The following is a 103,073-nucleotide window of genomic DNA, read 5'->3' as shown; positions in this document are numbered from 1 at the left end:
TCATATTGTCCGGTGGCGATGGCGGAGAGGCCCCACCTGTTCCCATGCCGAACACAGCAGTTAAGCTCTCCAGCGCCGATGGTAGTTGGACTGACGTCCCGTGAGAGTAGGACGCCGCCGGGCAGTACTAATACATAATTTAATTATGGATGCGATGAGCCGCATTGAGACCTTTACAGGTCTCTTTTTTTGTATAATCGGAGTATATGGTAGATGAGGTGGCATAATATGAAGTATAGTATTGAAATCAATGGTCTGAATGAAACTGAAAAGCTCGCCCGTACGCTTGCTGATAATATGGAGATGGGTACTGTAATTCTTCTATCCGGAGACCTTGGGACTGGGAAGACGACATTCACCCAGTTCCTTGGCAGGTCTCTCGGCGTCAGAAGAAGAATGAGTTCACCGACTTTCAATATCATAAAGACATATCGTGGAGATCATACGATCCATCATATGGACTGCTACAGGCTTGAGGATAGTGATGAGGATCTTGGCTTTGATGAATACTTCAATGGCGAGGATATTGCGATTGTCGAATGGCCTCAGTTCATTGAAGACTTTCTGCCTGATGAACATCTATCAATCCATATTACCGTTGCTGGTGAAGATGCGCGTGTTTTCAAGTTCACCTCATCCGGTATGAAATACACAAAAATACTGGAGGCGCTTGAACATGATTTCTCTTCTGATTGATACTTCCAACAGACCGCTGTCTGTTGCACTCAATAAAGACGGCTATTGCCTGGCGGAAATAAATACAACTGTAAAAAGGACGCATTCTGCTACAGTGATGGTCCATATCAGCCAGCTGTTTGATATGACCGGATATGAAAGAAAGGATATCGACCGTATCATCGTCGCACGCGGACCGGGTTCCTATACTGGTGTCCGCATCGGTGTCACTGTTGCGAAGACATTGGCGCATGCGCTCGGGGTGGATCTTTATTCCGTATCCTCTCTGGCTGTCATTACGGCATCAAGCAATAGGGAAGGTATACTGGCTCCGCTATTTGATGGCAGGAGGGGTAATGTATACAGTGCAGTCCATCGGGTGGAACATGATGAAATGGAAGAGGTTCTGCCGGCTGGATACAGATCCCTTGATGCATTGCTTGAGCATATGGAAGGCTATCAATCGCATCATCTGCTTCTGGATGGCGAGGAGAAGTTCAGTGAGAATGTCGCATCATTCCTCCATACAGTACCGCGTGTCAGTACCGTTGAAAAATATGGATCCATGCTGCGTCAGGAGGACATCCATAGTATGGTGCCTGAATATCTGAAAGTATCGGAGGCTGAGAAGAATTGGATGGAACGCACACAACCATAAGAAAAATGACGATTGACGACCTGGAAGCCGTGTATGAAATCGAATGTGCTTCCTTTCCTCATACTTCATGGAATATCGAATCGTTCCTGAGAGAACTGACCGCCAACCAGTTCGCCTATTACTTTGTGATTGAAAAGGAAGGCAGCGTGGTCGGCTACTGCGGCATGTGGCTGGTCATCGATCAGAGCCAGATTACAACAATTGCCGTCAGCAGCGAAGAGCAGGGGCAGGGCTATGGCCATCAGCTGATGCAGCATGCCAAGGCATATGCAGGAAAGTCTGCAGGCATACTGTCACTCGAAGTAAGTGTAGATAATGATCGGGCAATGAAGCTTTATGAAAAGGAAGGATTCCTCTATGGAGGGATCCGCAAGGATTACTATGGACAGGGAAAGGATGCACATGTCATGTGGGTGAAGCTGGATGAATGAAGATGTCATTATACTGAGTATCGAGACGAGCTGTGATGAAACAGCATGCAGCCTCGTCAGAAACGGCAATGAAATACTGGCCAATGTCGTTGTCAGTCAGATTGAGAGTCATAAACGTTTTGGTGGTGTAGTACCGGAAGTCGCTTCAAGACACCATGTCGAAACCATAACAGTAGTGATTGAAGAAGCACTTGAGACGGCAGGCCTGACGCCAGCAGATCTATCTGCTGTGGCAGTGACTGAAGGTCCGGGGCTGATCGGGGCACTATTGGTCGGCATCAATGCTGCCAAGGCATTCAGCTTTGCCCACAATCTGCCTTTGATTCCCGTCCATCATATCGCAGGTCATATATATGCCAACCAGCTTGAGGAGAAGCTGCAGTTCCCACTCGTCTCCCTCATCGTCTCCGGCGGTCATACCGAACTGATCTACATGAAAGATCACATGTCCTTTGAGGTCATCGGGGAAACGAGGGATGATGCGGTCGGTGAAGCATACGACAAAGTTGCCAGGGTCATCGGACTGCCGTACCCTGGTGGTCCTCATATCGACCGTCTCAGCAAGGAAGGCGAGGATAGCTTCAACTTTCCAAGACCCTACCTTGAACCTGGCAGTTACGATTTCAGCTTCAGCGGTCTGAAGTCTGCGGTCATCAATACACTGCACAACCATAGGCAGAAAGATCTTGAAGTGAAGGATGCGGATGTAGCAAGAAGCTTCCAGGAGAGCGTCATTGATGTACTGACGAAAAAGACAATGCAGGCAGTAGCGGACTATGAAGTTGAAAATCTGATCATAGCAGGTGGTGTGGCAGCCAACAGCGGACTTCGGGCACAATTTGAAGAGCTCTGCCAGGAGAACGATACAAAACTCAGCATTCCTGCTTTGAAATATTGTACCGATAATGCGGCAATGATCGGCGCTGCAGCTTATCATCTCTACAATAATAAGGCATTCGGTGGTCTCGACCTGAATGGCAGAAACTATATTGATATAGAAGAATACAGCATTTAAAAAGGCAATCCCTCACCGGGATTGCCCTTTTTCTTTGGATATGGAACATCTGTTTCGATGCGGGTTGTGGATAATTTGTTGATAATATTACTGAAAGCTTGCCTTAAGGCCAGCACCCTGGGGATATAAGTGTGTACAGATTTGTGGATAACTTGTTTATTTTGTGGATGAAACCCGCAAACCCCTGATGCAGAGCACTTCTCATTGTGTATAGAGCTGTGTATTCCATCCATTGCTACTGATACAAGAAAAGGAATATACGTTCGCATCCTATACTTCTTCGATCTGCTCCTCGAGCGCTTCCCATTCCAGCATCTGCTGTTCGAGTGCCTCTTTCCGATCATTCAGCTGCTGGTCGTATTCGGACGCCTTCTCGTAGTCCCCGTATACTTCAGGTTCGGCCAGCTTTTCTTCAATCTGCGCAATCTCCTCTTCCAGTTCAAGGATGCTTTCTTCCATTCTGGCTGCACTGCGTTTCAGTTTCTGCATTTCATTCCGCTTCTGCTTCTGCTGCCGGTAGTCCAAATCATTCTGCTCGACCGACTGGCTGCTTTCCGCCTGGATGGTGAGTGAGGCCTGCTCATCCTTCTTATGCCGGTAGTAGCTGTAATCTCCATTATAGACCTGGACATGCTGCTGATCCATTTCGACAATCTTGGTAGCGATGCGGTCGATGAAATAGCGGTCATGCGAGACGAACAGGATGGTACCAGGGAAATTCTGCAGTGCAGCTTCAAGCACTTCCTTGCTGTCTATGTCGAGGTGGTTGGTCGGCTCATCGAGAATGAGCAGATTGTTCTTCTCGAGCATCAGCCTAGCAAGCTGTATGCGGGCTTTTTCTCCGCCGCTCAGGTCATTGACGCTTTTCAGTACCTCCTCCTGGGTGAACAGGAAGCGTCCAAGCACCTTACGCACGTCGCTTTCGTTCATTTCGGGGTACTCATGCCACAGTTCTTCCAATACATTCCTGTTGGAAGTGAATTCCGCCTGCTTCTGGTCGTAGTAGCCGATCGAGACATTTGTACCATAGATGATTTCCCCGTCGTGCCGCGGCAGTTCCCTGGCGATCGTCTTTACAAGTGTGGACTTGCCTATACCGTTCGGACCGATGATGGCAAGCCGGTCTCCCTTGTCGACATTCAGATTGATGCCGCTATTCAGTGTCTCCTCATATCCGATGGCGAGCGATTTGATCCTGAGCACATCATTGCCGCTCTCACGCTTTATATCAAAGGAGAACCGTGCACTTTTGCGGTCGATCATCGGCGTCTCCATACGATCCATGTGCTCAAGCTTCTTGCGTCTGCTTTTTGCCATATTGCTCGTGGAGGCTCTCGCTATATTTTTCTCAACAAAGGTCTCAAGCTGCCTGATCTCCTTCTGCTGGTGTTCATATGCTTTCACCTGAAGGCTGAAGTTCTTCTCCTTCTCTTTGACATACTTCGTATAGTTGGTGTGGTAGAGTGTTCCTCTGTGCATCTCCACTTCAAAGATCTTATCCACTGTCCGATCGAGGAAGTAGCGGTCGTGGCTGATGATCGCGATTGCGCCTGTAAAGCTGTTCAGATACTGCTCTAGCCATGCCACCGTTTGCATATCCAGGTGGTTGGTCGGTTCATCGAGCAGCAGCAGGTCGGGCTTCGACAGCAGCATCTGTCCGAGCGCGAGCCGTGTCTTCTGACCACCTGAGAACGCATCGACATTGCGATCAAGATCACTGCCGGAAAAGTTGAGTCCGGTGAGCACGGTCTTGATCTCGGCATCGATGGTATAGCCGCCCTTTGATTCGAAAGTGTTCTGCAGCCGATCGTATTTTTCCAGCTGGTCGCTGTATGCCGGATCCTCGTAGTCATGTGCTGCCAGCCATGCGGTGGTGGCATTCATCTCCTCCTGGGTGCGCAGCAGCCCGGCAAAGGGCCGCATCATTTCATCACGGACGGTCTGGGATGACTCCAGTGTCATCTGCTGGGTGAGATAGCCGATCGCGATGCCTTTCGGCGTCGTGATCCGGCCGTCCTCGACACCGAGTTCACCCGCCATCATCTTCATCAGCGTCGTCTTGCCGGCGCCATTCTTGCCGACGATGCCGACGGTTTCACCTTTTTTTATTTCAAGATTTATATTTGAAAAAATCCGGTCTGTACCGAAAGATTTCCCTACATTTCCTAATTGCATTACTATCATATGAATTCCCCCACTTCATTCAATTTTACAACAAACAAGTCAAAAAAACGATGAAATTAAGTGACAATGACTACACTACGAAAATGGAGATATGCTATAATATACCGACAGAGTGCAATAGAAGAGGTGTGGGACATTTGAACAGTAAAAAGAAAATCCCAAACGCAACAATGAAACGTCTCCCTTTATACTATAGATTTTTCAAGAATGCCGAGAAGACCAGTGTAGACAGAGTTTCCTCAAGGGAAATCAGCGAAGCACTGGATATCGATTCAGCCACAATCCGGAGAGACTTCTCCTATTTTGGTGAACTTGGCAGGAAGGGCTACGGCTACAACGTCAAGAGCCTATTGAATTTCTTCATGGAGCATATCCAGGGTAATGAAGTGAGAAATGTGGCAATCATTGGAGCGGGCAACCTGGGCAGTGCATTATTAAACTACAAATTCAGCAGCATAAATGATAGAATGAATGTGGTAGCTGCTTTTGATAGTAATGCTCAGATTGTCGGGACATCCATCAATGGCACGACAGTATATCATTCGGATGAGCTTGAGGATCTGATCAGTAGACATAGCATAGATGTTGCGATACTCACGCTGCCGGCAGAAGTCAGCCAGGATATGGCTGAACGTCTGGTGGAGGCGGGCATCAAAGGCATACTCAACTTCACACCGATCAGATTGAATGTAAGTGATGAAATCTATGTCCATAATATAGATTTGAGCGTTGAATTGCAGGCACTATTCTTTTATATGAAATATATCTAGGAGGGATACTATGCTCGAAACATTAATGCCGGTGACACTGATGGCAGTAGGCCCGACAAGTATGATCGTAATTGCTGTTGTGGCATTGATCATATTTGGACCTAAAAAATTGCCGCAGTTCGGACGCGCGATGGGTTCCACTTTAAGAGAGTTTAAAGATGCAACCAAAGGTCTCGCCACTGACGACGATGACGACGAAGACGACAACGATAGAAAGAAACAACCGAAGAAAATCGAAACAGTCGAAGTCGAAAAAGTTGAAGAAACTAAAGCATAAAGGTATGAAGAGGTGGCGGAAGCCGCCTTTTTTTTAAAGAGGTGAAAATGAAGTATGAACGACTCGGAAAAAAGGGAGATCACCGAGCATCTGGATGAACTGAGGAAGCGGCTGCTGATTGTCATGTACTTTTTTGTCGGCGCCCTGGTCATCGGATTTTTCCTGTCCAAACCACTGATCTACCAGATGCAGAATGCACCGTGGACGGAGACGATCCAGATGCACGCATTCCAGGTGACCGATCCCCTGAAGATCTACCTGATGATCATCATTGTCATCGGCTTTGTCATCGTGCTGCCGGCGATACTCTACCAGCTCTGGGCATTTGTCTCCCCGGGGCTGTACAGTAACGAAAGAAAGCTCACTTTGGGCTATATACCGATCGTCATGGTACTCATGCTGCTCGGTATGGCTTTTGGCTACTTTATTCTTGTACCCTATATCATCCAGTTCACTTTTGAACTGTCCGAGGAGATGGGGATTGAGAATACCATCGGAATCAACCAGTATTTCGGCTTCCTGTTCAGGACGGTACTGCCGTTCGGTGTCATATTCCAGATGCCGATTCTTGTACTTTTCCTGACGCAGCTCGGCCTTTTGACACCGGCATTTCTCAAGCAGAACAGGAAATATGCCTATTTCATCCTGCTGGTGGTTGCGGCACTCGTTGCACCGCCGGATGTAATGACACATATACTGCTTACCATACCGATGATCATTCTTTATGAAATCAGCATCTACATTTCCAAAATCGGCTATCGCAGACATCTGAAAGCAGAGCAGAAAGCATTAGAAGAATCATTGGATTCCGACTAGGGGGTATTCCAGGTGAAATTCGATCCGGATGCCAGAGCATCTCTGGCGCTTGATGGCAGCAGTGAAAAATGGACAGGCCAGATTGACAGGGCACAGGAGAGTCCATGGCGGCAGAAGTATCATATCCAGCCGCCTGCAGGCAGCATGGATGCGCTTGATGGCTTCATATACCATGAAGGCAAATATCACATCCTATACCAGTGGGCGCCCTTCTGGACAGAGGGCAGAAAGTATCTGTACCACGTCGTATCGGATGATCTTGCCATCTATCATAATCGCGGAATAGTCGATGCATTACCGGACGGAGCCGATTCAGGCTCCGCTTCTGTAATGGATGGTATGCACGTGTATCATACAGTGATGGACGGCGGCATACCACTCCAGCAGCATACGGCATTCAGAGAAGAAGCGGGGCATCTCCGTCCATATCGGACATCACCCATCATAAAAGGTGCGCCGAAAGGCTATGGACCGATTGTGAAAGATCCGAAAGTGTGGAAAGAAAATGGAAGATATTGTATGATAATGGGGGCGGCTACCCAGGATGACTTCGGCCGTGTGCTCTATTTTACCGGCACGGGCACTGAAGTATTCGATTACATAGGCGAACTTGAAACTGAGCTGGATCAGTTCGGTTTCATGTGGGAGTCACCCGAGCTGTTTGAACTGGATGGGCACCATGTCCTCATGTTCTGTCCGCAAGGACTCGACAAGTATCAGCACAGCTACTGGAACATCTACCAGTCCGGCTATATCCTCGGCAGTGCGGACCTCGACAAGCGGGTGATGTCGCATGGCGACTTTCATGAACTGGATCAGGGTTTCGACTTCTATGCGCCAAAGACGACGTGTGACGCTTTTGGCAACCGTTACATCATCGGATGGATGGGGATGAAGGAGACGGTCTACCCGACAGATGGCGCATGGTCCCACTGCCTGACGCTGCCCCGGAGGCTGTCCATCGAAAATGGTGTTCTGAAGCAGCGGCCTGCAGCGGCCCTGGCAGATCTGAGAACGGATGAAATGACGGCAGAAGGCTATTTCGATCATCGTCCGAAGAAGATGAAGGACTTCTATGGGGACAGCTATGAGCTGACGATGGATGTACTTGAAAATTCGGCGACACAGATATACATCAATCTGAGAGTGAGCAGACGGGAGCAGACGAGTCTGATCTATGATGCCAACACCAATACGCTCACCCTTGACACGACTTTCAGCGGCGAAATGCCGGAAAATGTCGATGGGACTGTGAGGACGGCGAAGCTCGATGCACCCCTTTCCAAACTCCGGATATTCGTTGATGTTTCAAGTGTTGAAATTTTCATCAATGACGGAGCGGCTGTCATGACAGCACGCATATTCCCTTCGGAAAAGGCGAGAGGCGTGGAACTATCCACAGAAATGGGCAGCTGCCATGTCAGAATGTCCCGTTACGAAATGCAGCCGCTGGCGTCCAATCCGATCATCCATATGAAATAGAGGAACCGGATTTCAGAATTTGCACATAATATTGTTTCAATTCCGCTTATAATCGATTGAGTATTCTGTTATTATAAACTTACATACGGTAAGGGTGAGAGGAGAAGTGGATATGTTTTCGGTACTGAGTCAGATTCGCAAACGTTATGAATATATGACACCTGTAGAGCAGCGGATTGCAAATTTCATGTTGGACAATCCTGCCAAAGTCATCAATATGCCTGTCAAGGACATCGCAAGAAACAGTGATACAAGCGATGCAGCCATTGTCAGATTCTCAAAGAGAATCGGGCTCGCAGGTATTAAAGAGCTGAAAGTCGAACTCGCCAAGGAGCTCCATACACTGGAAAAGGAAAATATATCAAGGGTCATCGATCTCGAGCATGATACCCATAAGGATATTTTCGATAAGGTTTTCAAAAATACGATACAGGCGCTCTACAACACGGAGAAGATCGTCGATCGGGACACCATGAAGGAAGCGGCACAGCTTTTCGCCAAGTCGGACAATACCTTCATATTCGGTCTTGGAGACTCCGCCAATGTCGGGAATGAACTGGAGCAGAAGCTACATAGAGTCAATATCAATGCTTTCTTCACTTCGGACAAGTACCTCTGCATGACCCGGCTGTCGAATGCCAAGGAAAATGATGTCCTGTTCCTCATCACCCTGTCCGGCAAGACCAAGGAAGTCGTCGAAGTAGTGAAACTTGCAAAGAAGCTTGGGGTCAAGACCGTCATACTGACACAGAACCACGCTTCCATAGCGAAGCGCAATGCCGATATCGCAATAGAAATCACCGAGGAAGAAACAAACATACAATATATGAACATGACAAGCCGGGTGGCCCAGCTCGTGATCTGTGATGTCCTGTTCTTCTATATTTGCCGGGAACTTGGTTCCTCGGCGTATGAGACCATCATCAAAACCTACGATGTCACCCACTGATCTCCTTTCAAAGTGAAAGGAGATTTTTTTTATTCCATGTAAATATTTCTGATACAAAGTTACCTTTTTGAAACATTACTGAAATATTTCCCAGTAATAAGGCACCAGTATTAAGGTTATGTAACAACTCGGATATTCGGTGGATACCCCCGTGTCATTCTAATATAATGATGATTATTGAAAGTGACTAAAAATGGTAAAGCCTGATGGGGGAGTCATATTGAAAAATAAAATCATGAAGAGTAGTATCGCATCCCTGTTGATCGCATCTACCATATTCATAACCGATATAGACGCAGTAGTCCATGCAGAAGAGCCGGAGGCAGCGGAGACTTCGGAAACAGTCGTTACGAACGAAAACGTACAGATGGAAAATAGTGAGGAAGCACCAGCAGAAAGCACAGAGATGCCGGTTGCGGAGGAAGAGACTACTGAACCATCAGCAGAAGCGGTGGAGGAGGACGTTCTTGTCAGTTCCACGCCGGAAAATACGGATGAAGATCAGATCCGTGAAGCGGCAATCGAAGCGCATAGTGAAAATGATGAAAGTGATGAGGCACCGCCTGCATTGCATGAAAGCCAGGAGAGCGATGCACCTGCCGAGCCATCTTCAGAACAGCCGGAAACGCCACCTCTCCCAACGGAAGAGGAAAGCACCGTCGCACCGGAGCCGACTGAAGAGGCGACGAGTGAACCGGTCACTGAAGAAGCGCCGACGACGGAACCGACTGAAGAAGCGCCGACAGCCGAGGAGACGATTGAAGAGACGAACCAGCCTCCGACAGTCGAAGTACCCGTTCAGGAAAGTGAAGAACCTGCAGCGGATGAGCCGGTCATGGAACCGGTGGAACCTTCAGTGGAAGTGCCGGCACAAGAACCTGAAAAGGATGACAATGGTTTTGTGCCGTATCCGGAAGCCCCTGAAGCGGAGCATACCTCTGTGGATCCGGAACCATCCGAACCACCGGCTGCTGAAAAGAAGAAATATTTCCGATACGACTATGGCAATATTCTGGAAGGCATATCGCTCAGACCCGGTGCATCAGAAACGGAGCTCGGTCTTCTGGATAAGCGGGTCAATCGCCTGATGTCGGCGCGGATCATGGAAGAATCAGAAGTGGATGAAGCAGTCATATATGAAATAGAGGAAAAAGTAAAGAACGAAGAAGGGGTAACTGCTTCAACCTCACGTGAGGAACTGCCAAATACGGGCGAGACGACCTACACTTTCCTATACGGAACTGTACTATTCATTTCAGGTGGCATACTGCTCTGTATCATGAGGAAACCGAAGCACAATAAATAGACATGGAAATGCCCCATTCAATGAATGGGGCATTTCTTCTATAGTACTTTATCGTCGATTGAATTCAGGTAGCTTTTGACTTCTTCCACTACGGATTCGAGGCATCCGTCTTCAAACGGAGAGGTCAGGTTGGCTGATTGTGCCAAGGCATTGAATGGCAGTGAGCCACCAAGCTTGCATAGTTTGACATAGTCCGCCCATGCCGCTTCGAAGTCTTCATTTGCACGCTTCCAGAACTGTAGCGCACAGACCTGTGCAAGCGTATAGTCGATATAGTAGAACGGTACACCGAATACGTGGCCCTGCCTGTGCCAGAATGCACCGCTTGAAAGCGGCTCGATACCATCGTAGTCACGGTGCGGCAGATACTTGTCCTCAAGTTTCTGCCACTCCTGGCGACGCTGCTCTGGTGTGAGCTCCGGATTTTCGTAGACTACATGCTGGAACTCATCTATGGCGACACCATAGGGCAGGAAGGAGATATTGTCCGCCATGTGCGTGAACTTGAACTTGTCCGTATCCTCCTTGAAGAACAGATTCATCCAAGGGTAGGTGAAGTACTCCATGCTCATTGAATGGATCTCTGCCGCTTCCAGTGTCGGGAACTGGTATTCCGGCACTTCGAATCCTCTCGACATATAGCTCTGGAACGCATGGCCGGCCTCATGGGTCAGTACAGTCACATCGTCCAGCGTGCCATTGAAGTTCGAGAAGATGAACGGGGATGCATGGTTCGGAATGAATGTGCAGTATCCGCCGCCCTCCTTGCCTTTCTTGGCTTCCACATCAAACAGTTCGCGTTCTCTCATGAAAGTATAGAATTCATCCGTTTCAGGAGACAGCTCGCTGTACATCTTTGCACCATTCTCGAGAATCTCTTCCGTGTCCCCCTTTGGTGTTGCATTGCCTGTGACAAAGTCGAAGGATTCATCGTAGGATTTCAGTTCCGAAAGGCCGATTCTTTGGCGCTGCCTTTCCTTCAGTTCCGTAACGAGCGGCACGACATGCTCGGCCACCTGGCGTCTGAAGTTCTCCACCATATCACGATCGTAGTCGATCCGGTTCATGCGAACGTAGCCGAGTTCGACAAAGTCCTTGTATCCGAGCGCCTGTGCGATCTGATGGCGTGTCTTGACGAGGTCATCATAGATCTGGTCGATCTTCTCCAGGTTATCTCCCATGAAGCCCTGTACAGCCTCAGTCGCGCCTTTTCTCATGCCGCGGTCCTTATGCTGGGCATAGGGGCCGAATTCGGACAGGTTGAGCACCTTGCCGTCGAATTCGATTTCAGCCGAAGCCATGAGCTTCGAGTACTCGGAGTCGAGCTTGTTCTCCTTCTGAAGCAATTCTTTTACTTTCGGGTCGAATCCTTTGATCGCATTTTCAGCCAGGGCGAACAGCTGCTTGCCGTATCTTTCTTCAAGAGCATCTCTATATGGACTTGAAGAGATTGCCTGGTAGTATTTATGATCAATCTCCTGGATCATCGGCCCGTATTCATCGAAGAATGTTCTTTCCTGATCGTAGAACTCATCCTTTGTATCAATGGAAGCACGTATGTAGGTCAGCGTACTCATCGTCGACAGGTAGTTGAAATGGGTATTGAGTCTGTCGATGACCTCACCTTGTGCCTCAGCAGAATCCTTTGTCTTGAACTCTTCGAGCAGTGCGTCCACTTCGGATGATATTTTTTCAAGATCCGGTCTTTCGTATTCATAGTCTTTAAAAGTGCGTACCATGTTCATCCCCCTAAAAGTTATATACATCTTCATATTATCATATTCATCTGAAATGCACCTCAAGTTTACAATATGTTCAGATTATTTGACTTGTGGGTAGAGATAGAGGAGATGATAAGTAAAGGGAGAGATGACATGGTAGAGACAGATGAGATACTCGAGAACAGAATTGGAGAAATGACAAGGAAGACTAAGGAAATGGGTATTCCGCTCATGATTGTGATTGAAGGGGCACCGGCTTCCGGTAAATCCCGCCTGTCGAACGCACTGTATATGGCACTCGATGCCAAATACACGGATTTCATGGCCACCAGACCGCCGCGGGACATCGATCTCAGGTATCCTTTCCTGCAACGATACTGGAACCATCTGCCGAAGAATGGAGACATCAATATCCATTTCAGAAGCTGGTATGCGCAATACATCGAATACAAGACGAATGACGTGCGTGAAAATGTCAAAGTGGACTATCGGGAAATCAGGCAGGATATCGACCATTTTGAGCAGTCGCTGATGAATAACGGCTACGAGATCATCAAGCTCTATGTGCAATCGACGGAAGAAGTGCGAAACCGGCATATTGAAAAGCTCAGAGCGAACCCTGTGCTGAAGTGGAAGGCGGAGGAATTTGCGGAACGCCTGAGCAAGATCGACTATGAAAATGAAATGAAGCAGTTTCTGGATGCACCGACGGACTGTCCGTGGACGGTGATCGACTTCGAAGACAAGGGCGGGGCGATCAATACGCTTTACAGCACCATCATAGAGCGTCTTGAGAAGCGGGTGAAAAAGGAATTGCGCAAGGAGACACCTAAAGTGGACGGGGAGTTCACCGCGGACTATCAGCCCGAGTTCTTCAATTTCGACTTCGAAAAAGAAAAGATCAGGAAAAAGAAATATAAGGAGATCCTGCCTGACCTGCAGTCGAGGATGCGGGAGATCCAGTTCCAGCTCTATGAGCAGAAGATTCCACTCGTCATTGTATATGAAGGCATGGATGCTGCCGGCAAGGGGGGCAACATCAAGCGCATCCGGGAAAGACTCGATCCGACCGGCTATACTGTCAACGCGACCGGGGCACCGACCGATATGGAACAAGCACACCACTACTTGTGGCGCTTCGCCATCGATACGCCAAGAAGCGGTCATATCGGCTTCTTCGACCGCAGCTGGTATGGCAGGGTGCTTGTGGAACGCATAGAGGGGTTTGCATCCAATAAGGAGTGGAAGCAGGCCTACGAAGAAATCAACCACTTCGAGAAATCATTGTATAATTCCGGAGCGATCATTGTGAAGTTCTTCCTGTCCCTCGATAAGGATGAGCAGCTGGAACGCTTCAATGACCGGCAGGATGATGAGGACAAGCAGTGGAAACTGACCGATGAAGACTGGAGAAACAGAGAAAAGTGGGATCTATATGTGCAGGCGGGGGAAGATATGGTGCGCCAAACGAGTACCGACCATGCACCGTGGCATGTCATCGCGGGCAACAACAAGAGATACGCGCGGATCACGGCGCTCAGAAAGGTGATCGAAGCGTGTGAAGCGCGTCTCGGAGAATAATTGAAATAGTAAAGCCTGACGTTGGAACTCCAACGTTAGGCTTTATTCATGAATCTGCCTAAGGCAGGCTCAGTTGTGTCATCCTGCCGCCATCAACAGTGTAGATCTGGCCGGTGATGAATGCCGCTTCGTCTGCCGCAAGGAAGGCGACGAGTGCAGCGACTTCTTCCGGAGAGCCGGAACGGCCGACAGGATGGATGCGTTTGATGTCGCGACGGAATGCCTTGGCATCACCCGAATTCTCGATCATTTCGCGGTTCAGGTCGGTATCGATCCACCCGGGCGCCACTGCATTGCAGCGGATGCCTTCATGTCCATGGTCGACAGCGACCGCGCGGGTCAGTCCATGGAGTCCTGCCTTCGACGCACTGTACGCGGTATGGTTGGGATTTGATGCCAGTCCTTCGACAGAACCTGTATTGACGATGCTGCCCTGTGTCTTGCGAAGGTGCGGCAGTGCTGCCCGGATCAGCAGGAATGGGGCAGTCAAGTTTATGCTGAGATTGCGTTGCCAGTCTTCGATGCTGATGTCTTCCATGGATTTTTCAATCATCATACCCGAGTTGTTGACCAGCACATCGAGTCTGCCGGCACGTTCGACCACTTCTTCGATGACACGCTGCGGTGATTCAGGATCGGTGAAGTCCGCCTTGATGGCGTCGAACTCCTCGTCCTCACCACGCTGGGCAGTGAACACCTTCGCCCCTTCATCACGCAGCCTGCGGGCGATGGCCTGGCCGATGCCTGAGCGTCCGCCTGTTACAAGTGCTACTTTATTTTCGAAACGGTTCATTTGCTTTGTCATTATAAGACGCCTCCTTATTGAACTATGTACCCTGATTGCTGTATGACCCTACATTATTTTTACCATAAAAATGGATAAGGTCCAAACATATACAGGATGAACGCTCCCTGCAAAATAGTTATTGCACCATTTTGGAAAAATGTATATTCTATAAAAGAACTGTTTAATTTTTGAAAATTTAAACAGTTTATAATAAGTAGGGGGATTGAGAGATGCAGTCATTTAAACGGATTTTTCTTCTATTCACAGCACTTCTCCTGGTATTCAGTGCGTTCGGTACGGAAGTACTGGCCAACGAACTGGGCAAGCCGGAACGTTCGCCATCATTGGACGAAACGCATTTTGAACAGTATCAGAACGTGCAGAGCCAGCTGGATATTCTTACGGGTGAGGCCCAGCTTGGTGAGAGTCTAAAGGACAAGGAAGGCAACGTGAATGTCATTGTGCATTACAGGGAACCTTCTGTCGGACTCCAAAAGGGGATTGTACAATCACAAGGGAAAAAATGGTCTGGACTTGATGCAGAAAAAGTCAGGCAGAAAATAGAAAAACAGCAGCGTCAGGCTGAACACAGTATGCGGGATAAGAATATCAATTTCTCCAAAGGCAATACATATACGACTGTGCTGAACGCCGAATCCATGACGGTTGCAGCAGAAGATCTTGATAAACTGCTGGAAGTTGAAGAAGTGGCACTGGTCGAGGAGGATCATTTTGTCCAGCTCGATCCGGAAATCGGTACGACGCACAATGAAAATATAGAAGGTGCATCGGATGTAGCCGATGAAGATATAAAGCCGAACTACATTGCAGGCATTACGCACCTTGATATACCGAAAGTATGGGAACTCGGCAATCGTGGCCAGGGCGTGAAAGTGGGCGTCATCGATACAGGCATAGACTACAACCATCCCGATCTCGCTGATGTATACAAGGGTGGCAGGAACTATGTGAATGGCACGGACTATTTGGTGGAAAGACCGTCGGATGATCCATATGAAACGAAACCGGAGGAGCGTCCGGAAGGTCTGCCGGAATATGACGATCGCGGCAATTCCTACTGGACAACACACGGGACACACGTTGCCGGAACGATTGCCGCACAGGGCAGCAACGACTACGGCATGATCGGTGTGGCACCGAATGTCGACATCTATGCCTATCGTGCACTCGGGGCATACGGCAGTGGCTATACATCATGGATTGTCGGTGGTATTGAAGGCGCGGTACAGGATGGCATGGACGTCATCAACCTGTCGCTCGGCAACACGCTGAGTGATGAAAGCCAGGCAAACTCCTTTGCGCTGAACAACGCCATGCTGCTCGGTACAGTGGCTGTTGCCGCAACCGGCAACTCGGGTCCCGAGAGATCGACAGTCGGCGGACCGGCCACAAGTACGATGGCAATCAGCGTCGGCAATACGACATTGCCTGAGCAGAGGGTGGCATCGAATGTCACACTTGAAGCGGGCAGCTTCTCACAGACGCTCGATGCGAACTTCATGGCATTCATGATCGGTACACATCCACAGGAAAGCCTTGAAGGCACGATGGAAGTCGTCAGTGTGCCGGGCGTCGGAGATGCTGCTGACTTCGAAAGTGTCGATGTCGAAGGCAAAGTGGCACTGATCCAGCGTGGGGCAATCGCATTTGTCGATAAGATTGCGAATGCACGCAGTAATGGCGCAAAGGGTGTCATCATCTACAACTCTGCGGACGGTACGAATGCACCGGGACCGGTGGACATCTTCCTCGGTACAGCATTCGACTATGTTCCGACACTTGATATCTCGCACACGCTCGGTGCCGAATTTGCCGCTGCGATCGGCGAGGCAGGCACAGGCAGCGTCACTTTCAACAGCTTTGAAGATTCACTCTCAGCCGGTGACGCAGTGAATGACTCCTCTTCAAGAGGGCCGTCCACGCCGAACTTTGATATCAAACCGGATATTTCAGCACCAGGAACCAACATCCTTTCCACGATTCCAGGATTCGTGGCAGGAGGAGACTATTCAGAAGCCTACGCACAGTACACAGGTACTTCCATGGCGACACCGCATGCAGCAGGCGTTGCAGCACTGCTGATTGAACTGCATCCGGAATGGACACCGTTCGATATCAAGTCGGCAATGAGCAACACAGCAAAAGTACTCGATACTGCGCTCTATGATGTGTTCGCACAAGGCGCAGGACTCGTCCAGCCGTACGCTGCAGCAACGACGAACACACTGATCAAAGTGCCGCATGAATCCACGATGGATGGCGAAACACATAGCCATACACGCGGTACAATGTCCTTCGGATTCGTCAGCCCGGGTGGATCTGCCCAGACGGTGACGAAGGATCTCATCATTGAAAGCAATTCCGGTGAGACATACAGCTTTGATGTCGTTACTACAAAAGCACCGACAGGATCGATGGCTGGTGCGACACTGACGCCAGGTACACAGTCGGTGACAGTGAACGGAACCGAGACGGTCCAGTTTACATTGAATGTACCGGCAGGTGTTGAAGAACCAGGCAACGAGTTCCTCGGCTATATCAATGTAACAAGCGGCTCCGGTACGTACTCGGTACCTTTTGCGGTCGGTTTTGCGCCACCGATGCAGCAGGGATTCGCAGAACTCTATCTGAACGACTACCATATGTCTCCGAATGGAGATGGGGTACAGGATGAAACAAGCGTCTATGCGGCCTTCCATAATCCACAGCAATTGACAGCATTCAGCTGGTTTGATCTGCTCAACCCGTCATCCGGGCCGAATGCGGACGGATACATCGGCGACTTTGCTTTTGTTGAAGGAATCGAGTCATCCATCACAGTGCCTGTGAACGGCGAGATGTATAATATTGAAAATGGTGGATACGTGTATTCCGAAGTGCCTGATGGCGTATATACGATAGATGCCATTTCACAGCATGAAGGTGGCACGGAACTCCAGTACGATGGACCATTGTTCGTCAAACGCAACGTGGCACAAGTGGTGGAACCAGCCGTTTCCGGTGGCATCATCCGAGCCGGCATCGAAGACCTCTATATCGAGGTGCTTCCGGTACTTGAGGAGATGTACGGCATGACGTATGACCCGAACACATATATCAGTGGCACCTACCAGCTGTCAAATGGTGAAAGTACCGAGGAAGGTGCGGTTGCAATCGGTGCCGATGGTACATTGTCACTCGACTTCTCAGGCTATACGGGTGCGTACCATCTGACACTTGATTTCACCGATGCAGCCGGCAACAGTGGCACATATGTCTATACGGTCAATTTCGATGAAAACACAATTACAGAAGGCGAAGCGGAACTGCCTGAAGAAGAGGCACCGGGCAGCACTGCTTATGAACTGACGTCAGCGGACATCGGGGATGGCATCACAAGAAACAACATCAAGGATATCCACGTGACAGTACCTGAAGCAAGCATAGAAGACGGATCTGCCTCCATCAGAATTTCGAATGATCTGATCACGCAGTTTGCACAGATGCGCAAAAACAAGACGGTCGTACTGAACGTCGGCGGTTCAGCAGTCCAGCTGACGGTCCAGAACTTCCAGCAGTTCACAGCGTATGATGCGGTTGAAGTCGATATCCTGCGTACACCAGGCACTGAAGTACATCATGTCAGTGATATTTACGAAGTCTTGCTCAGAGGCATCACCGATGATGGAACAGAGACCATCACCACGCTCGATTCCGCGATGAGCGTGATGATCGAATCACCTGGCAGACACTTCGACGTATATGATATTGCAGCCGACACCATCGTCAAATCGAAATACAACAAGAAGCAGCAGGTCATACAGACGACAGTACCATCCTCATATGTCGTTGTAGAATAGAAAAATCCATCCGGGAGATCCCGGATGGATTTTCGTTTTATAAGGCTAGAACATCAGGCTCAGTATGGCACCCGCTGTGCTGCGTATCTGCTCAAGCTGTTCGATATAGTCCTTGAACATCAGCTGGAGCAGGACGACGAGCCCATTCATCAGCATGTGGACAAGAATAGGCACAAGCAGCCTGCCGCTCATGACATAGAGGAAGCTGAATGTATAGGCCATGGTGACGTAGATGAGGATATGCGTCAGATCCCAGTGGGCCAGTGCGAAAATGAGTCCGCTGACCAGGCCGGCAACAAGGAAACCGATGACTTTGGAACCTGGGATCATTTCATATATTTCAGCAAAGATGGCGCGTCGGAATACATACTCCTCAAGGATCGGACCGAGCAGCGCCACCACAAGAATCATGAATGGTGCCGATTCGATCATCTCTATGATACTGTTCGTGTTTTCACTCTCTATCGGGTTGCCGAGAACTTGTGTATTGATGAGTCCGGCAACAATCTGTGAACCGTAGGCAAGGACGAGACCACCGACCACCCAGGCGATTGTCACAGGGATATCCGACTGCGGGCCGCGCTCGATGCGGTTCTTGTTCTTATGCAGCCTGCCGATGATGATGACGATGATGACACCGAGCGCAAAAGCGGCCGCCTGATACGGCATGACCTGATCCAGAAGTTCCGCTTCGGTAATCGAAGGGTTGGTGAAGGCCAGGACGATTGAAACCGGCAGTACAGCGAGCTGGACTGCGATGAATACAACGATGATTAGAGCACTATATAACTTTCTCAAAGTAAACCCTCCATTTTCCAATACAGCTATTCTACCCTAAAAATTAAAGTGGTTAAAGCAAATAGATATCACTTGCAATATTGACCAACTTTGATTATTATTTAATTGTTAGCACTTCGAATGTATGAGTGCTAAATCTAATGATATTTGTACTATTAAAGGAGGGTTTTCACGTGTTGAAACCATTAGGCAACAGAGTCGTCATCGATCTGACGCAAAAGGAAGAAACGACAAAGAGCGGTATCATCCTGACTGAATCCGCAAAGGAAAAGCCACAGGAGGGCACTGTCGTCGCAGTCGGTTCAGGAAAAGTATTGGAAAATGGCAAACGTGCTGAAGTTGAAGTCAAAGAGGGCGATCGCGTCGTCTATTCCAAATTTGCCGGTACCGAGATCAGACATGATGATCAGGACTATTTGATTCTTGCAGATTCCGACATTCTGGCTGTAATCGAATAACCGCATCCAATAAAAATACGCACAAAGCATTAGATTTAGATTTGTATAGGAGGAATGATTGATAATGGCTAAAGAACTTAAGTTTTCTGAAGATGCACGCCAGTCCATGCTCGCTGGTGTAGATAAATTGGCAAATGCCGTAAAAGTGACACTTGGACCGAAAGGACGCAACGTCGTTCTGGACAAATCCTTCACTTCACCACTGATCACCAATGACGGTGTGACCATCGCAAAAGAGATCGAACTTGAAGATCCATACGAAAACATGGGTGCCAAGCTGGTTGCCGAAGTGGCGAACCAGACGAATGAAATTGCCGGTGACGGTACGACGACAGCAACAGTACTCGCCCAGGCAATGATCCAGGAAGGCCTGAAGAATGTAACAAGCGGTGCCAATCCCGTAGGTATCAGATCCGGTATCTCAAAAGCTGTGGAAGTGGCAGTGGAAGAGCTGAAGAACATTTCCCGTCCGGTCCAGGACAAGGAATCCATTGCACAGGTTGGTGCAATTTCAGCTGCAGACCCGGAAGTTGGCGAATACATTTCAGAAGCAATGGAGAAAGTCGGCAATGACGGCGTCATCACAATCGAAGAATCCCGTGGCTTCAAAACAGAACTTGAAGTCGTTGAAGGCATGCAGTTCGACCGCGGCTACACGTCCCCTTACATGGTGACGGACTCCGAGAAGATGGTCGCAGACCTCGACAACCCGTATATCCTGATTACAGACAAGAAGATCTCGAACTTCCAGGATATCCTGCCGCTGCTCGAGCAGATCGTCCAGCAGTCCCGTCCGGTACTCATCATTGCAGATGACGTTGAAGGCGACGCAATGGCGAACCTCGTACTGAACAAACTGCGCGGCACATTCACTGCAATCGCAGTCAAAGCACCAGGCTTCGGCGATCGCCGCAAAGCGATGCTCGAAGACATCGCAGTGCTCACTGGCGGCCAGGTCATCACTGAAGACCTCGGACTCGATCTGAAAGACGCAACAGTCGATATGCTCGGTACAGCATCCAAAGTCAATGTGACCAAAGATAACACAACAGTTGTTGAAGGTGCTGGCGAGAAGACAAATATCGAAGCACGCATCGGTCAGATCAAATCCCAGATCGAAGAAACAGCATCAAGCTTCGATAAGGAGAAACTGCAGGAGCGCCTTGCGAAACTCTCCGGTGGCGTTGCAGTCATCAAAGTCGGTGCCGCAACCGAAACAGAGATGAAAGAACGCAAGCTCCGCATCGAAGATGCACTGAACTCCACACGCGCCGCTGTCGAAGAAGGCATCGTAGCCGGTGGGGGAACAGCACTCGTCAACATCTACAACAAAGTATCCGAAATCGAAGCAACAGGCGATGTGAAGACAGGCATCAACATCGTACTGAAAGCACTCGAAGCACCACTCCGTCAGATCGTTGAAAACGCTGGCCTTGAAGGTTCCGTCATCGTGGAACGCCTCAAGACACAAGAAGCAGGCATCGGCTTCAACGCAGCAACTGACGAATGGGTGAACATGATCGACGAAGGCATCGTGGACCCTACAAAAGTCACACGTTCCGCACTGCAGAACGCAGGATCCGTTGCAGCCATGTTCCTCACAACAGAAGCAGTCGTCGCAGACATTCCAAATGAGAATGGCGGCGGAGACATGGGTGCCGGCATGGGCGGCGGCATGCCAGGCATGATGTAAATAAATTTAATAAGTAAGGATATGACAGGGCTCTCAGGAGGCCTGTCATATTTTTTTGAGTACAAGCTTTTTATGATACTGCTGAAACTCACCGAATCTGCCTTATTTTTTTGGTGTTCTGGAATGGTGCTTCAATTTACATTTATAGGATTGTCTGTTTGAATTTAGATAAGATTAGAAATAGAGGAGATGTAAAAAATGGAGGATCGAATCATGAAAATACTCAGTTTGATCATTGGTATTTTCTTTTTTGCTTTCTATATAGTTATCATTGACGGCATATTTTATAACGGTAGTTACTTGGATTTCCCCTATATACTACTTACCATCTACTTTTTCATTTCAATCTTCACTTTACCTCTAGTCAGCCTGGAGGCAGGGGAAGCTACGAAAGATAAAAGTGTTTTTATTTCCAGTTATTCCTTGATTGGAGCATATCTGATTTCGCCTGTCTGGGTCGCATCAAAGTTTTTTAAGGAATAAAAAAGTATTATGTACTAAAAAACCTTGTTCGAGGAATCATCCTCAAACAAGGTTTCATTTTTTATTTACTCGCGAAAAATTTCTCGGCTTTGGCCAGGAATGGCTCATCTTCCGGTGTCATTTCGTATTCTTCCACGATTGCGTCTACTGGGCAGACGGCGACGCATGCGCCACAGTCGATGCAGATATCAGGATCAATGTAGAACTGGTCTGGTCCTTCTTCGATGCAATCGACAGGGCAGACTTCTACGCAATCTCCGGACTTTTCAGCCATACACGGTTGCAGGATAACATATGCCATGGTACGACCTCCTCACTTTTATGGATATTTCTTTCGTTGGTTGGGACGGGTACTCGTCATCTTATGTGTAACCTGAAATATGTGTCATTCATCTGGTGAATGCTATCGTCAGGCAAATGATCTATATACCAATGATAAGGCATATGTGTATTCAGGTCAATTTACCGAATGCATTATTATGATTCGATTTTGAATGTGTAGCGGTTTTCCCCGGTCTGGCCGTCTTCTGTGAATGTGCGTTCGACGAATGTTGCGTTATCGTCATGGTCGATGAGGACAACGGTGGATGACCGGGTGCCGTACTCTGGAATGCTGATGAATGCTGAGGACAGCTGGCGTTCGAGTGTTTCGGGTAGTCCTGTCTCTGGCAGTGCGCCTGTCGTCTGCTCTGAATCAGCGAGCAGCTGGAAAATGACATCGATGTCAATCTCCTCTGTAGTCTTCATATAGTCATCGAGCCTCTCACGGCCTTTGACGACTTTCGGCCAGGGGGTGTCGAGGTGATGGTTGCTCAGGCCATGGGGGCCATCGGTTACGTTGTCGACAGTGCCACCGTCATTGTGCAGATAGAACAATTCGTTCTGGTTGCCGACGAGCAGGTTGAACCCGGAATAGTCGTCCTTTTCCCTGTCGAGTGCATCGAGGTAGGCTTCTGGTGTGGCGTCTCCGGTAAGATAATCACTGACCAGTGCGCCGCGTGATTTCTTATCGGCATTTTCAAATCCCGGCTTTCTGATGTTTGTGACGGCGGCGAAGCGGCCCTGCTTCGTCAGTCCAAGCCACGTCCCGCCTTTACTCAAATCCTGTCCGGCCAGCATCTCGGGATGCTGCTTCCAGAACTGGGCTGGGGCTGTCGGGCGCCCGTAGAATTCATCCCGGTTTGCGGCGACGACCAGCTTGTAGTGCGGGTGGGTATTCTTTTGAAAAATGATCAGACACATAAAATCCCCTCGTTCTTCTATAGATTACCCTCATACTATCACGTTGATGCTTGTGTGGCATGACATGGGTTTTGGGAACTGGCTCAATCAGGAAAATATTGTGTTCTCTTTAAGCATCTGTCCATCACTGGTATAATGATGGATATTAAAAATTGTGGAGGTCAAGATGAAGAAATTTCTATGGTCGATACCGGTAATTGTAATTGTGCTGGCTGTGGGTACTTATTTTCTGATGGCATCGGGTCTGTTCCAGAAGTCGGAGGAGGAAACACTCAACCAGTTCACTGAAGATTTCCAGAATGGAGACTACGCGGACATATATCCGCTTCTGAACGCAGCTTCGAAAGAGGAATATCCTGAAGCGGAAGTGGTGGAGCGGAACCAGCAGCTGTTCGAGGCTCTCGGTGTCGAGACGGCAAGCCTTGAAAATCTGGAGAAGGTGGAACCTGAAACAGAAGATGACACCGAGCAGACATATACCGGCAATCTCGTTCTGGATACCCGTTACGGGGAAATAGACAGGGAATATCAGGTGGATCTCACCTACAACGAGGAGGAGAATGACTGGTTCGTCGAATGGACGCCGGATATGATCATTCCGGGGCTTGCCGGCAACGAACTGAGCATCGAGACGACTTCGGGCGTGCGCGGTGACATACTGGACCGCAATGGCGAGCCGCTCGCATTCAATGGCACGAAGGAGACGGTAGGATACATAGCCGGCCAGATGAGCGAGTCGGAGCTGCTGGAGACTGGAGAAGTACTCGACATGGAGGAGGAGAGCCTCCAGAGCATTTTCAATGAATCATGGATTGAGGATGGCATGTTTGTACCACTTAAGGACGCCCACCGTTTTGATGAAGACGCGCAGGCGGAGTTCGAGGCTGAAGGGCTCACCATCCAGTCCTCAGGTGAACGGGAATATCCGCTTGGCGAAGCTGGATTCCATCTGCTCGGGTACGTTGGACCGATCACTGCAGAGGAGCTTGAGGCGCGTGAAGGCTATAGCGCCGGTGATGTGATCGGAAAACGGGGCATCGAAAGGCTGTACGATGAAAGGCTGAAGCCGGAGCCGGGCTATACCGTCCAGTTTATTGACGACAATGGCAGTGTTGCAGAGGAGCTCTTGAGTGAGGCACCAAAGGACGGCGAGGATATCATCTTGACGGTGGATGGGGAAGTCCAGTCGACCATCTATAATAATCTCGAATCGGATTCCGGAGCGAGTGTCGCCATGGACCCGAACAACGGGGAAATGCTTGCTGCCGTCAGCTATCCGAGCCCGAGTCCATACGACTTCATGTTCGGCCTGTCGCAGGAGGAATACGCAGCACTCGAGTCGGATGAGGGCAATCCACTGCTGAATAAATTCAACCGTACGACATCTCCAGGTTCGACCCAGAAGATACTGACATCGATCATAGCGATGAATTCAGATGGCTTTGACAGGGATGCTGAAATGGAGATTACAGGTAAAGGCTGGCAGCAGGATGCATCATGGGGCGGCTATGAAGTGAACCGCTATAAGGTGCTGGATGAATCATTCGATCTGAAGAAGGCATTGACCTATTCGGACAATATCTACTTTGCACGGACGGCGCTTGGCCTTGGAGCGGACACTTTCATCCAGGGCATGAAGGATCTCGGCATCGGCCAGGAATACGATACGGACTATCCGATCTATACAAGCCAAGTATCGAATGAGGGTACAATAGATGAGGATATACTGCTCGCGGATACAGGATATGGCCAGGGAGAGCTGCTGATTTCCCCGATCCAGATCACTTCCATCTACAGCGCGGTAATCAACGGCGGAGATATCTACAAGCCGCACATGCTGCTTGAGACCGAGAAGGCAGTGAAGATCGAGGACATCGCCAGCCAGGACAAGCTAGACTACCTGGAAACGGCGATGCGGGATGTTGTCAGGATAAATCATCCGGATGATGCGGAACGGGACTACGCCGAATTTGCAGGCAAGACCGGAACGAGCGAAAACAAGATGTCCCAGGATACCCGTGGAGAAGAGACAGGGTGGTTCATCGGCTATGATCAGAGCACAAAGGATATGATCATGAGCCTCTATGTGGAGAATGTGGAAGATCGCGGCATGAGTGAATATACCGCACAGAAGTTTGCTGAAATACACGATGATCTGCGCGAATAGAAGAGAAGCCTGGAACCGTATGGTTCCAGGCTTTTTCGCATGCTGTAGAATACTAGAAACAGAAAAATAAATAAAAATTGAGAAAAATTCAAAATAAATGTGGATTTATATGCAATATTATGTATAATTAATAGATATTATTAATTGTACCTTCCTGGGAGGGGATTAGATGAATCGAGATTTTCTAAAAGATAGTAAACGCATCGTCATAAAGATCGGCACAAATTCGATCATGAAGTCGCCCGGAGAAATTGATTACCGCAAGATCGACCGTCTATCCTATGTCTGTTCCGTACTCCAGCAGCAGGGAAAAGAAATCATACTCGTCACTTCAGGTGCTGTCGGTGTCGGCGCCTGTACATTGAAAATAAAGGAGTATCCTGAAACAGTCGCAGACTTCCAGGCATTGGCATCCGTCGGGCAGTGTGCCCTAATGAACCTCTACTGCCGCTTCTTCCAGCACTATGACCAGTACGTCGGCCAGATTCTGATGACCCGCGACATCGTCGACTTCCCGATTTCCTACGTCAACTGCAGATCCGCAATCAATTCCCTGCTGACCAGGAAGATCATTCCCGTCATCAATGAGAATGATGCCATCTCTACAGATGAGAAGACCTACAGCAGAAAATTCGGTGAGAACGATACACTTTCTGCAGTTGTGACTGAACTCGTGGATGCAGACCTCCTGATCATATTGAGTGATGTCGATGGCCTCTACGATGCCAATCCACATACAACAGCCTATGCGAAGCTCATTCCAAGTGTCGGAAATGTCGACGATGACATATTGGGTATGGCAGACGGCGCCGGTTCCACGTTCGCAACCGGCGGCATGGAGACGAAACTGAAGGCAGCCAAGTACCTGATGGACAACAACAAGAGCATGATCATCACAAGTGCTGAAGACCCATGCCAGATTTTCGATATATTGAAGGGCAGCGAGATCGGTACGCTATTCAAGAAGGATGTGCGTGAAAAAGCACTGCAAGGGGAGGAAAAATGATGGTAGATGGATCTGTCGGTACAGACATGACACTTGAAAAGATGGGCGTTTCCGCAAAGTCTGCTGCGAAAGTACTGCGCAAGATGAGCACGGCTGCGAAGAACGGTGCACTCATAAAAATGGCTGAAGCACTGGAAGCCGAGCAGGATTTTATTCTTCAGGAGAATATGAAGGATCTGATGCACAGCAGGGAAGCTGAGTATCCGGAAGCCATGGTGGAGCGGCTGACATTGAATCAGGCCCGCATTGAAGGCATGGCCAGTGGCCTCAGGCAGATTGCCGGCCTGCCGGATCCGACTGCAGTATCGAAAGGGCAGTGGGTGAACGCCGATGGTCTCAGGATTACGAGAAGGAGTGTCCCGCTCGGCGTCATCGGCATCATCTATGAATCGCGCCCGAATGTGACGGTCGATGCCACTGCATTATGTCTGAAAGCAGGCAACAGTGTCATTCTAAGAGGCGGCAAGGAGGCGATCAACAGCAATCGGGCACTGGTCCAGGTACTGAAGGCCGGTCTTGACGGTTCGGATATCCCGGCAGACAGCATCCAGCTCATTACAGATCCTTCGAGGGAACTGGCGGCAAAGTTCATGAAGTTCAATGACGGGCTCGACTGTCTCATTCCACGCGGGGGCGGCAGCCTGATCCAGACTGTACTCGATAATGCGACGGTGCCGGTCATCGAAACCGGCACGGGCAACTGCCACCTCTATGTACATGAAGAGGCGGATCTTGAGATGGCAAAATCCATACTGGTCAACGGCAAGACGCAGCGGCCGTCAGTATGCAACGCGCTTGAGACACTGCTGATCGACGAAAGCATTGCGCACACGGCATTGCCTGTGCTATCGGAAGCACTGGCTGAAAAAGGGGTGCTGATCCACGGAGATGCGGCGGTATGTGCCATCGTCAAAGATGCAGTACCGGCAACAAACGCGGACTACAGCCAGGAATATCTGGCCAGTGAGATTGCTGTAAAGGTCGTGGCGGACTATGAAGCGGCAGTCGCACACATTGAACAGTACTCATCCGGACACTCCGATGCGATTGTGACGACCAGCTACACACACGCTGAAGCCTTTCTCGACGATATCGATTCCGCTGCCGTCTATGTCAATGCATCCACCCGTTTTACGGATGGGGAGATGTTCGGCTTTGGTGGGGAAATCGGCATCAGTACCCAGAAGCTCCACGCCAGAGGACCGATGGGACTTGAAGCATTGACGAGCTACAAGTACGTCGTTGAAGGTTCAGGCCAGATCAAGGCATAAAAAAATCCCCTCTCATATGAGAGGGGATTTTCCATTAACATGAATTACTTAAAATATCCTAAAATATTATTAAAGTTTTACGATGTTAACAGCTTGTGGTCCACGCTGACCTTCTTCGATGCTGAATTCTACAGCTTGACCTTCGTCAAGTGTTTTGTAGCCTTCGCCTTCGATGTTGGAGAAGTGAGCGAATACGTCGTCTCCGCCTTCAACTTCGATGAAACCGAAACCTTTGTCTGCATTGAACCATTTAACTGTACCTTGTGTCATATAAATGACCTCCAAAAATAAATTTAATAATATCTTAAGCGTATAAACATAAAAAAATTCACACGTTACAAAAAGTACCGGCCAAATCACGATTACTCTTTGTAACATGTGAATTAGATACTGCTATACTTAAAAATCTTATTACAGTTACTATACATCATATAAAGGGGTATGTCCACCCTAAAAGGCGAATAAGTTAAAAAAGGTGATGCCTCGACGATTTATCGAGGCATCAGTACTGCTATTCCTTATTGACGGAAGCATCGTAGATCGTGTCCACGGCTTCTTTCAGTTTCTTGTCGAATTCCTCATCTGACTGGTTGACGTTCAGTTCCGCTGCAAGCGCGCGGGAGAAGCTCGCGATCAGTCCTTCGTTCTGCTTCAGCTTTTCATTCGCCTCATCTCTTGAATAGCCACCGGATAGGGCGACCACTCTGACCACTCTTGGATGCTCGATGAGCGACTTGTATTCATTCGCATTTGTCGGAATGGACAGCTTCAGCATGACCTGCTGGTCTGCTTCGAGCTGGTCGAGGTGCTTCTCGATCTCTTCTCTCAGAATCTTTTCGGACTGCTCTTTATTCTCACTATAGACATTGACCTCCGGCTCGATGATCGGTACAAGGCCGGCATTCAGGATCTGGAGTGCCACCTCGAACTGCTGGTCGACGACTTCCCTGATGCCCTGTTCATTCGGCTCAAGGATGTTGGAGCGCATCTTGGTACCGAAAATGCCTCTTTCGTTTGCACGTTCAAGCAGCTGGTCGAGGTCCGGCATCGGCTTCATCAGCTGGACGCCGTCCTTCTCATCCGCAAGGCCCTTGTCGACTTTCAGGAAAGGCACGATGCCTTTATCTGCCAGGTACTCGGCAGTGTACTTGCCTTCGATCTCACGATCCATCGTCTGTTCAAACAGGATGGCACCGAGAATCTGATCGGCATTGAACGAAGGCGAAGTGATGATCCGCGTGCGCATCTCGTGTACAAGGGTGAACATTTCATCTTCATTGGAGTATGCGTCTTCCTGCACACCATATCCGAGAAGTGCTTTCGGGGTACTGCCGCCACTCTGGTCGAGTGCTGCGATAAATCCCTTTCCATTCTTGACTTTGTCGAATTGTTCCTGATTCATGAATTCCACTCCTTTGTTTTTCAAGTGTCCATATTATCTATTCCCAAAAATCGAAGGATTATAACTTCCTGATCCTTATAATCTGATTTTCCTGTATTGCTGAACGAACGTCAAATCATAACGTCTTCTATTCCCAAGTAATTTGTAAATAAAGTAAAAAATTCAATAGTTTGATGAATGTACTGTTAATTATTCTAAAGGTTGTGTAAATTTTTAACTTTTGGAAGTTTTTTATGTTTAAATGCTCTTTGGAGGCGAGGGAATATGAAAAATATTGAAATGACGGACATCACAAAATCGTATGACAAGCAGAAGAATGTTCTCAATGAAATCAACCTCACAATAGGAGAAGGCGAGTTCTTTGTACTCGTCGGCCCTTCAGGTTCGGGCAAGAGTACACTGCTCCGGATGATTGCAGGGCTCGAGGACATCACGGACGGCATCATGAAGATCGACGACAGGGTGGTCAACCATCTTCCCCCAAAGGATAGGGATCTGTCGATGGTCTTCCAGAACTATGCTCTCTATCCGCACATGAGTGTCGAGCAGAATATTCTTTTCGGTCTGCAGGCGAAGAAAGTCGGCAAGGAAGAGCAGCGCAGACGGCTGATCGAGACGACCGATATGATGGGTCTCGGGGACTACTTGAAAAGGAAGCCGAGGGAGCTGTCCGGTGGCCAGCGCCAGCGTGTGGCACTGGCCCGTGCGGTGGTCAGCCAGGCGCCGGTATGTCTGATGGATGAGCCGCTGTCGAATCTCGATGCCAAGCTGCGTGCAAGTATGCGTGTCGAAATCAGAAGGCTGCAGAAGCGCCTTGGCCTGACCATGGTCTATGTGACACACGACCAGGTGGAGGCGATGACGATGGGCGACCGCATCATGGTGCTTCATGACGGCAGCATCCAGCAGGTCGGCAATCCGATCGAGCTCTATAATGAACCAGCCAATCTCTTCGTGGCTTCCTTCATCGGTTCGCCGAAAATGAATATTGGCAAAGCGGTGCTGAATAGAGCAGAAGGACGGCTCATTGTGGAGGACGAACTCAACATCAATGCCTCCGAATCGCTCATGTCGGACATTCCGAATGATGCAAGCATTACAGTCGGCATCCGTGCAGAGCACCTGACATATGCCACAAAAGAGGATGCGACACACTTCATGGAGGCGGTCAACGTTGAGAATCTGGGCAATGAGACGACCATCGCCTTCGAGCTGAACAATGAGATCTGGACAGTCAAGTGGCCTGGACAGTGGGAGATCGAAGTCGGTGAGATGGTCCCTGTGAAAATATCCTGTGAAGATCTGGCCATATTCGACACCGGAAGCGGCAGGCTGATCAGAGCGGCGAAGCGCGTGTCCAAAGGGGCGGTGCCGGTATGAGCACGATGAGTCCGGCCACAAAGCCCTATGAAGATATGCAGCTGGCGTTCGAAGCGGAAAGACGGAAGACGAAAACCAGAAATTTCATCAAAGGCATCCTGTTTCTGCTGCCTTCCATCATCCTCTTCAGCGTCTTCCTGTTCTATCCGATGATGAAGACCGTCTATCTGAGCTTTTTTCTGACAGACGCGAGCGGGGCGACCACAGTATTCGTCGGTCTGCAGAACTACATACAGCTCTTCACTTCATCCATTTTCCTGAAGAGCTTCAAATCAACCTTCCTCTTTGTCCTGTACATCGTGCCGGCAACAATCATCATCAGTCTGTTTCTGGCAGTACTAGCAAATGAGAAGCTGAAGGGCGTCGGCATCTTCAGGACGATCTTCTCATCCACGATGGGCATTTCGGTTGCTGCCGCATCGGTCTTCTGGCTGTATCTTTTCAATCCGACGATGGGTCTGCTGAATGAAATTCTCGGATTCCTGGGAATGGAAGGCATCGGCTGGCTGACAGATCCGGCATGGGCGCTTGTTGCAGTGTCCATCACCACCATATGGATGAACATCGGGTTCACTTTCCTGATCCTGCTCGGCGGACTGCAGTCGATTGACCAGAGCCTGTATGAAAGTGCCAATATCGATGGTGCAGGCTATTTCTATAAACTGCGGCGCATCACTGTGCCGATGCTGTCACCGACACTGTTCTTCGTGCTGACCGTCACAATCATCAACGCATTCCAGACATTCGGTCAGATCGATATTCTGACCCAGGGCGGTCCGCAGAATGAAACGAACCTCATTGTCTATTCAATCTACAGGGAAGCATTTGTAAACTACCAGTTCGGTGCAGCGAGTGCGCAGGCGGTCATCCTCTTCATCCTGATTCTGCTGATGACGGCACTGCAGTTCAAGTTCGGTGAAAAGAAGGTGCATTACCAATGACGATGCCGCTGGGCCAGAAAATCACATTCTATGTGCTGCTGATCGTGTCTGCGCTGCTGATATTTGCACCGACACTGATGGCTTTCGTCATGAGCTTCATGTCCAACAAGGACATTCTGACCGGCAGCATGCCGACATCACTCACACTGGACAACTACCGGCAGGCATTCAGTACGTTCCCGCTCATGCAGTATCTCATCAACAGTGTAGTCGTGTCGGTACTGATCATGCTCGGGCAGCTCGTACTTTCGAGCCTGGCAGCCTATGCGTTTGTATTTTTGGAATTCAAGGGCAGGGATATCCTGTTCTACATCTTCATTGCCACCATGATGGTACCGTTTGAAGCTTCGGTCATACCGAACTTCCATATCATCCGGGATCTCGGCTGGATCGACAGCTATGCCGGACTGACTGTGCCATTCTTCGCAATGGCATTCGGAACATTCCTGCTGCGCCAGAACTTCAAGACGATTCCGAAGGAGCTGAGGGAAGCCAGCCTGATTGCCGGCATGGGTGATTTCAAGTTCTATCTGACCGTCGTCATGCCGGTGGCAAAGACCAGCCTGGTGACACTCGGCGTCTATGGATTCCTGACTTCATGGAACATGTACCTGTGGCCCCTGCTTGCGACAACGAATGATAATGTGCGCACAGTACAGATCGGGCTGAAGCAGATGCAGACGCAGGAGCAGCTGAACCAGTGGGGCGTCATCATGGCAGGCGCTGTCATCGTCATCATACCGACACTGCTGCTACTGTTCCTTGGACAGAAGAAGCTGCAGAAAGGCCTGACGGAAGGCGCTTTGAAATAATCCGGTTTCAATGATTCACCACATAAATATCAATGGAATAGGGAGTGTTTGGATTGTTCAAGAAGAATCTGATGTTTTTACTTGCTTTAGGATTACTATTCGTACTCGCAGCCTGTGGTTCAGGCGAAGAAGGAGAAAGCACTGCCGAAGCGGACGAGTCCGCAGAATCATCCTCCGAGGAAAGCAGCGGGGAAGCGGCTTCCGGAGAGGCGCAGACAGTTACATTCTGGCACTCCATGGGAGGCGCTGGACAGGAAGCACTGAACGGCATTGTTGAAGACTACAACGCATCCCAGGATGCAGTCCAGGTCAATGCGGAATATCAGGGCAGCTATGACGAATCTCTCACAAAATTCAATGCAGTCGCAGGCAGCGACAGCGCACCGACAATGATCCAGACGTTCGAAATCGGTACGATGTCCATGATCAACAGTGGACAGATCAAGCCGATCCAGGACTTCATCGATGCAGATGGATATGACATGAGCTCACTCGAAGAGAACATCATCAACTACTATAAGCTGGATGACACGTTCTACTCCATGCCATTCAACAGCTCAACACCGGTAATGTACTACAACAAGGATGCTTTTGAAGCAGCAGGTCTCGATCCGGAAGCACCACCGGAAACATTTGAAGAAGTTGAAGAAGCAAGCCGTGCAATCACGGAATCGAATCCGGAAATGAAAGGCTTTGCACTGCAGGCCTACGGCTGGCTCTGGGAGCAGCTGCTCGCCAACCAGGGAGCACTGCTTCTGAATAACGACAACGGCCGTGGCGACACTGCAACTGAAATCGGCTGGACGGAAGAAGAAGGCAAATCCATTTTCAACTGGGTGGAGAACATGGTCAACGACGGCACTTTCGCAAACTATGGTACAAATGGCGACAACATGATGGCAGGTTTCCTTGCTGAAGACGTATCCATGTTCGTGCAGTCCTCTGCAAGTTCAAGAGATGTCATCGACAACGCACCATTCGAAGTCGGTATCGCATACCTTCCGCATCCGGGAGAAAAGGAACGTGAAGGCGTCGTCATCGGCGGCGCGAGCCTGTGGATGATCGACGGCAAGCCGGAAGCAGAGCAGAACGCAGCATGGGAATTCATGAAATATCTGCAGACACCACAAGTCCAGGCAGAATGGCACGTCGGTACAGGCTACTTCGCAATCAACCCTGAAGCATACAACGAAGACGTGGCGGTACAGGCACACGAAGAAATGCCACAGCTGCAAGTGACAGTGGATCAGCTCCAGGAAACAACATCTTCATATGCAACCCAGGGCGCACTGATGGACATGCTTCCTGAAGGCAGAAAAGTGATGGAGACAGCACTTGAAGCCGTCTATAATGGCGGTGATGTAGACGAAGAATACAGCAACGCAGTTGAACGCTACAACCAGGCCATCGAGCAGGCGAACCAGGCACGCGGTGGCGAATAGTTTCAGGCTTTGAAGCAGCATGGCTGCCCTTCATTTGATGAAGGGTGGCCATTTTCTGCTTGGTGTCGGTTCTCTCCTGCTTCGACTCTCCTAGATTACACGCATGATAATTTCTTTAAGATTATGTAAATATACAATATGTACGGAATATCTATGATTAAATGGTATATATAGAAGAAATGAATTTGAAAGCTCATCATCAGCATAAATCCGATTCCGCAATCGGCATCATGGCGGGCGGAAATAAAAAGTTGCCCTTATACAAAATACTGATTGGGAGGACGTCCAATGCAGACGAAAATATATGGTCACAGAGGTGCCATGGGGGAATATCCCGAAAATACGATGCTGGCATTCAAAAAGGCGATCGAGGCCGGGGTGGATGGCCTGGAGATAGATGTGCATCTGACCCGGGATGGCGAAGTGGTTGTCATCCATGATGAACAGGTTGACCGTACGACCGACGGCCGGGGTGCGGTCAAGGATATGGATCTTCGCACGCTGAAGGGCCTGAGTGCCGGCAGTGAGTTCGAAGACTTCGTTAATTACGACGCGGATACATGGATCGGGGAGCGGATTCCGACTCTCGACGAGGTCATGGGCCTTGTCGGGCAGCATGACATCGAGCTGAATATAGAACTGAAGACCAATGTATTTGAATATGAGGGCATCGAGCAGCGGGTTCACGACATCGTGAAAAACCATAATTACTCGAACAAAGTCATCTACTCATCCTTCCATATGCCGAGCATTCTCAGAATGAAGGCGATCGATCCCGAAGCGAGAATCGCCTGGCTGACAGACAAGGTGCCACTATGGCCGATCGATCACATGGAGGAGCTTGCGCTCGAGGCACTGCATATCAGCTACAAGGCGATACTGAAAAATCCGGGCCGGATTGCCGGGGTCGAAGATCGGATCCGGGTATGGACGGTGAACGAAACAGGAGATGCCGCGAGGCTCCTCAGTCATGGCGTGGAGACACTGATGACGAACTATCCTGAAAGAATGATGGCCCTTTCAAGAACACAGCAAAAAAAGATAGAGCACATTTAAGTGTGCTCTATCTTTTCAGGTCTTCAAGCATACGGGACATCAGGTTCTGCAGTGGCAGCCTGGCGAGCAGTGCCCACTTCGGCAGATGACTGAGGCCGAGCTTTTCCCGGTGTGTATACATATAGATATTGGCGGGGAAGACGGCCCATAGGAACTTCTGCATGCCCGAGAGCTGCCAGTTCCTTATTTTCCCTGCCAGCAGCAGGATGCCGAATACGAGTTCAAGAACGCCGGTGAAATAGGCGATGAATGTCTTGAACGGGATGAAGCCGGGTGTGATATTTGCAAATTTTTCAGGCTTCCTGAAGTGTGCGATGCCTGCAACGGTGAATACGGTACCCATTATCAATCGTTTCATCATGATGCTCCTTATGTGGCTGTTATGGTTCAATTATATATGCCCGAGGGGGAGAATGTAAAAACAAGTGCAATCTGGTGTATACTCGGGATGACAATAAATCAAGGAGTGGATTGCCAATGTTCAACTATCTGATACGCTTTTTCAAAAAGTCATTCCAGTTCAGTGGCCGGGCGACACGGAAAGAATACTGGGTGCCGAGTATCATACTGGCCATCGTTGCTGCGCTGCTGCCGGACCGTGACAGGAAAGGGCAGGTTGATGGACTTTTCACAGCACTGGTCATGGTGCCTTCATTCAGCCTTACAGCACGGAGGTATCACGATGTGGGCATTTCAGGCTGGTACCAGCTGCCACAGTATCTGTCATTTCTCCTGCTGCCATTCGTGTTCATGAAATTCGTCAGGAAATGGGTCAAAATACTGGTCGTTGTAATCATCGCAACCGTCAATATCATCGGTTTTGCATTTACATTGCTTCCGAGTGGTTCATCCAATAAATACGGTCCGAAACCACTGCAATAAAAAAATTGTAATTTCCATTATTTTTTTGGTGAAAACACTTACACCATGTGCTATACTGCGTTTAACAATTCTGGAAAGGGGATTCATATGGAGGCGAGTCTGGCAGATTTCCTGATACAGTTCATTGCATTGGCAACAGCGGGTGGTTTGGGTTTCCTGATCTACAAAGCGAATAATGAAGGGTCTGAAAAAGAAGAAGCGGAGTAGTCACTCCGCTTTTTTTAATCCCTCATATCTGCAGCAGAATGATGCCTGAGAGGATCATCAGCACACCGATGATGCGCCTTGCATCAATGCGGTGCCTATGGATGCCGAACAGGCCGAAGTGGTCGATGGCGAGACTGATCAGCATCTGGCCGAATATGACGCTCATCAGCGTCAGCGTCGCACCAAGATGGGGCAGCAGAATGATGTTGGTGGTGACATACACCGCGCCGAGCGGACCACCTGTCAGATGCCACCATTTCAGCCGGCCGGTACTTTCACTGAAAGTCCGGAACCGAAGCCGGCGTGCCGTCGCAAGCGACAGGATGAGCAGAGCCAGTGTACCGACGACAAATGATACAAGTGAAGCCAGAAAGAACGATGACACTTCATATCTCAGCGCACTGTTGATTGCGGTCTGTATGGGTGGCAGTGCACCGGTGGCCAGCCCGAGCAGCAGCCAGCCGTTTGACCGGCTCTGTGCTGTCCGGGCGCTCCTTTTCTTGTAGTTCATGAATACAATACCGGCAATCATGATGGCGATGCCGAGTATGCGGAATAGGCCGAGGGGCTGCACGGGTGCGCCGAACCAGCCGAAAGTATCTACCATCAAGCCGATGATCATCTGGCCAGCCACCGTCATGATGACGGTCAGCGCGGCCCCGATTTTCGGCAGCAGAATGATATTTCCGGTCAGGTAGATGACACCAAGCAGTCCGCCTGTGAACCATATGTATGAAAAATCATGGGAAAATATGAAAGCAGGCGCCAGTTTCCCCGGGTTTGTGATGAGGTTTATTACAATCAGCAGCACTGTACCGGTCAGAAAGGAATAGAATGAAGCGAGCAGCAGGGAGCGGGTGAAGCCGGCCAGCCGGCTGTTGACCGACGTCTGCAGGGGCACCAGCATGCCGACGGCTGTCCCGAATATAAGCAGAAAAATCAAAAGTAGACCTCCTAGTCATAATGAGAGTGATAATTATTGTCATTTATTTTGTAAAGGGAAAACAAAGTTTGGTAATGTATAGTTAGTAATTATAATACATAGTATAGGAGCAATGGAAATGAATGTTTTCGAAACGATAAAGAACAGGCGTAGTATCGCCAAGATGAAAGATGTACCGGTGGAGCGTGAGAAGGTCGAAAAGATCCTCGAGGCAGCCATCTGGGCACCGAACCACCGTCATACGGAGCCATGGAAGTTCTTTGTTCTGAGCGGAGAAGGCAGAAGACCATTGTCCAGAGTGCTCAAGGAAGTTGCCTACGGCCGCGTCGATGAACCGGAATCGGAGGCGGGACAGAAGCGGATCGAGAAGATCAGCCAGAAGCCTTTGGCAGCACCGACCGTCATCGTTGTCGCACTTTCTCCCGATGATGATCCGAAGGCGATCTATATTGAAGATGTCTGTGCAGTTGCAGCTGCCACACAGAACATGCTGCTTACAGCGCATGAGATGGGTATCGCTTCGATATGGAGAAGCGGACCGATATTCGATACACCGCCAGTCAGGGAATACTTCAATCTTGAGGAACGTGAGGAGATCCTCGGACTCATCTTCCTCGGAGAACCGGACATGGAGAAGGGCAAAGTGAAGCGTACACCATTTGAAGAGAAGACGACATGGATCGAATCCGATAATTAATCTAATATCGAGTTAATTAATATCTCCAATTTCAGGGTATAGTGGAATACATTGATATCCAGAGGAGGTATACTATGAGGAATATCATTTATATTGTAGTGGTTGTCCTGATTGTGCTGGCAATTCTGTCGTTCATTCTATAGTCTGGCAGGGCAACTTTCAGGAGGACTAGAAATGAAATATGCTGCAGGCATATGCTTTGCTTCGGGTCTGCTGGTCATGATCGGCCTGCAGACTGTATTACCGGATTCATATACTGTCATCGGCTATCTGGCTGTGCTGATACTATTTGCGGCCGGTCTCTATTTCAGCTATGACAGTGAACTATAAGTTGGAGTCTGCCAGGTTGGTGGGCTTTATTTGATATTTGAAGATACATACAGGGATGAGGAAAACCTATGAGAAGAGTTTTTGAAGCCAGCATCAGACGCAGTCTGCTGTTCATCATTCTGATTTTCACCGTTGCGATTTTCGGTGTCTATACATTTCTGACCATCGATCAGCGGGAAATACCGGAGACTGAAGTCAACCTGATCAATGTGACGACCGCATGGCCGGGTGCTGATAAGCGGGATGTCGAAACGAATATAACGGAGGTCATGGAAGCCGAAATTTTCAGCGTCGATGGAGTGGATAGTGTATCATCCGTCTCCCAGGACGGCGTTTCAGTGCTGACACTTGAACTTTCCGATGCAGTCGAGTCGAATGATGTGGTGAATGCCGTCAACAACCTGGCAGGTGGACTGTCGGGCGAGCTGCCTGAGAATGCCGCGGAACCTGAAGTCCGGTCCATCGGTACCCGGTTTCCACTGCTGAGCTATCAGTTCCACGCAGATGAGCGTGCAGCACTTGATGACATCAGAAGCGACCTCGAAACACTCGAAAGAGATGTGCTTCAGATGGAAGGCATCGAGGGTGTCACCGTCAAAGGCTATGCGGATGAGACCTATGTCATTGCGCTCGACCGGAGTGCGATGGTCGAGGCCAATCTCAACCCGAATCAGATTCTGACCGAAATCGAAGGTGCTCTGAATCCGGTCATTCTTGGGCAGGAGAAAACGGATGGTGATATCATCCGCCTGTCTTTCCAGGATGAAGTGCCGATGTCGGTACTTGAACAGGTGCGGGTCGGATCAGAAAGCGTACCACTTTCAGAAATGGCGGAAATTGAAAGGCAGCCGGCTGACCCGGAAGATATCGTCCAGTATGAAGGCAGCCCGGCAGTCTCGTTTACCGTATTCCTGGCATCAGGTGAAGATGTACCTTCTGTCTCCCGGGAAGTGGAAGCTGTCATGGATGAGGGAATTTCCGGACTGCCGGATGGCATCGAAGCAACGAACATCTCTTCCGAGCGTGAGAATGTGGAGGACATCTTCACGGGGCTCTACATGTCGCTCGCCATCGCTCTGATCGCAGTCATTCTGAGTACATCACTCGGCCTATCGCTATCCGGTTCGGTTACCGTGATGACGACGGTGGTCCTATCCGTTGTCATCGGTCTGATTCCGGTGCCATGGTTCGGGGTGGACCTCAACCAGATTTCCGTCATCGGACTGATCATCGCCCTCGGTATTCTGGTGGACGATTCCATTGTGGTCAATGACAATATCGAGAGGCGGTTTACGCTTGGTGATGGTCGTTTGGACGGCGTCTACAATGGTGTAAAGGAAGTGGCGCCGTCAGTCATCTCGTCGACGCTTGCCATCGTCTTTACATTTTCACCGCTTCTGCTCCTGTCCGGTGCCAATGGGGAGTTCATCAAGGCACTGCCGAGCATACTGATTACGACGATGATCGTATCGACAGTGCTGGCACTGACGTTTGTGCCGGCTGCCAGATACTTGCTGAAGCAAAGGAAGGTGCCTGAATATCCAGGGCTCCTTGGACGCCTGTTCACGCGGGGTGGGGACTTCTACGCGGATAAAGTACTGCCGGCCATCATCAGACGGCCACTGATCACATTCCTTACTGTTCTGGTCATCGGTGCCCTGTCGCTCGGACTGATCCGTTTTACACCGTTTGAATTCTTCCCCGAAGCGGACCGATCCGAAGTGACAGTGGATCTGATCTTTGATGAATCCCAGACCATCGGGCAGACACATGAGGACGCCAACGCTGTACTCGATCATATAAAAAATGAAATGCCGCATGTCGAAGCATCTTCGTTGTTCACGGGTACAGGGCTGCCGAACCTTTTCGGTGCATCACTCGACCAGTCGGGGCCGAATACTGCACAGATTGCGCTCGAAATCGATAAGACAAAGCAGAGCGCATCGGAAACGATTGATCAGTACGAAGCGCCGCTCAGGGAAGCTTTCCCGGAAGCGACCATTTTCATGGAGACGATTGTCCAGGGACCACCGGCAAGTGCACCGGTTACAGTCGAACTGTATGAACCGGATATCGAGCAGCTCAACGCCCAGGCAAACGAACTGGAAAGCATGCTCGAAGAAGATGGTGCACTGGTGACGACGAATCTGGGTGAAAGTATACCAACGCTCACATACCAGATCGATCATCAGGCTCTTGAAGAGAATGGTATTTCCATCTCGCAGGTGAAAAATGAACTGAACATGCTCTCAGCAGGCATACCGATCCAGGGCATCATTGCAGATGGAGAACCACGGGAGACGACACTCAAGTATTCCGGTGCCTCAACAATCGAGAACACGGAGATTGTCAGAATGACAGGAGCGCAGCCGGAAACCTATCCGCTCTCCGACTTTGTCGAAGTATCGGAAACTGAAAGTCCGAAGTACATCCATCATAGAAACGGAGACAGGATGGTGGAACTGCAAGTCTATGCGGAGGATGAAGCAGCAGCGAATGAAACCATCGAGTCATTCCGCGATGAACTGCCGGATTCGAGCGAAATGATCATCGGCGGGGAAACGTCAGATCAGACCGATTTCTTCATCGAAATCAGCATTCTGTTCGGCATCATACTCATACTGGTCTACCTCGTCATTGCAGTCGAGTTCAATTCCATCGTCATGCCGCTGATCATTGTCTTCAGTATTTTCCTCGCCATCAGCGGGGGGATCATCGGTCTGTTTGTCACCCAGACACCGATCAGCTTCCTCGGCATCATGGGCATGGTGTCACTGTCCGGCATTGTGGTCAGAAATGCGATTGTACTACTCGATTTCATTGAAGCAAGAAGGCAGAGCGACGCATTCGATATCAATGAAGCCATCTATGAAAGCGGGCGCGCCCGCTTCAAGCCGATTCTGCTGACAACCATCACAAGCATCATCGCACTGACGCCTGTTGCCCTCGGCGGTGATGCACTGTTCGTGCCGCTGGCTGTCACCGTCATCGCAGGAATCGCATTCTCCACGATCCTGTCGATGATCGCAACGCCAAGCCTGTACTATCTCTACTACAGAATCAGATACAGAAAATAGATCACGAAAAAACACGATGCCTGCCAGGCATCGTGTTTATTTCTGCTGTTCATGCGTAAAGACAACAGTGATCCATGGATCGAGCGGCAGTTCATTCAGACTGTCTTTCAATTCATGACGGATCATATCCTGCTCACTGATGGTCAGATCTTCGTCCATGGCGACGATGAACTCGATCTCGATATAGAGCTTCGGTCCCATCTTCTGCAGCCGGAGTGCATAGTCGTCGAATGCATGTCTTCGACTGACTGATGCCACTTCCGCTTCAACACGCTCGCTGATCTGATGACGGGGTGCCATCTCGAGCAGTTCCCGAAGTGCGGTGTACATTTCAAGCAGCGGCACTTTGATGAAGTAGCCGGCCACGACAATGACCATTACGGGATCGACATAGGGTACAAAAGCATCGAGTGGTGTGAAGCGCAGCAACCATCCGAAAATGAAACCTGCAAGGACGCCGGCGCTGAGCAGCGCATCCATGCGCCACTGGTTCATTTCAGCTGCAATGATTTCATTGCCAAGTCCTTTCGATCGAAAATAGAAGTAGGCGCCGTAGCACCCGACGGTCGAAATGAGTGCATAGATGATGCCTGTACTCATCGACATCTCATTCCCGCCCGTGAAAAGGGCGATTATGGCCTGGACAAGGGAGATGAGGATGAGCATCAGAATACCCACATACTTGATGACAATGGTCAGCGGGATGAAGCTCTCCTTGCCGAACGGAAACCGTTTTTCATCCTCCTTGGCAATAAACCGCAGCGCGAGCATCGACATTACGGACAGCAGGACACTGATGAAGGAGTAGTATCCATCAAACTGGATCATCTGGCTGTCGGCAAGGATGCCCCAGAAGATGCCGAGTGCCGCAAATGCCAGGGCACCGGCAATTGAAATCAGGATGAGCTTCTGAGCATTATTGTTGTTCATACGGATTCCCTTTCCTATTGAGTGCTTTTAATTATACACGCAATCGTCACGGAAATCCGGCGGATTCTATTCATTGGCCATCACTTTTTCATACGAGGGGATCCTCCCCTTCTGGTACGTGCCGAGAATATTGATATATCTGCTGACCCGGGACACATCATCGAGTGCCCGGTCCAGTGCATCCCCGGTCCCTTCTTCAATATCGATGAAGAAGCCGTATGAGAAAGGCTTGTGCTGGATGGGTCTGGATGTCAGGTTCAGCAGGTTGACGCCATGTTTCTTGAAGATGTTGAGTATTTCACTGAGTGAGCCCGCACTGTGGTCGGTTTCGATGTAGAGCGATGTCTTGTTCGTTTCCCGAAGGCTTGCTGCCGCTCTTTTTCTGAAGAACAGGAAGCGTGTCGTATTGAAAGGATTGTCACTGATGTTCTCACGGACGATATTCATGCCATACAGTTCGGCCGCATGGCTGCCGGCAACAGCGGCAATGGTCGGGTCATCGGCATCCCGGACCATTCTGACGGCTTCGGCCGTATCGGAATATTCATGCACTTCTATGTTGGGATACCCGCTCAAGTATGCGTGGCACTGTTCCAGTGCCTCCGGGTGGGAGTAGACCCGTGTCAGTGTATTGATATCCACCGGCTCTCTGCTGATCAGTGCGTGGTCTATTTTGACGTATATCTCCTCCACAGCGTCTACTTCGAGGTACTTCATCAAGTCGATCGTCCGTGTAATCGGCCCACTCGTCGAATTTTCCACAGGCAGGGCAATATAGTCGATTTCATCCCGGACGAGCGCATCCACCAGTATTTTGAACGTGGCGTGCCCCTTCATTGCATAGGACCCGCCTTCGGCAAATGTCCTGCAGGCAACTTCACTATAAGAACCTTCCACACCTTGATATCCTATCAGCATCATAACCACTCCCATAAATAAATTAAAAGACCATTCAGATCGCTCCCGGCACAAGAGAAACCCAAATGGTCCAAAAATAAAAATCCCAGCCATTTAGATTTCATAAATGGCCAGGAATGAAATTATCCATTCAAATCAGCCATCATCGATATAGTTCGCCTATATCCACGATGGAATATAGACGCTATATAAAATAGCTGAAGAAAAAATTATTCAATTGAGCTATCATATAATTTGTTTCCATAACAATCACTCAATTCATCTAAGATTGTCTATAATCCTAACATAGATGTGCGAATTGTCAATATATTTTATGCAGCTGCAGTTATTTTGTTCTCCCGGCATATAAAATGAAGAAGTGACGGCACCTCTATGATAGAATCAGAGTAACATTCGAGCTGTCAAAGGCGAGATGAAAGTTATTGCGACATAGGAGTGTTTGTATGGAAAAGTTGAATATAGGTATCATCTACGGTGGACAGTCGACGGAGCACGAAGTTTCACTGCGCTCTGCTCAGAGTGTACTGGATGCATTGGACAAAAGCCGCTATACGGTCAGTCTGATCTACATATCGAAGAAAGGCGAGTGGCTGCTTGCCGACCAGTCCGAAAGCATTGAAGTGCTGGAAGATGGGAAGGACAGCGTCCGCCTGTCCATACTGCCTTCCCGCCAATTCATATCGGAGCGGGGCGAGCATGCACTGGATGCTGTACTGCCGATTCTGCACGGCACTGCTGGTGAGGACGGAATCGTCCAGGGTGTCCTCCAGATGATGAACATTCCCTATGCCGGCTGCAACGTCAGAAGTTCAGCCGTCTGCATGGACAAGGATATGACGAAGCGGCTGCTGAAAATGGAAGGCATCCGCGTAGCCGACTGGGTACTTTGCCGGCACAGTGAGAAGGAGGAAATCGACTATGGTCTGGTGGAGTCGGAACTTGGACTGCCGATGTTCATCAAGCCTGTAAACCAGGGGTCTTCCGTCGGTGTCTCCAAAGTGACGGATGCACGGACATTCCAGGAAGCGCTGGATCTGGCATTCCAGTTCGATACGAAAGTGATGATCGAGAGTGCAGTCCGGGGACGGGAGATCGAAGTATCCGTCCTCGGCAATGCAGATCCCTTCGTCTCAGTGCCTGGTGAAATCGTGGCAAATACCGATTTCTATTCCTATGAGTCGAAGTACATCGACGAAAACGGTGCTGCGCTCGAGATTCCAGCCAGCCTCGATGATGACACCCGTACGCGCATCCAGAAGACGGCAGTGGATGCCTACAGGATTCTCGACTGTGAAGGCATGTCCCGTGTCGATGTCTTCCTGCGGGAAGACGGGGAGATCATCGTCAATGAAATCAACACACTGCCCGGATTCACCAGCATCAGCATGTACCCGAAGCTGCTTGAAGCATCCGGCATCAGCTATGCCGAACTGCTGGACCGGCTGATTGCACTGTCACTGGAGCGTCATGAGTTGCAGAGCAGTCTGAAGACCGATCTATCATAGAATAGTCATGAAGGGGATGGACATATGGAATTGACATTGAAAAAAGCGGACCGGGAGGACGCTGCTGCCATTGCGAAAGTGCAGGTCGACAGCTGGCGTACGACGTATCGCGGCATTGTCGATGAGGCGTACCTTGACAACCTGAAGTACGCAGACCGCGAGCGGGTCTGGAGCCAGGCGGTAGAGCAGAACCCGATTTTTATTCTGGCAGACGAGACAGACGAGGTCGTCGGTTTTGCGATCGGCGGCACGGAACGCTCGGGAGACTTCGAAGGGTATGACAGTGAGCTGTATGCCATCTATCTGTATGAATCTGTGCAGGGACAGGGAGGCGGCAGACGCCTGGTTGAAGCGGTCGCCGGCAATCTTGCCGAACGCGGGTTTGATAAAATGGTCATTGCGGTACTGGCGGAAAACCCGGCATGCCGCTTCTACGAAAGAATGGGTGGACAGAAGATCGGCCAGGAAGAGATAGAAATCGGCCAGTTTAAGCACACAGAACTGATATATGGATTTGATCTAAAGAAGATGATCTGAAAACATCCCCCTCGGTCCGAGGGGGATGAATGCGTTATTTGCCTTCCCACCGTGCAATCTCTTCTCTGACGATGGGTGCCACCTGCTCTCCGAAGAGGCGGATGGACTTCATGACCTGGTCATGCGGCATTGTACCGAGCGGCGTATGGAGGAGAAAGCGTCTGATGCCGACATTTTTACGCAGGTCGATGATCTTTCGGGCGACAGTTTCAGGGCTGCCGCAGTAGAGGGCGCCTTTAGGGGACTTTGCGATATCGAAGCTGCGTCTCGTGTAGTTGCCCCAGCCACGCTCGGCACCGATCCTGTTCATGCCCTGCTCTGTGGAAGGGAAGAAGAGGTCTGCCGCTTCTTCGTCCGTATCCCAAACAAAGCCGTGACTGTGGGAGGCGATGCCGAGTGTTTCAATCTTGTGGCCGGCCTGGGCCGCAGTCTGTTTATACAATTCGACCAATGGTGCAAAATTCTGCGGACTGCCACCGATGATGGCCAGCGCCAGCGGCAGGCCGAGCTTGCCGGCTCTTACTGTGGAGTCTGGTGTGCCACCGCTCGCAATCCAGATGGGAATCTGGTCCTGCTCAGGTCTCGGAAATACTTCAAGTCCGTTCATCGGTGCGCGGTGGTTGCCGTTCCATTGGACCGGACCGCCTTTTTGCAGCTTGAGCAGCAAGTCCAATTTTTCCTCAAACAGTGCGTCATAGTCGTTCAGGCTGTATCCGAACAGCTGGAAGGATTCGATAAAGGAGCCTCTGCCCGCCATGATTTCTGCGCGCCCCCGGGAAATGCCGTCCAGCATGGCGAACCGTTCGTGCACTCTGACAGGGTCATCTGAAGACAGGACAGTGACAGCACTGGATAATCGTATGTTCTCTGTACGGGCCGCACCCGCTGCGAGCACAACTTCCGGAGCGGAGACAGCATAATCTGCACGGTGATGCTCCCCGACGGCGTATACATCAAGTCCGACCTGATCTGCCAGTTCAATCTCTTCAATGATGTCGCGCAGCCTTTCGGCATGTGAAATCGTCTCTCCTGTATGCGGATCCGGCAATGTTTCTGCAAATGTACTGATTCCAAGTTCCATGTCATTCCTCCAAGCATTTGATGGTTTCATTTTAACACTCAGTGGAAGGTTCCATCGAAATAAAGTTCCGAATGGTATGATAGAATAAAATAAAAGCATAGGAGATGGAAACATGCGCAACAAACTGATTGAAAGACTTTCAAGATACGCAAAAATCGATACACAGTCTGATGTTTCAGGCAACTCGGTGCCCTCTACATACAAGCAGTGGGATCTGATCAACCTGCTCGCTCAGGAACTGAAGGAGATCGGCATGGAGGAAGTGGAAGTGGATGATAACGGCTACCTCATGGCGACATTGCCGGCGAATACCGACAATGCACCGGTTATCGGATTTCTTGCCCACGTGGATACAGCGACAGACTTTACTGGTGCCGGTGTCAATCCGCAAGTAGTGGAATACGCGGGCGGGGACATTGTATTGAACGATGCCCTCAATGTTGTCCTTTCCCCGGACCAGTTCCCGGAGCTTGAAAACTACAAAGGCCACACACTGATGACGACCGACGGTACGACACTGCTTGGTGCCGACAACAAGGCCGGCATCGCTGAAATCATGACTGCGATGGAGTACCTGATCAATAACGAAGACATCAGGCATGGCAAGATCAGGGTCGCCTTCACACCGGATGAGGAGATCGGACGTGGACCGCATCATTTCGATGTGGATCGTTTCGGGGCGGATTTCGCCTATACAGTGGATGGCGGGCCACTCGGTGAACTGCAGTATGAAAGCTTCAATGCTGCAGCTGCCAAAGTGACGTTCATCGGCAACAGTGTCCATCCGGGTACGGCAAAGAACAAGATGGTGAATGCCGGACGTATGGCGGCTGATTTCATCACCATGTTCGATGCGGAAGATACACCGGAGCATACGGAAGGGTATGAAGGGTTCTTCCATCTGACCAGCATCAAAGGGGATGTCGAGAAGACGGAAGTCAACTTCATCATCCGTGATTTCGACAAAGATGAGTTTGAAGCCCGCAAGCAGGAGGTCGAGGCCCATGTCGATGCGCTCAAATCCCAGTACGGCGAGGCGCGTGTTGTTCTGGATATGTCCGACCAGTACTACAACATGCGTGATAAGATCGAACCGCGCATGGAAATAGTCGAGTACGCCAAACAGGCGATGGAGAAACTCGATATCACGCCGGTCATCCAACCGGTCAGAGGCGGCACGGACGGCTCCCAGCTGTCCTATAAAGGGCTGCCGACACCGAATATCTTCACCGGCGGTGAAAATTTCCATGGCAAGTTCGAGTACGTGTCCGTAGATAATATGGAGAAAGCAGTCAATGTGATTACTGAAATCAGTCGGATTGCTGCTGAGTAGATTAGTTGATATTTGTTTCCGAATCAGGCAACATTTATAATGTTGTCTTTGGACAATCAAATACTGTATTGCTTAATTAATGAAAGAAGGATTTCTATGTCATCCAATGAACAGCAGTCTCAGGCGGAGTTCAATCGACTCCCGCTGATGGCTGTCCTTGTTTCCGGCGCATTTGCTGCCATACTTAACCAGACGCTTCTGTCTACAGCAATTCCTCCGATCATGGAAGACCTGGAAATCAACGCGGACGTTGCACAGTGGCTCCAGTCCGTTTTCATGCTGGTCAACGGCATCATGATTCCAATTACCGCGTTTCTGATTGGAAAGTTCTCGACACGGACGCTGTTCTTCACAGCAATGGGGCTGTTCGGCGCAGGCACGCTTGTCTGTGGTTTTGCCCCGAACTTCCCGCTACTGCTTGGTGGAAGAATTTTGCAAGCTTCTGGTGCCGGCATCATCATGCCGCTGATGCAGACGATCATCTTCCTTGTCTATCCGATAGAAAAACGCGGTACGGCAATGGGAATATTCGGTCTTGTGATCGGATTCGCGCCTGCAATCGGTCCGACACTTTCCGGCTGGTTTGTAGAGAGCTACCCATGGAGAGGGCTTTTCTTCATCATCATTCCAATCGTAGTGATCGATCTGATCGTTGCGTACTACATTCTGAAAAATGTCACTGAGAAGACGAATCCGAAGCTCGACATCCCATCCATCATCCTGTCCACTTTCGGTTTTGGGGGTCTGCTCTACGGTTTCAGCGCTGCTGGCAGCAGTGGTTGGCTGAGCGCACCGGTAATGGCTTCGCTCCTATTCGGTGCATTGACACTGTTCCTCTTCATCAGACGCCAGAACAGACTTGAACAGCCGATTCTCGAATTCAGAGTGTTCAAGGATAAGATATTTGCGATTTCAACAGCACTCGGCATGGTCGTGTTCATGTCCATGATCGGCGGTGCAGTGATCCTGCCTATCCTGATGCAGGATATGATGGGATTCAGTGCATTCGAATCCGGTCTGATGCTGCTGCCGGGTGCATTGGTCATGGGCTCCATGAGTCCGGTCACCGGCAGGCTCTTTGACAAATTCGGTGCAAGGTGGCTCGCCATCATCGGCCTGTTTCTGGTCACTGTTTCAACGTTCCTGTTTACGATGATCACGGCCGAGACCACATTCACGTATCTAGCTGTAGTCAATGTGTTCAGAATGCTCGGCGTGGCGATGGTGATGATGCCGGTGACAACAGCCGGTCTGAACCAGCTCACACCGCAGATGGTACCGCACGGTACTGCGATGAATAATACGATGCGGCAGATTGCAGGTGCAGTCGGTACTGCGCTGCTCGTCTCCATCATGACCCATACCGGAGATCCTACAGCTGGACTCGAAGGCATGATAGAAGGTGTCAATACGGCATTCCTTGTTGCAGCCATCATTTCACTGATCGGTCTGCTGCTGTCGTTTGCCTTAAGAAAACCAACGTCACAGAACTAGAAAAGACATCCACTCTGAAAAATATCAGAGTGGATGTCTTTATTTTTATTTCTCTTCTGCTGTAATCGGTCTTGTTTTTGTGACAGTATCCGTTGCGATATCATCGGTGGATACACGTTTAAGAAGGAACGCAAGTAGCATGGCGGCGGTGAGCAGCAGTGTGGCGATCAGGAAGGCAAGGTTGATGCCTGAGAGCATCGCCTGGTTGGTCACCGCAAGGTCGGGTGCATCTGCACCACTCAGCACTGCATTCATCCTGTTCTGCATGATGGTGATCAGAAGTGCTGTACCGATGGCGCCGGATACCTGGTTCAGCATGCTGTTGATGGATGAACCGTGCGGCGTGAGTTTCGGTGTCAGCTGGTTCATACCGTTTGTCATTACAGGCGTGAGTACGAGTGTCAGACCGAATGCACGGATCGAATACAGCATGATCAGAAATCCGTAGCTTGTATCGAAAGTGAGCTGGCTGAAGAAGAACGTTGTAGATGCAGCCAGGAACAGGCCGAATATGGCGAGTCGTTTTGGACCGAACATATCGAACAGCTTGCCGGATACAGGACTCATGAGTCCCATGATCAGTGCACCTGGCAGAAGCAGCAGTCCTGTTTCGAGTGGCGATATGCCCTGAATGTCCTGAAGATATATCGGCATCAGGATCATACCGGAGAAGAGAGCCATGTTGGTGACACCAATGATCAGGGAGGACAGCGTAAACATCGGGAACTTGTAGACCGAGAAGTTCAGCATCGGGTCGCTCATGCGCGTCTGTTTTCTGATGTAGAAGAAGACACCGATGAATCCGACGACAAGCGCAGTCAGAACATCTGCTCTGAGCCAGCCGCTGTTACCTGCTGCACTGAAGCCGTATAGTATGCCGCCGAACCCGATTGTGGACAGGATGACGGATGGAATATCGAGTTTTGTACTGTAGTTCGTATCCGTTTCAGGCAGTTTGAACCATCCGATGCCAAGGACGATGAGAAGCACCGGGACCATCATGAAGAACAGGATATGCCAGGAGTAGTTTTGGACTACGAAGCCTGACAGTGTCGGTCCGATTGCCGGTGCAAAGAACATGACGAGACTGAAGAGCCCCATTGCTGTGCCTCTTTGTGCTGGCGGGAAGCTGGTGATCATGACATTCATCAATAGCGGCATCAGAATAGCCGAGCCTGAGGCCTGGACCATCCGGCCGATGATCAGAACGATGAACGTCGGCGAGAAACCGGCAACCAGTGAGCCGGTCAAAAAGAGCAGCATGGCCAGAAGGAACAGCTTTCTGGCGCTGAAACGCTGCATCAGGAATGCGGTCGTTGGAATGACGATGCCGCTGACAAGCATGTAGGCTGTGGAAACCCACTGCACTGTGGATGTTGTCACACCGAAATCATCCTTTATGGACGGCAGGGCAACATTCAGAAACGTATTGGACAACAGGGCGACGAAAGCCCCTGAGAGCAGTATGAATATAAGGCGGTAATCCGGTTTGGATCTTTCATTTGTTTCCATAAAATACCTCTATTTCTTTAAAATCAATATTACTATTATATTCCGATTATCGAAATAAGCAAGGTATTTATTTGGGAGATCATCCAATCCGGTTATCTATCGTGATATAGATGAAAAAGCCGAGCGTGATGCCGAGCAGCAGGGACAGGGGAATGGCATAGCCTGCAAGTGCAGGTGCAAATGTCATGATCAGCCAGTAGATGGCGAGCGCGATGATGCCCATCAGTACCAGGTTAAGCAGGAAACGTGTCATAGGAAATCCTCCACTATCATTTTATATGGATGCCGATAGGCATCCGATGCTATCCGAATTATATCATAATGCTAGAATGTGACTGGATGAATAAAATCGTTCATTCAGGGTAAACAAGCAATATACACCTATAGAAGAGGAGAATGATGATGAGTAGAGAATTATTGCTATTCGAACTTGGGAAAGTAAGGCAATGGACACTGTCCATATTTGAAGGAGTAGAAACTGAAGATTTCCACGCAGTGGCTGCAGAATTTCCTAACAGTCTCCACTGGCAGCTTGGTCATGCAGCAACCATGATGGAACAGGTGACGCAAGAACTGACAGACAAGAACGATGAAACATACCAGAGGTATGTCAAATACTTCGGGTATGGTACAAGCCCTGATGACTACGACGATGAGACACCGGCAATCGATGAAATCGAAGCACTTCTGAAAGGACAGCCTTCACGTCTTGAAGATGTGGAAGAGGAGGCAATCCAGCAGGAACTTCCAGAAGAATTCATGGGAATGACAACGCAGGAGGAGATGTTCGGTTTCACAATCATGCATGAAGCGATGCACGTAGGTAAAATGCAGGAAATGAAGAGGGTCATGAATAATCGATAGAATGGCACAAAAAGAGCATCCTTGGGATGCTCTTTTTTGTGGAAAGATGTTATCATTCATTTTGAGACATAAAAAAACCCCGACATAATGCCGGGGCAGGGGAGTCACCTACTGTAATCTATTGACGACTGCCCTGGCTGCCGCTTCGGCTGAGGCAGGGTTCTGTCCGGTAATGAAATTGCCATCTGTGACCACGTGCTCTTCCATCGATTCCCCGACGACGAAGCCTGCACCGTGGGATTCCAGTTTGGACTGGAGGGCAAACGGCATATCATCCAGCAGTTCCATCGCTTTTTCTTCCGCATTGGTAAAACCGGTCAGTTTGATGCCGTCCACGACATATTTGCCATCTTTCGTCTTGGCATCGACAAATGCTGCCGGTCCGTGGCACACTGCAGATATTACTCGACCGTCATCCTTGAAGAAGGCGATGATATTCTGGATATCCGGCTGTCCCGGAAAGTCGTACATCGTCCCGTGGCCGCCGGCAAAGAATACTGCATCGTACCTTTCGTACACCATGTCTTTGACACGTTTCGTAGTTTGCAGCAGTCTGATTACATCATTGTTCTTGTCTTCATCGTCACCTAAAGAGTTTGGATCAAGCGGCACGGAACCGCCTTTCGGTGATGCGATATCCACTTTGAAGCCGGCGCTCTGGAAAACATGATAGGGCTCTGCAGCCTCACCGAGCCATAGCCCAGTCGGCCTGTTTTCGTCACCATTGATCGTACCGTGGTTGGTCACTATTAATAATACGGATCTAGTCATATCAATATCCACTCTCCTTTATTGAGGTTTACCCTTACAAGGTGACGGATAATCCCATTTAAAGAACCTGTTTCATGAATAATTGCACTAAAAGACAAATCATCCCTATGGAGGAAGTTAAAATGAATGTAGATTTTGGCAATGTTGCGAAGGAGTACGTGAAGTTCCGTAATGATATTCCTGAAAATCTGATAAGGGAACTGGAGAAGCGGGGTGTTGAAGTCACCGGCAGCAAAGTGGCGGATCTCGGGGCCGGACCTGGCCTGCTCAGCAAAATGCTGAGTGATAAAGGTGCCATTGTGGATGCCATCGAGCCATCACCGGAACTCATCGAAGTCGGCAGGCAGCATATCGGCAGTGACCAGAGGATCAACTTCACACAGAACTACGCCGAAAAAACCGGCTTGCCTGCAAACAGCTACGATATTGTCACGGTGATGCGTGCATGGCACTGGTTCGACCGCGAAGCAACGATTGAGGAAGTCCGGCGGATTCTGAAACCCGGTGGATACCTCATCATTATTGATTCAGGCTTCACTTCCGCCTCCAAAATAGTCAAGGAGTCGATGAAGATCATCCAGTCCTACTCGCCGGACAAGCAGATTCGTGCGGCAGGAACGAAGGAGCTCGCCACCCAGATGATCAACAGTTTCCCTGTCGAATGGTTCGATGAATGGAAGCATGCCAAGTTCGATCTGATGGATATGTACAAGATGGATTACGATGTCCGCTTCACGAATGAAGAATGGCTCGGACGCCTGTCCTCCGTCTCCTGGATCGCCGCCTTCAAGGAAAAGCAGAGGACGAGCACGCTGAACAAGATCAGAGCCTATCTGGAAGAACAGTTTCCGGATGATAGGCACAGGATTCCGCATATTCTGAGTGTCGCCATACTGAAAAATAAAAACAATCTTCCGCTGTAGAAGCATATTATCTTCAATTGGAAATAAAGTGGTGGACACAATCATTTTTTATTTACAACCTGATTACTTTTTGTTATCATATGAAATGCATGATATCAAACCACACACTTTTGGAGGCAATATAAATGAAGAACGTACTTGTAGTCAAAGCGAACAATCGTCCTGATGGCATCTCAACAAAAATGTATGATGCATTCATGGAAGGTGCAGAAGACAATAAAAACCTCAATATTGAAACATACGATGTATTTGCAGAAGATATGCCATATATCGGTCACGAACTGTTCAGCGCTCTGGGCAAAATCCAGAACGAAGAAGCATTGGATGCTTGCGAGCAGCGTCTGATGGATGCAAAACAGAAAGCGATGGACGCATTCGAAAAAGCGGATGTCATCGTATTTGCATTCCCACTGTGGAATCTGACGATCCCTGCGCGTCTCCAGACGTTCATCGACTATGTATACTCTGCAGGATTCACATTCAAATACAATGCGGATGGTTCCATGGCACAGCTCATGACGGACAAGAAGATCATCCTGTTGAACGCGCGCGGTGGCGTCTACAGCACACCTGAAGCGAGCGGCATGGATATGTCCAGCAACTACATGAAAGCCGTCTTCGGTGGCGTATTCGGAATGGAAATATTTAATGAAGTCGTTATTGAAGGGCATAATGCAATGCCACAGGAAGCGGCAAGAATCATCGAAGAAGGCCTTGAAACTGTACGTGAAAGTGCACGTGAGCTTGACGCACAATTTGCATAGAATATACAAAGGACCGATGCTCACGCATCGGTCTTTTATGGTATTATTTGAATAAATCCGAAATAGGAGGCATTCGAATGTGGCATGTAAAAAAGTTTGAAGCACTCGACACCCGCACGCTGGAAGAGATATACAGGCTGAGGGTGGCGGTGTTTGTAGTGGAGCAGGAGTGTCCCTATCAGGAAATCGATGGCAAGGATGCACACTGCACCCATATCTATAAGACGGATCAGACCGGCATCATCGCCTATCTCAGAATCGTACATGAAAACCCTGTATCCATCGGGCGGGTCATCGTCAGGCAGGACCGCCGCAAAGAGGGGCTCGGCCAGGAACTGATGCACAAGGCAATGGACTTTGTACATAAAAATCATCAGGGCGAACGGATCTACCTGCACGGACAGGCCCATCTCGAGAAGTTCTATCAGTCATTCGGCTTCAAAACAACTTCCGATGTACATCTTGAAGATGGCATCCCCCATGTTGATATGGAATACAAAGAGGATTGATCATTCAATTCTCTTTTGTTTTTGTCTCCTCGATCAGCCAGCGTCTGTTTTCATCCTTCTCATAGGATAGACGATTTTCTGCTCTGATCTTCTCCAGCTCCTCGAGCATCGACCGGTTTTCAAGCAGATAGTTCTCCTGCCTGAGCTGCTCGAGTTCAATCTCCTTATTCAGTACATCGACGCGGATCTGTTCCATTTTCCGCTTATGCTTCATATAGTCGCTGCCGAAACCGCTCGCCACAGCGATCAGTACAATCATCACTATCCACCACATGCGTTCTACCCCTTTCCATATTCTTCATAGTATTTGAATCCAGTATACAATACATGCAGCCAGGACAGCGGTAAAAATATCCGAAAATACGACTTTTTTCACTTTATATCGTATCTCAATAATTGTGTGTATTCAGAAAACAAATACAACATGCACGAACAAACAGAAAAAGCGGTTACATGGAGTATAACAATACATTTTTTGGCATGATTTTTCCATCATTTAGATAACTTTGAAATTATACTACATATATTTTATATTTTAATTAAATTTATTAAAAATTATCAATAGATTTACTTTGGTAAATATATCACATGATAATTGATAAAACCGCGTTATGATGGTATATTTAACCTAAGTTAAACGATATTAATAAAAGTATGAATGAAATAAATTACAAAAATTTAGGGGGAAATAAAATGTTTTCAACAGATCGTGCTTCTGCAGACCTGCGCATGGCAGAGTATAAGAGAATGGCTGAGAGTTCCATCTATCTTTCCGAGAAGAAGAAAGTAGCCAAAACGAAAAAATCCTTCCTGGCAAGAATGTTCGGCTAAAACCCATATGAATGACCATCCCTGAAACAGAAGAGGGATGGTCATTTTTTATTGGGATAGATTCAGTTGCCATGTGACGCCGAACTGGTCCTGTATCCAGGCGAACTGCCTGGAGAATCCGTAGTCATCGAGCGGCATATGGATGGCACCCCTGGTTTTCAGCTTACGATAGTACATTTCCATCTCCTGGAATGTTTCGCATTCAATGAAGAATGACATGCTCGGTGTGAAGGTGGACTCCTGTGGCACCTGGCTGTCCATCACTCTGATGAGCTGATCGTGGATTCTTATGGCCCCCTGGACCACTTTGCCCTCAAGTTCAGGCGTACCGGCATCGTATTTCTGCAGCAGCAGCACTTCTGCATCCTTGAAAGTTTCAGTGTAGTAGCCGAGCGCCTCTTCAGCACGGCCTTGGAACGTCAGAAACGGGTTCATTGATTTCATGATCTATCTCCTCATTTTTCCTCCAGTATAACAAAAAAATAGAACGCCCATGGGCGTTCTATTTGTCTTCCGTCTGACCGAGTATGTTCGACCCCTGGATGAAATACTTCTGGAAAAAGAAGAACAGAAGTATGACAGGCAGAAGGACGAGCAGTGAACCGGCCATCAGATAGTTCCATTGTGTACTCGACTGCTCCTTGAATACTTGCAGACCGAGCTGCAGTGTATACAGTGACTCGTCATTCAAGTAGAGCAGTGGGCCGAGGAAGTCGTTCCACACGCCATTGAATGAGAATATTGCGACTGTAAACAGTGCCGGCTTGATCATCGGCAGGGCAATCTTGAAAAATATATGGAAGTGGTTGGCACCTTCCATCCTGGCGGCTTCGATCATGCTGTTCGGTACACTTTTGAAGAACTGACGCAGCAGGAATATGTTGAACGCACTGCCGAAGAATGAAGGCAGAACCAATGGATAGTATGTGTTCACCAGTCCCAGTTTTGCGAATATGACGTATTGGGGAATCAGTGTAATGAATCCCGGCAGCATCATGGTCGACAGAACAAGAATGAACAGTTTGTCCCGGCCTTTGAAGCTTATTTTCGCAAAGCCGTACGCAATGAAGGCATTGACGAAAACATTGGCCAGTACCACAAATACGGTAATGACGGAAGTATTGACGAAATAGGTCAGGAATGGTGCCGCCTGGAATATGTCGACAAAGTTCGAAAAATGTATATCCTGGGGGATGAAAGTGAATTCCCCGCGATAGATCTCCTCCATCGACTTCAGTGATATGGAAACCATCCAGAACAGCGGTGCAACCATGAACAGGCTGCCGACGATGAGAAGAACGAAGTTGAAAGATCTCCAGAACTTCATCTTATTGGAGTTGTACATTCAGTCATTCCCCCTCATAGTGCACCCAGCGTCTGGCCAACCAGAAATTGATGATGGTCAGGACGAGTACGATGATGAACAGTATCCACGACATCGCCATCGCATATCCCATATCAAATAGGTTGAAGGCGTTGATCCACATGTAAAGATTGTAGAACAGGAGCGAGTTCTGCGGTGCGCCGGAGTTGTCGGAGCTCATTACATAGGCTTCCTGGAATATCTGGAAAGCACCGATTGTGCTGGTGACGATATCGAAAAAGATGATCGGTGTGATCATGGGCAGCGTAATCTTGAAGAACATCTGCACACGGGAAGCGCCATCCATGATGGCCGCCTCATAGAGTGCTTTTGATACGCCCTGCATAGCGGCAAGATACAGCAGCATGCTGCCACCGGCACTCCAGAGCTTCATGATGATAAGGGACGGCTTAGACCATTCGGGGTCGAACAGCCAGTTTGGGCCTTCGATGCCGAATAGGCCGAGAAACTGGTTGACCAGTCCTGTAGACGGGTCGAGCAGCTGCATCCACAGCAGGTAGACACCGACACCGGACAGTATGGCCGGCAGGTAGTAGATGGTGCGGAACACCCTCATGCCACGGATATTCTGGTTCATCAGAGTCGATATCAGTATGGCGATCATTGTAGTCAGCGGAACCGAGAAGATGACGAAGTACATCGTATTATAGAGTGATGTCCAGAACAGGTCGTCATACATGAAGAGTTCCTTGTAGTTCTGGAAACCGATAAAATCCATCTGTGAGGTTACATTGTAGTTTGTAAAACTGCCATATAGAGAAAAAAGGAGGGGGCCGAGTGTCAGCCCCACAAAACCGATGATCCATGGCAGTATGAACAAGTACCCATACAGATTCTCTTTCTTTTTATACATGAAATCACCTATCTGTTGTTTTCGACTATGCGTTCAAGGTCGGACTGCGCCTTTTCGAGTCCTGCTTCGACTGTGGTGTCTTCACTGATGATGGATTCGAAGGTCGGGTTGATGGTGCTGGCGTAATCCGGTGCAACGAGCGGCTGTGGTGTCAGCAGTGTATTATCCATGTTCTCGACCATAAGTGAATAGACTTCCTGGCCGGCTTCGCTGAATTCTTCGCTTTCAGCTGCAGCCATGGCAGCTTCCTGGTTTGCGACAAGGTCGAAGTTGTTTTCCGCCCAGTAGAGCTGTGTATCATGGTTTGTCAGGAATTCGATGAACTGGTAGGAAGCTTCCGGATTTTTGGCGCCGCTCGGCACTTCAGCTACAAATCCGCCACCCCATGATGTATGGCCATTGCCTTCTTCCTTCTCAGGCAGTGGTGCCACTCCGAAGTTCAGATCCTGCCCGAAGTCCCTGAGTTGTACATAGTAGTTGGCATTCTGTACCATCATCGCGATATTGCCCGCCATGAATGGATCCTGCTGGGCATTTTCAAACTGCGAATTGATGGACGTGATCGTATTTTCGCCGTATTTATTCTTCTGTTCGAGTATCCAGTTGAATGTATCGTGGACAGGCTCAGTATCGATGGATACATTGCCTTCCTCATCGATGTAGTTTTCACCCAGGGCATTCAGCATCCATAGATCGGAACCCGGGCCGATAAGCGGGTAGAATCCGATGGTTTCGTAGCTTTCCCCTTCCTGCACATCAAGTGCAGCAGCATATTCTTCCATCTCTGCCCATGTGGATGGTGGGTCTTCAGGATCAAGTCCCGCCTCTTCGAACAGATCCTTGTTGTAGAAAAGAATCTGCGTGTCGGTGTTGAAAGGCAGGGCATACATTTCGCCGTCGACCATCGTCGCTTCTGCCATCTGATCGTAGAAGCGGTTCTGCACCTCTTCATCGACGAATTCTGTGAGTGGCTCCATCTGTCCTTCCTGGGCTCTCAGCTTCACCGTGTTGATGTCGTTGATGATGACATCGGGCGGATCTCCTGCAGCAATGGCCGCAAGGTTCTTCGTCCAGATGTCTCCCCAAGGCACGTAAGTATGCTGGACTTCTATTTCCTCCTGGGAATTATTGAAGTCCTCTATGATCTGATCGACGATTGGGCGTCTTTGTTCTGAGCCCCAGAAAGTCCAGAAATCAAGTGTAATCTTTTCTCCGCTTCCAGATGCTTCGGAGCCGCTGTCAGCAGTATCCCCTGAAGCATTGTCGGTCTCCGTAGAAGCCGGCTCCTCAGAACCGCCTCCAATCTGAAAACCACCACAGGCGCTCAGCAGTAGTATCGACATGACAATAAGCAGTAAATATTTCTTCATGCTACATCCCCCGTTCATATATAATATTGTGAATATTCATTTATGACTACATTATATCAAAGAAGAAGTGAAATGCTATGGAGAAGTAGTAATAATCAGTAATTTATTTTTAAGTGTTCAATGCATAACGCATTAAAATGGAGGAGCAGCAAGGATTAAGGATACTTTTGATAAAAAGTGAACATAAGCCATATCGTTGGTATCATTGCGGTTGAATCTTCTTCTCAGTGGAGACGGTAGGGGGATAGGGGAAGGCGGCTATGTCAAAGAAGTGTTTCTTCTGTAATACAATCACAAATTAGAAGTAATATTTTTTGAAATTAAAGATTAAAAAATTTCAAAAGAAAAACCGGTACCATAAGGGTACCGGCTGATATTATGCTTCTGCTGCAAGCTCACCATAGTTTTCATCATTATATACGCTCTTGTCCAGTGTGCCGTTCGTTTTGGCAGTAATGGTGCCTGCTGTCATTGAACCGTTGACATTGAGTGCGGTTCTGCCCATGTCGATCAGTGGTTCGATGGAGATGAGGACAGCGGCCAGTGCGACCGGCAGATTCATCGTGGACAGGACGATAATGGCTGCAAATGTTGCACCGCCACCAACACCTGCAATACCGAGTGAAGCAATGACGGTCACAGCGATCAGTGTCAGGATGAACTGCGCGTTGATTTCAACACCGGCGGCCGGGGCAATCATGATGCCGAGCATTGCTGGGTAGATGCCTGCGCAGCCGTTCTGTCCGATGGACAGCCCGAAGCTGCCTGAGAAGTTGGCGATGCTTGCAGGAATGCCAAGTCTAGTACGCTGCGTCTGTATGTTGAGTGGCAGTGTACCTGCACTCGAGCGGGAAGTGAAGGCAAACAGCAGTGCTTCGGATGTTTTCTTGAAGTACTGCACCGGATTCAGTCCCGTGAGTGAGATCAGCAGCAGGTGGATGATGTACATCGTGATCAGTGCTGCGTAGGAAGCAATGACGAACAGTCCAAGATCGTAGATGGCCTGGAAATCACTTGTTGCGACGGTGGATGTCATGATGGCAAGGATACCATATGGTGTCAGAGCCAGTACCAGTTTGACAAGCTGCATGACCCAGTCGTTCAGGGCAATGAGACCCTGTCTGATCTTGTCGCCACTTTCCGGGTTGCGTTGCATGAGACGGACGAAGCTTACGCCAAGGAATATGGCGAAGAATACGACAGCAATCGTGGAAGTTGCACGATCTCCGGTGAAGTCAAGGAACGGATTGGCCGGCAGCAGGGAAACGAGCTGCTGTGGCAGTGTCTGATCCTGTACTTCGGAAGCAGTGCTTTCCAGTGACAGTGCACGTTCGTTTTCCGCTTCACCCAGGTTCAGGCTGGAAGCATCCAGATTGAAGACGAGTGCTGTAGTGATGCCGATCGCAGCGGCGATGGCTGTTGTGCCGAGCAGGATACCGATGATCTTGAGACCGGATTTCAGGAATTTCTCCTGGATGTCCATTTTCGCAAAAGCACTCAGGATCGAGATGAAGATCAGCGGCATGACGATCATCTGCAGCAGTCTGACGAATCCGCTGCCGACGATGGCGACCCAGTCCATCGTAGTTGTAATGACGGTGTTTTCAACGCCGTAGATGAGCTGCAGTGCTGCACCGAATACGAGCCCGATCAGCAGCCCGATCATTACACGGTAGGAAAATTTCACATTCCGGCGCTTCAGCACAACGAGTGCACCGATCAGCAGCAGGAATGCAATGAGGTTGATTATGACAAGTAATGCATCCATTATGTTATCTCCTTTGAATTTGTAATCAAGTAGAACTATTATAATGGATTAAAACATACTTGTAAAGTAGGATATATTGGATATTTCTAACTTTCCGGATTCAGCAGATGGAGATGCCGTGTAGCGCGGGATGCGAGTACATAGAGGATATGCTTTGAATCCGCATAATCATGCGCGCTGGTCAGGATGACCGTATTGTATTCGAACCCTTTCGACAGATAGTAGGGCAGGACAATGAACGACTGGTTGTAGAGTGTATCCGTCTCCCCGAGGTTCTTGATCTGCGGGAATTCCGATTCCAGCGCCTTGTAGTAGGCGTCTGCTGCTGCCCGCGTCGGTGTAATGATGGCCACCTGCGGATGCTCATCATTACGGAGCAGTGCCTTGACGTATTCGATTTCGTCATCTGTACGTATCTTCTGCACCTCATCCCCATCGACCGATACGGATTTTATGGACCCTGGGATGATGCTGTTCAGAAAAGCGTTGATCTGGTTGGTGGAACGGTACGACTGTTCCAATCTCTTCTCCGTATGGTCACGTGCGATGAGCGGGTCCTTCCTCCCCGGATGGATCTGCTGATTCGGGTCTCCGAGGCTTGTGAATGTCGCCTTGTGGTAGAAATGGCGCATCACATAGTACTGGATATTGGAATAATCCTGCACTTCGTCGATGAGCACGTGCTGGATCTGCCTGTCCGTCCTGCCGAGCACATGGATATAGAGATATAGAAGCGGTGCAATGTCTTCATATTTAAAGTCGTTCTCCTTGATCGAACGCACCGTCTGGTTGCGGAACTTCCTGTCGCCAATCGAATTCAGGTACAGCTTCTCGAAATGGACGAAACGGAAGAGTGAGATCTGACGGTGGACCACTCTAAGCTGCTTTTTCGCATATTCATGTGCTTCCTTCTTCAGTTCGTTCTCTTCCCCGATGTACGTGTTTGTCTCATGCAGTGCTTTGAACCGTTCCTCCGTCAGCCTTCTGATTTCCTCGGTGTAGCGGGACAGCAGACGCTCCTGCATCTTGGCGAGCCTTCTGCGGACCGGATGGGCGGAGAGTTCATTGTAGAAGATGTGGGCAAGCCCCTCCTTTGTATAGAACATGCCATTCTCTCCGACGAGGTTTCTGAATTCCATGCCCGCTTCACCGAGCGACTGGATGAACTGATGAAGGGTGCTGAAGTAGTCGATTGAATTTTTATATTCGTATATGGCGTGACCGGAGTCGCTCTCCCTCAGGCGGCGTATGTTCTCATAGACGTGCTCGAAGTTTCTGCCTTTGAAGTAGGGGAAGCGCGACAGCAGACGATAGAATGTCGTATTTTTGACATGGTTCTCGCCGAGCTCCGGCAGTACGTCCGACAAGTAGTCGTTGAATACTTCATTGGGGGATACGAGCAGTATATTTTCAGGGTTGAGCGTGTTCTTGTGCTGGTACAGAAGGTAGGCGATCCGCTGCATCGCAAGGGATGTCTTCCCGCTGCCCGGTGGACCGTATACAAGGGTGTCCCTAGAGAGGGGCAGCCGTATGATGTCATTCTGCTCCTGCTGGATGGTCGAAACGATATTCTTCAGCCGGGACTGTGATGAGTCGGTGATCATGTTCTGGAGAATTTCATCACCGATATACATGTCGCTGTCGAACATGTTGACGAGCGTGCCGTCTTCGATGATGAACTGCCGCCTCTGTTCGACGGTGGCATCGATTCTGCTGCCGTCAGGGATGATATATGACAGATCACCGGTCCGGTTCTCATAGAACAGGCTCGCAACAGGGGTCCGCCAGTCATAGATCAGGATGTCATTATCCTTGTTCTTGATTGTGCCGGTACCGATATAGATCGCTTCGCCATCGACAGTGATCTTGCCGAAATACGGCTTTGGAATCATGCGTTTCGTCCGTTCGAGCATTGTATGAATATAGTTGAAGTTCATTTCAGTCGTTCTGATCTCCGGCAGCATCTGCACGAATTCCATGACGTTGCCGTCTTCAAAGTCGATGGCATTCGAGATGTTTTCGTTGATCTCGTATCTTGTGCCGACGATGCCCTCTGCGGTGCGGCCCTGTCTCATCTCGAGATCGGCTCTGAATACTTTCAGGAAATCTGTGATGAAGCCGAGATGCCTGGCTTCCTCTTCAAATGATAGAATTTGCATTGGGATCCTCCTTTGACCTGACACTTATCATATATGCATTCATGCATTTTTAACAGACTTAAATTCAGATATGCCATATGCTATAATGGAAGTGTGAAAATAACGGAAATAATCATTGCTAAAGGATAGCGACCATGGGAAAAATTATAACATCCGGTCTTGTGACCGGCGTCATTTCCGGCATGCTGCTTTTACTGGTATGCGCGTATGTTGAATTTGCAGCAGAGATGGAACTTGCGACACTGCTTCTGAATGTGGATTTTGTCTATGGCGGCAGCTTTGGCATCGTTCTTGAGGTATTGCTTCATCTGGCAGTATCCGTCATTCTGGCCACGGTGCTCAAATGGTTGTACGTCTACAAGAAAAACCTCTATATGCCCGGCATGGTGACAATCGGAGCAGTGACGACACTGCTCTATTTCATACTGTCGGCACTTTCGGTCCAGGATCTTGAACTCTATGGCTACATCGGATTCACACTGTGGGTGATCCTTCATATCGGCTACCTTGAAGCCCTGCACCTGATGTTCAGACTGGGAATGTAAAATTCGGCGCTTTCGGACCTTTCATGGTCCGAGGGCGCTTTTTTATCATGGTAGATTTCCGTTGAGCGGGTATAGACTACTGTACTATGAAGAAATCATGCAAATGAGGTGAAACGGATGGACAGGAAGAACGCACAGCCGCTGCTCGATGAAGTCATGGATGTCCGGGCATCGGTCAGACAGGAGGGGGACGACCTCTTCAGTGAATGGAACAGGGACGGCATAAGGGAAGCGTACAGTAACAGTGCCAGAAATCTGGCCTACTATATGGCATTTCGCAGAAAAGATATGCGGGCTTTGCAGGAAAAGCTCATTCCATGGGGGCTGTCATCACTCGGCCGCCTGGAAGCGGACGTGATGGGCACACTGAATGCGGTCGTCCGCACGCTCGGCTATATTGCAGACGCAGACGTCGGGGATATCGACTACCGCTCCTCCGATTCTTTTCTCGAGCGTAACCAGGCACTCAGAAAAAATTCGGATGAGATTTTCGGGCCCGCCCATGAAGACCGGGATACACGCGTACTTGTGACGATGCCGTCTGAAGCGGGGCAGAACTATAAATTGGTCAGGCAGCTGGTGGAGTCGGGCATGAACATGGCACGCATCAACTGCGCGCATGATGATGCATCGGTATGGTCCGCCATGATCGAAAACATCAGGAAGGCGGCGGATGAAACCGGGCTGTCCTGCCGGATTCTGATGGATATCAGCGGACCGAAAATAAGAACCATGCACCTTCTGACATCAAAACGCAGCCCGAAGCTTGATGTCGGCGAACGGTTTCTGCTCTCAGGCGATACATCGATGACACTGCCGAAAGATATCGAGATTGCACTCAATACTTCCGTGCCGGAGATGATCGGTAAAGTCGAAGTCGGGCAGAACATCAAGATGGATGACGGCCATATTGAAGCAAAAGCACAGGAAAGGGTCGATCAGGGCGTCATATGCGAAGTCACCCGCACGGTGAAGGAAGGCGGAGTGAAGGTCAAGACCGAAAAGGGCATCAACTTGCCTGATCTTGATTTCAAGCTGCCAGTTCTGACGGAAAAGGATTATAAGGACCTCGACTTCGCGGCACAGCATGCGGACGCTATCGCATTTTCCTTCATCAAGGATATGGAGGATATCGACATGATAGAATCGGCACTCGGAGAACGGCTCACCAAAGAGAAGCAGGATATGCCGATCATCGCAAAGATCGAAACGCCTGAAGGCATCAGGAACCTGCCGGATATCATCCAGCGTGCAGCTGGTGCACGGCCGTTCGGTGTCATGCTGGCACGTGGTGATCTGGCTGTTGAAATCGGCTACGAGCGGCTGTCGGAAATACAGGAAGAGGTGCTATGGATCTGTGAAGCGGCACATGTGCCGGTCATCTGGGCGACGCAGGTCGTCGAATCGCTGGTGAAGACAGGCATACCGACACGCTCTGAAATATCAGACGTTGTCGCCGGTTCAAGAACCGAGTGCATCATGCTGAACAAGGGTGAATATATTGCGGACGGTGTGCAGGTGGTTTCCGACATTCTCGGCAAATTCGAGGATCACCACTACAAGAAGACCGCAATGCTCCGATCACTCAGCATTGCCCGGAATACCTTCGATACAAAGGAATAGAGTATATTTTAAGGGGGGCACACTGCGTGCCTCCCTTATTTAATGAAAACGCATTCATTATCAGAATCATCTATTTTTTCAGAAAACATCTTTCCTTTATGACCGTCAAGGCTTATACTTACGTACATCATAAATATTCAGGAGGAATTAATCATGCTGCAAGAACCCATCGTTGCGACGGTCATGATATTTGCGCTGATTGCATTTGGAGAACTCCTCTCGGTCCTGACCCGGGCCAGAGTTCCGATGCTGCTGACCGCAATGCTTGGCTTTCTGATACTTACATGGATAGGAATATTTCCGGAAAATATTCTTGAACTCTCCACACTTCCGGCGCTGGGTGCAATACTGATCGGCCCTCTGATTGTACATATGGGTACGCTCATGCGTTTTTCCATTCTGAAAATGCAGTGGCGTGCCGTCATCATCGCACTATCCGGACTGGTGGGGGCACTGACGCTGGTGCTTACACTCGTCACACTCATGTTCGACTTTACTACGGCTGCAAGTGGCATCGGTCCGCTATCGGGCGGCGTCGTTGCCCTGCTGATCACCAATGAGACACTGACGAACCTTGGAATGACGAGCCTGATTGTCGTCCCCGTGCTTGTACAGGCATTCCAGGGGGTCATCGGGATGCCGCTGTCCACATTCTTCATGAAGCGGTACGGCCGTGCATATATGAAAAATAAAAGCACGACGGGATCCGACAGCGTCGGTTTCGAGGAGGAGAGGGGACTATCACGATTCAGTCTGATGAAGAACAATACGATCAAGCTGTTTGTCATCTTCCTCCTCGGCATGTTCGGCATCCTTCTCGGAGACGTTACGGGCATCCACTATACACTCTTCTGCCTGCTGTTCGGTATTCTTGCCCTGAATACGAACCTGCTGCCGAAAAGTGCACTCGAGTCCGCCAATTCATTCAGCTTCATGATGGTTGCCCTGATATTTGTTATTATTGGTTCAATGGGTGGCATCACGCCGAATGACGCGCTGACGAACATTCCTGCTGTCGGGGCCATTCTTGGGCTCGGCATAGTCGGGATCATCACGGGTGGCTTCATCGCATCCAAACTGGTCGGCTGGCACCCATATAAAGGCATTCCGGTGGCACTCACCGCATTGATCGGGTTTCCTGGCGACTACCTGATCTGTGAGGAAGTGGCCAGAAGTGAAACGGACAACCTGGAAGATGAAAATGCACTATTCCAGGAACTCGTGACACCAATGCTGATTGGTGGATTTGTAACGGTTACAGTTGCTTCAGTCTTCATCGCAAGCTTCATCATGAGTCTGATCTAAAAACAAACTAGGAGTGGAGAAAATGGAAAAACTATTCATTAAAAATGTCAATCTGATTGATGGTACAGGTTCTGAACTGGTCAGCAGCACGAATGTCCTGATTGAAGACGGACGTTTCAAGACGATCGGTGCAGATGAATCGGAAGCGGAAAATGCACAAGTGCTGGACGGTCAGGGGCAGTACATGCTCCCGGGCATGATCGATACGCACGTCCACATGATGACGGAATTCAAACCAGTGGAAGAGCGGCTTGTGACACCTTTCTCCTACAACTTCTACGCGGCGATGGAATACCTCAACCGCACGCTGAATGCAGGTGTGACGACGGTAAGGGATGCGCTTGGCAGCGACCTCGGACTGAAGAAGGCGATCGAGGATGGCCTGGTCAAAGGGCCGCGCATGCAGATCAGTGTCAATGCACTGACAATCACAGGGGGGCATGGCGACGGCTACAACTATTCCGGCGTCGTGACGGACCTCATCCAGGCGCATCCGGGCATGCCGCATGGCATCTGTGATGGCGTGGAGGAAGTACGCAAGAAGACGCGTGAAATGCTCCGGGCCGGTGCAGACATCATCAAAGTACACGCGACAGGTGGAGTATCGAGCCCGACCGACCATCCGAAGTTCACCCAGTTCTCACTTGAAGAACTGAAAGTCATTGTCGAGGAGGCGAAGTTCAGAAATGGTGTCAAAGTGATGGCACACGCCCAAGGCCTGGAAGGTGTCAGACAGTGCATTGAAGCGGGCATCCATTCCATCGAGCACGGCATCTTCCTCGATGATGAAGTGTGCGGCATGATGAAGGATCAGGGTACATACCTCGTGCCGACACTGCTCGCGCCTGTATCGGTACTCGAATTTGCCGAAGAGCTCGGCATGTCGAAGACGGCAGTACAGAAGTCCGAGGAAGTCATTGAAATCCACAAGGAAAGCTTCACACGTGCCTATAAGGCGGGCGTCAAGATTGCCATGGGTACGGATGCCGGTGTGTTTAAGCACGGTACAAACCTGCGCGAACTGGAACTGATGGTCGAATGCGGCATGACGCCGAGTGACGCCATCGTCGCTTCCACAAAGACGGCGGCCGAATGCATGGGCTATACGGATATCGGGCTGGTCAAGGAAGGCTACGTTGCCGACTTCATCTTCTCAAAGGAGAATCCACTCGAGAACATCGGCGCTCTGAAGGACAATGATAATATCCAGGTTGTCGCCAAGGCAGGCACAGTCTACAAAAATAGAATGGATGCTTAGAGGGGGTCCCGGTCGAATCCGGGGCCATTTTTTATATCCGAAGACATGACAGCGCATGTTTACCCACTCACATAGAGGGAACATAAGGACTAGTAAAGACAAGAAAGGAGAGAGCACATGAAAGCATTGGATATTCTTGCACTCGTACTTCTAATTGTCGGTGGGCTCAACTGGCTCCTGGTCGGACTGTTCGAATTTGATCTCGTTGCTTCCATATTTGGAGGACAGGATGCCATCCTCTCCAAAGTCGTCTACATCCTTGTCGGTCTTGCAGCACTCTACTGCCTGAAATTCTTCGGCATGATTACGGATGATGGCGCACGTCGTGAAGCGCATCATGATGATGTGAATCACAAGCCGGCTGCCGATCCGGCAACCCACAGAACAGCAGATGATACACCAGGCACAAGACCTGTTCTTGAAAATGAAGAGAACACCCGCACTGACGGCACTGTCAATGACAGAACAACCGATGATGCCACTGCACGCAGAAGAACAGACGATACCGACAGAGTGTAGTTAACACAGTATCAGAATCTCTTTAGGATTTAACGGTTCCGTAAAGAATAAAGTTATATTTTGGACATCCGGCCATTGCCGGATGTCTTTTATTTGGGGCATGGTTTAATCGACATACGGCTGCCATTCCTATAGAATGGTGTAAATACATTCATCGATGGGGGAGACTTATGAAACAAGCTGCTGTAATCATCAATAAGAAGTCAGGTAAGAAGAAAAAGCCGCCGATCGAGTATGGTGTACTACGAAACTTGCATGCACAGGGATACGATGTGAAGCTGCTGTATACGGATGGGTCCGATGCGAAGGATCTCGCCAAAGAGGTCTCCGACTATGCCGATCTGATCGTCTCTGCAGGCGGCGATGGCACGCTCGGTGAAATCATCGACGGCATGGTGGAATGCGGCTCTTGTTCCAGTCTGTCGATACTGCCGGCAGGAACGGTCAACGACTATGTCCGTGCGCTCGGGCTCCCGCTCGATATGAACGAAGCCATCGAGAACCTGTCCAGTCCGCAGAAGGAGATGGATATAGATGTCATCAGATTCAATGATCGCCATGCCGCCTATCTCATTGCACTCGGTGACTTCATGGAATCATTTACAAAAGTCAGTTCAAAAGTCAAAAACCGATTTGGCATTTTTGCCTATCTGTATGCCGGCCTGCGTGCATTGTTCACAATGAAGAAGTACCGGGTGGAGATAGACACTGCTGAGGAGAAGGTGATGGAGGATTCCATACTGACCATCGTGTCGAATACCTCCTCAGTCGGCAGTTTCGCGCGCCTGCTGCCGGAAGCGCGGGTGGATGACCATCATCTGCACATACTGAACATCACGCCTTCCGGTCCGATGGAGATTGTGGAAATCATCATTGCCGCCCTGCGTGGAACAATTGCCAGGCATAAGAATGTCCATTATATGCGGACACAGAAACTGACGCTTGATACCGACCGTCTCGAGGTGATGGATATCGATGGAGACGCCCAGCCGTTCGAATCCATGAACATAGAGCTTGTGCCGGCATGCATCAGGATCAATGTGCCCGAGAGCCATGCGGAATAGTGTCAGTGTACTGACTCAAGTTGAAAAATTTCCCTTTATCGTATATCATGTATCGGTGGAATAAAAACAACGAGGAGGCGGATGATTGTGCAGATCAGAAAAAGGCTCAAAAACATCAATTTTGATAAAAAAAGGCTTGCATTCGGTCCCGGAATCACCCAGCAGACCCTGATCAATATTGCTACGGTAATCATAGGGTCTTTTATTTTTGCCATCGGTGTCAATTCGTTCATGATCGCCGGCAATCTGGGTGAGGGGGGCGTCACGGGCCTTGCAATTATTCTCTACTACGCGTTCGATATTTCTCCGGCTGTGTCGAACTTTGTGCTGAACTCGATACTTCTCGTGATCGGTTTCAAGTTTCTGAGCAGGCGTGCGATGTACTATACGATTGTCGTCGTATTTCTGACATCGTTCTTCCTGTGGCTGACGGAAACGTGGCGCATACAGACCGATGAGATACTGATCAATACCGTATTCGGCGGTGCACTCGTCGGTCTCGGCATCGGTCTGATCATCCGCATCGGCGCGACGACTGCCGGCACGACGATTCTTGCCCGTCTCGTCAACAAGTACATGGACGTCAATGTCTCCTATGCACTGATGTTCTTCGATATGGTGGTCATCACCATCGGCCTCACGGTCATGACACTCGAGCAGGTGCTGCTCACTGTCATTGCGCTCTATATCGCGATGAAGGTCATGGACTTCATCATCGAAGGGATGAACCCCAAAAAAGCGATCACCATCATCTCCGATCATCCGGACCGGCTCGGCAAGATGATCAACAGCGAAATCAGACGCGGTGTAACCATCATGAATGGCCGCGGATTCTATACGCAGGAGGATAAGGATATCCTCTATGTCATCATCAATAAATCACAGCTGACCCGTCTCAAGCGCCTCATCAGACGGTATGATGAGAAGGCCTTCGTCGTCGTCCACGACGTCAACAGTGTGCTCGGCAACTATTTCATATAGACGAAATAACCTGGAAGCAGAAGCTTCCAGGTTATTCTTGTTCATGAGACCAGATTGCGTTTCAGGTAGATGCACAGGTCCTCGCCATCCTTGATGATGCGGAATCCTTTATGTACGAGCCAGTTTCTGGTGAATGCACTCGCCAGCCCATCGTCCATGAACAGGTAGATCTTCTCCACATCGGCAGTGTCCTTGATGTAAGCATTCATCAGCTTCGAGGCGATGCCTTTCGTATGATGCTCCGGATGCACAAGAAAATCCGCAATGACTTGAGTGAACTGCATGTCTCCGGAAGAGCGGAGCAGTCCGACAAGCATTTCTCCATCCCATGCTGTGACCAGATAATCGGAGCGGATGATGGCTTCATGCAATGCATCGAGTCTATTTTCATACGGTGTATCCCCACTGCCCATGTACAGTTGTTTGATATCACTGTAGGCAATGTCCCGATCCCTGCTCATATTCAACATGCAACCACCTCTTTTTTTATTATAATAATAGCGTTTTAATGATGAATAACGCAATGATTATTGAAAATTCAAAAATAAAACTGTATAATTTTTAACAAATATCTAAAATTTTAGAAAATAATTACATAGCATTTAAAAGGGAGATAACCATGGAACTCTATACTTATGATGAACGGATCAAGGGAACACCCGAGCAGATATTTGCGGTCGTCAACGATGACGATAAGCTGAAGGAATGGAGTCCGATTTTTGCAGGCAACATCTATAACACGAAAGACAAGCGTGCAGTGGGCACGAAGTTCAGAACGATGATGAAAGTACTCAATAAGACATATCAGTTCCGTTCGACCATCACCGAGTATGAAGAGAACCGCTTCATCGAAGTGAAAACGACACTCAAGCAGGGAATCATCACATCATCATTCAGACTGGAACCAGAAGGACCGGAAGAGACGAGGGTACAGGTGGAAAGCCATTTCGACGCAGAGAGCAGACGGTACGCACTGATTTTAAAAGGGGCCAGACCGATTGTCAAACAGGTGCTTGATAACCAGATGAAGAAGCTTGAGACCATCACCGCAAACTGATGCAGCATCAAACCCATAAATGGAAATCGAGGAGACCCTATATGTTTACTGCTGTGTTCAGGGAAACACTGAAACGAACGTGGAGAAACAGAAAGAACCGGCTGGTGCTGGTTCTCACGCTGCTGGGCATTTTCGCCTATCTGCTGCTCTACCTGCCGAGCAAGGAGCACCCGACCACCATCGACCGGGAAGCGCTGGCACTTGAACTGAGTGCCGAGTATGGAATGAAGGAATCCCGTCTCGAGGAAGGGAATATCGCGGTCAACAGCTTTACCGGCATGAATACATACAGCCTCGCCAAGAAAACCTACGAAAGCTATTATGCATTTCAAAGTGGGATAGACAACGGGAATATCCGGCTGCTCATCGATCTCGCAACACACTCGGCACTCACACCCCCGCTTGCTGAAGCGCCCAGTGAACGCTTCGACCGTGATATACACCTTGGAAACTACAACGCCGGCGTGGTGAATACGGAGCTTCAGGCCATTGCAGCACAGGAAGATGCAACGCTTCATATGTATAACCAGAAGACAGCGGCCCAGCAGCTGCATCTTTTCCTGAAGACGAACGGGCCGCTCATCCTGCTGCTTGTGACCATATTCGTCGCCAGTGAAATCCTCGTCGACGACAGGAAGCACCGTACATTGAAAGCAGGTCAGCCGTTCGGCTGGTGGCGCTACATCCTGTACCAGTCGGTATCGCTTTTCATCATACTGATCACAGCATTTACTGCACTGCTGTCTATCTACTATCTGGTGGCAGGCATCCTCTACGGATTTGGCACGTTCGACCTCGGCGTGTCTTCATATGGCTACCAGGAAGGCTACCGCGGGGAACAAGTAAATTTCTCAACTCGGTCAGTTAGCATTTTTGTAGCCATGTCGGCAGTATTTATTCTGCTCCTTGTCTACCTCTTCGTCCGTCTGAATGCATGGCTGTCGCTCGTATTCAGGCATGACGTTGTCGTCATGATCATCGGCTTCCTGCTCGTCGGCTTCAACCGCATATACAATGGCGGCGGCGAAGCGACCATCTTCGGTATCAGCAGCCAGTATTTTCCGCACAACTATTTTGAGTTCGGCCAGGTGCTGAGCGGTGAACGCAACTTTCTTGCCATGACCAATGGATTCAGCTTTCTGACCGGCACGCTCGTATTGACTGCTTCGATCCTCATCCTTGAAGTCCTGCTGCTGCTGACGGCGAAGTGGATGGACAGGCAGAAGTTTGAAAGGGAGGTGGGATGATGCGGCTGTTCAGATGGGAAACATTGAAAGTGGTACGCGACTGGAAAGTGCGCATACTGCTTGCTGCCCTGCTCCTATTCGTTGCAACCTATTCCACGCTCTATCAGAACCGGACCATCCAGCTGCCGGTCGATGAGACGATAGCACAGTATACGGATACGCAGAACCTCTTCCGAGCGATACCGGAGGCGCATTTTGAAACAGAGACCGGCCAGGATATATACGACCGTCTGGCCCGCCAGCAGCAGATACTCGGCATGCAGCGGTTCATCCTGTCGGAGAAGGAAGGGAACACAGTCGAAGGCCTTGAAGAGATTGTCAGCGACTATGTCGACCAGGGCATCGAAATGGCAGAGAACCAGCTTTACTTTTACAAGGCGGATGATTTCGAATCCCAGGAGCTGCTGCTCTCCTTCATGCCGAGCGAGGCGGAAATAAACAACCGGCTCAAGTTCTTGAATTACCTGGATGAAAATGATGTCGCCATCGACTGGAATCCGATGTCACCAAGCCTTGTGCTCCATGCACTGGTCAACATCATCGCAGGTGTCTTCATCTACATCATTGCGGCAATATTCGGTGCCGACCGGTTCAGCCGGGACCAGGAGAACAACTGGAGCATCACCCAGGGGCTGCCCTATACTTGGAAGTTCCAGTGGCGGCAGCGCACAGTGATCAGCTGGATACTGATCTGGGCGACACTGATCATCGGTGTTCTCATATCATACTTCGTCAGCCGCCTCTCCACGGACACCGGTACACTCATGTACCCGGTGCAGCTATACGCCGGGGAGAATGCCATATACATCAGCATACTGCAGTATGTCATCATGACCCTGGCACTTGCCATGGCACTGAGCTACATCATCATCAAGTTGTCGACCGGGCTCAGCTGGGTGTTCAGAAACATCTATCTGACCATCACCATAGTAGTTGCCATCTTTTTCATTCCGTATATATTCACTGTCGTATCACCTCTAGGCAGCTGGAATCCGTTCCTCTACCTGCAGCTGCTGCCGGTGCTTGAAGGGGAGTGGGCAGAGGTCGGTGATGTCAATATTACGAAGATGCTCGTCGCCATCGTACTGCTCTATATACTGATTGAAATCCTGTTCCATTTCATTTTCAAGCTCATTCCGACACGGACAGGCAGACTCGAAAGGAGGAAGAACTGATGCCACTCGAAATAAAGGACCTAAGCATCAGCTACGGCAGCCATGTCGTTCTTGAGAATATCAACTTCAGCATACCGGACGGCAACATCATCGGTCTGGTTGCACCGAACGGCACCGGCAAGACGACACTTTTCAATGCGATCATCCGTTTCATTCCGATCAATAAAGGAGAAATACGGGTCGACGGCAGAAACTACCGCAATACGACGAAGGATGTACGCGCCCTGCATGAGAAGATCACCTTCTTCCCGGACCAGGCCGAACTCTATGAGAACTTCAGCGGCTATGAACATATCGAGATGTACCGGGACATCTGGAAAGGGGGAAAAGGGGACATTGATGCCATTGTCGACCGGCTGGACATGGCGGGCTATGTGCGTAGCAAGGTCAGCTCCTATTCCCTCGGCATGCGGCAGAGACTGTGCTTTGCCATGATGATGGCAGCAGACACGAAAATCATGTTCATGGATGAGATCATGAACGGACTCGATCCGGTCAATGTCGAGCTCGTCAGCAGAATCCTCCAGGAAGTGAAGGAAGAAGGCAAGATCATCATCGTCGCGAGCCACCTGCTCGAGAATCTCGACGACTATGCAGACCAGATCTATTTTCTCAACAACAAGGATATCTACTACACGTATGATCGCAAAGAAGCACAGGACACATATATCAAGGGAAATATCGCACCGGACCAATACGGATCCCTCGATGCACTGCCGGAAGAGACGCTGTATCTGAACCACCAGCGCATCTGCATCCCGACAGAAAGCTTAACGGACGCAGACATGCTGAAACTGATGAAGAGCCTGCAGGCAGCAGGTTCCGAGTCCGTCATTCTCGGTCCGCTCGGCACGTATGAACATTACCTTCGCATCTACAAGGGTGTGGAATCATGAAGCGGGCAATAATCCTCCTGATGGTGTTTGGGCTTGCAGGATGCGGCTATACCGGCCTCATGCCGGAGACTTATGACGGAGAGGCTTTCGTGAAAAATGAGGCGGCAATCAATGCCTATCAGGAAGACAAGCTGCTGTTTGCAGATGATATTGCAGAGCGTTTCCCTTTCGTCGACAGCAGTGAGCTGTCAGGAACGGTCGAAAGCAGTGCCGGTGCAACGATGACGCTTGAACCGGGTACATACAAAGTCGGTGAGGACCTCGCGCCAGGGAGATATAGAGGCACGGTGATGGAGAATGCCGGTGCCATTGTTGTTGAAGATGGCGCAGGTATCAGAATCCTGGAAATCTCCATCGGCTTGGAGACACCAAGTGCACAGTTTGATCTGAAACCGGGCTACACTCTGACGTTCAAGTCGCGGGATGGTGAACTCGACATTTCACAGATTGGAAATGATATGATGGAAGCATCAGCCACTGGGAGCATCATGCTGCCTGCAGGAACATATACGGTGGGCACTCATATCGAATCTGGAAAGTACTGGCTGGCAACAGAAAGTCTGCCGATAATGGGGGAATCCGGTGAGCACCGGATCTACTGGAACGTCGACGGCACATATCGGAACTATGGACAGATGGAGGCACTGGATCCGGAGTCCAGCGTCAGTGTGCAAATCAACTCGGGGGATACAATCGTGTCGGATTATAACATCGAACTGGGTCGGCAATAGTCATATGGGGAGTGATCGTTATCAATATAAAAGTACTGCAGTATCAGGTTGTATATGGAGACCTTGAAGCGAATCTTGAGAGGGTAAAGGCGCTATTCGAAAAGGAGAACCTGAAAGGCACGGATGTGGTCGTGCTGCCGGAGATGTGGACATCAAGCTATGATCTTGAAAATATACAGGAGCACGCCTGCCACCACCTCGAACCGGCGAAGTCCGTCATTGTCGAACTCGCGCAGGAATATGATGTCAACATTGTTGCCGGGTCCGTCGCCAATTTGAAGGACGATCCGGATAAGGTCTACAACACTGCATTCGTCATCGACCGAAAGGGTGCGCTGGTGCATGAATATTCGAAGATGCACCTCGTACCGATGCTCAATGAACCTGAATTTCTCGCAGCCGGGGAGGACAAAGTGGAGACGTTCATGCTGGATGGCAACAAATGCGGCATCGTCATCTGCTACGATCTCAGATTCCCCGAACTGTTCAGAGATCTGGCGTTAAAAGGCGCCACGTCCATCTTCGTCGTGGCCGAATGGCCGATGGCGCGTAAATCGCACTGGGAGACACTCATTCGTGCACGGGCCATTGAGAACCAGTTGTATATCATTGCTTGCGACACACATGGGAAGATCGGCACTCATGAATATGCCGGGCGCTCCATGATCATCGGGCCGTTCGGAGGGAGTATCGATGAAGCGGCAGACCATGGCGATGCTGTATTGACCGGCAGGGTTGATGGCGATGAAGTCGCTAAAATCCGCAAGGAAGTGCCGATTTTCGACAGTAGGAAAAGGGATATGTACCACTTTCTATAAAATTTGAAAATAGGAGGAGATCTTATGTTTACAATTGCAGAAGCACTGCTGCTGCTTGCAACAGACGACGATAAGGGCACACAAGTATCTACAGCCGACTCGATGGAATATGGCTTCACCGGCGCCATCCTTTCCGAATTGACACTGATGGAACGCATCGAACTGCAGGACGAAAAAGTGGTCGTCATCGACCGCACACCGACAGGCGTGCCTTATTTTGAAACAGTCCTCGATGAAATCGAGAATGCCATGAAGCCGGAGAAGATCGAATATTGGGTGGACCGCCTGCCGTTCAAGATGCATAACATCAAGAAAGAAATCATCCAGTCGTTAGTGGAGAAGGGGATACTGAAAGAAGAATCCAAGAAAATCCTATTTGTCTTCAACCAGAAAATGCACCCGGAGGCAGACGGCAGAGTCGAGCAGGAAATCAGGAGCAGGCTTCAAAGGATTGTGTTCGATAATGAAACACCCGACCCGCTCGCCGGCATCCTGTTGAACCTGATTAAGATATGCAACCTCACAGCCGAAGTATTCGGTGAAGAGAAAAAAGAAACCGCAGAGAAGCGGATCGAGAAAATTGCAGCCGAGAGCGAATACGACGTCGCCATCAACAAATCCATCGAGCAGATGGAAGCGGCAATCATGATTGCAACAACCACAGCCATTTCCATGACAGTGATCAATAACACCATGCCACCTAACAACTAGGTGGCATGGCTATTTGTCGTGCTGATTATGACTGCCATAGATGGCTTGTATCACAATGCCGACCAGCAAGCCGATAGCTGAACCTGGAGGAATCGTAAAGAGCATGATTGATGGATTTATGAACAGAGCTGCAAGTATGCCGACCAGACAGCCTGCAATCATTCCAAGACCGATGCTACTGTCGATCCAGTCCTTTTTAGTGGTTTGTTTTGTCATATGGATCCACCTTTCGTTTAAGAAGTAAGGTAATAGGCTGTCCTATGCGAGAAATCTAGTTATCTTGATTATAAATGAGAGAGGTAGACAATGCAGAGTTCAGCTCGGTGAAGAAAAAGGGTAGATACGATGATTACTCAGTGAATAAAAAAAAGGAGCCACTATATGATTTTACATACAGAAGTATCCGGAAGTGGAGAATCAATCGTTTTTCTACATACCGGACTGCAGACAGGAAGTACAGAGCTTGATATACAACGAAAATATTTCAAAGATGACTACCAAGTGATACTGCCGGATTTGCGAGGACATGGTCAATCTGTCTCGAATGATGTGAACAATTACTTTAACAACTCTGCAGAAGACTTGGCGGAAACACTTGAATCATTAGATGTAGAATCCACACACATTGTTGGTTGTTCGTTAGGTGCACTTGTCGGGCTTATCTTTGCTAAGAAATTTCCAGAGAAGGTGAAAACTCTAACTTTATCCGGTATCATTCCAGAAAAACCTTCAGACTGGGTAGAAATGAACAAGAAGGACATAGAACATACAGAAAAGTTGCTTAAAGACCCTGAAACTGTCGTTTATTTTGATAGTATACATAAAGGGAACTGGAGAGAGCTGCTTCAAACAACCCAGGAGTCCGATTGGTATCCTTTCAATGAAACAGCAGATTTATCAATGCTCGATCTTCCAGTTTTATATATAGTCGGTGAACACAATGCACATGAAACCGCTGGAGTATTGATCTATCCTAAAATGAATAAGAATGTACATTCGTCAATCATTCCATTTGCTGGTCATGTCGTACACTTGGAACAGCCGGAGATTTATAACAAGATACTGGAAAATTTCTTGAATTACGACTGTTAATCTAAATAAGATCATAAGAAATGAAGGTTACCATGAATAGTATTTACTAGATTGATCTTACTGCAAACCAGGAGTTGAATCAGGTTATCATAATATCAGGGGGTCTGTCTTATGATCGACGACGGATTTAATTTTTTCCTTTGGAGTTTTTCGTTTTAGCGCAATATAATGTAACTATACAATTGTCGATTCAGTAGCTGCAAATGCTGTATCTATATGAAATACATGACAGAAATAGTGGCTGGAAATACTTTTTGATTTCATGGACAAGAAGCCATTAAATAGTTCTTTTGCTATGAATGTGTCTATTTACTGAGTTGTGTCACCTGAGCGTCTGTTATCGGAAATTATGTTATCTTTTATGAAGATTACCACGATTACTGAAATCAAGTTTAAAATGAAGAAGATAACATAGTAGAGGTTACCATCCCTTGTATCAAATATGTTCCATATCTCAAAGCATTAAGAGCCAGAATGATCAGCAGGGAATAGCATGGTTTTTAATTCATCTTCATATTTTCCTTTTTAAGTGCTATATACACTTGGATGAGAGGGTGGGGTTTTATGGCTATTTTAAGACAACTGAGGAAATCTGGAGATAATATGGTTGTCAGTATACCGAAAAGCATTCTTGAGACGCTGAAGGCTGAGGAGGGCGACCGTCTGGAGTTTGTTCCAGATGGTGATTCTGTCATCATCAGAAAGCAGAGTGATCAACAGGAAGAGGTGCTGGATCTGTCCAACGAAATGTTTGCAAAGTACGATAGGACAATGCGTGATTTGGTAGAGAGATGATAGCTCAATCAAACCTTTCTGCTTCATCTCTCCATGTTCACGAATGGTCGGTCGTATTCGAGTGTTCCTTTGATTTGCTTAACGTTGACCTTATTACCGTCGAGCCACTTCTTGAAGTCGAAGATGACCGGTTTTTTGTCAGGTCCGATGACGAACCACGCTTTCAATTCTTTAGGGAAATAGACGGATGTGTGTATTGTGCCCGCTGCTGCATCGTATTTATCTGAGAATACACCGTAATCGGGGGTATTCATGACTTTAAATGCTTCGTGGGGGTTTGTGGTATGCTGCTGCTCGGCTTGTATCGTTCTTTCCCGCTCGCGTGTTTCTTCCTGACGGTGCTGGTTCTCGTCGTTCAGCAGATGAAAGTGGTTCGTACATACATTGGACTGTCTGACTGCGACATTTCTTGGTGATGCCTCGACGACATAGGATATACCTTCTGGGTCCAGAAGGATATAGCTGAATGAATGCCTATGGGGAATGTCTTTCAATAATGAAACGGCCTCATCTACATTTGCGCATGTTTCCAGAATCAGACGGCCAATCATACTGCATAGGAACCCGTCGCCTGAATTTTTACTGTGTGTGAAGTTATATCCCATCACAAGTCCTTTTTCGTTCATACCATCTATCCGTCCGGCAATCCGCATCGAAGGTCCGATTACGGCGTATCCGTGGTCAGTTGGTTCGTAAAACGTATACCGTCCCTCATATCCACGGGGGTGGCTGTCATAATTGCGAACCATGAAGTCGCTATCCGTGAAAATGGAGCAGCCGCTTCGTGTATATTCCAGATAATAGCCGCCGAATAGTTGGAATGCTTTTTTCATTTCCATGTCCAGTGCATCGGCAAGTCCATAAATTTCATCGAGTATGGCTGGTGAGTATTTTGACATGATATTTATATATTCTTCGGGATTGACTATATAATGCCGATTTTTACGTCTTTCTAGATCTTTTTCGCGGTTGGGCAGAATCGGCGACTCTCTCAGCTGCTCGCCTTGAAAATAGCCGAAATCATAATGGGTGCCTCTATATTGAATCACGTTACTGTAGTACTGCTTCATTGTATCTCCGCCTCTTTCTATTCTCACTTGCCAGTATACATGCTTGATGGAAAAACGCATTGATAGTGATTCAGCTTTGGTTACTTCGGTCTGTCTTGTCCTCTACCACGAGCTTGTGAGAATTAAAAAAGAACGAAGATAGACCGACTATGAGAAGTATAATCAGGAAGATTGGAAGTGTAGCTTTACCTAATTGGACGTAGAGATCAGATTCTCTTTGATAATGATTATGTCCCCATCTTTTACATGAATTTCATCATTGTGATCCAATATTTGTACGTACTTCAATCTGCCTTCTTTTTCCGGAATCTCTATAGTCTTATTCTGAAAAAAATGGATATTCCCTATCTTTTCACCGTTGAACTCCAGTCTCAGTGAATTCAATAAACCTAGAAGCCAGGTCCTTCGTTTTACGGTTATCTCCATAGCATCCTCCTCAAGTTATAAAAAATGACTCCGAAGAGTCATTTTTTTAGTTTATTTCTCTTTGTTGTCAACATCATCAACATAGTTCTCTTCTTCCACATCTTCACCGTCTTCTTCGTCTGCGGCGAACGTTTCGCTCGCTTCTTCCTCAGCATCCGGCTGTACGTTGGCAGTCAGGTTCTTCAGGAAGCCTTCCATATCAAAACCGGTCATCTGGCCCATGCTTTCCTGAAGGTTGGCCATGGTGCCTGTGACGGTCTTCGGCAGTGACTTGAGCTGGTCTCCGCTTCCGCCATCCAGTATGCGGATGGATTCGACGTTGCTCATGGACTGGCTGACTGCTTTGGCGAATTCAGGCATGATCTCGATGAGTTTCTCCATCAGGATGACATCCTTATGCTGGGCCATTGCTTTGGCGCGACGTTCGATGGCTTCGACTTCGGCCAGACTCTTCTTACGGATGACTTCGGCTTCTGCATTACCTTCCGATATACGCGCAGCGGCACTGGCTTCTGCTTTTTTCGTCTCAGCGTAGTAGTCGGCTTCTGCCTGCTGTCTGCGGACTTCCACTTGCTGCTTCTCGATTTCAACGTCGTTTTCGCGTTCCATCTTACGCAGCTTGAGCTCATTCGCTTTCTCCTGCTCACGGATCTCGAGGCGCTGCTGCTCGACGGCAAGGCGGCGTTCTTCTGACTCAAGTTCACCGGCTGCCTCGGCGATGGCCTGTTCCTTCGCTGTTTCTGCGGAGTTTCGTGCTTCCTTCAGTTCCTTCTCCTTGCGGCTGTCGGCAATGCTCATCTCACGCTGGTATTTCTCACGTGAAATCTTCTCATTGACTTCCGCCTGCTTGCTTTCTGTTGCAAGCTTATTCTCACTTTCCGCAATCTCTGCTTCTTTTCTGACTCTGGCAATCTGCGGACGACCGAGGTTCTCGAGATAGTTCTCATCATCCTTCAGGTCGGACAGACCGAGGGAGGTGATCTTGAAGCCCATGCGGTTGAGCTGGTCCTGTGCGATTTCACGGACCTGTTCGTTGAAGCTCTCACGGTCGGCGTTGATGCTTTCAACGGTCATCTTCGACAGGATGGCACGCAAGTTCGAGTTCAGTACTTCGGATACTTCATGTTCGATGTCATTCTGATCCTTGCCGAGGAACTGCTCGGCATATTTTACGATACCTTCAAGATCATCGGCAACCTTCACTGTCGCAACGGCCTGACCGTAGATGCCGACGCCTTCCTTGGTGTAGACTTTCGGTGTTTCAATCTTCAGCTGGAAGGATTTCAGGGAGACTTTCGTTCCGGTCTGGAACATGCGCAGCCTATGGCCGCCGCCGCGGATGACTTTCATGTAGCGTCCCTGATCATCCTTGTAGATATTCGTTTCTTTCGACTCGTCTCCGAGGTTCGGACCTGTGACAATCAGCGCCTCGTTCGACGGTACCGTTCTATACCTGACTTTCATATAGAAGTACCATGCGATGCCGGCAGCGATGATCAGTACAAGAATGACTCCCAGAATAACTGCCAATCCCATATTTTCAGCCATGATTCAATCGTCTCCTTCTTATGTATTGTGGATGCATGCATCCATTCACTAGGTATTTTACATTAAATTTACAGTTGAGTGTTGTATATTTATAATACTTTTTATATTTAGATTAATTTCGTCCTAAAGTGTTTCTAACATGTCCATAATGGCACCATTTGATGTATTCTATTATCATAAGTGATCTTTAATGTAGAGTCACCAATCGTATACTGGTGGCATTCATTTTGACTATAAACAGAAATGGAAATGTTGGAAGGACAGGTGAAAGCAGCAATGAAAAACAAGAGACTGGATTATCATACGCTTGCTGGACAGATCATCGAACGGGTAGGAGGAGATGACAACATCGTCAATGTCATCCATTGTGTGACGCGTCTACGATTCTATCTGAAGGATCCGGCACTGCCTGATACAGAGGGAATAAAGGCATTGGAGGGTGTCATGGGTGTGGCGGAAGCAGGCGGCCAGTATCAGGTCGTCGTCGGCCCGGCTGTGGATGACATCCATAAGGAAGTGATGGCGCAGCTATCCATTTCAGAAGACCAGCCAGCAGATCGGGAACAGTTTGCGAAACCTTCCGAAGACAGCAGTATCATGGACAAGGTCGGATACCAGTTCAATAAGCTGATCGGCATCATCACAGGATCCGTCATGCCGATCATCAATATTCTCGCTGCAGCCGGTATTATCAAAGGGCTGCTTGCGGTACTGACATCGACAAATATCATAACCGACACAGGCACTGCCTATCTGATCATCAATGCAATGGCGGATGCGGTCTTCTACTTCCTGCCTGTACTGATCGGTTTCAATGCAGCCAGGCGCATGAATGGCAACCCGGTTCTGACTGCCGTCATCGGCGGGGTCATCATCCACCCGACTGTCCTTGAAGCGGCAAATGGGGATATGAACATCTTTGCCATCGGCAACTTCGCCTTTCCGTTCGTCGCCTATACATACTCCATCTTTCCGATGATCCTTGCCGCCTGGCTGGTGAAAAAGCTTGAGGACTGGATGAAGACTTGGGTGTCTGCATACATCCAGGCCATATTCATCCCAATCGTCATCATCGGGGTCGTGTCGGCCATTACACTCATCATCACCGGTCCCGTGCTGGTCGGCTTCTCAACCGCACTCGCCAATGGCTTGCAGGCCATGCTCGACTTCAATGCACCACTATTTGGTGCCGTCATCGCAGCATTCTACCAGCTGCTGGTCATTTTCGGTCTCCACTGGGGCATCGTACCGGTCTATGTAAATGACTTTGCCACACTCGGATACAGCTACCTGTCCGTAATGGTCAGCTTCACCATCGTCGGCCAGGCCGGAGCCGCACTGGGTGTTGCCGTGAAGTCGAAGAAGGCGGAAGTGAAGGAACTCGGTTACGCCGGGGCATTCTCCGCCTTCTGTGGCATTACAGAACCCGCCATCTACGGTATCAACTTGCGCTTCCGCAGACCATTCATATGCGCAAGCATCGCCAGCGCAGTCGGTGGGCTTCTCGCCGGCATTCTCGGCGTCAACATGTGGAGCATTATCGGATCTCTGATCGGACTGCCATCCTTCATTGATCCGGAGAACGGCATCACCGCAAACTTCTGGTATGCCATTCTGACCACATTCATTACACTGACACTCGCTTTCGGCCTGACCTACATCTGGGGATACAACGACAAGATGGAAATGTACAAGAAGCGTGAGAAGCCGAAGAATCCGGCGAAAGCAGATTTTAACAGATAGGTCCACACTTCAACACCTATGATTCATAAACGAGCTCTCTTAGAAACTATTGCTTTAAAACTTTGACTTGGATTGTTTCGACTAGATATTCTTTCGATAGATACCTTTCTTCATCACCTTGAAACGCATTTAATTCTTCCATAATGTAATGGTACTGTGTTTCTTCAAAAAAAGGCAAAGGTTGAATCATTAGAATGCATTTGTCATTTTCTATGAAGCTCAATTCCATCTGTTCACTTTCTTTGTAGTAGGATGAAATGTTCTTCAATATATCAAATTCATGAAACTGCATAATTGAATTATATGACGCTCCAAAGTTTTTCAGTTTACTCTTAGTGACAAATAACTTTGTGCCCAGAACAGAAGCTTCACCCAATGGAAGTCTATAAAAACAATTTCCTTGTGAAAAAGAATCGATATAAAGAAAACAATTGCTATTCTCATTCTTAAAATTGAAAGTGATACGTTCTTCTTGACTGAGCAGCATCGTTGTAAAAGCTGAAGCATAAGCAATGTCTTCTTCAATTGAAAAAGTGCCGGTTTGGTCTTTACTAATGGCGAAAACTCTAAACTGGTTGTCGCATATCAGATATTTTCTAATTGGAATATTCATCATTTTCCCCTCCTTTCAATTATAGTAAGGGGTTACGTAACGTGAGGTGCAATATGAAATGAGCTATTCAGTTAAAGAGGTTTCCAATCTAACCGATGTAACGATCAGAACGCTTCGATATTATGATGAAATCAATCTATTGCCTATCGAAAGAAATGGCAGTAATCATCGTGTATATAACACTATGGATATTCTAAAGCTATCAATGATCCGTTCACTGAAGGAGATAGGTATATCATTAGATGAAATCAGAGAGATTCTGGAGAATAACTCAGAATCCATTGATGATATTCTCTTACTGCAGGAACAGATCATAGATATGAAACTGGAACGGTTAAAAACACAGAAAAGCAAACTGGAATTGATGATTTCGCAGAGAAAGAAAAATAAATCGATAGAAGAAATACTTTTGAATGAGTATATAGATTTCGATACTGTGGATGTTGATCAGTTTTATAATCATATCAAAAACAAAAAGATAGATTTTGATTATTATTTTATGAAAATATATAAACACAAAGAAGATAGGGATAAAGCCGAAGCCGTTATGAAAACATTTATCAGATATATAAATGATGAATACCAGGGCTACTTTACAGTTGAAAAACTGAAGGAACTAGCAGTAACATATAGAACCGAACAATCGAAGGTCTACTTTGAAAGATATGGTAAAGCGTTTCATTTGTATATTTCAGATTTATTATTAGTATGTTTAGACGATATTCAATGAATTATATCAAGCTGATAAATCTATAACCATTTAATCAGTTTGTCTCATCATATTAATTCTAACTTTTAGGAATATGTGCGAAAGCAGATTTTCTGAAGTGATCTAAAGAAAAGATGAAATGAGGGATGGTTGCGATGAAAAAAATGAAACTGTCTTAGATTCGAAAAAGGAATAGGGAGAGAAGGGAGGATGCGATTCGTGCTGCAAGAAGAGTGGACCCTGACTTCAAACCGGGCGATAGACATTTTGATAAACCACGTCGTAACCCTGAGAAACAGCGGATATTGGATGAAATGAGAAGGAAAGAAAAAGAGCGGTAGTACTGTGAGAAAGAAGACTGATATGGAATGAAAAACGCCTGGAATTGACTTATGTCAACTCCAGGCGTCTATTTTTACTGGTCCTTACGGGGTACTGGGTAGAATCCTTTGTAGAACTGTTCCCAGAGGGGTTCGGTCAGTTCGTGCTTATCTGCACGTTCCGGATCGAATACGTTGGTGATTTCTTCTTCTTTGCCGTCTTCGATCTTATTGACGAAGTCGGGATCGAGCAGCAGTGCGCGGCCAAGACCGAGCAGATCGACGTTGCCGGATTCGACTGCTTCGAGTGCCTGATCTGGCGTGAATATGGAACCGATGCCGATCAGCGGCATGCGGCCGCCGATCCATTTGTGGAGCAGCTCGATGCGTTCGATGCCTACATACTTGCCGTCGCGTGTTGTGGAATGGATGTCGAATAGTGAAACATGAAGGTAGTCGAGTGGCTTCTCGACGAGTTTGCCGATCAATGTTTCGGTGATCTCCATATCGATGCCCGGCGTCTGTGGTTCTTCTGGTGAAAACCTGTAGCCGATGATGAAGTCCGGATTTCCATGTTCTTTGACAGTGTTGACGACCTCATCGACAACTTCCATCGCGAACAGGTAGCGGTCTTCACCCCATTTGTCCGTACGCTTGTTGAAGTAGGGGGAGACGAACTGGTGGATGATGTAGTGGTTGGCACCATGGATCTCAACGCCGTCGAATCCCGCTTCAATGGCTCTGCGTGTCGCTTCGCCGAATGCTTTGATCGTTTCATCAATTTCTTCCGGTGTGATTTCACGTGCATCATGCGGTTCTGGTTCGCCGAAGCTCTGCATAGTAATCGCGCTCGGTCCAGCCGATTCACCAGTGGCTGTCTGGGATGGCAGCGCCTGGACGCCGCCGTGGTGGATCTGCATGATTGCCTTTGCGCCATTCGCCTTCATCGCATCCGCAATCTTTCTCTGTTCTTCAATGTCGGAGTCACGGACGATGGAGGGCTGTCCCGGGAATGCTTTGCCGAGATCTGTAACATTCGTTGCGGCTGTCAGTGCGAGACCGACACCATTTGAGCGTTTGCGCATATACTCGATTTCCGCATCCGTCGGTGTGCCATCATCGTTCGAAGAGACGTGGGTCAGTGGAGCGAGTACAAATTTATTTTTCAGTTCAACGCCGTTCGGCAGCTGAACACCTTCAAATAGGGGTGCGTATCTAGTATTCATTATAGGTGAAGTCCTCCTGCATGTGATGTGTTCATGGAACAATACATACTATAACAATCAGCTTTACCCATAATCAATTTTGCTGACTGGGGAGCTATTTTAGAAATAGGTATTCATTTTTTATTCCGAGTATATTACTATGTGTAGTGGACATGAAAATAGATGGAGGAGAAGAAATGAAAAAATATTTGGTACCATTGCTTGCATTCCTGTTTGTACTGCTGCTGTCAGCGTGCACAGATGACAGCGAAGTGGAGGAGGCAGTGGAAGACGACAACACAGATGCTGAAGAGGCGGGCAGTGGGGATGAAATTACAATGAGTGTGCTGGCAACACCGAACTCGCTCGATCCCCACGCCGCCAACGACCAGTCATCGAACCATGTGAACGTCAACATATACGACCGCCTGGTCGAGTTCACACCTGACCTGGACCTTGAACCGGGACTTGCTGAAAGCTATGAACAGATCGATGATCTGACATGGGAGTTCAAACTGAGGGAAGGCATCCAGTTCCATGATGGAACTGAATTCAATGCAGAAGCAGTCAAAGCGAATCTCGACCGTGTGAGGGATGAAGAAGTGGGGGCGCCTGTCGCATTCCTTTTCGAACTGATCGATTCGGTTGAAGTCGTGGATGAATATACGGTACATATCAAAACAGTCCATCCGTTTGCAGCCTTGCCATCACACCTGGCCCATCCTGCCGGCAGCATGATCAGTCCGGCTGTCATCGAGGCCGACTATGAACAGTATGAAAATGGCGGTGAGCTTCTGACCGAAGTCCACCAGAACCCGGTCGGTACAGGTCCTTATACTTTCGAAGAGCTTGCAGAAGGTGAATTTGTGACGCTGTCCCGTAATGAAGACTACTGGGGGGAGCCGGCCCAGGCCGAGACATTTACATTCAAGGCCGTCCCGGAGGATTCAACCCGCATCGCAGAGCTGATGACGGAGACGACCGATCTCATCTATCCGGTCAACCCGAACGACTACGCGCAGATAGAAGATAATGCAGGCACAAAAATGAATGAAACGGAAAGTGTGCGTATGGAGTATGTCGGTTTCAATACCGATAAGGCGCCATTTGACGATCCGATTGTCAGAAAGGCGATTGCGATGGCCATCGATAAGCAGGCCATCATTGATGAGATGCTTGAAGGCAGGGCCCAAGTGGCAGATACACTGCTTGCACCTGCCGTCTTCGGTCATAGTGATGATCTCGATACAATCGAGTATGACACGGCAGCTGCGAAGCAAATGCTTGAAGAGAATGGATATGGTGATGGGTTCACTGCGGAGATTACAGTCATGGACCGCACTGCAGCAGATATGGCAGCATACATCCAGGAAGCACTTGCCGACCTGAACATAGACCTTGAAATCTACCAGCTCGATTCCGGTGCATTCCTCGACTATGTTGGTGGCGGCGACCATGAAATGTTCATCGGTGGCTGGGGGACAGTCACACTGGACGCCGACTACGGACTCTATGCATTGTTCCACTCATCAAATATAGGAACATCAGGCAACCGTTCCCGATACCAGAACAGTGAAGTCGATGCGCTGCTCGATGAAGCACGGTCAGAAACAGATCCGGAACAAAGACTCGCGTTGTACGAAGAAACCCAGCAGATACTGCTCGATGAATCACCGGTCATTCCCATCTATCACCCATCATTGCTTACAGGCATGCGGGACGATATCGAAGGGTATGGCCAGCATCCAGCCAGTTTCCACTTCCTTAAGGAAGTGCACGAGGAATAGAGGAAAGGGATTATCCGTCAACGACGGATAATCCCTTTTTGCATGGTGTGAAAGTTCCACTATTTCATCCGCATATCAAACGCTTCTATATATGCACGAATCGCATCGCTGTACCTTGTCGTCGTGGCGACACCGATATACCCGTCGGGCCTTACTAGGAAGGCCGAGTTTCTATTGATGCCCTTGCGCTTCATTTCCCGGGTCCAGTAGGCGTAGTGGAGGGGGATGCCATACTGATCGGACACTTTCTTCATCTGCTTATTCGGAGTGCCGTAGACGTGCATCTGCCAGTCGGCACTTTTCAATGGTTCGTAGTTGTCGCCGTCATGGGTCTGTACCCACGGCAGCCGGTCCCCGGCAATTATCGCACCGATCCTGCCACTGCTCAGAAGGCTGTCATGGTAGCTCAGTTTTGTCTGGGAAAGCATTTTGAATACTTCTGTTCTCAGCTTGCTGCTCTTGAGCACTTTCGGAATGATATGAGGTATGACTACGTTTCTGATCGTCTTGCTGCGGACGACGAGCTGGAAGGCACGGTCGGTCGTTGCGACGAGCTTCCGGGCGAAGCCGATGCGTTCTGTCTCGTATGTATCGAGCACGCTGTCATCCATCCTGTCATTGAGCACCATCGCCAGTTTCCATGCCAGGTTGAAGGCGTCTCCGATGCCTGTATTCATCCCCTGGCCCCCAGCCGGGCTGTGTATATGCCCCGCATCTCCTAGAATGAATGCACGGCCCTGCCTGAAATTCTCGGCGACACGGTGGTGCACCCTATACGAGGAATACCAGTTCACTGTGCCCACTTTGACGGGCAGTACTTTTTCAACATGGGGGATGAGTGGCGCAAAGGCTTCGGGTGGGCCATTCCCAAGAAGGGCGTCGGGAATGATACCGATCAGCCTTACATTGCCGGTCGTGCGGATGTTCAGTGCCAGCTTGAACTCACTGCCGCGGAATCCGGCAGAGAACCCTCTGAACGGCTTTTCATTCACTACATCGGCAACAAAGAACATCTGACTGTAGGTGCCGCCGGGGAAACCGATGCCGAGCTGCTTTCTGACGGTACTATGAGCGCCGTCGCAGCCGCATATATAGGCGAACCTCGAATGGGTCTGGCTGCCGTCCTTGCTGATCAGTGCTTCCACATGATCCGCCTGCTGCCGGAAAGCGACCAGCTCCGTATTCCACTCGACCAGAACATGCTTCGCTTTCAGCCATTCGATGAGGATCGACTCGTGAATATCCTGCGCCAGACTCAGCACGAAAGGGTAGGGGCTTTGTCCTTTCCCCATCCCACCAAGCGGTACCTGGGCGACTTCCGTCCTGTTCTTATAGAGATGGATCGCATCTTCGACGATTCCCGCTTCAGTCAGTGCGTGCGCCATATCGTGCTGACGATAGAACTCGAGCGTTCGTGCATGGACGACCATTGCTCTTGAAGTCGTTCCGGGACCGGCGTTTTGATCAATAATGCGAAAAGGGACACCCTGCTTCTCCAGTCCAAGCGCCAGAGCAAGCCCGGTCGGACCGGCACCGACAATCAGTACTTCCTTCTCCATTTCCTCTCCCCCTTGAAGCCTCTCCGTTTTTACTTCTATACCCATTTTAACGATATGTAGAATCTCATACCACTTTGAGCAAAATAAAAAAGCTGACAGGCGAATGCCTGCCAGCTCCATAATCCATCTATTGTTTCTGACTCAGTTCACTGACTGCCAGTATGGCGTTCGCCACATCTTCAGCAGTGATTTTGTCGCTCAAGTTTCCGAGTGTATCGTTCGGATCGATTGCCAGCTGGCCGACTTTGACCAGGTCTTCATAGCTTGTATCCTCGAGATGCATTTCCTTCAGTGTCGTCGGCATGCCGATTGCTTTATAGAAGCTGATATATTTCTCCATCACTTCATCGGAACTATTTTCAAGCAGCAGCTGGACAAGTGTGCCGTAAGTGACCTTCTCGCCATGTGACAGGTGGTGGATGTCACCGGAGAGCGTTGTGAATCCGTTGTGGATGGCGTGTGCTGCTGCAAGACCGCCATTTTCAAAGCCGAGACCGGAAAGGAGTGTATTGGCTTCGATGACAGCTTCCACTTGAGGGGTCACAAGTCCTTTTGAAGCTGCCTTGTATGCCGCATGCCCATGCTTGAAGAGTGTCTCCTCGCACTTCTCTGCAATGGCGATGGACGCAAGCGTCGGCTGGCCGCCGACCATCGTTTCGCCTTTTCTGCGCAGTGTCGCACGCGCTTCGACCAGCGTTGCCATCGCGTCGCTCATTCCGGAAGCAAAGAGTTTAAGCGGCGCATTGACCACAACTTTGGAGTCGACAAGAATGAGATCCGGATTTTTATCATAGAAGCGGTATCCCGTGAACTCGCCTTCATCGGAATAGATGACTGAAAGGGAGCTTGTCGGTGCGTCTGTCGATGCGGTTGTCGGTACGATGATGACTGGTGCGCCGAGGTTGTCTGCGACTGCTTTGGAAGTATCCAGTGTTTTACCGCCACCTACGCCGATGACGATGTCCGCATTGTTGCCTTTGCCTGTTTCGCTCAGACGGTCGATTTCCACTTCCGATGCTTCTCCATTGAACTCCTCATAGACGAATTCAACATCTGCTTCCTTGAAACTCGCTTTAATCGTCTCACCAGTAATCGACCATACTACTTCATCTGATACTAAAAGAGGCTTCTGTGCGAGTTTCTTCGTTTCCTGTCCGAGACTTTCAAGCACGCCTTGACCTTGAATATACTTGCCTGGGGATTGGAATATGAATTTTGACATTTGAACACCCTCCATAATTTGAATTCATTCCTTATCTTGCCTTTATGCGCATTTTGAAACCCATTCAAACTATTTTATTGAGGCAGATTTGTGAATAATGGAGGCGGCCTTTCATTTTGTGCTTAGCCATCCTTCATTATTACCGGGTTGTGGAATTTCCCTGTATAGGGTATATATAGTATAGAAGCGTCTATATGCTTGGATGATCCAGACGGGATGAAAATTTCAAATGAGGTGTAGAAGATGGAAACAGTGCAGGATGTACTTTCGAAACGTGCGCGCCGATTGAAGCAGTCACATACGGACTATCTGAACAATCCATACCACCCGAAAACCACCCACGCGATGCGTGTGAATTCAAGAAAATTGCGGAGCCTGCTGAGCTTCCTGAAGCCCACAATCGAGGAAGGGAAATATAAGAAGCTGAATAAAGCACTGAAGGACCTGGCCCAAGTATATGGACCGTTGCGTGAACTGGATGTACTGATCGATCTGTGCAACCAGATCGCTCTGAAATCCCCTGAGCTGAGTGACCACAATCAGCAGATGTTCAGATACCTCCACAAGGAGCGCAATGAAGAGATGGAACGGACGCTTGTAGAAGCGGATAATAACCTGAAGACGATCGAGACGGTGGAAGCGGATTTGAATGGATTGATATTCAATATCGATGCCGAATGGGACGACTTCATTACAGAACACCTGGAGAAAAAGAACAAGGATCTGAAGGCAGCCTACCAGAATGTCGACCGGAACAACTATGAGGCCGTGCATGACATCCGGAAAGAGGCGAAAAAGCTGAGATATTCAGCCAGATATCTCGGAAAACTTGCTTCCATGAAGCATAAGGGCATAAGAAAAGATGCCAGAAGAATCCAGGAGGAGTTCGGCAAGCTCACCGATGCCCATGTCAATGAAGAGATGCTCGCTGATTATGCAGATAAGGTGGATGACAAGCATCTGAAAGAGACCTTCAGGAAAATGAGCGAGGCGCAGGAATCGATCGATAGGGCAGACAACTGATTTTCATACCCGTCGCCATCCACAGGTGGACGGGTTTTCTATTATATGCATAAAGAATAGTAAATAAAATCAAACATAAGAGGGACAAATATGAAGAATAAAAAGAAGTTCACAGGTCTTGCAGCAACTATTTTGACAGGCACACTCCTTGTGGGATGCAGCAACCCGTTCGATCGGATGGCAGATGGCATCAATTCCATGCTGGCTGAAGAATCCACGGCAACGGATGAGCCAGTGGGTACGGCAGAAGTGCCGGTTTCCGACACAGGTGAGACAGCGAAGGAAAGTACACAGGAAGCTGCAGAAGCAGAGACAGCTGAAGTTGAAACATTGGACTACAGTCACCTGTTGGGTCAGGGCGAAGCAACGACCTTGGGAGAAGGGACTTTCATGGTCGGTGAAGATATTCCGGTTGGCCGATACCATGTCACTGCAACCGAAGGCTTCGGCAATATTTTCGTCTATGATACGGAAGAACGCCTGACCTTCAACGAAGTCATGAGCGGAGAAACCGATAGCATCGGCCAATCTGAACCGGGTGAGGCAGTGATCTTTCTTGACGATGGTCATAAAGTGGAAATCTCCGGTATGAGTGGTGTCAGCTTCACACCATATGAAACAGCCGAAGTCACTGAACTTGTACCAGGCCAGTGGGTTGTGGGAGAAGACTTTCCGGCAGGCGTCTACGATATCAGTCTGGAAGAGAGCGAAAGCCTCGGATACTTGAAAGTGAATGCCATCAAGGAGTATGAGAAATCCCGATTTGCCCTGGGCAACCCGGCATACGGCGGTGCGACGACCTTTACCACTTCGTTCGAGGAAGGAGAAGTCGTCACAGTCGAGGTGATACCGAAGGTCACACTTGCCGAGCGGTAGCGGCAGCTGGAATTTCACATGTACAGGTACTGTAGACCATAAATAATCCATGTAAAGCTTTCCTAACAGAATCTTAAGATGGAATTCATATTCCTTTCCTATAATTGAACATGCAACACATCATTGTTCAACAATTATAGGAGGGTACCCAAGAATGGCTTTTAAAAAGTTTCCTGACAAGCGATTTCTAGCAATGACGTTCATCACGCTGCTCGTCTTTACCCTGATCGCAACCGCACTGACTAGTCCGATTGCTCAAGCAGGGGGCGGAGGGGGTCCAATTGCGCCTGACTCCGAACCGATGACCGAAGAAAAGGAATTCGATCCTGTCCTGACGGAAGCGAAGCCCGAAGTAGCGGAAGTTGAACCGAACAACATGCCAAACAGGATCATCACGACTTTCAACGGAGATACGTCAAGCGAAATGGGCTTCAACTGGTATACGACGGATCTCGCTCGGAATCCGATGGTATGGGTTTCCAAATCCGGCAACTTCGAAGATGCCATGACGTTCGAAGCAGAGGCGACTGAAGTGACATCAAGCTACGGGGAACGTGACATGAACGGCAACTTCATTTTTGCCGAAGTGGCTGAAGATGAAGAAGGGGAGCCGATGGAAGATGAAAATGGCGAACCGGTCATCAATGGGTACTATACCGATGCACAGGCACATGGAGATGAATGGATGTCCGGCGACTATGGCCACATGGAGCTGATTGATGTAACGGAGCACTCGTATAAGGCAAAAGCGACAGGCCTCGAGCCGAACACAACATACTACTACAAGGTGGGCAGTGAAGCGGGGCAGATGAATGAAGTCGGCGAGTTCATGACTTCCGGTGAAGACGGAGACCGCTTCAGCTTCATCCATTACACAGATACACAGAATGCATTCTGGAATGAGAATGTACGCAATGAAGCGGCATTTGGTGCAGATACCCTCAAGCATGCACTCGCAACAGCAGAAGAGGCAGCTTTCGTTATGCATACGGGCGATGTGGTCGAGGTCGCAGAAGTGGAAGATGAGTGGGTAGACATCTACGAGCGCTCCCGACCATCCTTCATGCAGACTACCATGGCGGTTGCCCCAGGAAACCATGACGAATATACACTGGAATACGGTGACGACCCGGTTGTTGAGAAGTTCAACCAGCATATCAATGTGCCTGTAACAAACGACGCCATCTCAGGTGGGTCATACTATTCCTACGACTACAACGGTGTTCATTTTGTCACACTGAACACAAACGACAACAAGGAATCTGAAGACAACCCTGGAGGCAAGGCCATTGGAGAAGAGCAGATGGCATGGATCCGTGAGGACATCGAACAGGCGAGAGCGAATGGTGCAGAATGGGTCGTGCTGAACTATCATAAGCCGCTCTATTCAAAATCCTACCACTCCCTGCAGGATGAAGACGTCCAGCTGGTCAGGGAAGAACTGACCGCTCTGATCGACGAGCTTGATGTAGATGTAGCACTTCAAGGACATGATCACGTCATCTCCAGAACCCACTCACTGAAGCATGTGCCATCTGAAGAAAACTTCTCGAATGGTGTAATAGAGGATGTAAATACATTCTACGGGCAAAATGGCGTGGAATATCTGGATAACCCGGATGGTACAACATATATCCTGCCGAACACAGGCGGTACGAAGGAATACGATAACCTTTATGAAAAAAGCGCTGAACACCTGCATGAAGTCAGACCGGATCTCGGCTGGATGACACAGGAGGACATGGACTACTACAACAGCCTGTTCGCTTTCGGCTATCAGCCACAGGAGACGGAAGCTTTCGAAGAATCCCACTCCAACAACCGTGACTCTTCCACGCAGAACTTTGCAGTATACGAAGTCGTGGACAATGAAATGGTTGTACGCATGTATCAGGTGAGCGGAGACCTTCACAAAGGTGAAGAACGTACTGTGCAACTGATCGATGAGTTCGGCATATATAAATCAGAAGAGTAACAGAATGGATATGAATCAATAAAGCGAGCTCCTGGAGTTGATGCATTCAACTTCAGGGGCTTTTTAATATATGGTTAAAACTTCATATGTAATCAGAATTCCACACAGAAAGGTTGAGCCGTCTCGTCGAGGCACTTCTCTATTCGTTCACGGAAGTTACTGCGTTTGACCATGGATAATGCTTCTTCAATCGGGAAATAGCCGACTTCAAGGCTTTCTGGTGAAGTAGTTGGTTCCCCGCCGACCGGCTTTGCCAGAAACAGACTGTTGCATATGGATTTCTCGACGTTCTGATAGATGCCACAGAATTTGATAATCTCAACATCAATTCCCGCTTCCTCCTTCGTTTCCCGGATTGCCGCCGCCCTCAGCGATTCTCCTTCCTCGACCTGACCGCCAGGCATTTCCCATCCTCTTCTCGGACCATTGATCAGAAGTATTTCGTCGTTATCATTAATTACAATCGTGGCTGCAGAAACACTGTGTTTTGGTGGTGTGAATGACATCTCTTTTTCCCTTTCTGTTTTAGAATTTCCTCATGTATAATTATAATCGAAATATAACGGAATTTTTAGATATTTTGCATCATCATACATTCCGTTGAGTGTGCTAAATTGACCATGACACTTATGACAGATATGCAGAACATCTAAGAGACCAGGTTAAGGTTTACCGACTGGACCGGAACGAAACCATAATATATAAGGGAGATCCATCATGCCGAAAATAGTTTTAGGGCAAGACGTACTGTTCATTGATCAGCCGCTCGATTTCAAGGCGGTGGAATGTACGCCGGGTGAAACAGTCATTATCAGTGCGGAGATGTGTGACGAGGAGAATAAAGTATTTCATTCTTTTGCATCATTCTTGGTCACGGAATCCGGAGTTGTGGATCTGGCCGCCGATGTACCGACGGAAGGGACATATGATTCAGCGGATGTAGCGGGACTGCTGTGGTCGATGATTCTCAAGGAAACAGATGAGGATGACTATTTTGTAAAGAAGACGGATTGTGACCTTTCTGTGAGGTTTCAAGTGAAATATCAGGAAAAGGTTATGGATTCCAAAGAGGTTTTCATAAAATTCATGAATGATGATGTAAAGAAGCTGAATATTCTGGAGGATGGAATTATCGGGAACCTATATGCACCAGTTGCGGAAGGGAAATATCCATCGGTCATCATATTGAGTGGATCGGATGGCGGGAATGAAGGGCATGCAGCGTCCTATCTTGCTTCAAAAGGCTACCTTGTTCTTGCCTTATCCTATTTTAACGACACTGGACTTGGAACAGATCTCGAGAATATCGAACTTGAATACTTCAAAAATGCAACAGAGTATTTGAAATCCCATGCCAGCAGCAGTGGCAGTGTCAGTCTGATCGGCTATTCAAAGGGGGCGGAGCTTGCACTGGTTCTCGGAGAGCGGTATGACCGATACAGTTCAATTATCGCCGGTGCACCATCCAGCCATATCACCTCCGGCATGAAAAACGGCATGTTCGCTCCAGTCACCGGCTGGGTTCAGGATAATGATCCTCTGCCGTTTCTCAAGATGAAATTTTCGATAGGAATGGTATTGAAATCCTTTAAGGGCTGGATAGCGAAAGAACCGTTCAATTTTCTTGGTGTATGGGACAAGTCTTTGCATACCGATAAAGCGCATGACAGCCGCATAGATGTGCAAAAAATCAGCTGCCCGATTCTCGTCATTGCTGGCGGAGATGATCGGCTATGGCCATCAGAGACCCACACGGAAAATATAAAAGCGCAGAGGCATGATGACAGAGACAGGTACTTGGTGTATGAAGAGGGCGGTCATTTTATTTCCTTTCCTTACAATTTTCATCAGATGCCGGCCAATGTAAACATGAATATCGGAAAGATGACGATGAACTTTGGTGGGTCCAAGAAAGCGAATGCCAAGGCGAGCAAACAGTCTTTAGAAGAAATTCTGAGTTTTCTTCATGCACATAATGAAGGAAGAGGTGTATAAAACATCGGAATTATCCTGTTATTCAATTTGCTTTATCAGGTATATCCAGCAAATATACTTGAACTCATTAGAAAAATAAGCAGTCTCTAGGAGAATCAGATCATGAAAGAACGCATATTGATTACCGGCGTCAGTCGGCCGCAAGGTATTGGAAGTACTCTGGCACATAAGTTTAGAGCCTCGGGTTATGAGGTGCTTGTCCACGGTAATTCCGAGTATGACACATACATGGAATACCCGGATGCTGGAGAGTCGTCGTCCTTCCCTGAAATAACAAGATTAAAGGATTCGGATCTCTCCACTAAAGAAGGCATTGACCAATTGATTTCGGAACTGGCAAACGATTGCCCCATTAATCATCTCATCCTATGCCATGCCTACAGTACACACGGTGAGATGGGCACTTGGTCATTCGATGAGATCAATAATCATCTGATCACCAATGTCACTGCCAGCATGCTGCTGATTCAGGCATTTCATAAGCAATTCCGGGGAGAGGATGGATGCATCACTTTATTTACATCAGGCCAGAACCTGGGGCCGATGACAGATGAAATGCCATACGCCGCGTCAAAGGCTGCAGTTGCCAATCTGGCGGTGCAGACCTCTCATGCATTGGGGAAACAGGGGATCAGAGTGAATGCCGTCAACCCAGGTCCGACCGATACTGGCTATATTGAAAAAGACAGTGAGTTGTACAAGCATATTGCAGACCAGTTCCATTCCAAGCGATGGGGCACTCCAGACGATGTCGCCAACCTTCTACTTTTTCTTCATAGCAATGAAGGAAAGTGGGTTACCGGTCAGATGATCGATAGCGAAGGTGGCTTCAGACGCTGAAGACTCTGCCACTTTGTGAAGTCGGTCAAACTAACAATACTGGTTAGGAATAATAAAAAGAACAGGTGAAGAGCGATGAATTATAAGGAAATCATTGATCAGAATAGAGAAGCATATCTCGAAGAACTATTCGAAGTACTCAGGCAGAAGAGCATCAGTGCACAGAATGATGGTGTTAGGGAGTGTGCGGAGCTCGTGGCAGACAAGCTTCGATCTGCCGGCATGCAGCATGTGGAACTGATGGAGACGGAGATTCATCCTGTCGTCTATGGTGAATATCATGTGTCGAAGGATGCACTGACCATTCTGATCTACGGCCATTATGACGTACAGCCGCCGGATCCAGTCGAAGCGTGGGACAGTCCGCCGTTTGAGCCGACTGTGCGCGATGGCCGGATCTATGCACGTGGTGCGGGCGACAACAAGGGACAGATGATGGCGCAGGTTCTGGCAATCCGGACATACCTTGAAGCGGAAGGAACACTGCCGGTGAACGTCAAATTCCTGATTGAAGGAGAAGAGGAGATCGGCAGCGTGAATCTTGTCGATTTTGTTGACACGCATCGTGAGAAGCTCAAGGCCGATCTCGTCTACGCATCTGATGGTCCGATGCTGCCTGACGGTCATCCGTACGTACTACTCGGTGTCCGCGGCATTCTGTATGTAGAGCTTGAAGTCGAGGAAGCGGCGTTCGACAACCACTCCGGAAATAAAGGGAACATCGTGCCGAACCCGGCATGGAAGCTCATCGATCTGCTGCATACGATGCGTGACGCAGATGGTAATGTGCTGATAGACGGCTTCTATGATGATGTGCTGCCGCCGACTGAGGAAGAGCTGGCGTTGCTTGAGAAACTGCCATTCGACCTCGAAGAAGTGAAGCGTAACGTCGGTCACGACGGCATCAGCATGTCGAAAGCCGACTACTACCGGAAGCTCTGCTTCGAGCCGACGTTCAATATCGCAGGGTTTGCAAGCGGGTATGGAGGAGAAGGATCGAAGACGATCATTCCGAAGGATGCCAAGGTGAAAATCGATATGCGCCTCGTCATGAACCAGGACCCGGACAGGATATTTGAGCTGCTGCAGAATCACGTGAAAAAGCACGCCCCGGATGTTACAGTCAAGCAGTTCGGCAAGATGTGGCCGTCCCGCACATCTGCTGACATGCCGTTCATCGAACCGATCCGTCAGGCGGCGGAAAAATCATTCGGCAAGGAAGCCTTCATCCAGCCGAGCCTCGGCGGCAGTCTGCCGGATGCCGTCTGGACGAAAGTGCTCGGTGTACCTTCCGTGCTGGTCCCATATGCAAACGTCGATGAGGCCAACCATTCGCCAAACGAGAACATGATGGTGGAAAACTTCTACAATGGCATAGAAGCAACCTGTCATGTGCTGGATGTCATGAAAGATATTGATATGTAATATAGAGCCCCTGCAGCGGAATGATGTCCGTTGCAGGGGCAATTTTTTGGTTTATTTTTTCAGGATGTCAGTGAGCAGCTGGTTTACTTCATGACGGGCTTCATAAGAATTAACATTACAAATTATAAGTATCTGGCAGTTGCTATTCGTATCAATCGGCGTTATTATGGACTTATAATATCCATAATTAGAGGTGTCGTAATGAAGTTTTCCAAAGGAACGGATTATGCCTTGCACGCAATGGCCTATCTTGTATGGCAGAAGGACAGCACAGACAAGCTGCCTGTCCAGGAACTGGCACAGAAGCTCGATGTATCGAGCACGTATCTCTCGAAGATACTGGCACGCCTTGTAAAGCGAAAGTATATCATCGCAACGAGTGGTGCCAAGGGCGGCTATTCACTGCCGGCCAACTGGAAGGAGATTTCCGTCTATGATGTCATCGTCGCCATCGACGGGGAACCGACATTGTTCGAAGACAGTTTCAATCACGGCAGCGAATGCAAGATCCAGCGGCTGATGATGGAAGTGGAGACGGATATGATCCAGGCACTCAAGAACAGAAGTATTGAACAGCTGATATAGAATGAAGACGATTTGTCATGCAAATCGTTTTTTAAACTTCTAATTATGGATATTGTGACTCTATGATATATATGAAGGTGGAATGGATATGTATGATGTGATTGTCATCGGTGGCGGTCCCACCGGTCTCAGTGCTGCATTAAACTTCGGTCGGGGGCTGAAGCGTGCACTGGTCATTGATGAAGATAAGCCGAGGAACAGGGTGACAGAGGAATCGAACGGCTATTTGACGCAGGACGGCATCAGCCCGCTCGAATTCAGGAAGCTGGCGCAGAAGGATGCTTTGAAGTATGAGGGCGTGTCACTTGAGCGCGACCGCGTAGTGGATGTTGAAAAGCAGGACGGCCATTTCATCGTCTCCACATCCACAGATGCATTCGAGAGTCGGCAGGTTCTGCTTGCAGCTGGCCTCCGGGAAAAGCAGCCAGACATTGAAAACTTCGAGCAGTTCTACGGGACTTCCATATTCTACTGTCCATGGTGTGATGGCTATGAGCTCAGAGACCGGCCGCTCGCAGTCATGGTGGATCAGGATACAATCGGCCATCTGGTCATGCTGATCTCGAACTGGAGTCGTGACCTGCTCTTTTGTACAAATGGCGTCGATGTACTGACCGACGCACATAGAACAATGTTTGAAAACAAAGGCTTCAAATACAATGAAGCGGCCATTTCAGAACTGTCAGGCACTGGCGGGCAGGTGGAGACAATCACATTCGAAGATGGCACAGAAGCGCAGATCAAGGGCATGATTGCCAGAATGCATTGGAACACAAATTTCGATTTCCTGGAGAGTCTCGATCTGAAAAGGGAGGAAAATGGAAAGTTCACAGTGGACAGTTTCAGCGAAACATCGGTGGAAGGTCTGTATGTTGCCGGTGAAACGAAGAATAATTTTGCCGGTCAACTGATCGATGCCGCTTCAGATGGCGGTATGGTCGCAAAATATATGATGATGAAGCAGATCCAGGCCGATTTCTGATCCATGATGATAGACGAATAAAAAATTGACCTGGCAGAAATTCCTGCCAGGTCTATCAGTGGTTGTACTGCTTTCCAGCAGCACCAAGAAACGCCTGCATCGCTGCATACTGGTTTTTCGCATCGTTCCAGCCGAGTTCGTACAGGCTTTCCAGTCGTTCCCTGTTCTTTTCAGTACGGCCGACTTTGATATCTTGGCTCGGACTGATGACGAATGCCTTGTGGGCTTTCTCCTGTTTCCTAATGTAATGCAGTGTTTCATTATAGTGCTGATAGCGGACGCCGAGTTTGTCATTGATGATGGGGTGGTCCTTGTATTTGATGATCTTCGATATTTTGCCCGGCTTCTTGAAGTAGCCACGCGGCTTGGTCAGGATGACGATGTTCAGTTTGAAGCCGTCAGCCTCCGCCTTGCGGATGGGAATCGGGTCGGCAATGCCGCCGTCCAGCAGCAGCTGACCATTGTGCTCGACACTGGTAGCCACAAAGGGCAGGGAGCTTGATGCCCGGAGCAGCCTGGCAATCGTCGTTTCATCGTAGTCGCTTTTCTTGAAGTAGACAGGTTCTCCGGATTCACAGTCCGTCGCACCGATGACGAACTCCTCAGTGCCTTGCATCAGCGTTTTCACATCGAAAGGCACAAGCCTGTTCGGTATCTCATCGAAAATGAAGTCCATGCCGAATACTTCCCGTTTTCTGATGTAGTTCGAGAAGGAGAGATAGCGTTTATCCTCAATGAAATCCAGATTTACCTTCTTGTTGCGGCCCCGCTGCCGTGCAAGGTAGGAAGCCCCCATGCAGGCTCCCGCCGATACACCGATGACATAGGGGAAGTAGATGTCCCTGCTCATGAAATATTCCAGCACACCCGCCGTATATAGACCGCGCATGCCGCCACCTTCAAGCACCAGTCCTGCGTCTGTCATATTTACACCTTCGATTCTTTTTGGGATGGTTTCTATACATAGAATTCTAACAGATGATCAGAATGCATGTAAGCCACTGGATCCATGATGGATTGAAGTAGTCGGTCATATTCGTGTAGACTGAAGATAAATAGCATCTAAAAAGGGGGAGCGGACATGCGGGAACTGAATAAGACATCCATGCTGCTCGGACTGCTGTGGGTGGTAATTTCATTTACACTCGTACGAACTGTACTTGAAGAATGGCTCTATACAGTCAGTCCGGCCGTGATTCCACTCATCATCATTACCCCGGTGCTTCTGATCAGAATTCTGTTCGACTACATACTCAAATACGACTACTTCAATAAGGATTATAAAAAGAGCGGTAGACAGGGACCGGACAAATGACATTGCAAAGGAGGATGAACATGTCGAAAATCAATGCAACTTCCGCGCTGCTTGCGTTCATATGGATGATCACATCTTTGGTCATCGTCATGATCTTCTTCGAAAAATGGTTCAAGACATATTCCCCGATTCTTTTCATTATTCCGGCAGGCATGTTGCTCATTCATTTCATTTTTGAAAACATACTCAAATACGACTACTTCGACAAGGAATATAAAAACGACGAAAAATGAACCGGCATCCAATCGAAGGGTGCCGATTCTCCTCATATTCAGGATCAGAATGCTGCAGTCCAGCCACCGTCGACGAAGACTTTGTCTGCCAGTTCAGTCGTACCGAGCTCTCTTGATTCGGATGGGGTCTGCATATGTTTGCTGTATTATGCCAAGGGTAAACAATCAGTAAATAGTAGATGAGACGCAGCATATCGATGGCCCTGCGCAGGTCACGATTAAAATGACACACATTTTACTGGAGGACTGATTATGAATAATATAGAGACCTATAATAGCCAGGAAGAAGTCATAGCCAGAATAGATGAGTTGAGAAGTCATGGTGTGGATGAAAATGAAATTACAGTCGTGTCCCGGAAAAAATTAGACGCCGGTGGATCGCTAGGCGACTACTCCGATGTAAGGTTCAAGAATTCCGAAGGGACCACGTGGGATAAAGTGGTATCATTCTTCTCGAGAGAAGACAACGAAGAACACGTCATCCATGACTTGGAACTTTCACAGGACGAGGAAAGGGAATACAGGGAGGCACTGGACAACGATAAGATTCTGCTCCACGTTCTCGGCAACAGAGTGACAGATGATATGTTTGTAGACACCGGTAGCGACTTTGTTGAGAGGACATCCTACGATTCGATTGACGAATCGAATGAAAAGGGAAAAGTCGACAGAAGAGGCGACGGAATATAGGATGAAGTGATGACAGCCTGGCTCTGGGAAGCCGGGCTGTTCTTATATAAAGAATGAAAATTGCATATGTTTGTTATGTTGTGGTCGGGGTACATATCTACTAACCGAGACACCAGCAGAGGGACATCCTGATTCGGTAATTGAAAATGATTGATCAATGAAATCAATTGGAGGACTAATCATGAGAAAAATGGAAACATTTATCGATGAAAGAGAAGTCACAAATAGAATCGATCAGCTGAAATCACAAGGTGTAGATGAAAACAATATGACACTCATTGCCAACCGTGATCTTAATGTAGGTGGTGCGTTTGGCGCGTATTCCGATGTGAATATCAAAAGTTCCGAAGGCAGCCCTTGGGACAAAGTGGTATCATTCTTCACAGGAGAAGACACGCAGGATCAGCGGGTGAATGATGCGAGGCTGACGGCCGAGGAAGAAGAATCATTCAGACAGGCACTGAATGAAAATAAAATCATCCTTTACGTCGATGATGAACCATCAGTTGGACGGAACACGGGTGCCGTGGATAATTCCTATGGCGACGTCACTGGTGTTTCAGAAGGTGCAACAGCAGGTACAGCCGGTGCTTTCGCAGCCGCTGACCGTGACCGCGACACAAGTCTTACGGATGATTCCTATGCCGACGCTGGCGGTGTATCAGGTGTTGCAGATACAAGGACAAACGATGACTATGCAGCCACTGGGCGTGATCGCAATACTGCATCCGATGAAGAGACGATGGCACTGCGTGAAGAACGTCTGAGATTTGAAAAGGAAAACGTCCAGACGGGTGAGGTGGATGTCGA

The 103,073-nt window shown here is 48.8% G+C and carries 100 protein-coding genes and 1 rRNA gene (1 of these 101 only partly in view); 67 read left to right on the top strand and 34 right to left on the bottom strand.

Translation table 11 applies throughout. The features are described 5' to 3' along the window. Window positions 1-8: 8 nt before the first annotated feature. The 5 genes from rrf (at window position 9) to tsaD (ending at window position 2,779) form a co-directional block, all read left to right on the top strand. Window positions 9-123: ribosomal RNA gene (rrf, locus tag FO441_RS09150) — 5S ribosomal RNA — on the top strand. 105 nt (window positions 124-228) lie between these two features. Further along, window positions 229-696 carry a tRNA (adenosine(37)-N6)-threonylcarbamoyltransferase complex ATPase subunit type 1 TsaE gene (tsaE, locus tag FO441_RS09145; protein ID WP_145288993.1) on the top strand — a complete coding sequence of 156 codons (468 nt, stop codon included), beginning with the start codon at window positions 229-231 and terminating at the stop codon, window positions 694-696. Next, the gene (tsaB, locus tag FO441_RS09140) at window positions 677-1,333 is read left to right on the top strand and encodes a tRNA (adenosine(37)-N6)-threonylcarbamoyltransferase complex dimerization subunit type 1 TsaB (protein WP_145288990.1); all 657 of its coding nucleotides are present in this window, start codon (window positions 677-679) and stop codon (window positions 1,331-1,333) included. Before tsaE ends, tsaB begins: the two co-directional genes overlap by 20 nt. Beyond that, window positions 1,309-1,764 carry a ribosomal protein S18-alanine N-acetyltransferase gene (gene rimI / locus FO441_RS09135; protein WP_246095099.1) on the top strand — a complete coding sequence of 152 codons (456 nt, stop codon included), beginning with the start codon at window positions 1,309-1,311 and terminating at the stop codon, window positions 1,762-1,764. The genes tsaB and rimI overlap by 25 nt, the downstream gene beginning before the upstream one ends. Continuing rightward, entirely contained in the window at window positions 1,757-2,779 is a 1,023-nt protein-coding gene (gene tsaD / locus FO441_RS09130; protein WP_145288984.1) for a tRNA (adenosine(37)-N6)-threonylcarbamoyltransferase complex transferase subunit TsaD, read from the top strand. The genes rimI and tsaD overlap by 8 nt, the downstream gene beginning before the upstream one ends. A 270-nt stretch (window positions 2,780-3,049) precedes the next feature. Here tsaD and FO441_RS09125 read toward each other — a convergent pair whose 3' ends face one another. Next, a complete protein-coding gene (locus FO441_RS09125; RefSeq protein ID WP_145288981.1) occupies window positions 3,050-4,963 on the bottom strand; it encodes an ABC-F family ATP-binding cassette domain-containing protein in 1,914 nt (637 codons plus the stop codon). Between the two features lie 137 nt (window positions 4,964-5,100). On the opposite strand from FO441_RS09125, the gene FO441_RS09120 reads away from it, so the two are divergent. From FO441_RS09120 to FO441_RS09095, 6 genes are all read left to right on the top strand, one after another. Next, on the top strand, window positions 5,101-5,733 hold the full coding sequence (locus FO441_RS09120) for a redox-sensing transcriptional repressor Rex (RefSeq protein WP_281287297.1): 633 nt from the start codon (window positions 5,101-5,103) through the stop codon (window positions 5,731-5,733). 40 nt (window positions 5,734-5,773) lie between these two features. Then, complete coding sequence (locus tag FO441_RS09115; RefSeq protein WP_186365533.1) at window positions 5,774-6,010, top strand: twin-arginine translocase TatA/TatE family subunit; 237 nt, start codon at window positions 5,774-5,776, stop codon at window positions 6,008-6,010. 54 nt (window positions 6,011-6,064) lie between these two features. Continuing rightward, window positions 6,065-6,826 (top strand): twin-arginine translocase subunit TatC, encoded by a 762-nt coding sequence (gene tatC / locus FO441_RS09110; RefSeq protein WP_145288978.1) that lies wholly within the window; start codon window positions 6,065-6,067, stop codon window positions 6,824-6,826. 12 nt (window positions 6,827-6,838) lie between these two features. Next, window positions 6,839-8,308, top strand: coding sequence for a glycoside hydrolase family 32 protein (locus FO441_RS09105; protein WP_145288975.1), 1,470 nt, complete (start codon window positions 6,839-6,841; stop codon window positions 8,306-8,308). A gap of 112 nt (window positions 8,309-8,420) precedes the next feature. Beyond that, the gene (locus tag FO441_RS09100; protein ID WP_145288972.1) at window positions 8,421-9,257 is read left to right on the top strand and encodes a MurR/RpiR family transcriptional regulator; all 837 of its coding nucleotides are present in this window, start codon (window positions 8,421-8,423) and stop codon (window positions 9,255-9,257) included. Between the two features lie 220 nt (window positions 9,258-9,477). Then, window positions 9,478-10,563, top strand: coding sequence for a hypothetical protein (locus FO441_RS09095; protein WP_145288969.1), 1,086 nt, complete (start codon window positions 9,478-9,480; stop codon window positions 10,561-10,563). A gap of 38 nt (window positions 10,564-10,601) precedes the next feature. On the opposite strand, the gene FO441_RS09090 is transcribed toward FO441_RS09095, so the two are convergent. Continuing rightward, on the bottom strand, window positions 10,602-12,302 hold the full coding sequence (locus tag FO441_RS09090) for a M3 family oligoendopeptidase (protein ID WP_145288966.1): 1,701 nt from the start codon (window positions 12,300-12,302) through the stop codon (window positions 10,602-10,604). A 135-nt stretch (window positions 12,303-12,437) separates the two neighbouring features. Between FO441_RS09090 and FO441_RS09085 the strand changes: the two genes are divergently transcribed. Then, entirely contained in the window at window positions 12,438-13,865 is a 1,428-nt protein-coding gene (locus tag FO441_RS09085; RefSeq protein WP_145288964.1) for a phosphate--AMP phosphotransferase, read from the top strand. A gap of 58 nt (window positions 13,866-13,923) precedes the next feature. Here the strand turns inward: FO441_RS09085 and FO441_RS09080 are convergent, their stop codons facing one another. Further along, entirely contained in the window at window positions 13,924-14,670 is a 747-nt protein-coding gene (locus FO441_RS09080; protein ID WP_246095097.1) for an SDR family NAD(P)-dependent oxidoreductase, read from the bottom strand. 212 nt (window positions 14,671-14,882) lie between these two features. Between FO441_RS09080 and FO441_RS09075 the strand changes: the two genes are divergently transcribed. Continuing rightward, on the top strand, window positions 14,883-18,512 hold the full coding sequence (locus FO441_RS09075; protein ID WP_145288961.1) for a S8 family serine peptidase: 3,630 nt from the start codon (window positions 14,883-14,885) through the stop codon (window positions 18,510-18,512). 45 nt (window positions 18,513-18,557) lie between these two features. Here the strand turns inward: FO441_RS09075 and FO441_RS09070 are convergent, their stop codons facing one another. Next, window positions 18,558-19,310: a CPBP family intramembrane glutamic endopeptidase gene (locus tag FO441_RS09070; RefSeq protein WP_145288958.1), complete on the bottom strand. Its 753-nt coding sequence runs from the start codon at window positions 19,308-19,310 to the stop codon at window positions 18,558-18,560. A gap of 173 nt (window positions 19,311-19,483) precedes the next feature. Between FO441_RS09070 and groES the strand changes: the two genes are divergently transcribed. Further along, window positions 19,484-19,768, top strand: a complete 285-nt coding sequence (gene groES, locus FO441_RS09065; RefSeq protein ID WP_145288956.1) for a co-chaperone GroES — start codon at window positions 19,484-19,486, stop codon at window positions 19,766-19,768. 64 nt (window positions 19,769-19,832) lie between these two features. Beyond that, window positions 19,833-21,461 (top strand): chaperonin GroEL, encoded by a 1,629-nt coding sequence (gene groL, locus FO441_RS09060; RefSeq protein ID WP_145288953.1) that lies wholly within the window; start codon window positions 19,833-19,835, stop codon window positions 21,459-21,461. 544 nt (window positions 21,462-22,005) lie between these two features. Here the strand turns inward: groL and FO441_RS09055 are convergent. Further along, window positions 22,006-22,245: a ferredoxin family protein gene (locus FO441_RS09055; protein WP_145288950.1), complete on the bottom strand. Its 240-nt coding sequence runs from the start codon at window positions 22,243-22,245 to the stop codon at window positions 22,006-22,008. Between the two features lie 176 nt (window positions 22,246-22,421). Further along, window positions 22,422-23,186: an NRDE family protein gene (locus FO441_RS09050; protein ID WP_145288947.1), complete on the bottom strand. Its 765-nt coding sequence runs from the start codon at window positions 23,184-23,186 to the stop codon at window positions 22,422-22,424. A gap of 166 nt (window positions 23,187-23,352) precedes the next feature. On the opposite strand from FO441_RS09050, the gene FO441_RS09045 reads away from it, so the two are divergent. The 3 genes from FO441_RS09045 to FO441_RS09035 all read left to right on the top strand — a co-directional run bounded on the left by FO441_RS09045 (window position 23,353) and on the right by FO441_RS09035 (window position 27,630). After that, window positions 23,353-25,353: a penicillin-binding transpeptidase domain-containing protein gene (locus FO441_RS09045; protein ID WP_145288944.1), complete on the top strand. Its 2,001-nt coding sequence runs from the start codon at window positions 23,353-23,355 to the stop codon at window positions 25,351-25,353. A 169-nt stretch (window positions 25,354-25,522) separates the two neighbouring features. Next, entirely contained in the window at window positions 25,523-26,359 is an 837-nt protein-coding gene (gene proB / locus FO441_RS09040; RefSeq protein ID WP_145288939.1) for a glutamate 5-kinase, read from the top strand. Continuing rightward, on the top strand, window positions 26,359-27,630 hold the full coding sequence (locus FO441_RS09035) for a glutamate-5-semialdehyde dehydrogenase (protein WP_145288937.1): 1,272 nt from the start codon (window positions 26,359-26,361) through the stop codon (window positions 27,628-27,630). Before proB ends, FO441_RS09035 begins: the two co-directional genes overlap by 1 nt. Window positions 27,631-27,699: 69 nt before the next feature. Here FO441_RS09035 and FO441_RS09030 read toward each other — a convergent pair whose 3' ends face one another. Both FO441_RS09030 and FO441_RS09025 read right to left on the bottom strand, forming a co-directional pair. After that, window positions 27,700-27,900: a cold-shock protein gene (locus FO441_RS09030; RefSeq protein WP_145288934.1), complete on the bottom strand. Its 201-nt coding sequence runs from the start codon at window positions 27,898-27,900 to the stop codon at window positions 27,700-27,702. 241 nt (window positions 27,901-28,141) lie between these two features. Further along, window positions 28,142-29,032 carry a fructose bisphosphate aldolase gene (locus FO441_RS09025; protein WP_145288931.1) on the bottom strand — a complete coding sequence of 297 codons (891 nt, stop codon included), beginning with the start codon at window positions 29,030-29,032 and terminating at the stop codon, window positions 28,142-28,144. Window positions 29,033-29,296: 264 nt separating this feature from the next. Here FO441_RS09025 and FO441_RS09020 point away from each other — a divergent pair, with 264 nt between their 5' ends. The 5 genes from FO441_RS09020 (at window position 29,297) to FO441_RS09000 (ending at window position 34,663) form a co-directional block, all read left to right on the top strand. Then, entirely contained in the window at window positions 29,297-30,412 is a 1,116-nt protein-coding gene (locus FO441_RS09020; RefSeq protein WP_145288927.1) for an ABC transporter ATP-binding protein, read from the top strand. A 5-nt stretch (window positions 30,413-30,417) separates the two neighbouring features. Continuing rightward, window positions 30,418-31,353, top strand: coding sequence for a carbohydrate ABC transporter permease (locus tag FO441_RS09015; protein ID WP_370637567.1), 936 nt, complete (start codon window positions 30,418-30,420; stop codon window positions 31,351-31,353). Continuing rightward, window positions 31,350-32,165 carry a carbohydrate ABC transporter permease gene (locus tag FO441_RS09010; RefSeq protein WP_186365529.1) on the top strand — a complete coding sequence of 272 codons (816 nt, stop codon included), beginning with the start codon at window positions 31,350-31,352 and terminating at the stop codon, window positions 32,163-32,165. Before FO441_RS09015 ends, FO441_RS09010 begins: the two co-directional genes overlap by 4 nt. Window positions 32,166-32,218: 53 nt before the next feature. Next, window positions 32,219-33,607 (top strand): ABC transporter substrate-binding protein, encoded by a 1,389-nt coding sequence (locus FO441_RS09005; protein ID WP_237605795.1) that lies wholly within the window; start codon window positions 32,219-32,221, stop codon window positions 33,605-33,607. A 288-nt stretch (window positions 33,608-33,895) separates the two neighbouring features. Further along, on the top strand, window positions 33,896-34,663 hold the full coding sequence (locus tag FO441_RS09000) for a glycerophosphodiester phosphodiesterase (protein ID WP_145288925.1): 768 nt from the start codon (window positions 33,896-33,898) through the stop codon (window positions 34,661-34,663). A gap of 7 nt (window positions 34,664-34,670) precedes the next feature. On the opposite strand, the gene FO441_RS08995 is transcribed toward FO441_RS09000, so the two are convergent. Further along, window positions 34,671-35,021, bottom strand: coding sequence for a DoxX family protein (locus FO441_RS08995; RefSeq protein ID WP_186365528.1), 351 nt, complete (start codon window positions 35,019-35,021; stop codon window positions 34,671-34,673). Window positions 35,022-35,140: 119 nt separating this feature from the next. Between FO441_RS08995 and FO441_RS08990 the strand changes: the two genes are divergently transcribed. Beyond that, a complete protein-coding gene (locus FO441_RS08990) occupies window positions 35,141-35,545 on the top strand; it encodes a DUF805 domain-containing protein (protein ID WP_145288921.1) in 405 nt (134 codons plus the stop codon). A gap of 229 nt (window positions 35,546-35,774) precedes the next feature. Here FO441_RS08990 and FO441_RS08985 read toward each other — a convergent pair whose 3' ends face one another. Beyond that, entirely contained in the window at window positions 35,775-36,695 is a 921-nt protein-coding gene (locus FO441_RS08985) for a DMT family transporter (RefSeq protein ID WP_186365527.1), read from the bottom strand. A gap of 118 nt (window positions 36,696-36,813) precedes the next feature. Between FO441_RS08985 and FO441_RS08980 the strand changes: the two genes are divergently transcribed. The 3 genes from FO441_RS08980 (at window position 36,814) to FO441_RS08975 (ending at window position 40,799) form a co-directional block, all read left to right on the top strand. Continuing rightward, window positions 36,814-37,392: a nitroreductase family protein gene (locus FO441_RS08980; RefSeq protein WP_145288918.1), complete on the top strand. Its 579-nt coding sequence runs from the start codon at window positions 36,814-36,816 to the stop codon at window positions 37,390-37,392. 174 nt (window positions 37,393-37,566) lie between these two features. Beyond that, window positions 37,567-37,722: a hypothetical protein gene (locus FO441_RS12620; protein WP_186365526.1), complete on the top strand. Its 156-nt coding sequence runs from the start codon at window positions 37,567-37,569 to the stop codon at window positions 37,720-37,722. Window positions 37,723-37,790: 68 nt separating this feature from the next. Further along, window positions 37,791-40,799 (top strand): efflux RND transporter permease subunit, encoded by a 3,009-nt coding sequence (locus tag FO441_RS08975; protein ID WP_145288917.1) that lies wholly within the window; start codon window positions 37,791-37,793, stop codon window positions 40,797-40,799. 36 nt (window positions 40,800-40,835) lie between these two features. On the opposite strand, the gene FO441_RS08970 is transcribed toward FO441_RS08975, so the two are convergent. Further along, complete coding sequence (locus tag FO441_RS08970; protein WP_145288913.1) at window positions 40,836-41,729, bottom strand: cation diffusion facilitator family transporter; 894 nt, start codon at window positions 41,727-41,729, stop codon at window positions 40,836-40,838. 66 nt (window positions 41,730-41,795) lie between these two features. Then, on the bottom strand, window positions 41,796-42,647 hold the full coding sequence (locus FO441_RS08965) for a prephenate dehydratase (protein ID WP_145288910.1): 852 nt from the start codon (window positions 42,645-42,647) through the stop codon (window positions 41,796-41,798). 443 nt (window positions 42,648-43,090) lie between these two features. Between FO441_RS08965 and ddlA the strand changes: the two genes are divergently transcribed. Continuing rightward, window positions 43,091-44,152: a D-alanine--D-alanine ligase gene (gene ddlA / locus FO441_RS08960; protein WP_145288907.1), complete on the top strand. Its 1,062-nt coding sequence runs from the start codon at window positions 43,091-43,093 to the stop codon at window positions 44,150-44,152. A gap of 24 nt (window positions 44,153-44,176) precedes the next feature. Continuing rightward, window positions 44,177-44,689 carry a GNAT family N-acetyltransferase gene (locus FO441_RS08955; protein ID WP_145288904.1) on the top strand — a complete coding sequence of 171 codons (513 nt, stop codon included), beginning with the start codon at window positions 44,177-44,179 and terminating at the stop codon, window positions 44,687-44,689. 34 nt (window positions 44,690-44,723) lie between these two features. Here the strand turns inward: FO441_RS08955 and FO441_RS08950 are convergent, their stop codons facing one another. After that, entirely contained in the window at window positions 44,724-45,770 is a 1,047-nt protein-coding gene (locus FO441_RS08950) for an LLM class flavin-dependent oxidoreductase (protein ID WP_145288901.1), read from the bottom strand. 112 nt (window positions 45,771-45,882) lie between these two features. Here FO441_RS08950 and pepT point away from each other — a divergent pair, with 112 nt between their 5' ends. Beyond that, window positions 45,883-47,103 (top strand): peptidase T, encoded by a 1,221-nt coding sequence (gene pepT, locus FO441_RS08945; RefSeq protein WP_145288898.1) that lies wholly within the window; start codon window positions 45,883-45,885, stop codon window positions 47,101-47,103. A gap of 96 nt (window positions 47,104-47,199) precedes the next feature. Next, window positions 47,200-48,597 (top strand): MDR family MFS transporter, encoded by a 1,398-nt coding sequence (locus FO441_RS08940; RefSeq protein ID WP_145288895.1) that lies wholly within the window; start codon window positions 47,200-47,202, stop codon window positions 48,595-48,597. Window positions 48,598-48,642: 45 nt separating this feature from the next. Here the strand turns inward: FO441_RS08940 and FO441_RS08935 are convergent, their stop codons facing one another. After that, window positions 48,643-50,109 carry a DHA2 family efflux MFS transporter permease subunit gene (locus FO441_RS08935; protein ID WP_145288891.1) on the bottom strand — a complete coding sequence of 489 codons (1,467 nt, stop codon included), beginning with the start codon at window positions 50,107-50,109 and terminating at the stop codon, window positions 48,643-48,645. Window positions 50,110-50,188: 79 nt separating this feature from the next. Beyond that, window positions 50,189-50,362 (bottom strand): hypothetical protein, encoded by a 174-nt coding sequence (locus FO441_RS12615; RefSeq protein WP_186365525.1) that lies wholly within the window; start codon window positions 50,360-50,362, stop codon window positions 50,189-50,191. Between the two features lie 149 nt (window positions 50,363-50,511). Here FO441_RS12615 and FO441_RS08930 point away from each other — a divergent pair, with 149 nt between their 5' ends. Then, entirely contained in the window at window positions 50,512-50,973 is a 462-nt protein-coding gene (locus FO441_RS08930; RefSeq protein WP_145288888.1) for a DinB family protein, read from the top strand. Between the two features lie 108 nt (window positions 50,974-51,081). On the opposite strand, the gene FO441_RS08925 is transcribed toward FO441_RS08930, so the two are convergent. After that, window positions 51,082-51,744: a type 1 glutamine amidotransferase domain-containing protein gene (locus tag FO441_RS08925; protein ID WP_145288886.1), complete on the bottom strand. Its 663-nt coding sequence runs from the start codon at window positions 51,742-51,744 to the stop codon at window positions 51,082-51,084. A gap of 122 nt (window positions 51,745-51,866) precedes the next feature. On the opposite strand from FO441_RS08925, the gene FO441_RS08920 reads away from it, so the two are divergent. The 3 genes from FO441_RS08920 (at window position 51,867) to FO441_RS08910 (ending at window position 53,940) form a co-directional block, all read left to right on the top strand. After that, the gene (locus tag FO441_RS08920; RefSeq protein ID WP_145288883.1) at window positions 51,867-52,667 is read left to right on the top strand and encodes a class I SAM-dependent methyltransferase; all 801 of its coding nucleotides are present in this window, start codon (window positions 51,867-51,869) and stop codon (window positions 52,665-52,667) included. 125 nt (window positions 52,668-52,792) lie between these two features. Beyond that, a complete protein-coding gene (locus tag FO441_RS08915) occupies window positions 52,793-53,431 on the top strand; it encodes an FMN-dependent NADH-azoreductase (RefSeq protein ID WP_145288881.1) in 639 nt (212 codons plus the stop codon). 77 nt (window positions 53,432-53,508) lie between these two features. After that, window positions 53,509-53,940: a GNAT family N-acetyltransferase gene (locus FO441_RS08910; protein WP_145288878.1), complete on the top strand. Its 432-nt coding sequence runs from the start codon at window positions 53,509-53,511 to the stop codon at window positions 53,938-53,940. Window positions 53,941-53,944: 4 nt separating this feature from the next. Here the strand turns inward: FO441_RS08910 and FO441_RS08905 are convergent, their stop codons facing one another. Further along, window positions 53,945-54,214 (bottom strand): hypothetical protein, encoded by a 270-nt coding sequence (locus FO441_RS08905; RefSeq protein WP_145288875.1) that lies wholly within the window; start codon window positions 54,212-54,214, stop codon window positions 53,945-53,947. Window positions 54,215-54,633: 419 nt separating this feature from the next. On the opposite strand from FO441_RS08905, the gene FO441_RS12610 reads away from it, so the two are divergent. Then, window positions 54,634-54,771, top strand: coding sequence for a hypothetical protein (locus FO441_RS12610; protein WP_186365524.1), 138 nt, complete (start codon window positions 54,634-54,636; stop codon window positions 54,769-54,771). A gap of 48 nt (window positions 54,772-54,819) precedes the next feature. On the opposite strand, the gene FO441_RS08900 is transcribed toward FO441_RS12610, so the two are convergent. The 6 genes from FO441_RS08900 to FO441_RS08875 all read right to left on the bottom strand — a co-directional run bounded on the left by FO441_RS08900 (window position 54,820) and on the right by FO441_RS08875 (window position 62,305). Beyond that, on the bottom strand, window positions 54,820-55,215 hold the full coding sequence (locus FO441_RS08900) for a VOC family protein (protein ID WP_145288872.1): 396 nt from the start codon (window positions 55,213-55,215) through the stop codon (window positions 54,820-54,822). Between the two features lie 58 nt (window positions 55,216-55,273). Then, window positions 55,274-56,116, bottom strand: a complete 843-nt coding sequence (locus FO441_RS08895) for a carbohydrate ABC transporter permease (RefSeq protein WP_145288869.1) — start codon at window positions 56,114-56,116, stop codon at window positions 55,274-55,276. Between the two features lie 4 nt (window positions 56,117-56,120). Next, complete coding sequence (locus tag FO441_RS08890; RefSeq protein WP_145288866.1) at window positions 56,121-57,008, bottom strand: carbohydrate ABC transporter permease; 888 nt, start codon at window positions 57,006-57,008, stop codon at window positions 56,121-56,123. 8 nt (window positions 57,009-57,016) lie between these two features. Next, window positions 57,017-58,378 carry an ABC transporter substrate-binding protein gene (locus FO441_RS08885; RefSeq protein WP_145288864.1) on the bottom strand — a complete coding sequence of 454 codons (1,362 nt, stop codon included), beginning with the start codon at window positions 58,376-58,378 and terminating at the stop codon, window positions 57,017-57,019. Window positions 58,379-58,754: 376 nt separating this feature from the next. After that, the gene (locus FO441_RS08880) at window positions 58,755-60,146 is read right to left on the bottom strand and encodes an L-cystine transporter (RefSeq protein ID WP_145288861.1); all 1,392 of its coding nucleotides are present in this window, start codon (window positions 60,144-60,146) and stop codon (window positions 58,755-58,757) included. Window positions 60,147-60,232: 86 nt separating this feature from the next. Then, entirely contained in the window at window positions 60,233-62,305 is a 2,073-nt protein-coding gene (locus FO441_RS08875) for a HelD family protein (RefSeq protein WP_145288858.1), read from the bottom strand. Window positions 62,306-62,439: 134 nt separating this feature from the next. Between FO441_RS08875 and FO441_RS08870 the strand changes: the two genes are divergently transcribed. The 7 genes from FO441_RS08870 (at window position 62,440) to FO441_RS08840 (ending at window position 69,600) form a co-directional block, all read left to right on the top strand. Continuing rightward, window positions 62,440-62,850, top strand: coding sequence for a hypothetical protein (locus tag FO441_RS08870; RefSeq protein ID WP_145288856.1), 411 nt, complete (start codon window positions 62,440-62,442; stop codon window positions 62,848-62,850). 117 nt (window positions 62,851-62,967) lie between these two features. Next, entirely contained in the window at window positions 62,968-64,473 is a 1,506-nt protein-coding gene (locus FO441_RS08865) for a pyruvate kinase (RefSeq protein WP_145288853.1), read from the top strand. A 153-nt stretch (window positions 64,474-64,626) separates the two neighbouring features. After that, window positions 64,627-65,778, top strand: coding sequence for a hypothetical protein (locus FO441_RS08860; protein ID WP_145288850.1), 1,152 nt, complete (start codon window positions 64,627-64,629; stop codon window positions 65,776-65,778). A gap of 22 nt (window positions 65,779-65,800) precedes the next feature. Further along, complete coding sequence (locus FO441_RS08855; RefSeq protein WP_145288847.1) at window positions 65,801-67,036, top strand: metal-dependent hydrolase family protein; 1,236 nt, start codon at window positions 65,801-65,803, stop codon at window positions 67,034-67,036. A 117-nt stretch (window positions 67,037-67,153) separates the two neighbouring features. Further along, complete coding sequence (locus FO441_RS12750) at window positions 67,154-67,555, top strand: DUF378 domain-containing protein (RefSeq protein ID WP_145288844.1); 402 nt, start codon at window positions 67,154-67,156, stop codon at window positions 67,553-67,555. A 170-nt stretch (window positions 67,556-67,725) separates the two neighbouring features. Further along, window positions 67,726-68,619 carry a diacylglycerol/lipid kinase family protein gene (locus FO441_RS08845; RefSeq protein WP_145288841.1) on the top strand — a complete coding sequence of 298 codons (894 nt, stop codon included), beginning with the start codon at window positions 67,726-67,728 and terminating at the stop codon, window positions 68,617-68,619. Window positions 68,620-68,706: 87 nt separating this feature from the next. Further along, window positions 68,707-69,600, top strand: coding sequence for a YitT family protein (locus tag FO441_RS08840; RefSeq protein WP_145288838.1), 894 nt, complete (start codon window positions 68,707-68,709; stop codon window positions 69,598-69,600). Window positions 69,601-69,641: 41 nt separating this feature from the next. Here the strand turns inward: FO441_RS08840 and FO441_RS08835 are convergent, their stop codons facing one another. Further along, on the bottom strand, window positions 69,642-70,070 hold the full coding sequence (locus FO441_RS08835) for a GNAT family N-acetyltransferase (protein WP_145288835.1): 429 nt from the start codon (window positions 70,068-70,070) through the stop codon (window positions 69,642-69,644). 149 nt (window positions 70,071-70,219) lie between these two features. Between FO441_RS08835 and FO441_RS08830 the strand changes: the two genes are divergently transcribed. The 7 genes from FO441_RS08830 to FO441_RS08800 are packed head-to-tail and all read left to right on the top strand — an operon-like array spanning window position 70,220 to window position 76,235. After that, entirely contained in the window at window positions 70,220-70,657 is a 438-nt protein-coding gene (locus FO441_RS08830) for an SRPBCC family protein (RefSeq protein ID WP_145288833.1), read from the top strand. 41 nt (window positions 70,658-70,698) lie between these two features. Further along, the gene (locus FO441_RS08825; protein ID WP_145288830.1) at window positions 70,699-71,904 is read left to right on the top strand and encodes a hypothetical protein; all 1,206 of its coding nucleotides are present in this window, start codon (window positions 70,699-70,701) and stop codon (window positions 71,902-71,904) included. Further along, window positions 71,904-73,079: a G-protein coupled receptor family protein gene (locus tag FO441_RS08820; RefSeq protein WP_145288827.1), complete on the top strand. Its 1,176-nt coding sequence runs from the start codon at window positions 71,904-71,906 to the stop codon at window positions 73,077-73,079. The genes FO441_RS08825 and FO441_RS08820 overlap by 1 nt, the downstream gene beginning before the upstream one ends. Further along, window positions 73,079-73,975, top strand: a complete 897-nt coding sequence (locus FO441_RS08815; protein WP_145288825.1) for an ABC transporter ATP-binding protein — start codon at window positions 73,079-73,081, stop codon at window positions 73,973-73,975. Before FO441_RS08820 ends, FO441_RS08815 begins: the two co-directional genes overlap by 1 nt. Then, the gene (locus tag FO441_RS08810; RefSeq protein ID WP_145288822.1) at window positions 73,972-74,706 is read left to right on the top strand and encodes a hypothetical protein; all 735 of its coding nucleotides are present in this window, start codon (window positions 73,972-73,974) and stop codon (window positions 74,704-74,706) included. The genes FO441_RS08815 and FO441_RS08810 overlap by 4 nt, the downstream gene beginning before the upstream one ends. Window positions 74,707-74,717: 11 nt before the next feature. Beyond that, entirely contained in the window at window positions 74,718-75,524 is an 807-nt protein-coding gene (locus tag FO441_RS08805; protein ID WP_246095094.1) for a carbon-nitrogen family hydrolase, read from the top strand. Window positions 75,525-75,548: 24 nt separating this feature from the next. After that, on the top strand, window positions 75,549-76,235 hold the full coding sequence (locus FO441_RS08800) for a GOLPH3/VPS74 family protein (protein WP_145288819.1): 687 nt from the start codon (window positions 75,549-75,551) through the stop codon (window positions 76,233-76,235). A 9-nt stretch (window positions 76,236-76,244) separates the two neighbouring features. Here the strand turns inward: FO441_RS08800 and FO441_RS08795 are convergent, their stop codons facing one another. Beyond that, window positions 76,245-76,451: a hypothetical protein gene (locus tag FO441_RS08795; protein ID WP_145288816.1), complete on the bottom strand. Its 207-nt coding sequence runs from the start codon at window positions 76,449-76,451 to the stop codon at window positions 76,245-76,247. Window positions 76,452-76,616: 165 nt separating this feature from the next. Here FO441_RS08795 and FO441_RS08790 point away from each other — a divergent pair, with 165 nt between their 5' ends. Then, entirely contained in the window at window positions 76,617-77,327 is a 711-nt protein-coding gene (locus tag FO441_RS08790) for an alpha/beta fold hydrolase (protein WP_145288813.1), read from the top strand. Window positions 77,328-77,891: 564 nt separating this feature from the next. Further along, window positions 77,892-78,122: an AbrB/MazE/SpoVT family DNA-binding domain-containing protein gene (locus tag FO441_RS08785; protein WP_186365523.1), complete on the top strand. Its 231-nt coding sequence runs from the start codon at window positions 77,892-77,894 to the stop codon at window positions 78,120-78,122. Between the two features lie 23 nt (window positions 78,123-78,145). Here the strand turns inward: FO441_RS08785 and FO441_RS08780 are convergent, their stop codons facing one another. The 3 genes from FO441_RS08780 to FO441_RS08770 form a co-directional block, all read right to left on the bottom strand. Next, the gene (locus FO441_RS08780; RefSeq protein ID WP_145289026.1) at window positions 78,146-79,192 is read right to left on the bottom strand and encodes a C45 family autoproteolytic acyltransferase/hydrolase; all 1,047 of its coding nucleotides are present in this window, start codon (window positions 79,190-79,192) and stop codon (window positions 78,146-78,148) included. Between the two features lie 189 nt (window positions 79,193-79,381). Continuing rightward, window positions 79,382-79,618, bottom strand: a complete 237-nt coding sequence (locus tag FO441_RS08775) for a hypothetical protein (RefSeq protein WP_145288808.1) — start codon at window positions 79,616-79,618, stop codon at window positions 79,382-79,384. 51 nt (window positions 79,619-79,669) lie between these two features. Then, window positions 79,670-81,166, bottom strand: a complete 1,497-nt coding sequence (locus FO441_RS08770; RefSeq protein WP_246095092.1) for a flotillin family protein — start codon at window positions 81,164-81,166, stop codon at window positions 79,670-79,672. A gap of 276 nt (window positions 81,167-81,442) precedes the next feature. Here FO441_RS08770 and FO441_RS08765 point away from each other — a divergent pair, with 276 nt between their 5' ends. Then, the gene (locus tag FO441_RS08765; protein WP_145289020.1) at window positions 81,443-82,909 is read left to right on the top strand and encodes a PTS transporter subunit EIIC; all 1,467 of its coding nucleotides are present in this window, start codon (window positions 81,443-81,445) and stop codon (window positions 82,907-82,909) included. Between the two features lie 46 nt (window positions 82,910-82,955). On the opposite strand, the gene FO441_RS08760 is transcribed toward FO441_RS08765, so the two are convergent. Next, window positions 82,956-83,522 (bottom strand): Hsp33 family molecular chaperone HslO, encoded by a 567-nt coding sequence (locus FO441_RS08760; RefSeq protein ID WP_186365522.1) that lies wholly within the window; start codon window positions 83,520-83,522, stop codon window positions 82,956-82,958. A 58-nt stretch (window positions 83,523-83,580) separates the two neighbouring features. On the opposite strand from FO441_RS08760, the gene FO441_RS08755 reads away from it, so the two are divergent. After that, window positions 83,581-84,252 carry a MerR family transcriptional regulator gene (locus tag FO441_RS08755; RefSeq protein WP_145288802.1) on the top strand — a complete coding sequence of 224 codons (672 nt, stop codon included), beginning with the start codon at window positions 83,581-83,583 and terminating at the stop codon, window positions 84,250-84,252. 394 nt (window positions 84,253-84,646) lie between these two features. Here FO441_RS08755 and FO441_RS08750 read toward each other — a convergent pair whose 3' ends face one another. Further along, entirely contained in the window at window positions 84,647-85,777 is a 1,131-nt protein-coding gene (locus FO441_RS08750; protein WP_145288799.1) for an NADH-dependent flavin oxidoreductase, read from the bottom strand. A gap of 176 nt (window positions 85,778-85,953) precedes the next feature. Between FO441_RS08750 and FO441_RS08745 the strand changes: the two genes are divergently transcribed. Beyond that, window positions 85,954-87,543: a glutathione ABC transporter substrate-binding protein gene (locus FO441_RS08745; RefSeq protein ID WP_145288796.1), complete on the top strand. Its 1,590-nt coding sequence runs from the start codon at window positions 85,954-85,956 to the stop codon at window positions 87,541-87,543. Between the two features lie 59 nt (window positions 87,544-87,602). Here FO441_RS08745 and FO441_RS08740 read toward each other — a convergent pair whose 3' ends face one another. Both FO441_RS08740 and FO441_RS08735 read right to left on the bottom strand, forming a co-directional pair. Next, window positions 87,603-89,102: an FAD-dependent monooxygenase gene (locus FO441_RS08740; RefSeq protein ID WP_145288794.1), complete on the bottom strand. Its 1,500-nt coding sequence runs from the start codon at window positions 89,100-89,102 to the stop codon at window positions 87,603-87,605. A 127-nt stretch (window positions 89,103-89,229) separates the two neighbouring features. Further along, the gene (locus tag FO441_RS08735; protein WP_145288791.1) at window positions 89,230-90,324 is read right to left on the bottom strand and encodes a glycerol dehydrogenase; all 1,095 of its coding nucleotides are present in this window, start codon (window positions 90,322-90,324) and stop codon (window positions 89,230-89,232) included. A 243-nt stretch (window positions 90,325-90,567) separates the two neighbouring features. Here FO441_RS08735 and FO441_RS08730 point away from each other — a divergent pair, with 243 nt between their 5' ends. The 3 genes from FO441_RS08730 to FO441_RS08720 all read left to right on the top strand — a co-directional run bounded on the left by FO441_RS08730 (window position 90,568) and on the right by FO441_RS08720 (window position 94,198). Beyond that, on the top strand, window positions 90,568-91,347 hold the full coding sequence (locus tag FO441_RS08730; protein ID WP_145288788.1) for a CHAD domain-containing protein: 780 nt from the start codon (window positions 90,568-90,570) through the stop codon (window positions 91,345-91,347). Window positions 91,348-91,437: 90 nt separating this feature from the next. Continuing rightward, on the top strand, window positions 91,438-92,223 hold the full coding sequence (locus tag FO441_RS08725; protein ID WP_145288785.1) for a hypothetical protein: 786 nt from the start codon (window positions 91,438-91,440) through the stop codon (window positions 92,221-92,223). A 154-nt stretch (window positions 92,224-92,377) separates the two neighbouring features. Continuing rightward, window positions 92,378-94,198 carry a purple acid phosphatase family protein gene (locus FO441_RS08720; protein ID WP_145288782.1) on the top strand — a complete coding sequence of 607 codons (1,821 nt, stop codon included), beginning with the start codon at window positions 92,378-92,380 and terminating at the stop codon, window positions 94,196-94,198. A 92-nt stretch (window positions 94,199-94,290) separates the two neighbouring features. Here the strand turns inward: FO441_RS08720 and FO441_RS08715 are convergent, their stop codons facing one another. Continuing rightward, window positions 94,291-94,704 carry an NUDIX hydrolase gene (locus tag FO441_RS08715; protein WP_145288779.1) on the bottom strand — a complete coding sequence of 138 codons (414 nt, stop codon included), beginning with the start codon at window positions 94,702-94,704 and terminating at the stop codon, window positions 94,291-94,293. 211 nt (window positions 94,705-94,915) lie between these two features. On the opposite strand from FO441_RS08715, the gene FO441_RS08710 reads away from it, so the two are divergent. The 5 genes from FO441_RS08710 (at window position 94,916) to FO441_RS08690 (ending at window position 100,025) form a co-directional block, all read left to right on the top strand. Continuing rightward, window positions 94,916-96,193 (top strand): acyl-CoA thioesterase/bile acid-CoA:amino acid N-acyltransferase family protein, encoded by a 1,278-nt coding sequence (locus FO441_RS08710; RefSeq protein ID WP_145288776.1) that lies wholly within the window; start codon window positions 94,916-94,918, stop codon window positions 96,191-96,193. A gap of 102 nt (window positions 96,194-96,295) precedes the next feature. After that, window positions 96,296-97,033 carry an SDR family oxidoreductase gene (locus tag FO441_RS08705; RefSeq protein WP_145288772.1) on the top strand — a complete coding sequence of 246 codons (738 nt, stop codon included), beginning with the start codon at window positions 96,296-96,298 and terminating at the stop codon, window positions 97,031-97,033. A gap of 75 nt (window positions 97,034-97,108) precedes the next feature. Then, entirely contained in the window at window positions 97,109-98,458 is a 1,350-nt protein-coding gene (locus FO441_RS08700; protein ID WP_145288769.1) for a M20/M25/M40 family metallo-hydrolase, read from the top strand. Between the two features lie 201 nt (window positions 98,459-98,659). After that, on the top strand, window positions 98,660-99,043 hold the full coding sequence (locus tag FO441_RS08695; protein WP_145288766.1) for an RrF2 family transcriptional regulator: 384 nt from the start codon (window positions 98,660-98,662) through the stop codon (window positions 99,041-99,043). Between the two features lie 88 nt (window positions 99,044-99,131). Next, entirely contained in the window at window positions 99,132-100,025 is an 894-nt protein-coding gene (locus FO441_RS08690) for an NAD(P)/FAD-dependent oxidoreductase (protein ID WP_246095090.1), read from the top strand. Between the two features lie 55 nt (window positions 100,026-100,080). Here the strand turns inward: FO441_RS08690 and FO441_RS08685 are convergent, their stop codons facing one another. Beyond that, window positions 100,081-100,950 (bottom strand): patatin-like phospholipase family protein, encoded by an 870-nt coding sequence (locus FO441_RS08685; RefSeq protein WP_145288760.1) that lies wholly within the window; start codon window positions 100,948-100,950, stop codon window positions 100,081-100,083. 156 nt (window positions 100,951-101,106) lie between these two features. On the opposite strand from FO441_RS08685, the gene FO441_RS08680 reads away from it, so the two are divergent. The 4 genes from FO441_RS08680 to FO441_RS08665 all read left to right on the top strand — a co-directional run. After that, on the top strand, window positions 101,107-101,340 hold the full coding sequence (locus tag FO441_RS08680; RefSeq protein WP_145288758.1) for a hypothetical protein: 234 nt from the start codon (window positions 101,107-101,109) through the stop codon (window positions 101,338-101,340). 20 nt (window positions 101,341-101,360) lie between these two features. Continuing rightward, window positions 101,361-101,573: a hypothetical protein gene (locus FO441_RS08675; RefSeq protein ID WP_145288755.1), complete on the top strand. Its 213-nt coding sequence runs from the start codon at window positions 101,361-101,363 to the stop codon at window positions 101,571-101,573. Between the two features lie 252 nt (window positions 101,574-101,825). Then, on the top strand, window positions 101,826-102,263 hold the full coding sequence (locus FO441_RS08670; RefSeq protein ID WP_145288752.1) for a general stress protein: 438 nt from the start codon (window positions 101,826-101,828) through the stop codon (window positions 102,261-102,263). Between the two features lie 181 nt (window positions 102,264-102,444). After that, on the top strand, window positions 102,445-103,073 hold the 5' portion of the coding sequence (locus tag FO441_RS08665; protein ID WP_186365521.1) for a YsnF/AvaK domain-containing protein. The gene runs 367 nt beyond the window's last position; only the first 629 of its 996 coding nucleotides appear in the window; it begins with the start codon at window positions 102,445-102,447; its stop codon lies beyond the right edge, outside the window.

The sequence above is a fragment of the Salinicoccus cyprini genome (assembly GCF_007713705.1).
GTDB lineage: Bacteria > Bacillota > Bacilli > Staphylococcales > Salinicoccaceae > Salinicoccus > Salinicoccus cyprini.
This window is presented reverse-complemented; position numbering and strand designations above follow the sequence as displayed.

What these genes read in the sequence shown, in the direction of transcription:
- FO441_RS08880 (WP_145288861.1), bottom strand. Translation starts at nt 60,146, where the DNA reads ATGGATGCATTACTTGTCATAATCAACCTCATTGCATTCCTGCTGCTG.
- FO441_RS08885 (WP_145288864.1), bottom strand. Translation starts at nt 58,378, where the DNA reads ATGAAGAAATATTTACTGCTTATTGTCATGTCGATACTACTGCTGAGC.
- FO441_RS08895 (WP_145288869.1), bottom strand. Translation starts at nt 56,116, where the DNA reads ATGTACAACTCCAATAAGATGAAGTTCTGGAGATCTTTCAACTTCGTT.
- FO441_RS08740 (WP_145288794.1), bottom strand. Translation starts at nt 89,102, where the DNA reads ATGGAGAAGGAAGTACTGATTGTCGGTGCCGGTCCGACCGGGCTTGCT.
- FO441_RS08735 (WP_145288791.1), bottom strand. Translation starts at nt 90,324, where the DNA reads ATGTCAAAATTCATATTCCAATCCCCAGGCAAGTATATTCAAGGTCAA.
- FO441_RS08710 (WP_145288776.1), top strand. Translation starts at nt 94,916, where the DNA reads ATGCCGAAAATAGTTTTAGGGCAAGACGTACTGTTCATTGATCAGCCG.
- FO441_RS08690 (WP_246095090.1), top strand. Translation starts at nt 99,132, where the DNA reads ATGTATGATGTGATTGTCATCGGTGGCGGTCCCACCGGTCTCAGTGCT.
- FO441_RS09045 (WP_145288944.1), top strand. Translation starts at nt 23,353, where the DNA reads ATGAAGAAATTTCTATGGTCGATACCGGTAATTGTAATTGTGCTGGCT.
- FO441_RS09100 (WP_145288972.1), top strand. Translation starts at nt 8,421, where the DNA reads ATGTTTTCGGTACTGAGTCAGATTCGCAAACGTTATGAATATATGACA.
- FO441_RS08770 (WP_246095092.1), bottom strand. Translation starts at nt 81,166, where the DNA reads ATGGCTGAAAATATGGGATTGGCAGTTATTCTGGGAGTCATTCTTGTA.
- FO441_RS09000 (WP_145288925.1), top strand. Translation starts at nt 33,896, where the DNA reads ATGCAGACGAAAATATATGGTCACAGAGGTGCCATGGGGGAATATCCC.
- FO441_RS08875 (WP_145288858.1), bottom strand. Translation starts at nt 62,305, where the DNA reads ATGCAAATTCTATCATTTGAAGAGGAAGCCAGGCATCTCGGCTTCATC.
- FO441_RS08680 (WP_145288758.1), top strand. Translation starts at nt 101,107, where the DNA reads ATGCGGGAACTGAATAAGACATCCATGCTGCTCGGACTGCTGTGGGTG.
- pepT (WP_145288898.1), top strand. Translation starts at nt 45,883, where the DNA reads ATGCGCAACAAACTGATTGAAAGACTTTCAAGATACGCAAAAATCGAT.
- FO441_RS09075 (WP_145288961.1), top strand. Translation starts at nt 14,883, where the DNA reads ATGCAGTCATTTAAACGGATTTTTCTTCTATTCACAGCACTTCTCCTG.
- FO441_RS09035 (WP_145288937.1), top strand. Translation starts at nt 26,359, where the DNA reads ATGGTAGATGGATCTGTCGGTACAGACATGACACTTGAAAAGATGGGC.
- FO441_RS08935 (WP_145288891.1), bottom strand. Translation starts at nt 50,109, where the DNA reads ATGGAAACAAATGAAAGATCCAAACCGGATTACCGCCTTATATTCATA.
- ddlA (WP_145288907.1), top strand. Translation starts at nt 43,091, where the DNA reads ATGGAAAAGTTGAATATAGGTATCATCTACGGTGGACAGTCGACGGAG.
- FO441_RS08955 (WP_145288904.1), top strand. Translation starts at nt 44,177, where the DNA reads ATGGAATTGACATTGAAAAAAGCGGACCGGGAGGACGCTGCTGCCATT.
- tsaB (WP_145288990.1), top strand. Translation starts at nt 677, where the DNA reads ATGATTTCTCTTCTGATTGATACTTCCAACAGACCGCTGTCTGTTGCA.
- proB (WP_145288939.1), top strand. Translation starts at nt 25,523, where the DNA reads ATGAATCGAGATTTTCTAAAAGATAGTAAACGCATCGTCATAAAGATC.
- FO441_RS08730 (WP_145288788.1), top strand. Translation starts at nt 90,568, where the DNA reads ATGGAAACAGTGCAGGATGTACTTTCGAAACGTGCGCGCCGATTGAAG.
- FO441_RS08925 (WP_145288886.1), bottom strand. Translation starts at nt 51,744, where the DNA reads ATGACTAGATCCGTATTATTAATAGTGACCAACCACGGTACGATCAAT.
- FO441_RS08995 (WP_186365528.1), bottom strand. Translation starts at nt 35,021, where the DNA reads ATGAAACGATTGATAATGGGTACCGTATTCACCGTTGCAGGCATCGCA.
- FO441_RS08980 (WP_145288918.1), top strand. Translation starts at nt 36,814, where the DNA reads ATGAATGTTTTCGAAACGATAAAGAACAGGCGTAGTATCGCCAAGATG.
- FO441_RS08670 (WP_145288752.1), top strand. Translation starts at nt 101,826, where the DNA reads ATGAATAATATAGAGACCTATAATAGCCAGGAAGAAGTCATAGCCAGA.
- FO441_RS08795 (WP_145288816.1), bottom strand. Translation starts at nt 76,451, where the DNA reads ATGACAAAACAAACCACTAAAAAGGACTGGATCGACAGTAGCATCGGT.
- FO441_RS12610 (WP_186365524.1), top strand. Translation starts at nt 54,634, where the DNA reads ATGTTTTCAACAGATCGTGCTTCTGCAGACCTGCGCATGGCAGAGTAT.
- tsaD (WP_145288984.1), top strand. Translation starts at nt 1,757, where the DNA reads ATGAATGAAGATGTCATTATACTGAGTATCGAGACGAGCTGTGATGAA.
- FO441_RS08775 (WP_145288808.1), bottom strand. Translation starts at nt 79,618, where the DNA reads ATGGAGATAACCGTAAAACGAAGGACCTGGCTTCTAGGTTTATTGAAT.
- FO441_RS08825 (WP_145288830.1), top strand. Translation starts at nt 70,699, where the DNA reads ATGTTTACTGCTGTGTTCAGGGAAACACTGAAACGAACGTGGAGAAAC.
- FO441_RS09050 (WP_145288947.1), bottom strand. Translation starts at nt 23,186, where the DNA reads ATGTGTCTGATCATTTTTCAAAAGAATACCCACCCGCACTACAAGCTG.
- FO441_RS08930 (WP_145288888.1), top strand. Translation starts at nt 50,512, where the DNA reads ATGAGTAGAGAATTATTGCTATTCGAACTTGGGAAAGTAAGGCAATGG.
- FO441_RS08700 (WP_145288769.1), top strand. Translation starts at nt 97,109, where the DNA reads ATGAATTATAAGGAAATCATTGATCAGAATAGAGAAGCATATCTCGAA.
- FO441_RS09090 (WP_145288966.1), bottom strand. Translation starts at nt 12,302, where the DNA reads ATGGTACGCACTTTTAAAGACTATGAATACGAAAGACCGGATCTTGAA.
- FO441_RS12750 (WP_145288844.1), top strand. Translation starts at nt 67,154, where the DNA reads ATGAAAGCATTGGATATTCTTGCACTCGTACTTCTAATTGTCGGTGGG.
- FO441_RS08705 (WP_145288772.1), top strand. Translation starts at nt 96,296, where the DNA reads ATGAAAGAACGCATATTGATTACCGGCGTCAGTCGGCCGCAAGGTATT.
- FO441_RS08890 (WP_145288866.1), bottom strand. Translation starts at nt 57,008, where the DNA reads ATGTATAAAAAGAAAGAGAATCTGTATGGGTACTTGTTCATACTGCCA.
- FO441_RS12620 (WP_186365526.1), top strand. Translation starts at nt 37,567, where the DNA reads ATGAAATATGCTGCAGGCATATGCTTTGCTTCGGGTCTGCTGGTCATG.
- FO441_RS08975 (WP_145288917.1), top strand. Translation starts at nt 37,791, where the DNA reads ATGAGAAGAGTTTTTGAAGCCAGCATCAGACGCAGTCTGCTGTTCATC.
- FO441_RS08715 (WP_145288779.1), bottom strand. Translation starts at nt 94,704, where the DNA reads ATGTCATTCACACCACCAAAACACAGTGTTTCTGCAGCCACGATTGTA.
- FO441_RS08830 (WP_145288833.1), top strand. Translation starts at nt 70,220, where the DNA reads ATGGAACTCTATACTTATGATGAACGGATCAAGGGAACACCCGAGCAG.
- FO441_RS08990 (WP_145288921.1), top strand. Translation starts at nt 35,141, where the DNA reads ATGTTCAACTATCTGATACGCTTTTTCAAAAAGTCATTCCAGTTCAGT.
- FO441_RS08780 (WP_145289026.1), bottom strand. Translation starts at nt 79,192, where the DNA reads ATGAAGCAGTACTACAGTAACGTGATTCAATATAGAGGCACCCATTAT.
- FO441_RS12615 (WP_186365525.1), bottom strand. Translation starts at nt 50,362, where the DNA reads ATGACACGTTTCCTGCTTAACCTGGTACTGATGGGCATCATCGCGCTC.
- FO441_RS08785 (WP_186365523.1), top strand. Translation starts at nt 77,892, where the DNA reads ATGGCTATTTTAAGACAACTGAGGAAATCTGGAGATAATATGGTTGTC.
- FO441_RS08965 (WP_145288910.1), bottom strand. Translation starts at nt 42,647, where the DNA reads ATGCTGATAGGATATCAAGGTGTGGAAGGTTCTTATAGTGAAGTTGCC.
- FO441_RS08790 (WP_145288813.1), top strand. Translation starts at nt 76,617, where the DNA reads ATGATTTTACATACAGAAGTATCCGGAAGTGGAGAATCAATCGTTTTT.
- FO441_RS09020 (WP_145288927.1), top strand. Translation starts at nt 29,297, where the DNA reads ATGAAAAATATTGAAATGACGGACATCACAAAATCGTATGACAAGCAG.
- FO441_RS08940 (WP_145288895.1), top strand. Translation starts at nt 47,200, where the DNA reads ATGTCATCCAATGAACAGCAGTCTCAGGCGGAGTTCAATCGACTCCCG.
- FO441_RS09080 (WP_246095097.1), bottom strand. Translation starts at nt 14,670, where the DNA reads ATGACAAAGCAAATGAACCGTTTCGAAAATAAAGTAGCACTTGTAACA.
- FO441_RS08820 (WP_145288827.1), top strand. Translation starts at nt 71,904, where the DNA reads ATGCGGCTGTTCAGATGGGAAACATTGAAAGTGGTACGCGACTGGAAA.
- FO441_RS08845 (WP_145288841.1), top strand. Translation starts at nt 67,726, where the DNA reads ATGAAACAAGCTGCTGTAATCATCAATAAGAAGTCAGGTAAGAAGAAA.
- FO441_RS08725 (WP_145288785.1), top strand. Translation starts at nt 91,438, where the DNA reads ATGAAGAATAAAAAGAAGTTCACAGGTCTTGCAGCAACTATTTTGACA.
- FO441_RS08905 (WP_145288875.1), bottom strand. Translation starts at nt 54,214, where the DNA reads ATGTGGTGGATAGTGATGATTGTACTGATCGCTGTGGCGAGCGGTTTC.
- FO441_RS08765 (WP_145289020.1), top strand. Translation starts at nt 81,443, where the DNA reads ATGAAAAACAAGAGACTGGATTATCATACGCTTGCTGGACAGATCATC.
- FO441_RS08950 (WP_145288901.1), bottom strand. Translation starts at nt 45,770, where the DNA reads ATGGAACTTGGAATCAGTACATTTGCAGAAACATTGCCGGATCCGCAT.
- FO441_RS09115 (WP_186365533.1), top strand. Translation starts at nt 5,774, where the DNA reads ATGGCAGTAGGCCCGACAAGTATGATCGTAATTGCTGTTGTGGCATTG.
- FO441_RS08800 (WP_145288819.1), top strand. Translation starts at nt 75,549, where the DNA reads ATGTTTACAATTGCAGAAGCACTGCTGCTGCTTGCAACAGACGACGAT.
- FO441_RS08675 (WP_145288755.1), top strand. Translation starts at nt 101,361, where the DNA reads ATGTCGAAAATCAATGCAACTTCCGCGCTGCTTGCGTTCATATGGATG.
- tsaE (WP_145288993.1), top strand. Translation starts at nt 229, where the DNA reads ATGAAGTATAGTATTGAAATCAATGGTCTGAATGAAACTGAAAAGCTC.
- FO441_RS09015 (WP_370637567.1), top strand. Translation starts at nt 30,418, where the DNA reads ATGAGTCCGGCCACAAAGCCCTATGAAGATATGCAGCTGGCGTTCGAA.
- FO441_RS08865 (WP_145288853.1), top strand. Translation starts at nt 62,968, where the DNA reads ATGGACAGGAAGAACGCACAGCCGCTGCTCGATGAAGTCATGGATGTC.
- FO441_RS08860 (WP_145288850.1), top strand. Translation starts at nt 64,627, where the DNA reads ATGCTGCAAGAACCCATCGTTGCGACGGTCATGATATTTGCGCTGATT.
- FO441_RS09010 (WP_186365529.1), top strand. Translation starts at nt 31,350, where the DNA reads ATGACGATGCCGCTGGGCCAGAAAATCACATTCTATGTGCTGCTGATC.
- FO441_RS08815 (WP_145288825.1), top strand. Translation starts at nt 73,079, where the DNA reads ATGCCACTCGAAATAAAGGACCTAAGCATCAGCTACGGCAGCCATGTC.
- FO441_RS09055 (WP_145288950.1), bottom strand. Translation starts at nt 22,245, where the DNA reads ATGGCATATGTTATCCTGCAACCGTGTATGGCTGAAAAGTCCGGAGAT.
- FO441_RS08745 (WP_145288796.1), top strand. Translation starts at nt 85,954, where the DNA reads ATGAAAAAATATTTGGTACCATTGCTTGCATTCCTGTTTGTACTGCTG.
- FO441_RS08900 (WP_145288872.1), bottom strand. Translation starts at nt 55,215, where the DNA reads ATGAAATCAATGAACCCGTTTCTGACGTTCCAAGGCCGTGCTGAAGAG.
- FO441_RS08870 (WP_145288856.1), top strand. Translation starts at nt 62,440, where the DNA reads ATGGGAAAAATTATAACATCCGGTCTTGTGACCGGCGTCATTTCCGGC.
- FO441_RS08920 (WP_145288883.1), top strand. Translation starts at nt 51,867, where the DNA reads ATGAATGTAGATTTTGGCAATGTTGCGAAGGAGTACGTGAAGTTCCGT.
- FO441_RS08720 (WP_145288782.1), top strand. Translation starts at nt 92,378, where the DNA reads ATGGCTTTTAAAAAGTTTCCTGACAAGCGATTTCTAGCAATGACGTTC.
- FO441_RS08695 (WP_145288766.1), top strand. Translation starts at nt 98,660, where the DNA reads ATGAAGTTTTCCAAAGGAACGGATTATGCCTTGCACGCAATGGCCTAT.
- FO441_RS09085 (WP_145288964.1), top strand. Translation starts at nt 12,438, where the DNA reads ATGGTAGAGACAGATGAGATACTCGAGAACAGAATTGGAGAAATGACA.
- tatC (WP_145288978.1), top strand. Translation starts at nt 6,065, where the DNA reads ATGAACGACTCGGAAAAAAGGGAGATCACCGAGCATCTGGATGAACTG.
- FO441_RS08755 (WP_145288802.1), top strand. Translation starts at nt 83,581, where the DNA reads ATGAGCTATTCAGTTAAAGAGGTTTCCAATCTAACCGATGTAACGATC.
- FO441_RS09030 (WP_145288934.1), bottom strand. Translation starts at nt 27,900, where the DNA reads ATGACACAAGGTACAGTTAAATGGTTCAATGCAGACAAAGGTTTCGGT.
- FO441_RS08835 (WP_145288835.1), bottom strand. Translation starts at nt 70,070, where the DNA reads ATGTTGAATATGAGCAGGGATCGGGACATTGCCTACAGTGATATCAAA.
- FO441_RS08970 (WP_145288913.1), bottom strand. Translation starts at nt 41,729, where the DNA reads ATGAACAACAATAATGCTCAGAAGCTCATCCTGATTTCAATTGCCGGT.
- FO441_RS08855 (WP_145288847.1), top strand. Translation starts at nt 65,801, where the DNA reads ATGGAAAAACTATTCATTAAAAATGTCAATCTGATTGATGGTACAGGT.
- FO441_RS09025 (WP_145288931.1), bottom strand. Translation starts at nt 29,032, where the DNA reads ATGAATCAGGAACAATTCGACAAAGTCAAGAATGGAAAGGGATTTATC.
- FO441_RS08750 (WP_145288799.1), bottom strand. Translation starts at nt 85,777, where the DNA reads ATGAATACTAGATACGCACCCCTATTTGAAGGTGTTCAGCTGCCGAAC.
- FO441_RS08910 (WP_145288878.1), top strand. Translation starts at nt 53,509, where the DNA reads ATGTGGCATGTAAAAAAGTTTGAAGCACTCGACACCCGCACGCTGGAA.
- FO441_RS08915 (WP_145288881.1), top strand. Translation starts at nt 52,793, where the DNA reads ATGAAGAACGTACTTGTAGTCAAAGCGAACAATCGTCCTGATGGCATC.
- FO441_RS08760 (WP_186365522.1), bottom strand. Translation starts at nt 83,522, where the DNA reads ATGAATATTCCAATTAGAAAATATCTGATATGCGACAACCAGTTTAGA.
- FO441_RS09125 (WP_145288981.1), bottom strand. Translation starts at nt 4,963, where the DNA reads ATGATAGTAATGCAATTAGGAAATGTAGGGAAATCTTTCGGTACAGAC.
- groL (WP_145288953.1), top strand. Translation starts at nt 19,833, where the DNA reads ATGGCTAAAGAACTTAAGTTTTCTGAAGATGCACGCCAGTCCATGCTC.
- FO441_RS08685 (WP_145288760.1), bottom strand. Translation starts at nt 100,950, where the DNA reads ATGACAGACGCAGGACTGGTGCTTGAAGGTGGCGGCATGCGCGGTCTA.
- FO441_RS08810 (WP_145288822.1), top strand. Translation starts at nt 73,972, where the DNA reads ATGAAGCGGGCAATAATCCTCCTGATGGTGTTTGGGCTTGCAGGATGC.